Here is a 105,000-nt window from a genome sequence, read left to right on the forward strand (position 1 = left end):
CCGAAGCGAAAGCGAGTCTGAATAGGGCGCTTAAGTTAGTAGTAGTAGACGCGAAACCGAGTGATCTACCCATGGGCAGGTTGAAGCTGTGGTAACACACAGTGGAGGACCGAACCAGTTGACGTTGAAAAGTCTTTGGATGACCTGTGGGTAGGGGTGAAAGGCCAATCAAACTCGGAAATAGCTCGTACTCCCCGAAATGCATTTAGGTGCAGCGTTGATTAAAAGTTTTATAGAGGTAGAGCTACTGATTGGATGCGGGGGCTTCACCGCCTACCAATTCCTGACAAACTCCGAATGCTATAAAATGTTTATCAGCAGTGAGGGCATGGGTGCTAAGGTCCATGTCCGAGAGGGAAAGAACCCAGACCATCAGCTAAGGTCCCCAAATATATGTTAAGTTGAAAAAACGAGGTGAAACTGCTTAGACAGCTAGGATGTTGGCTTGGAAGCAGCCATTCATTTAAAGAGTGCGTAACAGCTCACTAGTCGAGCGGTTTTGCATGGATAATAATCGGGCATAAACATATTACCGAAGCTATGGACTTTAAAAGTGGTAGGGGAGCATTCTATTTGTGTAGAAGGTGGACTGTGAGGTCTGCTGGAACGGATAGAAAAGAAAATGTAGGCATAAGTAACGATAATGCAGGTGAGAAACCTGCACACCGAAAGACTAAGGTTTCCTCAGCGATGCTAATCAGCTGAGGGTTAGTCGGGACCTAAGGCGAATCCGAAGGGAGTAGTCGATGGACAACAGGTTAATATTCCTGTACTTCTTATAAATGCGATGGGGTGACGGAGTAATGAACCCGCCGCGAGCTGACGGAATAGCTCGTTGAAACATGTAGGTATTAGTTCTGTAGGCAAATCCGCAGAACTAGCTAAAGTGTGATAGTACCACAACTCTTCGGAAGCGTGGATAGTGCGGTTAAGAACTTCCAAGAAAAACCTCTAAGCTCTAGTTTATAAGAACCCGTACCGTAAACCGACACAGGTAGTTGGGATGAGAATTCTAAGGTGCTCGAGAGATTCATGGCTAAGGAACTAGGCAAAATCGACCTGTAACTTCGGGAGAAAGGTCGCCTACTTCGGTAGGCCGCAGTGAAAAGATCCAGGCGACTGTTTATCAAAAACACAGGGCTATGCTAAATTGAAAGATGATGTATATGGCCTGACACCTGCCCGGTGCTGGAAGGTTAAGTGGAGGGTTTAGCTTCGGCGAAGATCTCAAATGAAGCCCCAGTAAACGGCGGCCGTAACTATAACGGTCCTAAGGTAGCGAAATTCCTTGTCGGGTAAGTTCCGACCTGCACGAATGGTGCAACGATCTGGATACTGTCTCAGCCATGAGCTCGGTGAAATTGTAGTATCGGTGAAGATGCCGATTACCCGCAGCGGGACGAAAAGACCCCGTGAACCTTTACTATAGCTTCGTATTGACTTTGGATAAGTAATGTGTAGGATAGGTGGGAGACAATGAAGTGGCGTCGCTAGGCGTTGTGGAGTCGTCCTTGAAATACCACCCTTTGCTTATCTAGAGCCTAACTCAGCGATGAGAACAGTGCGTGGTGGGTAGTTTGACTGGGGTGGTCGCCTCCAAAAGAGTAACGGAGGCTTCTAAAGGTTCCCTCAGCACGTTTGGTAACCGTGCGTAGAGTGCAATGGCATAAGGGAGCTTGACTGAGAGACATACAGGTCGATCAGGTACGAAAGTAGAGCATAGTGATCCGGTGGTTCCGTGTGGAAGGGCCATCGCTCAAAGGATAAAAGGTACTCCGGGGATAACAGGCTGATCTCCCCCAAGAGCTCACATCGACGGGGGGTTTGGCACCTCGATGTCGGCTCGTCACATCCTGGGGCTGGAGAAGGTCCCAAGGGTTGGGCTGTTCGCCCATTAAAGTGGCACGCGAGCTGGGTTCAGAACGTCGTGAGACAGTTCGGTCTCTATCTGCTGTGGGCGTTAGAAATTTGAGTGGATCTGACTTTAGTACGAGAGGACCGAGTTGGACTGACCTCTAGTGTATCTGTTGTCTCGCCAGGGGCACTGCAGAGTAGCTACGTCGGGAAGGGATAAGCGCTGAAAGCATATAAGCGCGAAACCCACCACAAGATGAGATTTCTTTAAAGGGTCGTGGGAGATTACCACGTCGATAGGCTATAGGTGTAAGTGCAGTAATGTATGTAGCCGAGTAGTACTAATAACCCATAGGCTTATGTACGATCCTCCCGAGCTAGCAATAGTTCGGGACGGAAACTCTTTAGAAGCAAAATATTGAGAATATTTACGATATAATTTTACCAGTATGTTAACTTATACAGTTGAAAAATACTGAACGATTTAAGGTGATTACAGCAATGGGGCTCACCTCTTACCATTCCGAACAGAGAAGTTAAGCCCATTTGCGCCGATGGTACTGCCACAGGTGGGAGAGTAGGTCGTTGCCTTTCTTTTTAAAACTCATCATTACATTTGTAATGATGAGTTTTTTTTTGCACTAAATTTAAATTAAATTTGTCCCTACAAAGTACCCATCTCTTAAATAATGAATAAAGCAATATATATAGCAGCGACAGAAGCTAATTCTGGTAAATCGATGCTTACCCTTGGATTAATGCAGTTACTGCTTAGAAATAATCCTAAAGTCGGTTATTTCCGACCTATTATTGATAACCCTGTCAATGGAAAAAGAGACAATCATATCAATACTGTTTTAACTTACTTTAATCTTTCAACGAGCTATGAGGACTCATATGCTTTTACGCGTTCAGAATTAGTTAATAAAATAAATAATGATGAAGAAGATGACGTTATTAATAAAATAATAGAAAAGTATAAGAAATTAGAAGAAGAATTCGATTACCTGGTTATTGAGGGAACTGATTTTTCAGATCATGCTGCAATAATTGAAATGGATTTAAATACACTTATTGCTAAAAACCTTGGTGTTCCTGTAATTATTGTATCAGGAGGAATTGGAAAGAGTTTAGAAGACTTTATACAAGGTTTACGTTTAACGTACGATTCTTTTACTAATAAAGATGTTGAAGTCATTGCTGTGGTAGCAAATAAGGTTCAACAAAAGAACATTCCAATAATTCTTAAAGAAGTAGGAGCTAATCTCCCAAAATCAGTTTCTGTAAATGCAATTCCAATCGATGAAAAATTGAATAATCCTTCGATAAAAGAGCTTTTGAAAGGAATTAATGCTAATGTATTATTTGGTGATGAATATTTAAATAATGCTACTGGAGGAATTAAGGTAGGAGCAATGCATCTCTCTAAATTTTTGAATCACTTAACAGAGGATTGTGTAGTAGTGACTCCTGCAGATCGATCTGATATATTATTGGGGACGTTGCAAGCAAATATATCTAGTAATTATCCTTCGGTTGCTGGTATTATCTTAACAGGAGGGATTGACTTAAGTTCGTCAGTAATAAAATTGATAAAAGGACTTGAGAAAATCATTCCTGTATTATGGGTTGAGGAAGGTACATTTAGTGTAGCTTCTAAACTAGGTACGATACGCTCTCATATTTATGCCGACAATAGTAGTAAAATTAAGATGTCAATTAATATGTTTGAAACATATGTAAATGTTGAAACATTAAAGGAAAAATTAGTTAGTTATAAAAAATCGAATGTATTAACTCCTAGGATGTTTCAATACAATCTATTACAAAGAGCAAAACAGGAAAGAAAGCATATAGTATTACCCGAAGGAGCTGATGATCGTATTTTAACGGCTGCTTCGCAACTTCAAAAAATAGACTTGGTTGATATTACAATTTTAGGAAAAAAAGTTAATATAGAGTCTTCTATTAAAAGATTGAATATTCCGTTTGACTTTGAAAAAACTCCTGTAATCAATCCAATTGAGTCTGAGTATTTTCATGATTTTGCATCGACGCTTTATGAACTTAGAAAGCATAAAGGTTTAAATTTGGCAATGGCTGAAGATTTAATGGCGGATGTGTCTTATTTTGGGACAATGATGGTATATAAAGGATATGCTGACGGAATGGTTTCTGGAGCTGCTCATACGACACAGCATACTATAAAACCTGCGTTACAATTTGTAAAAACAAAACCAGGTTTCTCGGTAGTGTCATCAATTTTTTTCATGTGTTTAGAAGATCGTGTTTCTGTTTTCGGAGATTGTGCAATTAATCCAAATCCAACAGCTGAACAGTTAGCTGAAATTGCTATTTCATCTGCTGATTCTAGTATCGCATTTGGAATTAATCCTAAAATAGCTTTATTATCATATTCTTCGGGAGCATCTGGAAAAGGTGAAGATGTTGATGTTGTAAGAAGAGCTACAGAAATAGTAAAAGAAAAGAGACCTGATTTAAAAGTAGAAGGACCTATTCAGTATGACGCTGCGGTTGATCCATCTGTAGGAAAGAAAAAGCTGCCTAATTCAGAAGTTGCTGGTCAAGCGAATGTATTAATTTTTCCAGATTTAAATACTGGAAACAACACTTATAAGGCAGTTCAAAGAGAAACAGGCGCATTAGCTATTGGACCAATGTTACAAGGTTTAAACAAACCAGTAAACGATTTAAGTAGAGGCTGTACGATAGATGATATATTTAATACAGTAATACTAACTGCAATTCAAGCTCAAGGATAAAATTCATTAGAATATGAAAATTTTAGTAATAAACTCGGGAAGTTCTTCGATAAAATATCAATTGTTTGTAATGCCAGTACAACAGGTAATATGTTCTGGAGTTATTGAACGAATAGGATTAGAAAATAGTAAAGTACGTTATAAGACGGAAAAGGAATCTATTGAAGAAATTACTGATATAAAGAATCATAAAGAAGGGCTGGAAAAAGTAGTAAAGTTATTATTGGACACTAAAGTTGGTGTGATTTCTTCAACTGATGAGATAATGGCTGTGGGACACAGAGTTGTGCATGGCGGGAGTTCCTTTACTGAAACCATTGAGGTAACTCAAGAAGTAAAAAATAAAATTAAGGATTTATTCCCTTTGGCTCCATTACATAACCCCGCGAATTTAGAGGGGGTAAATGTTGCTGAAGATATTTTTAATAAGGCTAAGCAAATAGCTGTGTTCGATACTTCATTTCATCAAACAATTCCAACAAAGGCATATAAATATGCTATTCCAAATGAGTTCTTGGAGAATGAAAATATTCGATTATACGGTTTTCATGGCACAAGTCATAAGTATGTTTCAGAACAGGCCATTCAATATTTAAATAAAGAAAATTTAAAAATTATAACAATTCACCTTGGAAATGGTTGTAGTATGACAGCTATTAAAGACGGTAGAAGTGTTGATCACAGTCTTGGGTTCGGACCTGCAACAGGTTTAATTATGGGTACGCGCAGTGGAGATGTTGATCATAGTTTAATTTTCCATTTAATTGATTCATTAGGGTATACTTCGGAAGAAGTAAATAAAATGCTTCATAAGGAAAGTGGTATGTATGGTTTAACAGGATACAGTGACTTAAGAGATATTGAAGATGCTGCAGATAAAGGTGATGATTTATGTAAGTTGGCTTTAGAAATGAATGCTTATAGAATTAAGAAATATATTGGATCTTATCTTGCAGCAATGAATGGATTGGATGCTATTGTGTTTACAGCTGGTATTGGAGAAAATTCTCAAAAAATGAGAGAGTTGATTTGTAAAGATATGGATGGATTAGGGATTTCTTTAGATGAGAAAATAAACGATCAAAGAGTAAGTGAGTTTACAGATATGAGTGCTAAAGATTCAAAAGTAAAAGTATTGGTTATTCCAACGAATGAAGAATTAGAAATTGCACGACAGTCATTTGAATTATTAGAAAATAAATAATTAGATTATTTTAAAACATAGTAAAAGAAACCCCAAGTTGATCAACTTGGGGTTCTTTTTTTTATGATTGACTTTGTTGCCATTTCCATGCGGATTCTAAGGCTTCATCCAACGTTTTTTCAGTTTTCCAATTCAACTCTTTACTCGCTAATGTAGTATCGGCATAAGCAGCAGTAATATCTCCTGCTCTTCTACCAACGATTTTATAGTTCAATTTTTTATTAGCTACTTTTTCAAAAGATTGAACTACTTCTAAAACAGAACTACCTTTTCCAGTACCAACATTAAAAAATTCAAAATTGGCTTTATTATTTTTATCTAATAATCGTTGAAGAGCCGCTATATGTGCTTTTGCTAAATCCACCACGTGAATATAATCTCTAACAGCAGTTCCATCTTCAGTTGGATAGTTATCTCCAAAAATGGACAGTTCCTTTCTTATTCCGGCCGCAGTTTGAGTAACAAATGGGATTAAATTTTGAGGAACCCCAAGAGGTAGCTCTCCAATTTTAATGCTATCATGCGCTCCTATTGGGTTGAAATAACGTAAAGCAATAGCATTTAAATTATGAGCATTACAAGCTTCCTTTATAATTTCTTCACCAACTTGCTTGGTATTTCCGTAAGGAGATTCAGCTGCTTTTACTTGGGCATTTTCAGTAATTGGTAATTCATCTGCTTGACCGTATACAGTGCAAGAAGAACTAAAAATAAAGTTATCCATATTTTTATCTCTCATTTCCTGAAGTAAGTATACCAAAGTACCTATATTGTTTTCGTAATAATCTAATGGTTTGTCTACACTTTCTCCAACAGCTTTGGATGCTGCAAAATGGATAATTCCGTCAATTTTATTCGAATTAAAGAAAGCTTTCACATCAGATTTAACTCTTAAATCTATTTTATGAAAGTCTGGTCTTTTACCAGTAATTTCAATAATGCTTTCCAAAACTTCTATTCTGGAATTCGATAAATTATCAATAATCACAACTTCGAAACCTGCATTCTGAAGTTCTACAACAGTATGCGATCCAATAAAGCCTAACCCTCCTGTTACTAGGATTTTTTTCATGTTCATTTAATTTTTTAGAGGTTAAAGAAATTAATTATGTTAAAGTAGTGTAGTTAGTTTAAAAAATTTAAAATAGTTTGGCTTATAAAACCTTGTTGTTCAGTATCTAATTCAGTGTGCATTGGTAATGAAATAACTTCATTAATCAATTGGTTTGTAACCTCAAAGTCTTTTTCGTTATAACGATCGTCTTTATAGGCTTTTTGAGCATGTAATGGTACTGGATAATAAATGGCGTTAGGAATGTTATTGTCCAATAAATGTTTATGTAATGCATCTCTTTTTCCATTGGTAATTCTTAAGGTATATTGATGGAATACATGCGTCGTGAAATCACTTATAACTGGAGTAACAATGTTTTTATCACTTTTAAAAGCGTTCGAATAAAACGCTGCCGCTTTTCTTCGGGCGTCACAATACGCATCTAAATTAGGGAGTTTAGCTTTTAAAACCGCAGCTTGTATACTATCTAATCGAGAGTTTACACCAACTACGTCATGATAATATCTTTTGTACATTCCGTGATTAACAACACCTCTTAATGTATGTGCTAATTCATCATCATTAGTAAAAATTGCTCCACCATCACCGTAGCAACCTAAGTTTTTCGAAGGGAAAAAAGAAGTTGTTCCAACATGTCCAATAGTACCAGCCTTTTTTACTGTACCATCAGAGAAAGTATAATCAGCACCAATAGCTTGTGCATTATCTTCAATAACAAATAAATTGTGCTCTTTAGCAATTGCAATAATAGTTTCCATATTGGCACATTGTCCAAATAAATGAACAGGAACAATGGCTTTTGTTTTTGGAGTAATTGCTTTTTTTAGAGCTTCAATATTAATATTAAACGTATCTAATTCTACATCAACCAAAACGGGAGTTAATTGCAGTAGGCCAATAACTTCAACTGTTGCAGCAAAAGTAAAATCAACAGTAATAACTTCATCACCAGGTTCTAAACCCAACCCCATCATTGCAATTTGTAAAGCATCCGTTCCATTGGCACAAGGAATAACATGTTTTACATTTAAATAATTTTCTAAATCAGCTTGAAATTCTTTTACATACGGACCGTTGATATATGCTGAAGAGTTTAAAACTTCTTCAATTGAAGTATTAACAACGTCTTTTATTTTTTGATATTGACTCTGTAAGTCAACCATTTGTATTTTTTTCATTGTATGCGTTTTATTGCTTCAAAAATACGACTATAATTTGTTTTTTTAAAGGTCATTAAAGTAACTTATTTAAGGGATGTAGTATGACAACCCAATATTAAATGTATTTGAATAATACAAGTCATGTTGAAATAACTCTCCACTGAAATTAATGGTAAAGTTTTTTCGTAGGTGAAAGTTGAGTTTAGCTCTATATCTTGAAAAATATGATGAGTAACTATCATAAAAATACATCCCGTCCAAAAGAATAAAGGTTTTATCAATATCCGTATTAAGTTGGTATTGTAAGCCACCACCTGCAAAATGTCTATTGGTTGTCATCCAGTATGGAATTCCATTTAAATCAGCAGAACCTATGGAATGAGTACTTTCGGCTACAGTTCTGAAAATATTATTACCATATTTATATACAGGGTAATTTATAGAAAGTGAAAGTGTTATATCAGAATTATCATCTGTATAATAATTGGTTTCAAGGTATGCTGTAGTGTTGATTTTATTTTTGAAGTTTTTTTCGTAATAACATCCTAAGGTGTTTACATATAAAAAGTCTTCGAAACCAACATTATTTCTGACAGGAGAGGTTTTATAATTCAAAGCGAATAAGCTATTTTCTAAATTATAACTTCCTTGAATTCCAAGCTGAAAAAAATAGTTATTTCTATCGGTTTCGAAACCAAAATTACCAGAATAACTAAGAACTTGACTAAATGATTTTGAATTTTCAAATTGATAATTTATACCATAAAGAGAAAAGCTTTTCCCTTTCTTATTAACAATATCATTTACTAAGGAATGTGTAAACGAAAAATTATGAACATGCTTTTTGCTATTAATAAAACTATAGGTGAACTTTTTATCGAATGTACTTATATCGGCTCTGTTTGTATTTAAAATTGATTGTATGCTGTATAGGTTGTTTTCTTCTAACATAATGATTCGTTGAATACTGTCTGTTGTTTTCTTAAATAAGAAAGAATCATTATTTAGTAATAATTTTTGCGTATTTCTTTTTTGGTACAAGAAGAATGTATTCAGTTTTTTCCGAATGGACTGGTATTCTCTATGAGATGTTGAGATTTGAGTAGCAACACTCCATGCTTTTAAAAACTCTTCATTAGCCAAATAAAGATCAATCATTGTTTTATCCGCTAGAAACTTTTCTTCATTAGATTTATATTTAAAGTTAGAATAGAAAGACTCTAATTCTGCATTTTTTTTAGCTTCAAATAACCAATAAAGTTGTGTTTCAATTGTGATCTTATCAGATATAGATGCCCATTCCAAAGCTTTTGATAGTTGTTTTTTTTCGTAAAAATACCAAGCGAGTTCATTAGCAATATATTTATAATCAACACTTACCTGGAGTTCATTGAGAACAGCTAGTTTGTCATTGCTTTTATTCCATAAATATGTAGATATATAAGCAATTTTGTTTTCAATAGTGGGATTCAATTTCGAAATTAATTGTAGCTTTTCTTGAATTGATTTTTGATTCTTTTTACTGTTATGGTTTTTGATATATTCTTTTAACAAGTTGAGCTTAGTATGAATGTCGTTTGCTGTAATTATTTTCCGTTCTAACCAAATTAACTTACTTTTTTCTGATGGATACCAAATAAGCTTGGCCATTTTTTCAGGTAAGCAAGCCGCGTTGAAATTTTGATGTTTATAATAGTAGTTTTCTAAATCATTCCAAAAAAGTTTTTCTTGTTTAGCCCATCCTGAATATTTAGCATATTCTTTCCATGTCTCTATGGATAATATATCGCTTTCGAATATTTTTTCTCTTAAAGTTTTTAGTTTTTCGTTCAGTATATCTTTGATGGTTTCTTTATAGGTTAAATAATTATTGAATTCGGTTAAGATATCTTTAGAGAATAGATGATCGGCTTCTTTTTCTAATTTTGGAATACTAAGTTTTCCATCAGTTGTTTTTATATTTACAATGAACCCGTCAAGTAATTTGGTTTTTGTAAAGACGTAGTTTTTTCCGACTAAATACTGGAATGTTTTTTTTGCTTTTTTGTTAGAAATATAAACAAACCAATCATGCTCTTTTTTTGGGGATGTTAAATTTTGAACAATATAAAATCTGTCATTCTTTTTATGTTGAAAATCATCAACTCTTAATTGAGAAACTAATTTACCTCCAATTTTAATATTTGGAAACTTTGTAAGTGGATAGTTTTTAATATGGTTTTGAATGAGTTTTTCAAAGGTTGGATACATTCCAGGTAGGTTTTGATCATTCGTTTTCCTCCAATTTAAACCTAATTCATTTCTAAAACTAAACTCTCCTTTCGTTTTTAAGTTGCCCATGATTGGAATTTGATAAATGTCATCAGGATGAACAAAGTGCGACCAAACTCCAGTGTATAAAAACATAGATTCTTTTAAATATTTTTTAAAAGTATTTAAATAAAAGCCTGAAGTGTTCCTTGGAAAGTCGAACATTTCATTAGTATATGGCTCGGGATTGAACTCGCGATCTCCACCTTTTTTAAATTTTCCGGTATAAAGACTACACATATACTTTAATGAAGGCAAGCCTTCATGCAAAGCTAAAAGACCTTGCTTATCGATGTAATTTGAAGGTGGGATATATGAAATAGGATGATGACCATAATTACTGATGCTCCACATTTTTTTTACGGAATTCATGGCAATTTTTATATTCTCCGATGTCCAGCTTTTTTTTAGAAGGGATACATGATTATAGCCATGTATACCCAATTCATGATTTTGATTTAATACATCTTGAGTAATTTGATGTGGAATAGGGATAAAATTTTCTCTGGCTGAATTCCATTGTTTGTATGAAAAAGGAGGTTCAACATTTTCATCATAATCGAAAATGATTGTAGTGGTATAATTAATATTGTATCTTTTTGCTAATTTTAACATATCACTCCACCAAATATCTTTAACAAATTTCTGACTGGAAACATTGTACTCACTTAATATGGGTTCTTTCATAAAAGGATATACAGGGCTAGGGAAATCATCTAAAAAAATAGTGTTTATATTGGCAATCGGATAAGGAACTCCTTCGAGGGAAGAGATAATACAAGGGAATAATAGTCCCCTTTCATATTTAGAGATTTCAAAAGTTGTATTAAATAAAATGACTTTACCTGAACCAACATTGTTTTGGAGAATAACAGGATAGTTTTTTTCGTTTACTGAAGTTAATATTGTTTTTATACTTTTATTGAAACTACCTTTATTGAAACCATAGTGAATTAGATCTTTAAAAATTTCAATTTTATTGAGGTTGGGCGTGAAATTATTGTTAAACAAAACTCCTTTAGCAGTAGTGTTGTATGAATGTAAAGAGCTTTTTTTTTGTAGTCCAATTAAATAATTTAGACGTTTATCGGTTGGTAAGTTGGTAAATATAATCGTACCACCATTCACGGTAAAAAGAATTAGTTTTTCTATTGCTTTTTTGGATAATAGTTCTGTTTTATCTAGAAAAATTATTTTCAGGGTATTCGGGATTTCAAATTTTTCGTCTTTTAAATTCTCGTTAGAGATAGTAGAAAAAGGGATTTTGGTATAATCGCAGAGTTGCTGAATATGAGAAAGTGTTTCCTTATGTTTCCCTGAATTTCCTATAAAACTTACTAGAGGACTTTTCTTATTTATAAAATAGTTGCTTTTTGAAAATGTGTTTTTTGAATTCGATATGTTTGACTTTAATAAGCTATTATTATCTGAATAAAAGCCGTAAACGGAACAAGCAAATAGGAACAGGATTATTCCTATTTTAATAAATTGGTTAGTTTTTCTTTTCACATGAATAAATTTAGGTTCAGTATTTTACATGTTGTACATGATTTTGTGGGAGGAATTAAGGTGTGTGGTTATAAGTTTTACAGTCTCTTATCGTAAAACAACATTTTGTTTACGTTGCTACTATTTTTCTTGTTGATAATTTTATAAACTCGGAGACGATTGGTATTTACATACAAAGAAACGTTCCGACCTCTCGATTTTAATACTTTAATAATGCTGTCATTTTTCTTTAGTTGCTTCTCTGGTGTTAAGAAACCTATTCGACTAACATTCTTATCAACCCCTAATATTTCAAATAAGAATACGCTATTAGGTATAATGGCTTCTGGATGAGCTTTCAAATAGCTTTTTTTCTTTCTATTGTTATGGAATATAGAGTCTTTTTCTGCATATGTTCTGTTCAATTCATGATAGTTAATAAAAAAATGATTGGACGTACTAAAGGTAATCGCTCCTTCATGGTTAACGACGGCATAGCTATATGGTAAATGAGACGTAATAATTTTATCATAAACTGAAAGTAATTGTCTATTGGTTTCATTTGACTTTTTAAATCTTTTGAGAAAATTCTTTTGAAAAGTTCCACCAATGAAAAAAGTGAGTACAATGAAGAAAGAAGAAATGTAAGCAGAGTTTTTCGAATCAAACCACTTTATGTTATTGAAAAGTAAGTCTGAAATAATGCATCCAATACTAAGAGGGGTTAGAAAACTAAAAACAGAGAGTAAAAGGTTTTTATCTATAAGAAAGAGTTCAGTATGATAAAAAGCAGCTACAAATAAATAGAGTGTACAAATAGTAACAGAAATGAGGTTTAATTTATGATTTAGAATATTAATAACTATGGTTATTGTAGATAATATTGAAACACATTTGATTATGGTTTCATAATTAAAATAAAGACTTTCAGTTTTAGTGAAATTAGATATTTCTATAAAGCTGTTTTTTAAAAAGAAATCAATATTGAAGTGTCCATACTCGTAAAATGACATAAAAAAAGTCAGAGTGAGTAACCCAATGGTAAAAGGTAACAAGAATAATGTTATTTGTTGACTGATTGTTTTGCTATTATCGAAAAAAACAAGAATTATGAACATAGGGGTTACCAAAATAATCATAGAAGCAAATGAGGTTAATGTAATGGCAACAAAAGCAAGGCATAGGATAAATAAGTTTGTTCTGAATTTATAATAATGCTGCTTTTCGGATGTTTTAACAACAACAGGTAATAAGATAAAGATGATCGTAAATATTTTCTGATGTTTAAATATTGATGTAAGATCTATTGGTAGGATACTCAAGCCAGCAAAAAATAAAAAAGAAGTTAGGATCGGAGTTAATAATTTGTCTTTTCTACTAATTCTTTTTACAATGAAAAATATTAAAATTGATAATATAATTGTTTGTAAAAGACCGAACATTTGCAAACTCATGCCTGGGCTTACTTTAAAAAAGTAACTAAAGATACTAATAAGAGCGTATTCACCCATTTCTTGATACTCAATGTTAAACCACTTTTGATTTTGTACTAGAGTGAGTTTTTCATAATCTGTAAACCAATTTTCAGAAAATAAAAATAAGTCATTAGAATAAAAAAACATCCGAGTTAAAAACACGAGTGTTATAATTATAAGTACAGAAATAAGGTCGTAGAGTTCAGAATTACTTAATTTTTTAGGTGTAATAGAATTAATAATATTCTGCTTTTTTTGAGAGCTTTCAATAAATCCGATATAGTCTGTGGTATATTTATCAAAAGAATGCTTCAGGTAAGAATAAATAATTTTAGGATGATTGAAGTTATTTAAATCAAACATCAAAAAAACAAAAACCAGCCATAAAAAATTAAAAAGGTTAAAGGCATTTAAAAGAGTAAGGAAGAAAACAAGAACAATACTCAATGAAGCATATTTACTAATATTAATAACAACGAATTCCGAAAAAAAATATTCAGTTTTCTTTTTAGAGTTTCTTCTAATTAGATAAAAAAGAATAAAGACAACAACAAACCTTATTAAAGCATAAAGAAAGCTCGTTTCATGTAATTTCATTAGATATTATTTAAAGATAGGGGTGTTTTGTAAATCAATTTGTCCAACGAATACATTCCAGTTAAACTTCTTTAATTTTCTCAAGATTTTATTTTTTCCTTTATCACTGTCCATATATTCTATAATAATGAATGGTATATTGTATTCCTGTTCAATCTTTTTAATATTGATTGCCTTGTGTTGAAATTCCTTTTTCTTTCTGAACTGATATTTTTTCTTTTCAAAACTGTATGAAGTTATAACTGATTCTACTGCCACAGAATCTACCAAATTATGGGACATTTTTATTAAATCTAAACCAGCGTTTTGCATCAAATAAATGCCCGAATACTGTTTTTTAAGATCAATTAAAAAAGACAATAAATACTTTTGTAAAAACTTTTGCTTACCATACATTCCGTAATTATCAATATTATCTAAGAAGAGCCCATCAAATCCTTTTACTTTAATTTTATCTTTAATGTCTTTCATTAATATTTTCTGAAGCGGCTTTTTCTCTAAATCTAAGTAATAGCTATTCCATATTTCGTTTTTACCAGAAAGAACAAACGATTTTGCTTGTTCGTAAAAAGGAGTGTATTTATTTACTTCACCAAGAGAGATATAACATAATACATGGCGATTGTACTGTTTTAAAACAGCTACTTCACCAGCAGTATAATGACTCGCTTCAAGAATAACATAGGTGTAATTTCTAATCTTTTGAATAGGAACCTTTCCATAGCTGAGGAAAACATTGTTTAAATTGGCAAAAGATTTAAATGATAAAACCGAACTAAGTAATACAAGTAAATATTTATAATGTAGCATAATAATCTATGTTTTTATACACCTTTATATTTTCTTTAAGACTTAAAAAAGTAAAGGCAATAGAAGCGATTAACATTCCATAAACACTATCCTCATATGAGAATAAACGGCTAAGAATTAGCCCAGAGGTTATATTAAGAAAACAAGCAAAGGAAAGAATTTGAAGAACTTCTTTTTGTTTTTTCATGGATAATAAATAAGAAGAGTTTAGCATTCCTATGCACAAAAAGAAATAACCAATAATACCTGCATTAGCTACTTTAATATTTATACTTTTTAAGGGCTCAATAAAAAAATGGTTGTAACCCCAATTACCATAAAATATGTATAAAATAATTAAGTAAATAGGTAAAGCAGCTAAGAATACTAGTAAGATGTTCTTAAAATATAGTTTACGAATTTTTCTTTTGTATTCTTTTAAATTGGCTAGTACTATTTTGTTTTTATATTCATTTAATAAATTAAATAGAGAAGTATTTCCATACTCAAGAATTCCAGCAAGAAGAAGAAAGAAAATAATAGAAATGTCCATGCCTATTTCATAGTCTTTTTCATAGTAAATTGGCATAAAGAAGTTACTAACCTTTGTACTAGACCAAGCAACGATCCTGTCAATAAAAAAAAAGAGATTAATTAAGACTCCATATAGAAAAGGATATAAATTATTGTAAAATAGGGCTCCTTTCTGAAAAATTATTTCACTAGAAAGACTTTCTTTTCTTTTAAACTTAAAGTAGAATACTAGGAATATCATTACTGTAGAAATAGCAACGAAAAGTCCAAGAAAATGAAGCTGATAAATATTAAAAAAAGTGTTTCCGGTTAGAGGTAAGCATACAATAGTTGCTAGGAGAGTAGCGAGTAAAATTATTTTACGATTTTTTATAACATGAAGTGGGGCGAAAACTAAAAATAACAAAGCAACCCAAAAGGCATATGCTCCAATTAGTAAAGCTGTTTTTAAAGGATATAATGGTAAAATTAAGTTGATAAAAAATAAGAGAGCAATAGAAGAAATGATGAAAAAGGCTCCTTTCTTTAATAAAAAGAAGGTCATTTGCTCAACTAGTTTATAGTCTTTTAAATAAAAATGCTTTGATACTTGATTACCGATTACCTGAATAAATCCGCCACTTATAATCATTCCAATAACAATTCCTAAAACAACAACTGTTGATTGAACATGATTAAATCCAGTGTATATGTATATCGAAAAGCCATAAGCAATAATTGATGTCAGTTGAATAGCAAAAGCTAAGAGATATGATGTACTAAAAAAATACTGTTTAAAAAATAAATAAGCATTTAGAATTACCTTTTTAGGCTTATTTTCATTTAAACTTTCATATTCTAATTGTTTTTCATTCTTAATAAGTGATTTTGCATTTAAAGTAAGTTCTTGGAATATGTATTTGGCTAGCTCCCAAGAGTCTTTATAGCCAAAATCATCCTGAACATTTTCACTTTTTATTCCTAAAGATTCCAGGGTTGCAACGACAACGTCAATAGACACGGGGGAACCTATTTTGTCTTTAATTTTTTGGAGGAGCACAATAGTACTCTTCTCAATGTTTTTTACCATTGTTTAATAAAAGGGAGTTAGCTTTTTTGTAGATATTCTTTTGGTGGTTAAGTCTTCGTAGGTTTCTTCGTACGATTGAATAATTTTATTGAGTGTAAAGTTTTCTAAAACTCTTTTTCTAGCCTCAATCCCCATATGTTTGCGTATATCTGGATTGCGAAGTAAATAAATTACTCGCTCACCTAAAGTGTCGTGGTCCTTTGGGTTACAAACAAAACCTGTTTTTTCAGTAATAGCTTCAGCTACGCCACCAACATCAGTGCCTACAACCGGAACTCCACAGCTCATTGATTCAATTACTGTATAAGGAAAGCCTTCGGAAATTGAGGTTAAAATAGAAATATCGCCTTCCAAAAAAGCTTTGTTAGGCTGACTGTGATGACCCGCTAAGATGAAATTATTTTTAAGATTTAATTTATGAATTAAATCTTCACATTCTTTTACATATTCCAAATCAGCTTTCTTATCACCGTAAACAATAAACTTAACATTAGGGATTTTACGGGTAACATATTCACAAGTTTTAATCATAGTAATGATATCTTTCAATGCAAATATTCTAGCAATAGCTACAACTGTTGGTGTACTTTTTAAATGATCTGGCTTTTCACCAATATTGAAGCGATTTTCATCAACCCCATTGTAAATTACTTTTGATCTTTCTTCATCCAAGCCATATCTAAATTCCCATTTTGTGTTAAACTTACTTACCGATGTCACTAAATCAGCTCTAGTATATGCAAGCCTACAAATAGATTCAGAACTCTTTATGATTAAGTTTTTAACAAAGAAAGATAATGAAGAACTACTTATATTAATCATATTTTCTCTTATAAAAACACCATGTTCCGTTACCATTATAGAAGACTTGTATTGCTTTTTCGCTATAAGTGCGGGTAAAATTGGAAGCCCAGCTAAAGTAATATGAACAATATCTACTTTGGGTATTGGAACAGATAAAGTTAACAATAGTTTGTTTATATATTGAAGTGAAAAAGCAACATCGCTAATTACTAAATCACTTGGAGTATCGGTACTTTGTTCAATAATGTTTTTAAACTCTCTCCAAACCAATGGATGTTTTGTGGTAGTATTGTAATCGTACTTTTGAAAGTATTCCCATAAATCGTATATACTTTGTTCAAGTTTGTCTAAGTTTCTATTATTACCGACAAGGTTTGAAACAAATATTTTAAAAGGGTCAAGAAAATAATATTGAATACTAATGCTATTAGTAGCTTTTTTCTTAGACACTGTATGTTTATATGAATTACCATAATTCATAATATCACACAAATCATAAGAAGTCCATAGAGGAACTTGAATAATTTCTTTTACATTATCATGAATGCTATACTTAGGTTTTTCTTCATAATGAGCATTTAATGCATAAATTACATAATCAACCTTTTTGGTTAAGTTACACAATGTATGTGACCAACTTGAGACCCCGCCATAATTATAAGGATAGGTACCTTCCGTAATAAGAAGAACTCTTTTATTTACAACAGATTCTCTTATTTTTTTTAAATTCATATCAAATTGTTTAAAATTTAAAAATAAGAGTTGGGGGGAATCGCAAATGTATAGAAAAGGCTTTAGTTGATAAATAAGGGTTTTTGCTGAAACTTAGCTAGGGGTTTTACCAGTTGTTTTTAGGGTTTGTGAGTGGTTTTTATGAAACTAAAAGAGCAATTGTATTAAAGGAAGTTTATAAGATGATATTTCTGTCTATATTTATCAAAGGAAAATTTTTATAAAATGGGTTTATTTAAAAAAGTGTTTAATAGAAAGGTTGTTGTTATAGTATTTTTATTGGCAGTAGTTGGAAGTTTTTTTTTCTATAGAAGCTTGAAGCCAACATACAATGGAGAATTGGATTTGAATGGAATTTCGGATCCTGTAACCGTGTATTTTGATGAAGTAGGTGTGCCTCATATTAATGCGTACAATAATATAGACGCTTATACAGCTTTAGGGTATGTTCATGCTCAAGATAGGTTATGGCAAATGGAACTAATTCGAAGAATTGCGGCAGGAAGGCTTGCTGAAATTTTTGGAAAAGATTTGTTACGAGTTGACAAGTTTTTCTCTGGCCTAGGAATAGAGGAAGCTGGAGCAAAGAGCATAGCACGAGCTAACACAGAGAAAGAGTCATATAAAATGGCTATGGCTTATTTAAATGGTATTAATCAGTTCATTGAAAACGGAGCTACCCCTATTGAGTTTTATATGGTAGGGATCGATAAAGAAAAATATACGTTAAAAGATATTTACAATGTTTTTGGTTATATGGCTTTTAGTTTTGCTGTGGCTCATAAAACAGATCCTATGCTTACTGAGGTTAAAGAAAAGCTGGGTGAAAACTACTTAAACGAACTTGTAGGATCTGAGTATTCAAATTTAACGCTTATCAAAAACCAAAAAAATCCTGAGTTGAAGGCTGATTTTGCAAAAGCAATAAATCATATAATGGATAAACTGCCTGTCTCACCATTTATAGGAAGTAATTCATGGGTAATAGGAGGGGAGAAAACTGAATCAGGAAAAGTACTTTTTGCAAATGATCCTCATATTGCATATTCCCAACCTTCAGTTTGGTATCAATCGCATATAAAAACTCCAAATTATGAAATGTATGGATTTAATTTAGCCTTAACACCTTTTCCTTTACTTGGCCATAATAGAGAATATGCATATGGATTGACGATGTTTGAAAATGATGATGTAGATTTCTATTACGAAGAGAACTCTGAAGAGGATGATATGTACTATAAAACAAAAGAGGGACTTAAGAAGTACGAATTAATTGATAAAACTATTAGAGTTAAAGATGAGCCAGATACAACATATCAGGTAAAAGTAAGTAAACATGGACCTATAATGAATGGGCTGATTGAACATTTAAAAGATCCTCGTCCAATAGCAATGCAATGGATTTATACTAAAGTGGAAAGTGATTTACTAGAAACTTGTTATCATTTGTCACATGCAAGCTCTCTTTCAGATTTTAAGAAAGGGGCAGCAATGTTACATGCTCCAGGGCTAAATATCATGTATGGTGATGCGAAAAATAATATAGCATGGTTTGCCTCTGGAAAACTATACAAGTACAGAGATAGTTTATATACAAAAGTTTTTTTAGATGGAACTTCTGGCGAAGATGAAATTCTTAAGTATTTAGATTTTGAAGAAAATCCACAAGCAGTTAATCCAGACTGGAATTATGTTTATTCTGCAAATAATCAACCAGATTCTATCGCAGAGATGTTGTATCCCGGGTATTATTTACCTGAAGATAGAGCGAGAAGAATTGAAAATTTATTAGACATTAAAAATGATTTCAAAAAAGAAGATGTAGCAAAGATGATTTATGATGTCACTTCAGTTACTGCTCCTGAAATTATTAATTCCTGGTTGAAGTATATTGAAAAGAAGGATTTGACACCAAGCGAAATAAAAGCCATGGATCTATTAAAAAACTGGAATGGTTATTATGGGAAAGATGAGGTAGGTCCCGTAATTTATAATAGAGTGTGGTATGAGTTTGTAAAGAACACTTTTAAAGATGAAATGGGAGAGGCTTTTGACCAATTTATGAATACTCCTTTTGAAGAAAAGGTAGTGGCAGCTCAGGTAAAAAGAGAAGAATCTGTTTGGTGGGACGATATAAAAACTACAAATAAAAAAGAAACTAAAAAAGATATTATTTTAAAATCGTATAAGAATGCAATGACTTTCATTGAGAATCAGTTAGGAGCTAATGTTGATGACTGGAAATGGAGAAGAGTACTTTCAGTTGAGCACGAACACGCCATAGGTAAAGCAGGAGGTGTTTTAAGAAAAATGTTCAATGTTGGTCCTTTTGAAACAGTAGGAGGTGACCAAGTGATCAATAATAATATTTATAAAATTGATAGTACAGGATATTATAAAGTTCACGCAGGGCCATCAACAAGAAGAGTTATTGATTTCTCAGATATTGAAAATAGTATTACTGTTATTCCAACGGGACAATCTGGAAACGTATTGAGTCCACATTACAAGGATCAAGCTGAAAAATATTTAAATGGAGAGTTTGTAAAAATGAAACTTAACCAAGAAGAAATTTTAAAGTCAGAAAATGTTCTCATTTTTGAACCTAGCAAATAAAAAAAGTCAAAATAAATTGAATATAAAGAGAGGTGTAAAACCTCTCTTTTTGTTATATTTTTTTGTAAATTTCTTCAAAAGGAATTCGAAAACGGTTGCCATAAACCCCTTCAGGTTTCCGAATACCACAAGAAACAATCATGTTTATTTCAGCTTTATAAGGTAAATTTAATAAACGTTTTACACGTTTTGTATCAGAACCTTCCATTGGGCAAGTATCATATCCTTCAGCGGCCATGGCAAGCATAAAAGTTTGAGCAGCCAGTCCGCAAGTTTTGTGGGCAACAATACGCATATCACTATTTCTCACCTCTCTGTACATTGGACGAAATAAGCCAGTAATTGAAATCATAAGGTATTTTAACCACCCAAAAATCCCCAAAAAATCGAAATAGGCAAAAGGAATTATTTTACCATAGTAGTTTCTAGCAACTTTTTCACGTTTTCGCCATTCAGACTTAGGTTTGTTTTTTCCAAAAACCTGATCCATAAAATCTAAGTTTGCTTTAGCTCTCTTTCTCCATAAATCTTTTCTTACAACGAAAACGACCAATTGCTGTGCCGTTTTTGCTGCATTTTGATTAAAACATAACGGAGCAATTTTATGAATATAATCTTTTGAAGTTATATGATAAAACTCCCAAAGTTGCATATTACTACTACTAGGAGCCAAACTTGCTAACTCAAGACATTTTGCAACAATGGCTGGATCAATAGGTTTTTCAGGATCATATATTCTAACTGATCTTCTATGTTTTATAGCTTCGAATGTGGTTTTTTCTGACATTAATATGAATGGATTTTATGAGCCCAATTTTAACAACATTTTTAACTGTTTTAATTTTCCTTTATAAGGGGCATACCGTGTAGGGATGTCTAACCAAGTTCCTCTTGAGACAACACCTTTTTGATGTGTAAAAGTATCGAATGATCTTTTTCCATGATAGCTACCGACTCCACTTTCTCCAATACCACCAAATGGAAGTCGATGATTAGCGAAATGGACTGTCGTATCATTTATCGTGCCACCACCAAAAGAATGTTTTGATATCATTTTCTTAGCAAAGCTTTTTTTGTTAGAAAAAACATAAAAAGCCAGAGGCTTTTCGTATTTAGAAATTATTTCGTCAATTTCCTCTTCAGAAGTATAAGAAATAAGAGGTAATATGGGACCGAAAATTTCTTCTTGCATTACTTTACTAGTTAAAGACGGGCTATCAACAAGAGTTGGAGATATATAGTGGTTTTCTTTGTTAGTTTTTCCACCAATGCTAACGGTTTCATTGGTGATCATATCTTGTAGTCTTTCGAAGTTTTTGGTATTGATAATTCGAGCAAAATCCTCTGAAGATTCCGGATTGTTACCATAAGCCTTTTGTAATTCTTCTTTAAATAAAGTTGTAAATTTATCTTTAATAGAGGAGTGAATCAAAACATAGTCTGGAGCAATACAGGTTTGACCACAATTTATAAATTTACCCCATGCAATTCTTTTCGCTGCCAATTTTAAATTCGCAGATTTATGAATGATACAAGGGCTTTTACCTCCAAGTTCTAATGTTGTTGGTGTTAAATGTTCAGCAGCGGCTTTTGCAATTATTTTTCCAACAGAAACACTTCCTGTAAAGAATATATAATCCCAACGCAATTGTAGTAATTCTTGTGAAATATCAACACCGCCTTCGATAACAGATACATGGCTTGATTGGAATACCTTTTCAATAATTTTTTTGGTGATATTACTAGTCTGCGGAGTAAGTTCAGAAGGTTTTAGTAAAACAGTATTACCTGCAGCAATGGCACCAATAAGTGGTGCAAAAGCCAGTTGGAAAGGATAATTCCAAGGTGATATGATTAAAGTATTTCCAAAAGGTTCGTTATAAATTTTAGCAGAAGAAGGAAAGTTAAGTATTGATGGAAATACCCTTTTAGGTTTACTCCATTTATTGATATTTCGAATCATTAACTTTAATTCAGAAACAACAATGGATATTTCTGTCATTACAGTTTCATACTCTGGTTTTCGGAAATCCTCGTGAATTGCGTTGATAATATCTTTTTCTCGAACTATAATTTCTTTAAGAAGTAATTTAAGAGTCTTTTTTCTGAAAGAAATATCTTTAGTCTTTTGAGATTTAAAAAAGTCTTTCTGCTGTTGAACTATATGTTGAATACTCATTATTGTTCTTGTAATACGTTGAGTTTTTTATTCATTAATTTAAACCATACAGGAGGGAATAATGCTATTAGCATCATACCAGGATAACCAGTAGGCATTTGAGGGCTATCAGATAATGATTTAAGAAGTTGATAGTGTTTGCTGCCGTTATAATGATGGTCTGAATGCCTTGAAAGATTAAATAACATGTATTTTCCTACAATATGATTTGAATTCCAAGAATGTGCTCTCTTCACTCGTTCATACCGTCCACGTTCGTTTTTATTTCTTAACAATCCGTAATGTTCTATATAATTAACGGTTTCTAAAAGTAAAATACCTACAATTGCAGCTCCAGTAAATGCACAGAGGGCTTTTAGTCCTAAGAGAAAGAAAATTAAAAGAGCTACTAAAAGAGAAGAAAAGGTGTAGGCAACCATTCTGTTTTGATAGTGATACCAAGGCCTATTACTGTCATTAAGACGTTTGTTTTCTATAATCCAAGCCTGATAATAGCTTTGAAAATGTGAACGAACCCAGAAGGTATATAAACTTTCGTTTTTCCTTGCAGTTGCGGCATCTTTAGGTGTGGCAACGTTAAAATGATGTCCGGCATTGTGATATGGTAAGAAATGAGTGTTTAATGATGTGAGTAATAGTATTTCACCTAAAAACTCATCTCTCCTGTTATTTCTATGACCAAGTTCATGGCCTACATTAATTCCAATAACACCACACATAAGTCCCATAGAAATTGTTTTGCCAAGAAAATCAGTAAACGACATGCCTTGAGGAACAATAAAGAGTAAGAACCAACCTAAAAAGAAAAATTGTATTGGAATGGTGAAATATAAAACATAGGTGTATATTTTATTGTTTTTATGAATTTCCTCTTCTTCCTTATTGAAGTTGTTGCTATCTGGTTTAAATAAAAGTTCAAGTAAAGGAACTAATATAAAAAACGAAAAAACAGGTAAGTATGTTAACCATCCACTTTTAACAAAGGAAATAGAAACCGTAAAAGGCAATATGAGGAAAGCCAGGTACTTAAGAGGACGCATGTAGGATATTTTTTTCTTAAATATACGAAATTACATGCATGCTTTCCAAATAGAATTTTGAGGAGTTGGAGCAATAATTTTAATACTTTCTTTATTTACAGGATGTATAAATTCGATTTTACGCGCATGTAGTGAAATTCCTCCATCGTCGTTACTTCGTCTATCACCGTATTTTAAATCACCTTTTATAGGGTGATTTATATAAGACAGCTGTACTCTAATTTGATGATGTCTTCCTGTTTCTAGGTTTACTTCAAGTAAGGAATAATTTTCGAGTTTTTTTATTAAAGTATAATGTAGTATTGCTTTTTTACTGCCAGGTATTTCTTTTTTGTATACAAAAGACTTATTTAGTTGAGGTTTTTTTTTGAGAAAGTTTGATAAAGAGTCTTTTGTTTTTGTAGGATGTCCTTTTACAATAGCCCAATAGGTTTTAGTTATATTTTTGTCTCTGAACATTTTATTTAAACGTTCAAGAGCTTTCGAAGTTTTCGCATAAATCACAACTCCTGAAGTAGGTCGATCTAATCTATGTACAGTGCCTAAAAAAACATTACCTGGTTTGTTGTATTTTTCTTTTATGTATTCTTTAATAATGTCGCTAAGTGGTGCATCACCTGTTTTATCCCCTTGCGTAATATCCCCGCAACGCTTATTAACAATAATAATATGATTGTCTTCAAATAAAACTTGAAGAGACTCTTTTGTTGTATGCATTTTAATTATTTGAAATCTTTAGCAACGTCTTGATTTACTTGCTCAATAAAATTCAAAAACTCTTCACGACCAAGTTTATTTGACGATGAGGTAATAAATGATACTGGTACTTCTTCCCAATGGTTTAATAATTCTTTCTTATAAGAAGTAATCTGTTTCCCTAATTTAGAGCTACCGATTTTATCAGCTTTCGTAAATACAATACAAAAAGGGACTTGATTCTCTCCCAAAAACTGCATAAATTCTAAATCTATTTTTTGAGGATCATGTCTCGAATCTATGAGGACAAAAGTACAAACTAGTTGTTCTCTTTCTTTAAAATAGTATTCGATAAATCCTTGAAACTTTGCTCTTTGTTTTTTTGATACCTGTGCATAACCGTATCCAGGTAGATCAACTAGAGACCATTCATTGTTTATTTTAAAATGATTAATCAGCTGAGTTTTTCCTGGTCTCCCAGAAGTTTTCGCTAAATCCTTTCGTTCCATGAGCATATTAATCAATGATGATTTCCCAACGTTTGAACGACCGATGAATGCATATTCAGGAATACGTTCTTTCGGGCAATTAATTACGTTGGTATTGCTAACAACGAACTCAGCAGATTTTATTTTCATTTGAATATATTTTATTTAAATATTCGTCATAAAATGATATAACAAAAATATAGCATTTTATAAACCGAATAAAGGTCTTTTGTTAAAGCAAGTTAGTCTTGTTTTTAACCGTTCTAGAAGAATCTTGCGAACAATTAAATGTTACGTTTAGTAAACCATTCCTCTAGAATTTCATTAAATTCTTTAGGGGTTTCCATCATTGCTGCATGACCGCATTTATCAATCCAATACAAATCCGAGTCTGGTAGAAGTTTATGAAAATCTTCAGCAACCTCAGGAGGTGTAACCGTATCTTGCTTTCCCCAAACTAGGCATGTAGGTTGGTTCATGTTAGGTAAATCTTTAGCCATGTTGTGTCTTACTGCGCTTTTAGCAATAGCAAGTGTTCTAACTAAAGAGTTTCTGTCGTTAATGACTCCATACACCTGATCAATTAATTCATCAGTAGCTATTTCTGGATTATAGAAAACAGCACGAGTTTTGTTTCTAACAAACTCCTTATCGCCTCTCCTAGGATAATTATTACCCATAGAGTTCTCATAAAGGCCAGAGCTACCAGTCAAAACAAGAGCCGAAACATCTTGAGGGTATTGTTTTATATAATATAAAGCAATATGTCCTCCAAGTGAATTACCTAATAAAACAACATCTTTTAAGTTTTTGAATTCAATAAATTCATGTAAAAACTTAGCCAAGTTTTTTACGTTGGTTTTTAGCAGTGGTAATGTGTATAAGGGAAGTTCTGGGATGAAAACTTTATATCCTTTTTCTGAGAAATAATTAAAAGTTGCGTCAAAATTACTCAATGCTCCCATGAGTCCATGTAAAACGATAATAGCTTTCCCTTCTCCTGCTTCTGCGAACGTAAATTTGCCTTCTTTCTTTAAAAATTCAGTCATAAAAAGTTTGATTTGACTTACCGACAAATGTAGTTTTTTTTTAGCACATTTTCATTTTTATTATTTTATAGAGTGAATGTGTTTAGTTTTAAAGTGTTTATGCGTTGTTTTTATAACTAAAACGATTGAATACTACGTGAAATGAAAGACTTAAATCAATAGAGTAAGTGCTTGTTTTATTGATTTTTGGTAGGGTCTTTTGTCGTTTTTTGAGGTGATAAAAACATCATTTCTATATTATCAATTATTGTTGCTAAACATTATTAATTCTATATAAATTTTCAAGAATGAGGAAATGATTTTAGTGAAAATAATTTAGGATGAGGTCATTTTTGTTTCAGTTATAGAAGAATAAATTTTAATGGTTTTGAGTTAATTATTATTGATTTTTTTAAAAAAAAAGTAAGAAAATTCAAAGGAATCCGAGTGCTTAGCCGAGAGAGTGACGACACTTTTATGGTTTTATGATAAAAACATTAAAAAAATAAATTCAAATAAGTTCTTAGTTGTTGTTAGTCAAATATTTAGGTGGCTGGTTAAAACTTATTAACAAAGTGGGGTAAAGTGGTAGAATGTGGTATTTTTTTTATATTTTTGACTCAAACTATCAATTTATTAAGTGGTAAGCCTGATCGGAACATATGAGTGTAAGATGGACGCGAAGGGTAGAATGATGATGCCAGTTGCATTTAAAAAGCAGTTGTCATCCATTTTACAGGAAGGGTTTGTTGTGAAAAGATCTGTTTTTCAGTCTTGTTTAGAGGTGTATCCAATGCAAGAATGGAATTTGGTGATGGCGAAAATAAATAAATTGAATCGTTTTGTTAAGAAGAACAATGATTTTATTCGTCGATTTACGGCTGGGGTGAAAGTAGTGGAGGTAGATGCAACAGGAAGGTTTTTGATTCCTAAGGATTTGTGTCAGTTTGCGGGTTTAACAAAAGAGCTCGTTCTGTCTTCGGCGGTAAATGTAATTGAAGTTTGGGATAAAGAAAAGTACGAAAAGATAATAGATGGTTCTGTTGTTGATTTTGCTGATTTAGCAGAAGAGGTAATGGGTAATATAGATTTGGATGAGTTATCATGATTCAGTGTTGTTGAAAGAGAGTGTTGATGCTCTTGATATTAAACCAGGGGGTGTTTATGTTGATGTGACCTTTGGTGGAGGAGGGCATTCTCGAGAGATTTTAAATCGTTTGGGTGAAGGAGGGAGATTGTTTGCTTTTGATCAAGATCCTGATGCGCACGAAAATATAATCGATGATGATCGGTTTGTTTTAATAGGAGAGAATTTCAGGTATATAACACGATTTTTAAGGTTTTATGGAGTTAGGAAGGTTGATGGTGTTTTGGCTGATTTAGGTGTTTCTTCTCACCAATTTGATGCCGCGGAACGAGGGTTTTCTACGCGCTTTGATGCTGATTTAGATATGAGGATGGATCAAAAATCAAATCTTTCTGCAAAAAAGATTATCAATAAATATGATGAGAAAAGGTTGGCAGATGTGTTGTTTTTATATGGTGAATTGCGAAACGCGCGAGCTTTGGCAAGGGCTATTGTAGAAGCTCGGGTAGAAGGCGGTATTAAAACGAGTTTTCAGTTGAAAGAAGTTTTAAAGAGTTTTTTGCCCAATGCAAAAGAGCATAAAATATTAGCTCAAATTTTTCAAGCCATAAGAATAGAAGTGAATCAAGAATTAGAAGTATTGAAGGAGTTTTTAAATCAAATTCCAGATTTACTTAATGAAAATGGACGTTTAAGTGTTATTTCGTATCATTCTCTTGAGGATAGACTAGTGAAAAGGTTTATTAGAACGGGGATGTATAGTGGAGAGCCTGAAAAAGATATGTTCGGTAATACAGATGAGCCTCTTAAGAAAATTGGTAAGTTAATTATTCCTTCGAAAGGAGAGATTAAAGAGAATAATAGGGCAAGGAGTGCGAAATTGAGGATTGCTACATTAAAGTAGGTAATGATAAAGGTTAAAAAAAATATTTACGATGTTTTAAGAGGAGGGTTTCTGACTGATGATAGTTCCTTGAAAAACTGGAAGATGTTGTTTTTTGTTGTTGCATTGCTTTTGGTGATGATTTCAGTAGCTCATAGCGCAGATGCCAAGGTGGTGAAGGTGGCTGAGTTAAATAAGGAGAAGAGACGGTTGAGGGCTGAGTATGTCGATACAAGTACAATATTGATGCGGATGAAGCTCGAAAGTAGTATTAGGGAGAAGGTGAGAGACAAAGGGTTGAAACCGGCTCAAAAACCACCCAAAAAGATTAAAGTAACAATAAAACAAGAATAGGAAAAATGGTGATTAAAAAAGGCATATTAAACAAACTCTATATAGTGGTGGTTTTAATGGCGCTTTTTTTTGTGGTCATTATTTTTAGAATTTTTGAGCTTCAATATATAGATGGTGATAAGTATCGAAAATTATCACTAGCTAAAACTCATAAGAACGATACGATTTTCGCTAATAGAGGGAATGTCTATGCGGCTGATGGAAATCTGCTAGCAACTTCAATGTCTAAGTTTACTATTCGAATGGATGTGATGTCAGTTAAATCTGGCGTATTCGAAAGAAATATTAGGGAATTGTCGAAGTCTTTATCGGAATTATTGGGTAAGAGTGCAGATTACTATCAAAAGAAATTACGAGATGCAAGAAAACGTAAAAATCGTTACTTGTTGATAGCTAGAAATATTGGGTATAATGATTATGCCAAAATGAAACAGTTTCCCATATTTAAACTCGGGGTGTATCGAGGTGGTTTTATTGCTGAACAGCAAACTGTCAGGGTACACCCAATTGGGAAAATCGCAGAAAGAACCATTGGGTATGACGATTATAGAGGAGGTGCTGGAATTGAGGGTGCTTTTGCTAAGTATATGCAAGGGGAAAACGGTTGGAGATTAAAGCAAAAAATTGCAAAGGGACAATGGAAGCCTATTAATGATGTAAATGAAAAAGAGCCTATTGACGGTCACGATGTAATTACTACAATCGATGTAAACGTTCAAGATATTGCGCATCATGCTTTATTAAAACAAATGCAAAACTATGAAGCTGAACATGGTTGTGCGGTTGTTATGGAGGTGAAGACAGGGAAAATAAAAGCTATAGCGAATTTAGGAAGGACTTCTAAAGGAACATATTACGAAAAACGTAATTACGCTGTTTGGGAAAGTCATGAACCTGGTTCTACTTTTAAGTTAGCAAGCTTAATGGCCGCGCTTGAAGATAAGGTAGCTGACACATCTACGGTTGTCGATTGTGAAAAAGGAAAAATCTTCATTAATGATAGAAAAGTTGAAGACAGTAAGATCGGAGGATATGGTAAAATTTCTTTAGGAAGAGTTTTTGAAGTGTCTTCTAATGTTGGAATAGTAAAAACGATTCGAAAGCATTATGATAAGAAACCTAAGAAATTTATTAAGAGAATTAAATCTTTTGGTTTGGATCAGCAAACAGGAGTTAAAATTAAAGGAGAAGGTAAGCCTTTTATTAGAACTCCAGATAAAAATTGGAGCCCAATAGCACTCGAATGGATGGCTTGGGGTTATGGAATTTCATTAACTCCTTTACAAACACTGGCCTTTTACAATGCAGTTGCTAATAATGGAAAGTTAGTAAAACCTTATTTCGTGAAGGAATTAAGAATTGGTAATAAGGTGGATAAAAGATTTGGAACAGAAGTAGTGAAAGAGAAAATTGCGTCTCAAACAACGTTGAATAAGGTTAGGAAGGTGATGGAGAATACCGTGAAAAAAGGGACAGGTAAAGGAATATATTCACCGAATTTTTCAATGGCAGGAAAAACAGGTACAGCTAAGAAGTATATTCCAAGGCATAAAAATTCAAAAGGGAAAATGGTTGGAGGATACTACTCAAATTCAAAATATGTGGCGTCATTCGCTGGTTTTTTTCCAGCAGATGAGCCAAGGTATTCATGTATCGTGGTAATTCACGAGCCTAAAAAAGAAAAGGGATATTATGGAGCTCAGGTGGCTGCGCCCGTTTTTAAAGAGATAGCTCAAAAAATATATACAACAACTCCTATAGATAATCAATCGGTAACTGATACGATTACGTATTCGAAAATTGATAAAGATTATGATGAGTATTATCTAAAGTTAAAGAAATACAAAACTATTATGCCAAGAGTACTTGGAATGAGTGGTATGGATGCTGTATCTCTTTTAGAGAATATGGGACTAAAAGTGAAGTTTACTGGAATGGGAAAAGTTGTAGAGCAATCTGTTCAAAATGGGATTAAAATATCCAAAGGAGCAACTATTTATTTAAGGTTATCGTAAGTGAAAAAATTAAAAGACATATTGTATAAAGTATCTGTAAATTCTGTTTTTGGGAGTACGGATGTTTTGATAAATGAGATTTGTTTTGATAGCCGAAAGGTAAAAAAAGGAAGTCTTTTCTTAGCTCAAAAAGGAGTGCAGGTTGATGGTCATAAATTCATAGATAAAGCAATAAGTCTAGGAGCAACTGTGGTTGTTTGTGAAACACTTCCTAAGAATAAAGAAGAAGGGGTGGCATACGTTGAAGTAAATGATTCGAGTACTGCATTGGCGGTGATGTCAGCAAATTATTATGATGACCCATCGAGAAAACTAAAGCTAGTTGGAGTTACAGGGACAAATGGTAAGACAACGGTTACAACATTATTATATCAATTATTCAAAAAAGCGGGAGCCAAAGTTGGTTTATTGTCTACAGTAAAAGTTTTAGTTGATAATAAAGAATATAAGGCAACTCATACTACACCAGATTCAGTAATGATCAATAAGTATTTAGCTGAAATGGTCTCTGAAGGCGTTGAGTATTGTTTTATGGAAGTGAGTTCACATGGAATCCATCAAAAAAGAACAGAAGGATTGTGTTTTGAGGGAGGTGTTTATACCAATTTGTCGCATGATCATTTAGATTATCATGAAACATTTGCAGAATATAGAGATGTTAAGAAGTCGTTTTTTGATAACCTGCCAAAAACATCTTTCGCGTTAACTAATCTTGATGATAAAAATGGGCAAATAATGCTTCAAAACACCAAAGCTAGAAAGTTGAGTTATGCGCTTAAAACCATTGGAGATTTTAAAGGAAAGGTGTTGGAAAAGAGTTTTTCTGGAAGTTTATTAACTCTAAATGGTATTGAGGTTTGGACCAAGTTAATTGGTGAGTTTAATGCGTATAACCTGCTGGCTATACATGGAGTCGCTACTTTATTAGACTTAGAGAAAATGGAGTCATTACGTTTGCTAAGCGAGTTAGAAAGTGTAAGCGGGCGTTTTCAATATACAATTTCAGGTGATAAAGTTACTGCAGTCGTAGATTATGCTCATACACCAGATGCATTGAAAAATGTATTACAAACAATAAATGATATAAGAACAGGAAACGAAAACGTTATCACTGTTGTAGGTTGTGGAGGAGATCGAGATAGAGATAAAAGACCTAAAATGGCAAAGATAGCTTCTCAATTAAGTACTCAGGTGATTTTCACATCGGATAACCCTAGAACTGAAGAGCCTCAAGGGATTATTGATGATATGGAAAAGGGGGTAGCACCTGAAAATCACAATAAAACCTTGTCAATTTTAGATAGAAGACAAGCCATAAAAACAGCTTGTAAATTGTCTGAATCGGGAGATATTATCCTCATTGCAGGAAAAGGGCATGAGAATTACCAAGAAATAAATGGAGAACGATTCCATTTTGATGACTTAGAAGAAGTTGTTAATTGTTTTAACCTGCTAAAAACATAAAGAATGCTGTATTATATTTTTGAATATTTAGAAAGTGAATTTAATCTGACAGGTGCTAGTGTGTTTCAGTTCATAACCTTCAGGTCGGCGTCAGCATTTATTTTGTCGTTATTAATTACGATGATTTTTGGAAAGAAGATTATTAATTTTCTTAGAAAACAACAAGTAGGTGAAACTGTAAGAGATTTAGGATTAGAAGGTCAAGTTCAAAAGGCAGGAACTCCTACTATGGGAGGGATTATTATTATTCTAGGAACTTTATTACCAGTGTTACTTCTTGCTAGACTTGATAATATTTATATCATCATACTGCTCATTACAACTTTATGGATGGGAGTTATTGGTTTTACCGATGATTATATTAAAGTATTTAAAAAAGATAAAAAAGGATTAAAAGGGAAATTTAAGGTTTTAGGGCAAGTTGGTCTAGGATTAATTGTAGGGTCAATGCTTTATTTTCATCCTGATGTAACAATAAAAGAGCAACTTCCTGCTGATCAACAAATAGTTCAAGAGAATGGTAAGAAGATTGTATTTGGAGAAGCGCATAAATCTACGAAAACAACAGTGCCTTTTTTAAAACATAATGAACTTGATTATGCAAAAGCACTAAGTTTTTTGGGAGAAGGTTATGAAAAATACGGATGGATTATTTTCATTTTTGCTACCGTTTTTTTGGTGACTGCAATTTCTAATGGTGCTAATTTGACAGACGGTATCGATGGCCTTGCGGCAGGGTCTTCAGCAATTATGATCGTAGCCTTGGCAATTTTTGCATGGGTATCAGGAAATATTATTTTCGCGGATTATTTAGATGTAATGTACATACCGAAGTCGGGAGAAATGACCGTGTTTATTTTTGCTTTTGCTGGAGCTTTAATAGGATTTCTTTGGTACAATACCTACCCAGCTCAAGTTTTTATGGGGGATACAGGTAGTTTAACCATCGGAGGAATTATAGCTGTGATTGCTATTGCCATCAGAAAAGAATTATTGTTGCCAATATTGGCTGGAATTTTCGTAGCTGAAAATTTATCGGTGATGTTACAAGTTTCATATTTTAAATACACCAAAAAGAAATTTGGTGAAGGTAGGAGAATATTTAAAATGTCTCCTTTGCATCATCACTACCAAAAGCTTGGTTATCATGAAAGTAAAATAGTGACACGTTTTTGGATTGTTGGGATTTTATTGGCAGTATTAACAGTGGTTACTTTAAAGTTGAGATAAATGAAAAAGAAGCTAGTTGTGCTAGGAGCAGGAGAGAGTGGTGTTGGAACAGCTATTTTGGGGAAACAAAAAGGATTTGATGTTTTTGTTTCTGATAGAGGAGCTGTTACTGAGCATTATAAAAAAGTTCTTGAACAACATGAGATCTCTTTTGAGGAAAATCAACATACAAAGGAAATCGTATTTCAAGCGGATGTTGTAATGAAAAGCCCTGGGATTCCTGATAAGGTTGAATTGGTTCAGGAGTTGGTGGAGAAAGGTATTTCGATAGTTTCAGAAATAGAATTCGCAGGGAAATATACAAATGCAACTGTGGTTGGTATTACTGGGTCAAATGGTAAAACAACCACTACTATGATAACGAATCACCTTTTAACAAAGGCAGGGATTAATGTAGGAGTTGCAGGGAATATAGGTGATAGTTTTGCTAGGCAGGTGGCTGAAAAGAACTATGATGTGTATGTGTTAGAGTTGAGTAGTTTTCAGCTTGACGGGATAAGAGAATTTAATTCTCATATAGCTATTCTAACCAATATTACACCAGATCATTTAGATCGATATGATTATAATTTTGATAATTATATAGAATCAAAGTTTAAAATAACAAAAAATCAAACAGAAAATGATTTTCTAATCTACGATAGTGATGATGAGGTTATTACTGGATGGTTAAAGAGAAATACAACAAAAGCAACATTAGTTCCTTTTTCATTAAAAAAAGAGCTTGAATATGGTGCTTTTGTAAGAGAAAATAAAATTATAATAAAATTTAATTCGGAAGAAATATTAATGAACGTTTCAAACTTAAAGTTACAAGGAAAACACAATACCAAGAATGCAATGGCTTCAGCAATGGCAGCGAGATTATTAAAAGCAAGAAAATCAACTATCGCTGAAAGTTTGTCTGATTTTGAAGGAGTCGAACATCGTTTGGAAAATGTACTTAAAATAAATGGTGTACAATATATAAATGATAGTAAAGCTACAAATGTAAATGCAGTTTTTTATGCGTTGGAATGCATGGATACTCCAACAGTATGGATTGCAGGAGGTGTTGACAAAGGAAATGATTATGCCGATTTACTTCCTTTAGTTAGGGAAAAAGTAAAAGCAATTGTTTGTTTAGGGTTAGATAATACAAAGATTATTGAAACGTTCCAAAATGTAGTGGATATTTTAGTTGAAACTGCAGGGGCAGAAGAGGCTGTAAAAGTAGCATACAAGATTGCTGATAAAGGAGATGCTGTATTGCTGTCACCAGCATGTGCAAGTTTTGATTTATTTAGTAGTTATGAAGATCGAGGAGATAAGTTTAAAGAAGCCGTAAGAGGATTATAAAGTATAAAAAATGAAATACCTATTTCAACATATAAAAGGTGACCGAGCAATATGGGCTATTGTAGCTATATTGGCTGTGTTTTCGTTTATGCCTGTATATAGTGCTAGTACGAACTTGGTATACGTTGTTGGTAATGGGTCTACCTTAGGTCATTTAGTGAAGCATATAGTTTTGCTAATATCTGGCTTCGCTATAATTTATGGTGTTCATAAAATACCTTACAGATATTTTAGTGGAGGTTCAGTGTTGATGTTACCCGTAGTAATACTACTGTTAATATTCACAATGTCTCAAGGTACACTTATCGGTGGAGCGAATGCAAGTCGATGGATTCGAATTCCTTTTGTAGGAATCGGTTTTCAGACATCTACACTAGCTGGACTAGTTCTAATGGTATATGTGTCGAGGTATTTGGCTAGGAATAAGGAGAAAAGAATTCAATTTAAAGAGAGTTTGTTACAAATGTGGTTGCCCGTAGGAGTAGTGTTAATTTTAGTATTACCTGCTAACTTTTCTACGACAGCAATCTTTTTTACGATGATTCTTTTACTGGCTTATATAGGTGGTTATCCATTGAAGTATATTGGTTATATTCTTGGTATAGGATTGTTTTCTTTGCTTTTTTTTATTCTGGTAGCGAAAGCTTTTCCTGATGCAATGCCTAACCGTATTCATACATGGCAAAGTAGGTTGGAGAATTTTTCAAACCCAAATGGTACTGAAAATTATCAAGTAGAGAAAGCTAAAATAGCTATTGCTACTGGAGGTCCAATAGGGAAAGGCCCTGGAAAGAGTGTGCAAAAGAATTTTTTACCACAATCATCTTCTGATTTTATTTACGCAATTATTATTGAAGAATATGGTTTAATAGGTGCCTTATTAGTGGTGTTTATATATTTCTTATTACTCTTTCGGATATTGATTACCGCAAAAAAGGCTAATACGGTCTTCGCGACTTTATTGGTCGTAGCAGTGGGGATACCGATTGTTTTTCAAGCTCTCATTAATATGGCAGTAGCTGTAAATATTTTACCCGTAACAGGTCAAACATTACCACTTATAAGTAGTGGAGGAACCTCTATTTGGATGACGTGCTTTGGGTTAGGAATGATATTAAGTGTAAGTGCATCTAAAAATGAAACGGAAGAAACTATTTTAGATGATAATCCTTTAGATATTTTGCATGAAACAATATAAAGAATAAGAAAGAAACTAACCAGAGTTTAATATGAAAGAATCGATTAATGTAATCATAAGTGGTGGTGGAACAGGAGGACATATTTATCCTGCTATTGCTATAGCAAATGAAATAAAGCTTCGTTATCCTGAGGCTAATATTTTATTTGTTGGGGCTAAAGATAAAATGGAGATGGAAAAGGTGCCTCAAGCAGGTTATGATATTAAAGGATTGTGGATTTCTGGTATTCAAAGAAAATTAACTCTTAAGAATTTAGCATTTCCATTTAAACTGATTAGTAGTTTATGGAATGCCAACAAAATAATTAATAAGTTTAAGCCCGATGTGGCAGTAGGAACAGGTGGTTTTGCTAGTGGACCAACATTAATGATGGCTAATAAAAAAGGGATTCCAACACTTATTCAAGAACAAAATTCTTATCCAGGTATTACGAATAAACTTTTAGGGAAAAAAGCGAAAAAAGTATGTGTAGCATATGATAATTTAGAGCGATTTTTTCCTAGTGGAAATATAATTAAAACTGGAAACCCAGTAAGACAAGATTTACTTTTTATTCATACGAAAACTCAGGAAGGAAAAGAGTTTTTTCGGTTAGATAAAAAGAAGAAGACATTGTTAGTTTTAGGAGGAAGTTTAGGGGCTAGGAAAATGAATCAACTGATAGAGTCTCAACTAGATTTTATTCAAAATCAAAATATTCAGCTTATATGGCAGTGCGGTAAGTTATATTATGATGAATATAAAGTTCATGGCAAGCGCGATAATGTTCAGGTTTATCAGTTTTTGGATAGAATGGATTTAGCGTATGCCGCTACTGATTTTATAGTGTCAAGGGCGGGAGCCAGTTCTGTTTCGGAATTGTGTATTGTAGGGAAGCCTACTATTTTTATTCCTTCACCGAATGTTGCGGAAGATCATCAAACAAAAAATGCGAAGGCAGTTGCGGATAAACATGGCGCGATTTTAGTAAAAGAAAATGAATTGGAAACATTTCCTATTGTTTTTGAAACCTTATTGAAAGATTTAGGTAAACAGGAAAGTTTAAGCGATAACATAACAATATTGGCATTGCCAAATGCTACGAATGATATTGTGAATGAAATTGAAAAAATTATCAAAAGATAGACAGGAAGAAGTAAATGGATTTAAATAAAATAAAAAATATATATTTTATTGGAATTGGAGGAATTGGGATGAGCGCTATAGCTCGTTATTTTTCTGCTAATGGAAAAAAAGTTGCTGGATATGATAAAGTAAGAACACCGATAACCAATGCTATGGAAGAATTGGGGATTCATGTGCATTTTGAAGATGAAATAAAAAGAATAGGCTTAGCCTTTTTAGAAAAAAAGGAAACAATTGTAATATATACACCAGCTGTGCCTTCAAGTCATAAAGAGTTGTCTTATTTTAAGGATAACGGTTTTACGGTTTTAAAAAGGTCAGAAATTCTCGGAGAAATTACCAAGAACACCTTTTGCTTAGGAGTTGCTGGAACACATGGCAAAACAACTACTTCAGCAATTTTAGGACACCTAATGGAACCTTTGAAAGCAACATCTTTTCTAGGTGGTATTTCGGAAAATTATAATTCAAATTTAATTTTGGGAGATGATAAAATTTCTGTTGTTGAAGCAGATGAATTTGATCGTTCTTTCTTAAAGCTTTCTCCGAACATTGCTTGTGTTACTTCAATGGATTTGGATCATCTTGATATCTATGATAAACCTGATGCATTACAAGAGTCTTTTATAGAGTTTTCGGAAATGGTGTCAAACACTTTAATTGTTGCTGAAGGAGTATTGCTTGAAGGATTAACATATGGTTTTGGTGATTCTACAGATTATCAAGCGATAGATGTTCAAATTAAAAATGGAGGATATTCTTTTGGTATTAAAACTCCAACTGAAATAGTAAAGAATGTTGAGTTTTATTTGCCTGGAAGACATAATTTAATGAATGCCTTAGCTGCCTTTGCTATGGCTGATGTTTATGGTGTGACCTCTGATATAATAAAAAAACAATTAGCGAGTTTTAAAGGAGTTAAGAGAAGGTTTTCCTATAGAATTAAATCTGATGCAATAGTATTGATAGATGATTACGCACATCATCCAACTGAAATAAGTGCGGTAGAAGCTTCTGTCAGAGAAATGTACCCTGATAAAGAAGTGTTAGCAGTATTTCAGCCGCACTTATTTAGTAGAACGAGAGATTTTGTGGATGATTTTGCTAACGCACTTTCGAAATTTGATGAAGTTTTGTTGTTAGATATCTATCCAGCTCGTGAATTACCAATAAATGGGGTTACATCTAGTTGGTTGATGCAAAAGATGGAATTATCTGAGAAAAAAATGACAACAAAAGAAAGTTTGTCCAAAGATGTTTTAAAATCTAATGCAGATATTGTTGTAATGATTGGGGCAGGAGATATTGGCTTAATGGTTGATACTATAAAAGTGAAATTAGAAGAAAAGTTTAGTTTGTTGAAGTGAAAAAAATAACAGCTTACATAGCATTCGTGGCGTTAATTGCTTTTTTGTTCTTTTTGTATGGATTTTCTTCTAATAGAAACGGTACAAAAAAGGTAAAAAATACAGTGGTTGAGTTTGAAGAAGGTGATAATAACTTCTTGACGCACAATATGGTTGATAAAATGTTAATACAAAATAAAGAATTTGTTAAAAACCAACCGAAAAGTGTAGTAGATTTACACTTTCTAGAAACTAATGTTTCGGCGAACCCTTATGTAGAAAAAGCAACCGTTTTTTTAACAATAAATGGGGTGTTGAAAACGCTAATAAAACAACGCAAGCCAGTGGCTCGCCTTGTGGATAATGACTCAATATTTTATGTTGATAAATATGGAGTTAAAATTCCATTATCAGCTAATTTTTCAGCCAGAGTGCCATTAGTTTCGGGGGTAGGAAACGCTGAAGAAATCAAAGAACTTATACAGTTACTACAAACGATCTCTAGCGATGATTTTTTTAAGAAAGAAATCATTGCAATAAAGAGAAATGCTCAGAATGAATATGTTTTTACTGTTCGTACTGGGGATTATAAGATAGTATTTGGAAAGTTTGAATTGGCATACCTCAAATTTAAAAAATTAAAAGCATTCTATAACAAAGCACTTATAGATGGATCTATAAAGCAGTATAAAACAATTAATGTAAAGTATCACAACCAAGTTGTATGCACAAAACATAATCAGGATGGAAAACAATAAAATAGCAGTTGGGTTAGATATTGGTACAACCAAGATTGTTGCCATGATTGGACGTAAAAACGAATACGGAAAACTTGAAGTTCTTGGTATTGGTAAAGCGAAAAGTTTGGGTGTTAAGCGTGGAGTGGTAAATAATATTACACAAACAATTCAGTCGATACAACAAGCAGTTGATGAAGCTCAGAGTGTTTCAGGATATCAAATTGAAAATGTAGTAGTTGGTATTGCTGGTCAGCATATAAGAAGTTTACATCACAGTGATTATATAACAAGAGAGAAATCTGATGAAGTTATAGATAATACAGATATAGACAACCTTGTTGAACAGGTGCATAAATTGGTAATGCTTCCTGGAGAAGAAATAATTCATGTATTGCCGCAAGAGTTTAAAGTAGATAGTCAGCCTGAAATTAAAGAGCCTATAGGGATGTATGGAGGAAGGCTTGAAGCAAATTTTCATGTAGTTGTAGGTCAGGTATCTTCTATACGAAATATTGGGCGCTGTGTTAAAAGTGCTGGACTTAATCTTTCGGATATAACGTTAGAGCCTTTGGCTTCTGCTTCTGCAGTATTAAGTCAAGAAGAAAAAGAAGCTGGTGTTGCATTGATTGATATAGGAGGAGGTACAACGGATTTGGCAATTTTTAAAGATGGAATTATTCGACACACTGCTGTAATTCCTTTTGGAGGAAATGTAATTACCGAAGATATTAAAGAAGGATGCTCTATTATTGAGAAACAAGCGGAGTTATTAAAAATAAAATTTGGTTCGGCTTGGCCAGGTGAAAATAAAGAAACGGAAATAGTTTCTATTCCAGGATTAAGAGGGAGAGAGCCTAAGGAAATTACATTAAAAAATTTATCCAAGATAATTCATGCGCGTGTTCAAGAAATTATTGAACATGTGTATTTAGAAATAAAAAATTACGGACATGAAACGCAAAAAGGGAAACTGATTGCCGGAATTGTTTTAACAGGAGGAGGTTCTCAATTAAAACACCTTCGCCAATTAGTAGAATATATTACAGGAATGGATGTTCGTATAGGTTATCCTAACGAACATTTAGCAGGAGACTCTGATGATGTATTATCGAGTCCGGCTTATGCAACAGCTGTAGGGTTAATAATGGAAGGACTTGAGAGAGAGCAGGAAGCTATGGAAGAGATTACCCCTGAAGTAGAGGAACCTGTTTTTGAAAGAAAGGAAGAAGATAAGTTAGTTGAAGAAGAGTCTACTAAGAAGGAAGAAGTAAAAAAAGGAAAATCTAAATCATTCTTTGAAAAATTTACCGAAAGGTTTAAAGAGTTTTTAGATAACGCAGAATAAAAAAAATAAAGTGAAGACTCTGAATTGTCCCCAATAGGAGTTAAATTAAATCATAACCATTAAAAGGAAAGTTATTATGAGCGCAGAATTTGATAACATTTCATTCGACATGCCTAAAACACAATCTAACGCCATTAAAGTTATCGGTGTTGGTGGGGGAGGGAGCAATGCTGTAAATCACATGTACAACAAGCAAATTCACGGAGTAGACTTCGTAATTTGTAATACCGATGCTCAAGCCCTAGAAAATAGCCCAATACCAAATAAAATTCAATTAGGGGCACATCTCACCTCAGGATTAGGAGCAGGTGCAAATCCCGAAGTTGGAGCACAGGCAGCGGCTGAAAGTATTCAAGAGATTCAACAGATGTTAAATACCCATACGAAAATGGTGTTTATAACTGCTGGAATGGGTGGTGGTACAGGTACTGGAGCGGCTCCGATTATTGCAAAAATTGCAAAGGATATGGATATCCTAACAGTAGGAATCGTTACAATGCCATTTCAGTTTGAAGGACGAATGCGCTCAAAGCAAGCTCAACTGGGGATTGATGAGCTAAGAAGTCATGTAGATTCACTTATCGTAATCAATAATAATAAATTACGTGAAGTTTATGGTAACCTTGGTTTTAAAGCGGGATTCTCAAAAGCAGATGAAGTTTTAGCAACTGCGGCTAAAGGTATTGCAGAAGTAATTACGCATCACTATAAACAAAACATCGATTTACATGATGCCAGAACAGTGTTGTCTAATAGTGGAACGGCAATAATGGGGTCTGCGAAGGAAGCAGGAGCTAATAGAGCGAAAAATGCTATTATTAAAGCACTAGATTCACCATTATTAAACGATAATAAAATTACTGGAGCCAAAAACGTATTATTACTAATAGTTTCTGGAGCGAATGAAGTAACATTAGATGAGATCGGAGAAATTAATGATTATATTCAAGAAGAGGCTGGTTTTGATGCCAACATCATCATGGGTATTGGTGAAGACGAATCTTTAGAAGATGGAATTTCATTGACGATAGTGGCTACTGGTTTTACAGCTGATCAGCAAGGTGATATTTCTAATACAGAGATTAAGAAAATTGTTCACACTTTAGAAGATGAGCAAAAAGCAACGTATAGTTTTGAGGAAAGAAAGGTAGAGAAAGCACCAACGATTGATGAGCCTTTAACTCAAAAGACCGATCAAAAGGTAGTGCATGTCTTGGGGGAAGAAAAGGTAGAAAGAAAACCAGAGATCAATCTTATTCCTACAACCGACGCTATTAAGAATATTAATGTTATTTATGATGAAATTTCTATAGGATCAATTTCTGAAGATGATTTTATCATTACGAATGCATCAGAAACAAAAAAGGAAGTAAAAGAACCAAAGCAAGAATACATTCAGCAAGATCTATTGTTTGATTTACCTTTAAATTCTTATGAAGAAATTAAACCAACAAGTAGTATTGTTGAAACCACTGAGAAGATAAAAAATATAGAAGTGGAAGCGGAGGTTTTAAATCCGAATAAAGAAGTTCATAAACGTTATGTATTAGATGATTTTAGTGCAGAACCTACTATTGGAAAAAGTTCTACCCCAATAATCAATAAAGAAGAGGACGAGTCTTTAAATTTTGAAGTAAAAACTAAGAGTAATGAAGATGCATCATCTGAAAGTTTGAATGATGAGGCTTCTCCTTTAAGTTTGACGATATCTGAATTGCAGAAAAGAGCGGAGGAGAGACGTGAAAAAATGAAGGGATTCAATTATAAATTTGCTGATCAAGTAAGCAAAAATATTGATGAAATTGAACGCCAACCTGCTTACAAGAGATTAGGAGTTGATATCGATGCGAATAAGGATATTAGTAAGAGTGATAAGGCTTTAAATAATGATAAAGACGATTTATTGCGTTCGAATAATTCTTTTTTACACGATAACGTAGATTAATAAATTACCCTAAAAGGTTGTATAAAACTTTCAATATGAGTATTCAAAAGGAAATAACCCAAAAAATGAAAGAAGCTATGAAGTCGAAAGATACTGTAGCTTTAACAGCATTAAGAGCCCTAAAGTCAGCTTTTATGCTTGCGAATACTGAAGCTCGTGATGGTGAATTAACAGATCAGGAAGAGTTGAAAATCGTTCAAAAGCAAGTAAAGCAACGAAAGGATAGTGCAGTTGTTTTTAGTGAACAAGGAAGAACTGATTTAGCCGAGCCTGAATTGGCAGAAGCAGAGATTTTGGAACAATTTTTACCAGAAGCTTTAAGTGAAGAGGAAATAGAAAAAGTAGTTATAGATATAATTGCAAATATTGGAGCGGAAGGAATGAAAGATATGGGTAAAGTGATGGGAATGGCTTCAAAGCAATTGGCGGGTAGTGCGGATGGTAAAACAATTTCTGCAATTGTTAAAAATAAACTTTCAAATTAGTTTTCTAAAGCTTTTTAGGAAATGATGACCTTGTAGTTCAATTGGATAGAACATCAGATTTCGGCTCTGACGATGAGGGTTCGAGTCCTTCCTGGGTCGCAAGTTGAATTTATAAACCCTTGATGTTTTCAAGGGTTTTTTATGGAGAAAAATAAAAACATCTAATGTAATACTACATTAGATGTTTTTTTACTTAGAGGAAAGTTAACGGGTTCAAGAGAAAAACCTCTTTACTATAAACTGTAATGCTGAGATACAATTTACTCTTATTTTTTAGAAAGAATTAAGGGGAAACTCTTCTTTAAAACTTACGTTATAATACCTAATATAAAATACAATTAAATCGATTTTTTTCTTGATATTTTAAGTAGTTAAGTAAATGTAGCGGTATTAAAAAATAGCTTATGTAACAAAAGTTACACGTCTAAATTATTTAAGAAAACTTTAGCTATTTATACTATATTTCGAGTACTTGTATTAAATTACGTTGTAGTTTAATTTTTCCCTGTTTTTCCAGAGATTTAAGAAGTCTTGAGACAACGACACGAGAAGTATGCATGTCGTTCGCGATTTCTTGATGAGTTACGTTAATAGATTGGTTGTGGTTTACTAGAGCTTTATCTCGTAGGTATTTAAACAAGCGTTGATCCATGTTTAAAAAAGCAATGGTGTCTACAGCTTCAATAAATTCCTGTAATCTATTGTGGTAGCTTTGTAAGATAAACTCTTGCCAGGTTTTGTATTTACTCAACCAATCGCTCATTTTTTCTTTAGGAATCATAAGTAATTTTACATCAGTTTCAGTAACTGCTCTAATCTTACTTTTAGTTTGTCCAACACAACAAGAAAGCGTAATGGCACAGGTATCACCTTTTTCAAGATAGTATAAAACTAACTCATCTCCGTTTTCATCTTCTCTTAAAATTTTAATAGCACCTTCTAAAAGTAGCGGAATTGAAACGATATAGCTATTCGTATCAATGATGGTTGTATTTAATTCAAACTCTTTATAGATACCGATTGAATATATTTCGTTTAGTAAATCTTCTTCAAATAAATAGCCGTAATTAAATTTTAATTCTTCTATCAAGGGTAAACGATTTTAATAAGTAAAATAAATTGTTGTATTACAAGTAAAGATACCTAATATAATAAGAAAATAAAACAATTCTTTTAATGATAAATATCAGTATTTCACGGCTAACATTTTTAGAAATTTGAGATAGAGATTAAAATTAAAATCAATTATTATCATGAAGAAAAGAACATCAATATCAGTTATAATGAGTAAGAATGTAATTACTCTGAATAAAACGGATGATTTAACTACTGCTGAAAAATTATTTAAAGAACATAATATAAGACATATTCCAGTAGTTAGTGGACGTACAATTGTGGGGATGTTGAGTTATACTGATTTGTTAAGAATTAGCTTTGCCGATGCTATTGATGAAGACGAAAGTGATGTAGATACGGTAGTTTATAACATGTTCACGATAGAACAAGTAATGGCTAAAAACTTAGTAACTGTAAGTCCTACAAATACTATAAAAGAAGTAGCAGAAATACTGTCTAAAAAAGAATTTCACGCATTACCGGTAATTGAAGGAGGTGATTTAGTAGGAATAGTAACAACAACAGATTTGATATATTTTCTTTTAGAACAGTTCAACTAGTTGAACAAAAAAAGCAGTAAGATTTTCTTACTGCTTTTCTTTTATGTGTGTCATGTGATTAATTCACTATCGCTTTCAAACTTTCAATAGTTCCAATAGGGTTTTCGCTTTTAAATACAAAACTTCCAGCAACTAATACATCGGCTCCAGCTTCAATTAATTGATTTGCATTTTTATCAGTAACACCTCCATCAATTTCAATTAGGGTTGAAGCATTATTGAACTCAATTAAGTGTTTTAATTGACTTACTTTCTTATAAGTATTTTCGATAAATGACTGGCCTCCAAAACCTGGATTTACACTCATAATACAAACTAAATCTAAGTCAGCTATAATGTCTTCTAAAACAGCAATAGGCGTGTGTGGGTTTAAAGCTACACCAGCTTTCATTCCTGCTGTTTTTATTGCTTGTACTGTTCTATGTAGGTGAGTACAAGCTTCGTAGTGCACAGTTAATATATCGGCACCTAAATCTGCGAAAGTATCGATGTATCTGTCAGGATCAACGATCATTAAGTGTACATCAATAGTCTTTTTTGCATGTGCAGAAATAGATTTTAAAACAGGCATTCCAAACGAAATATTTGGTACGAAAACGCCATCCATAATATCTATATGAAACCAATCAGCTTTACTTTCGTTCACCATCTCTACATCTCTTTGTAGATTTCCAAAATCAGCTGCTAAAACTGAAGGAGCAATAAGTTTTTCCATTTAAATAAAAATTGTTGTGTTGTTTATGCCGCAAAAGTACATGAATTTTTTCATTTGAAAATTCTTAAAAATATAATAGAGAATATTGAAGGATTTTGAAACACTATTATATTGTTCTAAAACGAAGAAAACTCTCAAAATTGAGAGTTTTCCTTCATTAATCAAAAAACGAATAGTTATGATAACTATTTGTTGCTGTAAATATATTATTAATAGAAAAATTAACCTAAATAAGTCATTAAAATCTTACTACGAGATGTGTGTTTAAGCCTTCTAATAGCTTTTTCCTTAATTTGACGAACACGCTCACGTGTTAAATCAAAAGTTTCACCGATTTCTTCCAAAGTCATTGGTTGGTGCTCTCCTAAACCAAAGTATAATTTTACAACGTCAGCTTCACGTGGAGTTAAGGTTTCTAATGCACGGTTAATTTCAATACGTAATGATTCATGTAATAATGTTTTGTCTGGGTTTGGTGACTCACCAGAATTTAAAACGTCATATAGGTTTGAATCTTCTCCTTCAATTAGTGGAGCATCCATAGATACGTGACGACCAGAATTTTTCATTGATTCTTTAACATCGTTTACTGTCATGTCAAGCTTCTTCGCAATTTCCTCGGCACTAGGAGGACGCTCATTTTCTTGCTCTAAGAAAGCATACATTTTATTGATCTTGTTAATAGAACCAATTTTATTTAATGGTAAACGTACAATACGCGATTGTTCAGCTAGAGCTTGTAAAATCGATTGACGAATCCACCAAACGGCATAAGAGATAAATTTAAATCCACGAGTTTCATCAAAACGCTTCGCAGCTTTAATTAATCCTAAATTACCTTCATTAATTAAGTCAGGTAGTGTTAAACCTTGATTTTGATATTGTTTAGCAACTGATACCACAAAACGAAGGTTAGCTTTAGTTAATTTTTCTAACGCTCTTTGGTCACCTGCCTTTATTCGCTGTGCTAATTCTACTTCTTCATCTGCGGTAATTAAATCTACCTTTCCAATCTCCTGTAAATACTTGTCTAGTGAGGCGGTTTCCCTATTGGTAACCTGTTTTGTAATCTTAAGTTGTCTCATGTAATAAGGCCTGTGTTTTTATTAATTATCTATTGCTCTTTACTTACTTATACGTAGCATTTGAAGTAAATGTTACAAAAGTTTTTATTTTTTTTAAAAAAAGTTTCTCCCTTGTTAAAGATTTGTTAAATTTGATTTAGTCAAAAATAAGAAAGTGACCATTAAGAAAAATATGTGTCTTAAAAAACAAAGTCTAAATAAACATTAACTGAACTTAGCCGTTGAAGAGTATTGATGTTACAAAAATGAGCGACGAAGAGCTGATTGAGAAGATAGTAGAGAAAAATGATACTCATTTATTTGCTATTTTATACGATCGTTACGCTGGTCTTGTGTATAATAAGTGTTATGGTTTTTCTAAAAATAAAGAAGAAGCACAAGATTTAACGCATGATCTTTTTATACGCTTATTTGTAAAATTGCGTACCTTTAAAGGGAGATCGAAATTTTCGACCTGGTTATATTCTTTTACCTATAATTTTTGTGTAAATTATGTACAGCGTAATAGTGCAAAAAAGAAAGAAAGAGTTACCGTTGTAACCGATCAAATAAAGGAAGAGGATAGTGGTTTAGATGAAATTGATGATGCAACTTTATTTGAGTTAAAATCAGATAAGCTTGCGAAGGCACTTGAACTAATCTCTCCTGCTGAAAAAATGATTTTATTAATGAAATATCAAGATGATATGAGTATAAAAGAAATAGCAGGGTCATTAGAATTGGGAGAAAGCGCAGTAAAAATGCGATTAAAACGAGCAAAGGCGAAAGTCATAGAAACGTATAACGAATTGTAATTATCATGGATAATCCATTTAAGAAAATATTACATAACGAAGAATTGCCAGATGTACTTAGAGAAAAAGTATTGAATGATGTGGCAATGATAAAACTTTCTATTGACGTGGCTGATTTATTTGTTGTAAAGTACCCTAATGCAATTGCCGACTTACTTAATGGTGGAGGTTCACGATCTTCTAATAATATTGATAAAGAAGACAAAAAAGAAAATGATTAATTTCATAAACTAAACTAATACTATCATGATTCCATTGCAAGAAAACATTTTAAAACCATTCAGGGATACATTTGACGGCGTTGTTAAATCATTACCAAAGGTAGCAGGCTTTATAGCTTTTGTCGTTGGTTCTTGGTTGGTGATTAAGCTGTTCTTATATATTGTAAGAAAAGCTTTAGCGAAAACTAAAATTGATGAATGGTCGAAAAAGTTAAGTAGCACTCAAATTTTTGGAGATACTACGATTAATATCGTTCTAACCAATGTAATATTGGCCGTTTTAAAATGGTTCTTGATATTTATATTTGTAATGGTTGGAGCGGAAATCTTTGGGCTAGACGGAGTGTCTAGCGGGATTAAAAGTTTCTTCGCTTATTTGCCTAAGCTCTTAACAGCTCTTGGAATTTTTGTGGCAGGAGCTTATTTAGGAACTATGGTGAAAAAAGCAATTCAATCTATGTTTAAGTCCTTGGAACTTTCAGGAGGGAACTTAGTTGGAAATATTGCTTTTTACTTAATTGTAGTATTTTTATCGATAACAGCTTTAGATCAAGCAGGCGTAGATACATCAATTATAAAAAGTAATTTAACATTACTTATTGGTTCTATACTAGCCGCCTTTACAATAGCCTTTGGTTTAGGGGCAAGGGATGCTGTTGGAAGATTGCTTTTTGGGTATTATTCGAGAAAAAATATAGGGATTGGAGAGCATGTTGTAATTGGCGAAATTGAAGGTGTAGTTTCCGCAATCGATAACATATGTATTACGCTAAATACTAAGGACGGAAAAGTGATTTTACCTATTAAGGATGTGGTAGACAATAAAATAGTATTTAAGAAGTAAAAAAAAATATATATATTTGCGTATCTATCAGAATGATATTAATGAAATTGAAACAAAGAGTTAACGATAGATTTCGGGGGACTTCTATCTAATAAGTGAAGGTTAAACTTTACATATTCGAAAGGCTATCTTAATTGATAGCCTTTTTCATTTTCTGTAAAAAAAATATCACTTTACAATTATAACTTCAATTTTTTAATTCATGTGACCTGTTAGAAAATAATGTGTCATAACAATACACGAGATAGATTTCGGGGGACTTCTATCTAATAAGTGAAGGTTAACTTTACATATTCGAAAGGCTATCTTAATTGATAGCCTTTTTCATTTTCTATATAAAAATACTGTTGTACAATTATTATTTCAATTTTTTAATTTGCTATAACCTGTTTGAAAAGGATTTATCACAATACATAATACATGGGATGAACTCTGGGGTTTCTGTTCAATAAAAATATTAATCTTCGATAAAAATAATGGCTTTCATTTTTTGTGAAAGCCATTATTTTTATATGAATATGTGTGATTTTAGAAGCTAATTGAAGATTAACCTGCTTTTATTTCTAAGTCTTTACTCAAAGGCAAGATGTAAGAAAACACCTCTTGTTCCAAGGAAGTCTATTGGATCCGTCCATGGACTGTTTGTGCTGTTGTCATATATTAATTCGTTGTTAATAGCAAAAACACCGCGAATAGAAGGAGAAAGCTTAAAATAGTTTAAATATAAGTCAATACCTATTCCTATTTCGTACATAAAATTACTTGTCTTCGTTCGGAAATTCCCAGCAAAGTTATCGTCACTATTATTTTCATTACTGGAAAAATTATAATCATAAGATATCCCTCCTAAGACGTAAGGCCTTACGTTGTTAATTCGATTAGTACTTGCTTTTAGTATAAGAGGAAGGTGAAGAAAGGTGGCTCCAACTTCTCTTGTTCTTCGATTTTCATTTGCTTCAGGCATATGATTAAAAACAAGTGTTTTGGTATTTGACATTAGTCCTGGTTCAAAACGTAAGTTTAAATTATTATGCAGTCTTAAATCTCCTATTAGCCCAACATTAAAACCAACCGAGGTTTGCACTTCAACCTGAGGGTTGTTTACAAAGCTAGGTTTGTATGAAGCTTTATATTCATTATTATTTAAACCTAAATAAAAACCATAATGAAACAAAGGTTTGTCAAAACTTGGAAGATTCAGAACTTTCTCTCTCTGACCAAATGACGTAAAAATTGTACTAAACAGTATTGCGAGTACTAAAAATCTTCTTATCATATTATTTAAAAGCGGTATATATTGATGCAACACCAAAGGTTACGGGTAAATTCTTTGCATCTTTAAACCCATTTTTTTGTAAAATATTGTTGAAGGCTTCTCCAAAAGGAAAAGAATTTGCACTTTCTGATAAATAAGAGTAAGCAACTTTATCTTTTGAGAACAATTTACCTATCACAGGTAAAATGAAATTAGTGTAAAGTTTATACCCTTGTTTGAATGGGAACTTGGTTGGATTTGATGTCTCTAAAACGACGAACCTTCCTCCAGGTTTTAATACTCTTAATATTTCTTTTAATCCTTTATCTAGGTTTTCAAAATTTCTTACACCGAAGGAAACGGTGATGGCATCAAATGTATTATCCTCAAAAGGGATATTCTCACTGTCTCCAACAACCATTTTGATTTTGTTAGATAAATTGGCTTTATCAATTTTTGTTCTACCAACTTCTAACATTCCTTCAGAAATATCTAATCCAACAATTCTATCAGGATTTAATTTGGTCATCATTAAAGCTAAATCACCTGTTCCAGTGGCGATATCTAAAATTTGCTTAGGAGAGTTCTCTCCTATAAGTTTCACCACTTTTTTTCTCCAGCTTACATCAATTCCCAAAGATATTACACGATTTAAACCATCGTAGTCTTTAGAGATGTTATCAAACATTTGAGCAACTTGCTCTTTCTTTCCTAACTCGGAGTCTTTATAGGGTTTTATTTGTTCAGACATAAAATGGCTTTAGATTATCCGTTTATAGCAACTACTTCGTTAACCTGGTTCGGTAGCATTTCTTTTAGCATAGTTTCTATGCCGTTTTTTAAAGTAATGGTAGATGAAGGACATCCGCTACAAGCTCCTTGTAAAATAACATTAACTTGTTTTGTAGACGTGTCATAAGATTTAAAGGCGATATTTCCTCCGTCGGAAGCAACAGCAGGTTTGATATATTCGTTAAGAATATCTACAATTTTGGCTTCGGTTTCTGAAAGATTTACTTTTTCTTCAATTTGAACCTTAGCGTCTTCTTGAGTTTCAGGTAGTTTTGATATTATGGTTTTACCTTCTAAAAGGTAATTTCTTATAAAAGCACGTACATCGTGGTAAACTTCATTCCATTCAACCATATCATATTTCATAATTGAAATGTAGTTTTCAGAAATAAATATTTCTTTTACAAAAGGAAAGCTAAAGAGTTCTTGCGCAAGGGGAGAGGATTTACTCGCATCATCGATGTTTTTTAATTCTACGTCCGTTTGAGTAAGTGCTTTGTTTGTTCCAAACTTCATAACACTTGGATTTGGTGTTACTTCAGCATAAACTTCAATAGGGTCTTTCTTTACAGTATTTTCTGTAACTACAGATTCACCCTTTTGAAGATAGGTTTCAATTTGTTCCTTAACTCCATCAGCAACATCATCCCATTCAACAATATCATAGCGCTGAATTGCAATAAAATTCGCAGTTACAAATACCTTCTTTACAAAAGGTAAATAGAATAATTGCTGAGCTAACGGTGAGTTTTTAGCTTCATCAATATTATTGTATTCATAACTTCCACCATTAATTAAAATTGTACTACTTACAAATTTAATTATAGTTTCATTATTAGTTTCTTGTATGTTTATTGTAATTGAATCCATATCTAATTAAATGAAATGCAAAATTACGGTAAAAAACTGAGAAATAAGAACACAAACAGGCTCGTAATTACGAGCCTGTTTGTGTTCTTATTTTTAACTTAAGTTCTCTTAAGTTTTACAGGTTAATGGTAAGAGTTCCTGAAACTCTTGAAGTATCGTTATCGAGCATAATATCTCCTAAATTATATAGAGTTTCAAATTCTCTGTTTTCGAATTTACTATAAGACAAATCAATTTTCATATTCCCGAAATTGTAGCCTAAACCGGCCGAAAACCCTCTTACATTATCGTCATTTACACTTCCTCCAAGAGCAGCCAAAAGGTTAGGGTTTTTAGAATAATGATACCCACCTCTTAAACTTAACCTATCAAAGCGCCATTCTGTACCTATGTTTAAAGAGTGAGTTGCTCTGTAATCAGTAGCAAAGTTTTGGTTTGCATCAATAAAAGATGAGTCATTTTCTCTATATTTTAAATTTTGATAATCTTTATAGGTGTAGTCAAAACTAATTAAACCTTGTTTTCCAAAGATATATGCACCACTCGCGGTAATTCTGCTATTAGTTCTAAATCGGTAAATAGCTCCTTCTTCAATAGGGATAGCAGTAACTTTATCAAAACCTAAATTATCAACAGCTCCATGAGTTAAATCATCGAAGAAATCTTCAGTTATTTCATTATACCAAGTTGGAGTTTCATATGCTAGTCCAAGTCTTACGTTTTGATTGAATTTATAGATAAACCCTAAACTTAAAGAAAATCCATTTCCTTGAACATAAGTGTCAATTAGGTTGTCGGCAACGAGTACATTACCATTAACATCATCATTTAATTCTCTTAAGCGAGAAATTCGGTTAAAATCAATATCATGGAAGTTAAGAGATCCCCCAATGAATAATTTACTTTGATGAACCGCAGAAAAACCAAAGTTCATTACACTTGATTGACCTCTTTTTTCTGCTGAAAAATCTTGTTCAATTGAACCATTAAATTGAACTTTTGGATTTCCTGTATCATCTAAGTGTTCCTGATTGTATGGTAAAATCTGACTATTTCCTCTCACCCGGTAAAAAGAACTATAGTCACTCTTTATTCTGTAATTTGCAGTAAAGGCAACTCTATCCCAATCGTTAGAATTGGTTTCAAAAGTTAAAATGGCTCCAGCTTGTGATAGATTAAAAGAATCATTTACTGAATTCGAAGAACTGCCATAGTATAATGAAGCATAATCGGTGTTTTTATTGCTTAGCGTAACAGAGGCACTGCTCGATGTTGCGACAGCACTACCTGCTGGATTAATTCCAAAAGCAGAAACGTCTCCTCCAAGAGCACCAAAAGCTCCGCTCATAGCCTCAAATCTAGCTGTTCCATAGTTATCATCTTGAGAAAATAAGAGTCCTAAATCATTATAGTTTAACGATTGCGAAAATGAATTTAACGAAGCGCCTAACAGCACTCCTAATGCTAATAATCTTTTCATTATTTTAATTTTTTAAGTTTGAATCAGGCTTAAAATAAGTCTGTTCAATTCTAAGCATAAGTAATAAACCCCTCTAAAGATAAAGACTGTATGCTAAGGTTAATAATTGTTTTTATAAGTTGTGGTTTCTGTATTTTTTATCGTCTTCTACTACTAGATCTAGAGCCGCTACTTCTTGAAGATGAGCTTCTTCCTGAAGAAGAGCTTCTCGAAGAACTACTACTTCTTGAAGGAGAGTAGCTCGAAGAGCCTCGTGATGAAGATCTTGATGAAGAGTAGTTAGATGAACTTCTTGAAGAGTTGCTACTTCTAGATCTTGAAGAATTACTTCCTGATGATCTACTAGAGCTTCGCCCTGGAGAGTAGCTACTACCTCTGGTTCTTCTAGAACTATTGTTGTAACTTCTTGAACTTCTAGAAGGGGTGCGATTGCCATTTGAATAGTTTCTAGTTCTAGTTCTAGTTCCAGTTCTTGATCTTACCCTTGAAGAATTACGATTTCCGTTTCGGTATCTTCCTTCTGAACCTGCACTACGAACACGTCTACTAGAGTTTCTATTACTTCTATAAGCATTTGATGATCGTCTAGAGGTTGTAGTTCTTCTAGAGCTATAATTTCTGGCGGAGTTGTAACCTCTTCTTGATATTCCTGTTCGGAAAGAATTTGATCCTCTTCTGTAATAAGGTCTGTTATACGCATATCCATAAGGAGGGCAATAGTGGTTCCACCCCCATCTGTTACCATACCAGTTACGACCTCTCCACCAGCGATTATTCCATCCCCAATTGTTCCAACCATATCCCCAATCGTTCCAGCCATATCGCCAATTGTTATAGCCCCAGTTATTCCAGCCCCAGCCCCAATCGTTCCATCCCCAGGTATTCCATCCCCAGTTAGGATTTGTGTTAATATTTATTACAACATCGCTGTCATTTGAGTTATATCCCCAAGGAGCATTAGAGTTGTAGGCAATTCTTGTTTCTGGTTCTTCCGAAACAAAGTCGTCTTCAGATTCAAATTCGTTTGAAGTAGCTGATTCATAATTTTCGATATCTGTAAAAATATCGGTACCATTAAGTAAACCTAATCTTTCTACCTCTTTAGTGAAATGATTATCTTCATAATCTTGATAAGCTTCTTCATCCGCTATAACGACTCTTCTTTGAGGAGATTCTACAGGAGCGGCTGGCTCATCATTATAAATCCCATCATTGTTTGCTATAGTTTGAGTTGTACCACAAGAAGCAAATGATATGGATAAGATCAATAAAGTAAGGTTTAGGTAGAATAATCGGGTTTTGGTATATTTTAGTATCATGTCAGGACTTATTTAAATTTGAACGATTTGTTTTTTCTCTTACCTTTTTGTGCAAAAAACTGTTTTTTGTTGGGCTAATGGCCTTTTTAATGTAGTTTTGCAGGTACAATTTACGCATAAAAAATAACAAATTTTGTGCCAAACTTTTGAATATGAGTAAACATTTAACAAAAAGAGGAGAAGATTATTCCAAATGGTATAATGAATTGATTGTTAAAGCTGATTTAGCTGAGACATCGGCCGTTAGGGGGTGTATGGTAATTAAACCGTATGGTTTTGCAATTTGGGAAAATATGCAAGCTGAATTAGATAGAATGTTTAAAGAAACAGGACATCAGAATGCTTATTTCCCTCTTTTCGTACCCAAAAGTTTATTCGAGGCAGAGGAAAAAAATGCTGAAGGCTTTGCAAAAGAGTGTGCTGTAGTTACTCATTATCGTTTGCAAAGTGATCCGGATAATGAAGGTAAATTGAGAGTTGATCCAGATGCTAAATTAGAAGAAGAGTTAGTGGTACGTCCAACTTCTGAAGCAATTATATGGAATACCTATAAAGGATGGATACAGTCTCATAGAGATTTACCTTTGTTAATAAATCAATGGGCGAATGTTGTTCGTTGGGAAATGCGTACGCGTTTATTTCTCCGTACAGCAGAATTTTTATGGCAAGAAGGTCATACAGCTCATGCAACTAAAGGTGAAGCTTTATTTGAGGCAAAGCAAATGCAAGAGGTTTACGCGACGTTTGCAGAAGAATTTATGGCAATGCCAGTTGTAAGAGGAGCAAAGTCCGAAAGTGAGCGCTTTGCTGGGGCTGACGAAACTTATACTATAGAAGCCTTGATGCAAGATGGAAAGGCTTTGCAGGCGGGAACTTCTCATTTCTTAGGGCAGAATTTTGCGAAAGCTTTTGATGTAAAATATACATCACGAGAAGGGAAGCAGGAATATGTATGGGCTACATCATGGGGAGTATCAACGCGTTTAATAGGAGGTTTAATAATGACACACTCTGACGATGCAGGTTTAGTATTACCTCCAAAATTAGCGCCAATTCAAGTGGTGATTGTTCCTATATATAAAGGAGAGGATCAATTGAATGCTATTTATGATAAAATAAGCGGTTTGATTGCTGAATTTAAGGCAAAAGGTATTTCGGTAAAATTCGATGATAGAGATACAATGAGACCAGGAGCAAAGTTTGCAGAATACGAGTTGAAAGGAGTGCCTGTAAGAGTAGCAATAGGAAACCGTGATTTACAGAACGGAACTGCAGAGGTGGCAAGAAGAGATACATTTGAAAAGCAAACGGTGCAACAAGATCAATTATTAGATCATATATCAAGTTTATTAGAAGAAATCCAAGAGAACCTTTATAAAAAGGCTTTAGATTATAGAGAGGAGCATATTACTGAAGTAAACTCTTTTGAAGAGTTTAAAGAGGTAATAAAAAACAAAGGAGGCTTTGTTTCTGCTCACTGGGATGGAACTATCGAAACTGAAGATAAAATAAAAGATTTGACAAAAGCTACCATTAGGTGTATTCCTAATGATGTTAAGGATGAGGATGGTAAGTGTGTTCTAACTGGGAATGCTTCTCAGAGGAGAGTGCTGTTCGCAAAAGCTTATTAAAAAAATAATTAAAAAAGGTTTGGTGCGAATTAAAAATGTTTATATATTTGCACCCGCAATCACGAAATAAGTATTGTGATGGTCCGTTCGTCTAGGGGTTAGGACGCCAGGTTTTCATCCTGGTAACACGGGTTCGATTCCCGTACGGACTACAAAAGTTCTTAATAGCTCGGATACATTATCGGAGCTTTTTTTATCAAAGAGATAAAATTAAAATTAGTGTTGTAGGTATTAAAAAAAGTTATATATTTGCAGCCTCAATCAAATAAGATTGAAAAAAATGGTCCGTTCGTCTAGGGGTTAGGACGCCAGGTTTTCATCCTGGTAACACGGGTTCGATTCCCGTACGGACTACAAGTTTTTTATAAACAATTAACGTCTAAGTAAAATGGCAAATCATAAGTCAGCATTAAAGAGAATAAGAAGTAACGAAACGAAGCGCTTAAGAAATAAATATCAGCATAAAACAACTCGTAATGCTGTTAGAAACTTAAGAGCTCTTACAGACAAGAAGGAAGCAGAAGGAATGTTTTCGTCAGTTGTTTCTATGCTAGATAAATTAGCGAAGAACAACATTATTCATAAAAATAAAGCGGCTAACTTGAAGTCTAAATTGGCTAAACATGTAGCAGCTTTATAAAGTTTTAAGGTTAGTTAATAGTTAAAAAGGCATCTCTACGAGGTGCCTTTTTCTTTTGTTTATGTTTTTTAGGTTCTTATTCCTGTCTCCGTTTCGATATATAGGGTATCTTCTTATAATAGTTATTTATCTGTAATTATTTGCATCTCATGGAAGGCAACAAGCTCTTTTTGTATTAAATCACTAAATTTTAGATTTAAATGCAAACTTCTATCTTAATGAGTGTGAACTTTTTTATGAGAATCGGGAGATTAAATACGTTTGAAATAAGGAATAATAGTTTTTTGTTGCGTGTAATTTCTCCGACTTTATACATATATATAATACTGGTTCAGTATTTGAATCCGAACATAGTAGTATTGCCTTTTGCAAAAGAAGGGTTTGCTTTGTTGTTTTTGGGTGTAGGGATGCTTCCTTTACTGAGAAAAAGAAAATTACTGAGTTACTATGGAACCTTTGTCTTTATTACCTTTTTCGCATTCGAATATTTTCTAATTTATACTCTTTCAGAAAACGATTTCTCATTAGATTGTCTATTAGGTGCCTATATTTTAATGTTCGGCGGAATTTTGGCTATTAATAATAGGTTGTTGCTTATCTATTTTAGCGTTTTTCAGTTCTTACATATATTTTATAGACTTAGAATAGGTGAGCCCGATGTTATTACGGGAAATGCTATCTTAATTTCTGTAATAACTTTGTTAATATATTCATTTGTAATTATTAATGGATTTATTAATCATAGAAGAAGTTTAGAAAATACGAAGAACCTTTTGGAAGAGAAGGTAAGTGAACGAACACGTGATTTGGAAATAAGAGCAAAAAAATTGTACGAGCGTAACAAGGATTTGGAAGATTTTGCTTTTATGGTGTCAAACGATTTGAAGCGACCTCTTCGGAATATACTCAATTTATCAGAGTGGTTGATACCGTCAGGAGATGCAATGGAGAATATGAAGGGGGAAAAAGGAGAGATTTATCAAGATCTTCTCATTATTAAAGAGCAGGTGGTTCAAATGGATCTGTTAATCAATGGAATTTTAAACTATTCATTACATTTAGAGAAAGAGAAAGAAAGAAAAAGAATCAATTTATCCTCCCTTATTGAAAGAATCATTTTGGTAAATAGCTCAAAAAATTGCCATATTAAAACGAAGGGAGTGTTTCCCGATGTTTATTTTAATGAATCACAGTTATTACAAGTTTTTCAGAATTTGATTCAAAATGCTATTAAGCATAATGATAAAGATAGAGTGTCAATAAATCTAAATGTTGTAAATAAAGGCGACTTCTTTGTTTTTTCTGTCTCTGACAATGGTCCAGGAATTGATAAAAAATACCATGATAAGATATTTCAACTTTTTCAAAGATTAGAGCTAAAAACGGATATCAACTCTATAGGTATCGGTTTGGCCCTTGTAAAGAAAATTATTGAAAGAAACGGGGGTAACGTTTGGGTAGAAAGTGACTTGGGTAAGGGAACGACATTCTTTTTTACAATAAAGGCTTTGATAGCGGGTGAATGATGTTTCTTTTTTGAGTCGATCAAATGTTGCTCTTTATGTATTAAATCACTAACTTTTAGGTTTTAAACATAAAATCCAGCTTTAATGGATAAGAGTTTCTTTTGGAAGTTAGGGAAGTTGAAGTCTTTCGAGATAAGAAATAATAGTTTAATACTTCGTTTAATTTCTCCAACGTTGTATTTATATATCATGTTGATTTTATACTTGAATCCGAGCATAGTAATTTTACCTTATGCTAAGGGTGTCTTTGCTATACTGTTTTTAGTAATAGGGGCACTCCCGCTTCTAAAAAAAGAGAAGATAATTGAGCATTATGGAGTGTTTGTGTTTTTTGCCTTTTTTTCATTTCAATATTTCTTAACCTATACACTTGCGGAAAATAATTTTGCAATAGATTGTATACTAGGGACGTATATCGTAATGTTTGGAGGTATACTTACGATCAATAATAACTTTTTATTACTGTTTTTTAGCGCGTTTCAGTTGTTACATATGATTTATAGGGTAAGTACGCATGAATTGGATGCAACAACAGAACTTGCAATTTTAGGTTCAACAACAAGCATATTTACGTATTCGTTTATTATTTTGAATGGTACTTTTCGTCATAGAAAGAAGTTGGAAGATATGAACTCTAAGTTAGGAGAGAAAATTAAGAAACGTACTCAAGAATTAGAGAATAGGGCAAAAGAACTATATGAAAGTAACATCGATTTAGAAGATTTTGCTTTTATGGTTTCAAATGATCTAAAGCGACCTCTTCGTAGTATTCTTAATTCGGCAAAATGGTTAACTTCTCCTGAGAATGTAAAGACCAATTTTAATGGAGAAATGAATGGCGTTTATAAAGATCTTTTTATAATTAAGGAGCAAGTGGTTCAAATGGATATGTTAATCAGTGGTATTTTAAATTATTCATTGCATCTTGAAAAAGAAAAGAAAGTTGAAAAAGTGAATTTAGCCTCTCTTTTAGAAAGAATTATTATGGTAAATAGTTCTGAAAATTGTAAAATAGTTATGAAGGGAAACTTCCCAAGCGTATATTTTAATGAGTCTCAGTTATTACAGGTTTTTCAAAACTTAATTCAGAATGCCATAAAACATAACGATAAAGATAAAGTGTACATTGAGCTTAATATTGTTGAGGAAATTGATTGTTATGTGTTTTCTGTTTCAGATAATGGCCCAGGAATAGAAAAAAAATATCACAGAAAAATATTCGAACTTTTTCAGAAATTGGAATTGAAAAAACATATAGATTCAATTGGAATTGGACTAGCTCTGGTAAGAAAAATTGTTGAAAGAAACGGTGGTGAAGTTTGGTTAGAAAGTAAGTTCGGTAAAGGAACTGTTTTTTTCTTTACCATAAGAAAGCACTAAGAAACGAATCGTTTTAATCAACGCCAATTTTTCAAATTGCTAAATTTTATTTATGTCCTATTCAGGATTACCAGTCATAGGATTTATGAGCATCAAGTCTTATAAAAATAAACAACAGTAAGGTAAATCCCCATAAAGAAGAACCCCCATAGCTAAAGAAAGGAAGTGGGATGCCAATAGTTGGTAAAATACCGATAACCATTCCAATGTTTACAATAACATGAAAAAATAGTATCGAAGCTGTACCATAGCCATAAATTCTTCCAAATTTATTGGTATGTGTTTCGGCTAGATAAATAATTCTGAAAAGCAATAATGTAAATAGAATGATAACGGCTGAACTACCTAAGAATCCCCATTCTTCGCTGACTGTACTATATATATAATCAGTATCCTGTTCTGGTACAAAATTACCTTGTGTTCTATCTCCTTTCAGGAAGCCTTTTCCACTAAACCCTCCAGAGCTAATCGTTAGTTGAGCTTGATAAGTGTTATAGCCAATGCCTCTATTGTCTTTAATTTTACCCAATAAAATATCGAAACGATCTTTTTGATGTTGTTCAAGAATGTTATTGTAGGTATATCCTATGCCAACAATAAAAACACTTGTGATAATATATGCGCTAATTATTTTCAAAAGATTAAAACGAAGAAATCTTTTATTCCTGTAAGCGGCATATATTATATATAGAGATATAACGGTTATAGAAGTTACTAAAACCCAGGTAATACCAAAAGATATGGTGAGTAAAAACAATAATATAGATAAAGCTCCTAGAATAAAATATGCCAGTGTTAGACCTTCGCGGTTAAGAACAAAGAAAAAGGAAAAGTAAATAAGTACAGATCCCATATCGGGTTGCAAGGCAATGAGAAAAGCTGGTGAAAAAATGACCACGAATGCTTTTATTTGATTTTTAAGAAGACTTAAGTTGTATTGTCTATCACTCATTAATTTAGCAAGAGCTAAGGCAGTAAAAGCTTTGGCAAATTCTGAAGGTTGCAAACCTACTCCACCAAAGCTATACCATGACGTAGCTCCGTTAATTTTTTTACCTAAAACAAGTACTCCTGCCAATAGCACCAAGGAAAGAATATATAATATACTGGAAAATTTTTCATAGAATTTAGAATTGAAAAACAAAACAAAAATGATAATAGGGATACTTAGTCCTATCCAGATTAACTGTTTTCCATACCTCGTTGAAAAGTCGAAAACTTCACGATTACTTTCGTTAGAAGAGGCAGCATAAATATTTATCCATCCAAAAATTACCAATATAAGGTACAGAAATATGGTAATCCAGTCTATTCCAGCAAATATGTTATTTCTCTCCTGACGCAATGGTAGCTATTTTAGGAATTAATTTATCGTATTCTTGTTGTAGGTTCAAGTCTAGCATTCTGTTTTCGAGGTATTTTCTTTCTATTTTACCTTTTAAATATTTTTCAATAAGAAGACTAGTAATTGGAGCTGCAATAGTAGATCCATAACCACCATTTTCAATATAAACCGCTAAGGCTATTTGGGGATTGTCTTTTGGTGCAAAAGCGACTAAAATAGAATGGTCCTCTAATTGCCTACGTTTACCGTCAATTCTTACAAAGTTCTCCACCGTCCCTGTTTTTCCACAAATCTCAATTCCTTTCACTTTACTACTTCTCGCAGTTCCTTTAGTGAACACATCGTGCATGGCTTCAATGGCGATATTGAAATGTTGAGGGTCAATAGTTGTTTTTACTTTTTGTACGTAAGTTTTATTAATAATAGTACGATTGTCTATTTTTTTTACAACATGAGGTCGATAAAAATGGCCTCTATTAGCAATAGCAGCTGTCATGTTTGCCAATTGCATAGGGGTTGTTTCTACTTCTCCTTGACCGATGGCGTTTGAAATGGTGGTTGTTGCTCCCCATCTAAAAGTATATTGCCTGTTATAGTACGTGGAGTCAGGAATTCTTCCTTTTTGGCCAGTAGGTAAATCGTAGCCAAGATAGTTTCCAAGCCCAAAACTTTTGGTATGTCTGCTCCAGTTTTCTAGTCCGATTTTTGTATTTTCAGCTTTGTCAATAATTCTGCGATATGTAGTAGCGAAATAACTATTACATGACTTAGCAATAGCTGTTTTTAAACGGATAGGGTATCCAGTTATTCCACAGTGACATCCCATGAACTCATTTGTCCTTTTACCATATCGGTATCCATGATAGCAGCGGACTGAAAAATTTTCATCAATAACGCCTTCTTGTAAACCAATTAAGCCATTTATTATTTTAAATGGCGACCCTGGGGCGTACATAGCCTGTAAACCTCTGTCAAAAGTAGGTTGGTTTATTGAGTCGTAAAAAAGGAGGGTGGAGTTTTTTGAGCGTTTCCTTCCGACTAACAAATTGGGGTCATAAGAAGGAGCGGTAATTAGAGCTAAAATCTCACCTGTTTTAGGTTCAATAGCTACGATTCCTCCTCTTTTTCCTTTCATAAGTTGCTCACCATATTGTTGCAATTCACTATCAATGGTGAGTGTTAAGTCTTGTCCAGATACTGCTAGCGTATCCAGTTCGCCATTATTGTAAGAACCTGTTATTTCATTTAGATTGTTTCTTTTGAAATATCGTTTCCCTTTTATGCCTCTTAAAACTTCTTCGTATTGCTTTTCTATACCGAGCTTACCAATTAATTCTCCTTGTTCATAATAACTACTAGATCTTGCTTTTTGTTCGTTAACCTCACCAATAAAGCCCAATACATTTGCAGCCGATTTAATAGGGTAATTTCTAATAATACGTTTTTGAACATAAAACCCTTCAAATTTGGATAGTTTTTCTTGTAGAAAGGCAAAATCTTCTTTTGAGAGTTGTTTTAAGAATACGGAAGGAAGCCATCTTGCATATCGTTCGGCTTTTTTAAATCGTTTTATAAAGTTTTCTTTTGTTATTTTGAGAAGTGAGCAAAATTCTAATGTGTCTATTGATTGTACCTCTTTAGGAATAACCATAACATCATAAGAAAGTTGATTTGCAACTAATAACTTTCCGTTTCTATCATAAACATATCCTCGTTCGGGGTAGTCGTATTCAACCTTAACTGTTGAGCTAAGGGTTGGGTTTTGCTTTTTGCTATGAATAATTTGTAGCTGAAATAACCTTACTATATAAATAATAGCAACTAAAGCAATTAGAAAGACCAATAAAAAACTTCGTTTCATGATAGCTTTTTTCTAAAAATAAAACTTCCTAAAAAATATAATATTAAAGTGAATAACGTTGAAAGTAGTGTATTAATTATAACACTTGAAAAATTATTGAAACTAAAGTTAATAAAGCTAAATAATATAAAGTGGTGCAAAACTGTTAAAATTGCTACATAATTAAATACCTTATCAAATGTTTCAAGACGTAAATTGAATAATAAATAATCAGATTCGGTTTTCTTAAAAATAGCTCTAACTAAGAATAACCTTATGTAAGCTATAAATAAAGTGGCAAAGGCATGAATTCCTCCAGAGTTTGAAAACATATCAATACATAAGCCAAGAAAGAAAGAAACTGTTAAAAAAGGAATTCGTTTTTGGCTCAATGGAAAAATAAAAATAAAAGAAATGTATAAATACGGATTTATATATCCGAACAATAAGATATTATTAAGAACCAAAACTTGTAAAAGAATAAAGAACAAGAATAATAATATAAGTTGTATCGTTTTATTCATTTTGTTTGTTTAGTTCATTAATTTCTGTTTTATGAAAATTAGTGATGATGTTCACACTTCCAATATTCGTCATGTCATTAAAAAGTTTAATTTCAATAGTATTAATAGCGGAAATTTTTTCAGGAATGCTCTCTACAGTTCCAATTGGAAGTCCTTCAGGGAAAATGGAAGATTTTCCTCCTGTTATAATAGTATCCCCAATGGTTAAAACAGTTTGTCTAGGGATGTCTGAAAGTTGAACAATATGGATATTTTCACCATTCCATTCTAATGTGCCAAAATGGCGACTGTTTTTTAACCGAGCATTAATTTTACTGTTTTTATTTAAAATAGATTGAACGCGAGCATAATTTCCAGAAACATTCTCTGTAATACCAATAATGCCTTTGCTATTAACTACAGCCATTTCATGAGAAACATTCTCGTTTTTACCTCTATTAATTGTAATAAAATTATAAGGGGTATGGTAATTATTGTCAATTATCTTACCGCTTATATATTGATACTTTTGCTTATATTGAATACTATCGATAACGGTTTTTAATTGAGATGTATCGATGGCGGTATAAAGTTGTTCAAGTTTGTTTTTTAAAATAGTGTTTTCTTGAAGTAATATGTCATTTTCAGTTTTTAACTGAAGATATTGACTTATGTTATTCGCTCTATCTAGAAGATCTCCTGAAATTACATTTGCGGAGTTGATAAACTTACTTTTATGGAAAGAGTGGTTATTGATGATTAATGCAACAGCTGCGATTTCTAAAAAAAGGAAATACAAGAAATATTTATACTTCTGTAAGAAATAAATAAGCTGTTGCATAAATAATCATCACATTTATTTGATTAATACTGATTTGTATTTTTCTAAATTCTTTAAAGCAATTCCAGTTCCACGAACAACTGCTCTTAAAGGATCTTCTGCTACATAAACAGGTAAATCTGTTTTACGAGACAAACGCTTATCTAAACCTCTTAACATTGATCCTCCACCGGCTAAATAAATACCAGTATTGTATATGTCTGCCGCTAATTCTGGTGGAGTTTTTGATAAGGTTTCCATTACAGCATCTTCAATTCTCAAAATAGATTTATCAAGAGCTTTTGCAATTTCTCTATATGAAACCTGAACCTGTTTTGGTTTTCCACTTAATAAATCTCGACCTTGAACCATCATGTCTTCAGGAGGAGTGTCAAGATCTTCTGTGGCAGAACCAATCTGAATTTTTATTTTTTCAGCGGTAGTTTCTCCTACATATAAATTGTGCTGTGTTCGCATGTAGTACATGATGTCACTTGTAAATAAATCTCCTGCAACTTTTACCGATTGATCACAAACGATTCCAGCAAGAGCAATTACAGCAATTTCGGTAGTACCACCACCTATATCAATAATCATATTACCTTTTGGTTCCATGATATCAATACCAACACCAATTGCCGCTGCCATTGGCTCATATATTAAATAAATTTCCTTAGCATTCATGTGGCGTGCAGAATCAATAACCGCTCGCTTTTCAACTTCGGTAATGCCCGAAGGAATACAAATAACCATTCTTAATGAAGGAGGAAATAACTTCTTTTTAATTGCAGGAATTTTTTTGACAAACTCTTTTATCATTTCTTCCGAAGCTTGGAAGTCAGCAATAACTCCATCTTTTAACGGTCGAATAGTTTTTATGTTTTCATGAGTTTTTCCCTGCATTCTATTGGCTTCATGACCTGTGGCAATAATTTTACCAGACAGTCTGTTCCTCGCAACTATGGAAGGGCTGTCAATAACTACTTTGCCATTATGGATTATTAGTGTGTTTGCAGTACCTAAATCAACTGCAATATCTTCGGTCATAAAGTCGAAAAACCCCATAAATTGTTTGTCTTTTATCTAAATTATTGATGCGTTTTCACAAATCTATAAAAAATATGCATTGTTTTTACATCAAAAATAATTAATGTTTGAAATGTCTTGTTCCGGTGAATACCATTGCAACGTTATTTTCATTACAGTAATCAATACTTAATTGATCCTTAATTGATCCTCCCGGTTGAATAACACTTTTTATTCCTGCATTATCAGCTATTTCAACACAGTCTGGAAAAGGGAAAAAAGCATCACTAGCCATTACTGAACCAGATAAATCGAAATTAAAATTTTTCGCTTTTTCAATTGCTTGTCTTAATGCATCAACTCTACTAGTTTGCCCTGTACCACTTGCACATAATTGCTTGTTTTTAGCTAAAACAATTGTGTTTGATTTTGTGTGCTTACAAATTTTCGAAGCAAACAATAAATCTTCTAACTCTTTTTCAGAGGGTTTATTGTTGGTAGCATATGTTAAATCCTCTAAAACATCAGTTTTATTGTCTTTGTCTTGAACCAATACTCCGTTTAAGGCAGTTCTTACCGTTTGTTCAGGAAGAGCTACGTCTTTTTGAATTAAGATAACTCTATTTTTCTTTCCTTTTAAAATTTCTAAGGCGTCATCATTGTATGACGGAGCAATAACCACTTCACAGAATAATTTATGAATTTCTTCTGCAGTAGCTTTGTCAATTGTGTTATTAGCGATTAAAACACCTCCAAAAGCAGACACAGGATCTCCAGCTAAAGCATCTATATATGCTTGATGCATGGTATTACGTTGAGCAAAACCACAGGCATTGTTGTGTTTTAAAATAGCGAAAGTAGGAGCTTCTCCTTTAAATTCATTCATTAAATTTACGGCAGCATCAACATCTAACAAATTGTTATAACTTAATTCTTTACCGTGAAGTTTGTCAAATATGGCATCTAGATCACCAAAGAAATATCCTTTTTGATGAGGGTTTTCTCCATAACGTAATGTTTTTGAAGAATTTTCACTTGCTTTGTATACAACTTCATCTTCATTGAAATAGTTGAAAATAGAAGTATCATAATGAGAAGAAATATTGAAAGCCTTAGCTGCGTATTTTTTTCTTTCTGAAATACTAGTTTCACCATTATTTTTATCAATGATTGATAAGAAATCATCGTACTGTTCCATTGAAGAAACGATAACAGTATCTTTAAAATTCTTAGCAGCAGCTCTAATTAAAGAAATTCCTCCGATATCAATTTTCTCAATAATATCTTGCTCAGAAGCTCCAGAAGCAACAGTTTTTTCAAAAGGGTATAGGTCTACAATTACCAAATCAAGTTGAGGGATATTATACTCTTGCATTTCTGCAACATCACCTTCATGCTCTTGTCTGTTTAAAATACCTCCAAAAACTTTCGGATGCAAAGTTTTTACTCTCCCTCCTAAAATTGATGGATAAGAAGTAACATCTTCAACGGGCACTACATTAATGCCTAAATCTTTAATAAACTTCTCAGTACCACCAGTTGAATAAATAGTAACATTTAATTCATTTAGTTTTTTTACTATAGGCTCTAATCCGTCCTTGTGAAATACAGAAATTAGTGCTGATTTGATAGTTTTTGTGTTGCTCATTTTTGTTGTGTTGTTAAACGAGCAAAAGTACTAAAAGCGTGAGGGTTTCACAATAGAAGATTTTAACTTTTTTAATTAAAAAACGCTGTCAAAATAAAATATTTTCAAACAGCGTTTTTAACAATCATAAAGTGAGAATTAGTTTTCACTCGGCATTTTCTAGAAAATTTCTAAACCATGTAGTAAATTTCTCTATTAACGATTGTTGAGCTTTGCGTTGAGCATTATTTTCACTCAAAGCAGTGTAAGTGGGGAATTCTTTACTACTCATAATCTAAGGGAATTAAATGTTAATAAAGTTGTTAATAAATATTTTATCAAATAAAGTAAAAAAAACTTTAATAATCAAGTGTTTAAGCGTATTTTATGCAAAATTGCTTACTTTGTCGCAAACAAACTCCAATAATTCTTCGTCTGACCTTGAAAAAGTGTTTTTTGTATGTGAATCAATGTCGATTTGACCAATATTCTCTCCATTGACGAAAATAGGAATTACAATTTCTGACTTAACCTTCCAACCACATGAAATATAATTGTCTTGTTCACTCACATCTTGTACTATAAAGTTCTTGTTACTAACAGCAACCTGCCCGCAAATTCCTTTACCAAAAGGAATAATTGTGTGCTCAGTAGGTTCGCCATTATATTGAGCTAATTTTAACTCTTCTTTGTCTCCATTTCTAAAGTAAAAACCAACCCAGTCATAATAAGAGATTTGAGAAGCAAGGTAATCGCAAATTTGTTGAAGTTTATCTTCTTTGGGAATTGGAGAAATACAAATTTTTTCAATTTGTGTTTTCATTTCTGCTAATTTATTCATAATTTAAGGTTCAAAGTAATAGTTGATAACAACACTGCAAAAATACTTTGAAGAAATGTATTAAGAAAATATTTATTGTTATTTTAGTTTCCTATAATGAGAATTTTATTTCAAAAAATATCATCCATTTTTTTAGCAATTTTGCTAATACTTTCTACGGTTTCATTTACCGTAGAGAAACATTTTTGTGGAGATTCTTTAGTTAATATTTCTTTTCTTGGCGATGTGGGAGCTTGTGAAGATGATCCTGATGACGATTGTGCCGACTCTTCCATGACAATAGAAGAAGACTCTTGCTGTAAGAATGAGATTACTTATTTAGAAGGCCAACATGAGGTGAATAAAGAAACGGCAGATAAAAGTTTATTTAGTAAAGAAAAGAATGTTGCTGTTTTAAATAAAAATAAACTTCTTTATGTTTGTACTACTTTTCATTACAACAAGGTATTAAGGAGGAGGTATATACCGCCACGAATTACACGAAATATTCAATTACTTTACGAAGTATTTATCATATGATGTAGATTTTGAACATTAGGTTTAGAATACATAAATTGATAAAATAGAAACATATGAAAAATATAATCAGCACTATTGTGCTGTTTATAAGTGTAGTGTCTTTTTCTCAAAACCCCCTTAAAGGAAGAATTTTACATATCAATGATTCTGGAATTGAAGAGTCAGTTCAAGGAGCTTCGGTGTATTGGTTAGGAACAACAATAGGTGTTTTTACCGATGAAAAAGGAAGGTTTGCAGTACCTTATAAAAAAGAATATAAGAAATTAGTGATTAGTTTTGTTGGATTCAGAACTGATACATTATTAATAAATAAAAACGATTATTTAAAACATGTTTTAAGAGAAGAAAGTGTTTTAAAAGAAGTAGAGCTTAGTATAGAAAAAGAATCAACTCGTCGATCTTTTTTTGAAGCGCAGAATGTTATGAATGTTGGAAGCGCTGAGCTATTAAAAGCAGCATGTTGCAATTTATCTGAAAGTTTTGAAACAAACCCTTCAATTGATGTGAATTTTTCAGATGCGCTGACAGGAGCAAAGCAAATTCAAATGTTGGGTTTGAAAAGCCCTTATCTTTTGATTACTCAAGAGAATATTCCATCTATACGAGGAGCGTCTCAAGCCTTTGGTTTAACATTTACCCCAGGGACTTGGGTTGAAAGTATTCAAATTACCAAAGGAGCAGGAAGTGTTGTTAATGGGTTTGAGAGTATTTCTGGCCAAATTAACGCAGAATTGGTAAAACCATATAGTGATGATAAACTTTTTGTTAACTTTTATGGAGCACTAGGAGGTAGGCTAGAGTTGAATACTCATGTCAATCAAAAAGTTTCGGATAAGTGGCAAACAGGGATCTATATTCATGGAAATCATAGAGGACAGGTTTTTGATAGAAACAACGATGGCTTTTTAGATAATCCTCTGGCAGATCAAATAAATATCATGAATAGATGGCAATATACAGATCCAAGAAAAGGTTGGGTAAGTTTTGTGAACTTAAGATATTTGAATGATCGAAAACAAATGGGAGAGCTTGATTTTAATTTCAAGAAAGATAGAGGAAGTTCTGAAGTTTGGGGGAGTGAAATTAAAACGTCAAGGTTCGATTTATCAACTAAATTGGGGTATGTTTTTCCTGAATTACCCTTTCAAAAGGTAAGCTTTCAGTTAGCTTACTCCGATCATAATCAAAAGTCTTTTTTTGGATTAAGAGATTATACTATTAATCATAAAAGCTTTTATGGAAATGGATTGTTTAGTTCTGTAATAGGAGATACAAGGCATAAGTTTAAAACTGGAGTAAGCTTTTTGTATGATAATTATTCAGAGTTCGTAATTAATGAAGAGTTTAATAGAAGAGAAGAAGGGTTTGGAGTTTTCTTTGAATATGCTTATGATGATAATGATAGTTTTAGTTTTACCGCTGGGCTTCGATTAGATACACATAATTTACTAGGAACTTTTTTAACACCAAGAGTTCATATTCGATATACTCCCTGGGCTAAAGGTGTGTTTAGAACGTCTTTTGGTAGAGGAATTAGGAGTGCGAATATTTTTGCTGAAAATCAACAGTTATTTGCTTCGTCAAGAACAATTAACGTTCAAAGTGAAGGAGGAAAGGTGTATGGTTTAAATCCTGAGGTTGCATGGAATTATGGTATTTCATTTTTACAAGGATATAAATTGTTCAATCGAAAAGGGAGTGTCAGTGTTGATTATTATCAAACTACTTTTCAAAATAAAGTTGTTGTTGATTGGGAGGATTCTAATGCTATTTCATTTTACAATTTAAAAGGAGAAAGTCAAGCTCAAAGCCTACAAATTGAAGTAAATCAAAATTTGATTTCCTATTTCAATATTCGATTAGCATATCGATTAAACGATGTAACTACAGATTATAACTCCGGAAGATTGTCAAAGCCTCTGTTGGCTCGTGATCGTTTTTTTACGAGTTTATCTTACGAAACACCATTAAAAAAGAGTGGAGCAAAATGGAAATTCGATACGACTTACAATTGGTTGGGGGGGCAACGATTGCCAGGGAATCAAGAATCTCTTCTTGATAGAGGTTTAGATCAGTACTCTCAATCATACAGTACACTTAATGCTCAAATTACTAAGGTGTTTTCAGGGAGTTTTGAGGTTTATGTTGGTGCTGAAAATATTACAGATGTTCGTCAAAAGAATCCAATATTAGGTAGTGATAATCCTTTTATGGATAATTTTGATACAACAATAGTTTATGCTCCAATTTTTGGAAGCAATTATTACGCAGGTTTAAGATTTAAATTAAATTAATTATGAAGAAAATAGTTTTAATAGTTTTATTAATGATAGCAGGAACATCTGTTTCTGCTCAAAAGAAAAAAAAGAATGCAAAGGCAGTTGTTAAAGTTGATGGTGTTTGTATGATGTGTAAAAAAAGAATTGAAAAGGCGGCTCTATCAACGAAAGGAGTGAAGTATGCGGTTTGGAATGTAAATACCCATGACCTTAGTTTGATTTTTGATGAAAGAAAAACGGATTTAAAATCGATTAAAGCGGTTGTTGCTGATGTTGGACATGATACGAAGGATGTAAAAGCAAGCAAGGAGGCTTATGACAATTTACATCCATGTTGTAAATATCGTGATGAGGAAGTAAGGGATGATCATAAGAAGAAAGGATAGTCTAATGATAAAAAAAACCGAGCTAAGCTCGGTTTTTTTGGCAGTATTTCATAAACTGTGTAAGTTTTAAAATCTCGGGGTTGAATTCAACCCCGAGATTTTTTTATTCATTAACTTTAATTTTTACACATTTATGAAACCAGAAGATTTATTAAACGGCGAATTTCTAAAACAATTTAAAGATGGCTCAGAGTTAACTAGCTTTATAGAACAACTTCACAAACGAGGAGTTGAAAAGATTTTAGAAGGAGAGTTATCAGCTCATTTAGATTACGAGAAACATCAAAAGAGCACTAACTCTAATTCTCGAAATGGCTATTCAAAGAAGAAGTTAAAAACAACTTTAGGAGAAACAGAAATAGAAGTCCCAAGAGACCGTGAAGGATCTTTTAATCCTATGTTGGTAAAGAAAAGAGAAAGTACTACAGATGGTGTTGAAAATCTTATCATCTCTTTGTATGCTAAGGGAATGAGTGCTTCTGATATAGAGGAGCAAATCCGAGAGCTATATGACTTTAACATCTCTACTTCAACGATTTCAAGAATCACAGATAGCATTACTAATGACATTGTAGCATGGAAAAATAGACCTTTAGAAGCTACTTATTTAATCGTTTGGATGGATGGAATTGTTTTCAAGGTTAGAGAGAACTCTAAGGTTATTAACAAAACTATATACATAGCTGTAGGCCTTAGATCCGACGGTAAAAAGGAAGTACTAGGTTTGTGGTTAGGTAAAAATGAATCAGCTGCTTTTTGGATGAGTGTTTTGACTGATATTAAGGCCAGAGGAACGCAAGATATACTGATTACTGCAACCGATAATTTAAACGGATTTACAGATACTATAAAGACAGTGTTTCCTAATTCTACCACACAAATATGTGTAGTACATCAGATTAGAAACTCTTGTAGATACGTGGTTTGGAAAGATAAAAAAGAGTTTACTAAAGATATGAAGCAAATCTATACAGCTCCAACTAAAGAAGCCGCAAAGGCTGCTTTAAAAGATTTTAAAAATAAATGGGAAGCTAAATATTCGTATGCTATTAAAAGTTGGGAAAACAACTGGGATGAACTCACTGTTTTCTTCGATTTTCCAATTGAAATAAGAACTATTATTTACACCACAAATCTTATTGAAAATCTTAATGGGAAAATACGCAAATACACTAAAAACAAACTCTCTTTCCCGACAGATGACGCTGTTATCAAATCGGTATATTTAGCTTTAAGAGAAAGTACTAAAAAGTGGACAATGCCCATTAGAAATTGGGGCATAATTCTAAATCAATTTTTAGCTATATTTGAAAAAAGGATTAGGCTATAAATAACCTAACCCTGATATTTTGAACTTACACACTTTTTAGGATAGTGTCGTTTTTTTATATCATATGTAAATTATTCAACTCTAAATTGGTGAGTTCTCTCCATCTACCACGAGGCAGGTTTTTTTTCGTAAGTCCGGCAAATATTACACGGTCAAGTTTGGTAACATTATATCCGAAATGTTCAAATATTTTACGAACAATTCTATTTCGTCCTGAGTGAATTTCGATTCCTACTTCATTTTTCTTCCCACCTTCTACATAAGAAACGGCATCAATAAATACTTTTCTTCCTTCTATGACAACATCACCTCTTAATTTTTCTAAATCAGCTAAAGTCAGCTTTCTATCTAGAGTTGCTTGGTATAGCTTTCTCACATTGTGTTTCGGGTGAGTTAATTTTTTAGCTAACTCTCCGTCATTGGTGAATAAAAGTAGTCCTGTTGTGTTTCTGTCAAGTCTTCCAACTGGATATATGCGTTCAGAAGTAGCGTTCGCAATTAATTCCATAACTGTTTTTCTACCACGGTCATCTTCCATAGTAGTAATGTAGTTCTTAGGTTTGTTCAATAGAATGTATCGTTTCTTTTCCATTGATAGAAGTGTTCCATCAAATCGTACTTCATCACCAGGTTGAACTCTATAGCCCATTTCTGTAACCAAATTACTATTAATAGTTACACTACCATGCTCTATGAAAGTATCAGCCTCTCTCCTTGAACAAACACCAGCATTGGCTATATATTTGTTTAGTCTAATACCTGATTTTTCCTCTTGTTGAGGTTTGGTATTATTTGGCTTACTTTTTTTGAAATTCTTCTTGAATTGAGGTTTGTTATGAGGATTGCTGTTTCCTCCAGCCTGTCGTCCTCTCGACGAGTTTTTTGAATTCATATCTATGTTTTAAAAACGGGTGCAAAAATACACTAAATATTTGAAAATTAATCTAAAACGTGAATTACTTTATCTAAAATCAGCGTTTTATCTATAAACAATAAGCTAAAAACACCTATTAACAATAATAACTTCAATATGTTATGTAGTAGTCTATATTGATTTTTCTCTGTAGCCTTATATGCGTAAAAACCGACAAAGACCAGAATGAAGGCAGCGAAATAGAAGTAATACTTCATATAGGTGATAGCGGGGTAATTGAATAAGACTGATATGGGTAAAAGGGTTAATACTAACAGAAATATAATTACTTGTTTTGCTTTTTTTTCTCCATATTTTACTGGAAATGTATTGTAATTATTAGCTATAGCTCCTTTAATGTTTTCTACATCTTTAATTATTTCTCTAACCATGATAACTAAGAACAAGAAGCAAGCGTGTACAAAAATTACCTTAGAAAAGTTTTTGAAGTGGACTAGAATAGCAAAGAACGGTAGAATGGTTAAAGTAGTAACTGAAATAAGCCCCATAATAGCATGTTTCTTTAGTTTGTGAGAGTAAAACCAAATTCCAAAAATATAGCAAGAAAAAAAAAGAGCAGCTCTCCAAGAAACTAACCATCCGAAGCAAAACCCCACAAAATTAAAAACAAAATAGAGAGATAATTTGGTCTCTTGTTTTACAAAAGAATCAAGTCCTGCTTTTATAGGACGATTAATTCTATCTGCCTTTACATCATAGAAGTTATTGATAATATAACCTGCTGCGATTACGCAAGTAGTGGCAAGTACTAAGTATAGTAAATGAAAATCTAACAGAACATGCTTTAAAGATTTTTTTCCTGAGAAAATAAAAATAGCAGCTAAGTATTGGGCTGCTATTAATATTAATATATTATATCCTCTAACTACCGATAGAAGACTGAAAGTTTTATAGAGAAGTGTATTTGCTTTGGATGTACTACTCATAGCAAAAAAAGTATTTTAAAAACGATACACTAATTCTAATTTATAATTCTTTAAACTGTTTTTGGCTTTTTCGAAATCTTTGGTGAAACCTAAAATATATCCACCACCACCTGATCCACAAAGTTTCAAATAGTAGTCATTGGTTTGAATCCCATTTTCCCATACTTTATGAAAAGCAGAAGGAATCATAGGTTTGAAATTGTGAAGAACTACCTTCGATAACTTCTTTACATTTCCGAACAAAGATTTTATGTTTCCCTGCAAAAAATCTTCAATACAAGCATCAGTATGAATAGAAAACTCTTCGCTTAACATTTTTCTAAAGCCTTCATTTTTCATTTTATTCATGAAAATAGTAACCATAGGCTCCGTTTCTCCAATTTGCTCTGAGTCTAACAAGAAAACAGCACCTTTACCTTCTTTTTGAGAAGGGATTCCAGTAGCTTCAATATTCTCTTTAGAGTTAATTAAAATTGGTAAGCTTAAATATGAATTTAAAGGATCTAAACCTGAGCTTTTTCCATGGAAATACGATTCCATGATAGAGAAAATTTCCTTTAACTTTAATAATTTATCACGTGTTAAGTTTTCAAGAACTGTTATTTTGTTTACAACATACTTGTCATAAATTGATGCAACTAAAGCTCCTGAACTTCCTACTCCATATCCTTGTGGGATCGAAGAATCGAAATACATTCCGTTATCAATATCACTCTTAAAGCTTTCTAAGTCGAAATCTACCAACTCAGAATTAAGTTCAGCTAAGTACTGATATAGTCCAGTAAGACTTGAATTAGATTTTTTTGCTTCACCTGTTAAGGTTTTTACAGACTTAAGAGCTCCTTTATATGAGTTAAAGGGGATTGCTAGACCTTTGGAGTCTTTGATAATACCATATTCTCCAAAAAGTAAAATTTTAGCATAAAATAAAGGTCCTTTCATAGATTCTTTGTAATTACAATATTGCAAAAATACAAGTAATAGTTCTAGTTTCCAATTTATTACTTTGTGTTTTTGTGAAAAGTTTTCCAAATACCTGATTTCTCGTTATCTCGATATTTACCCTTTTCTTTTATTTTTCCATTTTTATAAAACGTTTTCCATATACCAGAACGTTTTCCTTGAGCATATCTCCCTTGCTCTTTTAGTTCGCCTGAATCATAATAAACCTTTCGTAAACCATGTAGTTTACCGCCTTTATAATTCGCTTTATGAGATGCGTTTCCATTTTGGTAGTAATATATAACTAAGCCGTCAAATTCTTCTTTTCCAGGAGTGTTCATGTTGCTGAATCCTTCCATTTGAACCTGTCCATTCTTATAATAATCAACAATCCAAAACCCATTTTTAATTTTTTTTGGGTTAGGACGGTAGTATTCTCCTTCAGATTTATTTGTTTGTTGCCAATTAGCATCGAACCATATAGTTTCTTGAGCTGTAATGGATGATGTAGAAAACCCAACAAACATTATAAAAAGTACAATAGTAGAAATTTTCATAATTAAAGAGGTTAAGTGTTAAAAAGTTTGTGCCCCAAAGCCTGTATTATCACAAATATACTGATTTTTTTGGCAAAACTTTAACAATTCGGTGTTAATGAAATGTTCAACTTGTTGTTTTTCAGTGTGTGGGTAAAGAATATGAACGTTTGCCCCAGCATCTAAAGTAAAACATATATTTGAATCAGATTCTGCTCGGTACCCCCATATTTTGTTAATGATCTCCAGAGTATTAGGTTTCATAAGGATAAAATAAGGGTTGCTGGTTAGCATCATGGCATGAAGAGTTAAGGCTTCACTTTCTACAAGTTCAATGAAATCTGCTAAATTTCCTTCTTGAAGGATTGTCGTGATTTTACTTAAATTGTCATTTGCCTGTTGAAACCTTTGTTCGGCAAAGGGATGATTATGCATTAAATTATGCCCTACTGTACTAGATACTTGTTTTTCACCTTTGTCTACAAGTAGTATACAGTCTTGGTAATTTTCAAAAATAGGATGAACTTTATACGGAAATTTAACTCCGTAATTGTCTGAGCTCCCTTTAATGTCAGAGTGTTTTCCCCAAACTACTAAAGGACCTTCGATACTCCTGCTCGCACTCCCAGAACCTAATCTAGCTAAAAAAGATGCTTTTTGAGTTAAATAATCATCACTTAGATTTGGGTTTAATTCTTTTTCTAAACTAATTAAACACATGGCAATAGCTGCCATTCCGCTAGCAGATGAGGCAATACCACTACTATGAGGAAATGAATTTTCAGAATGAATGACCATAGAGTAATCGAGGATATACGGACAGTATTCTTTGATTCTATCAAAAAACTTGGCTATTTTCGGTTTGAATTCATCTTTTCTTTTTCCTTCAAAATAAAGATCGAAATTTACTTCAGTATCCTTTTCAATTTTTTCAAATTCTATTTTCGTTTTGGTATGGCAATTATTTAGAGTAAAGCTTATTGATGCATTTTTGGGCAGTTGAGGTTCCGTTTTTCCCCAATACTTAACAAGTGCAATATTGCTTGGAGTTTGCCATTGATGAGTTGTTTTTTCAACTGTTTTAACGGCTTCTTGAAAAATAAAATTAACCATATTAAACGTGTAGTTTTTTTAGCAAAAATACGTGAATTTTTTCATTACTGGTATGTAGTAAAAAGTAAAAACTATCAAAGAAAACAATTTCGAGTTAAAGGAAAAATAAGACATGAGTAAATATCGTTTATGATGCTTATATGGAACCGAGTTTTTGTAAAACTTCTTCTTTGTAAGTTCTACTAATGGGAACTGCCTTTTTGTTAATTTCTATGTATTCATTGGTATAGGATACGATTTGTTTTATAGAAACAATAAAAGATCGATGTACTCGGATGAAATAATGATTTGGGAGTTTGTTTTCGATATTACTTATCGTTTCTCTCGTTACTATGGTTTTTGATGCTGTGTGAACTTTTACATAATCACTCAAACTTTCAACGTATAAAATATCAGAGAAATCCATTTTAATCATTTTTCTGTCTGATCGTAAAAAGATAAAATCGTTAGTTTGATTAAGATTACTATAAAGTTTTGGTTTAACCTCTTTTACTAGGTTTGAGGTTTCTAAAAGTTTGTTTACTGCTCTCAAAAACCTGTCAAAAGCTATGGGTTTTAACAAATAATCTATGGCTTGTAAGTCGAATCCTTCAACTGCATACTCTCTATAAGCAGTTGTAAAAACAATCTTAATATTTTTTTGAATGGATTTAGCAAATGTTAATCCTGATATTTCTGGCATGTTAATATCTAGAAACACTAAATCGATGGCATGGTCGTTAATTGCATGAATACCGTCCATTGCGCTTGAACAACTTTTTAATAAATTTAAGTTAGGAATTTTATCTATGTAAGTGGTAAGAATTTCTCTTGCCATAGGTTCATCGTCTATAATAATGCAATTAACTTGTTTATTCATTTTTTAATGGAATGGCTAATGTTGCTAAAAATTGTTCTTTATCAAATATCGTTTGGAGCGAATAATTGTGCTTGTATAGCATGAATAGTCTCTTTTTTATGTTTTCTAACCCAATTCCCTTAGAAGATTTAGTTGATGGTTTTGTGGTGTTTTTAACTTCAAAATTTAGAGAGGAACTACCAACTTCTAGTTTTATTTCTATTGTTAGCACTCCTTTAATGGGGACACCATGTTTAAAAGCATTTTCAATAAAGGGAAGCAATAGCATTGGAGCTATTTGAATATGTGATATATCGCCTTCTTTTATAAATTTAACAATAAGATTTTTTTGAAATCTCATTTTTTCTAAGGTGATATAATCTTCAATATGTTCAACTTCATCGTTCAATGATACTAGAGGTTTTTCTACTTGGTAAAGGATATAGTCCAAGAGGTTTGATAATTTTAGAATCATGTCAGGGGCTTCATCCGCTTTTTTTAAAGCGAAGCCATATAAAGTATTTAAAGTATTAAATAAGAAGTGTGGATGAATTTGCATTTTTAAAAACTTAAGCTCTTGCTTTTTGAATTCTAATTGGGCTTCGAGAAATTTGTTTTTAAGATTTTGTTTTTCATCGATTGCTCTATAATTGCTCATTAAAATTTTAAACCCACTGACTAAAGTAATAATGAGGAGTACGCATATAGAAATTACTGAAGGACTTTTAATCAATAAAGGCATTTGTTGATATTCAAGGTTAAAGAAGAATGTAAAACCTAAAATTATTGTTAATAACACACCAAACAATGTGAAAATTAAGGTGTATATCACATACAATGTAAATAGCCAATATTTTTGAGATAGTAAATAATCTGGTATGAGCTTGCTGATAAAAACGTAGGAAGCGACTATGGTAATTGAAGCCATAATTGTTGAGAAAAAAAGTAGAAAAGAATTGTTTTGACTCCCCGAGCTAAAAAAAAGATAAAAAAATCCCCAAACCATTACCCAAAATAATAAGTGTAAAGGTGTTTTTTTCAAATAAGAGATTATTAACTTTTGCATTTTACAAAAAAGAAAAAAATATTTTGATTTGCATCTTAAATATAGATGAAATACTAAATTAAACGTGGTTTTAACATAATACTTTATTTATCTATGAAATTTCAAGGTCATTGCAGAATCGAGGATAAAAGTTGTTGTTGGTCTCTAAGTGTTCCATGGAGTTTAAAGAGTGTTATACTTTCGTAGCAGAAACAATTTAAAAAAATATTATGATTCAATTAAAATTAGAAGAAGCAGTAGCAGCAGGTTACGAAGTTGTAGAAATGGAAGGAGAGCCGTGTACGGATATATTTTGTCAAGGAGGTTATTTGTTTATGGTGCCCTTGTTAATCATGCTACTGTTGGTGGTTTTTCTGTTTATTCGAGGAATTAAAGCGAATACTGAGAAAAACTCGAGATTACTGAAATCCGTAGGATTGTTTTCTTTAGTTTTTGGAGTGTTAGGATTTATAATAGGAATGCTAGGAGCTTTAGAAGCTATTTCAATAGCGGATAGTATTAGTCAACAAGTTTTGACAGGAGGGCTGAGGATTGCGTTAATAGCTCCTACATTCGGATTGATAATTCTTGTAATAGCAAGATTGTTTGATATTGTATTGTTATGGATGCGAGGGGAGAAATAGAATAAAAAGAATGTACTCAAGAAAAGCAATAAGTAACAATCTTTTTGCTTTTCTTTTATTTCAGGGTTTTCTGCATTGTAATTAGATTATAGATAGGTTTTTACCTGTTTTTGAATGAAAAGAACTAGGGATAACCCTTATGTTAAGTTCAGGGTTTTTGAGGGGTGACAAACTTTTAAATTTTAACATATCAAACAGTGAAACTGTTGTAAATTTGCACCTGTTCTAAGAGACGTCTTAGAATTTTCTTTTTCATAGCAATTTTCCCGCTCTATTTTAGAGCGGGTTTTTTTATCCTTTTATTTGATACATACGCCGATAGAAATAGACTTTTTACCGAAGTGTTTGGTTTTTGGTTTTATATCTGTTTTATCTTTAAGGTGTAGATAAAGAAAACAGTATTTTCCCCTTATATATTTTTCCCTTTAATATTAGCAGGAAGACTTCGGTAAGAAGTCTTCTTACTGTTTTATAGCGTGTTAAATGTTGTCTGGTCGAATTTGTGAGTTTGGTTATTCGGATCTAAACTTCTTGGAAAATTGAAATAAATTATAAGAAGTACTTAGAAAATGCACAGAGAAAATACTTAACTCATATTTTAATCGTTTGAAATGTGTAGATACATAATTTCATTTAAATAGTTAAAATGTTAAGTATCCAAAATAGAGCCCCTCAAGTAAAATCTTAAACAACTAAGTGTTGTTCTCATTTTAAATTTATTAATTAGAAAATACCTATTTCTGCTTTTGAAATAGGTATTTTTGTCGAAATTAATAATTCGTGAGTAGAAAAATTAAATTGATATGGGACTTTAAAGGCCCTGAAGGTCTTGAAACAGCGAAGCATCATTGTGTTCATTTAAAAGAGTTCGCGGAAATAGATAACCTTACATATTACGAGGTAAACCATGAGCAGGTTCATGAATTTCATGCGATTGCTTTTATTACAGTAGATGAGACTGATATGAAAATATTTAGAGATGCACTCAAGCCGCACCGTGGAGTTGTGGCAAGCTAATAGATAGTGTTTTCTTGTGCGAACTCCATTTCTAATAGAAAAAAATCCTTTCATTTTTAATACTGAAACATCGGTAAGCAAGAGATAATTCAGTTGTTGATAGTTATTTCTAGTGTTTTTAGCTAAAAAAGGAGGTAAATAGTTATTTACTGGTTCATTTTAGGCAATACTAAATTAAACAAGCATTGTTCGAATGAATTATAGAAAACAACTTTACTTACTTCTTTTTACTGTAATAATAACTTCATGTAGCCAAAAACAAACGAGCTACGATTTAATACAAGAAAATATATTTACAGGTGGCATAGAAGGCCCCGCTACAGATTATTTAGGGAATATTTATGCGGTTAATTTTGAAAAGGAAGGAACTGTAGGAAAAGTAACTGCTGAAGGGAAAAGTAGTATGTTTATTGAACTTCCTAATGGAAGTATTGGTAATGGCATTCGATTCGGAAATAAAAATCAAATGTTTATCGCCGATTATACCAATCATAATGTGCTTGAGGTAAACCTTGAAACAAAAGAAATTCAAATTTTTGCGAATCAACCTTTAGCAAATCAGCCAAATGATATTGCAGTACTTTCAAGCACAACTTTGTATGCAAGTGATCCGAATTGGAAAGAAAGTACAGGGAACTTATGGAAGGTAACAAAAGAAAAGGGGTTTGAACTTTTGGAGAAAAACATGGGAACAACCAATGGAGTAGAGGTGAGTCCTGATGGAAAAAAACTGTATGTAAACGAATCTGTTCAGCGAAAAGTATGGGTATATGATATTAAAGAAAATGGAGATGTGTCAAATAAGAAAGAGTTTATTTCTTTTGAAAATTTTGGACTTGATGGTATGCGTTGCGACAAACAAGGTAATCTATATATTTGTAGATATGACAAAGGAACCGTAGTTGTCTTATCTCCAAAAGGAGAAATATTAAATGAAATAAATCTTACTGGGAAAAAACCAACGAATATTACCTTTAGTATTGATTACTCTAAATGTTATATAACGGTTGCCGACAGAGGTTGTATTGAAGTAATAGACTTAATATAACCACAATCGTATTTAACTGTTGGCAATACTTTGAGCACAGATATACCCTCCTGTCCAAGCGTTTTGAAAATTGAATCCTCCGGTAACGGCATCTATGTTTAAAACTTCACCAACAATAAAGAGGTTTTTATGGATTTTGCTTTCGAAGCGCTTGAAGTTAATTTCTTTCAAATCAATTCCTCCAGCAGTGACAAATTCATCTTTAAATGTGGTGCGACCATTAGCATTAAAAAGTCCTTGGGTAAGTTGTGTAGATAGGTTGCTTAATTGTTTATTACTTAAATCCGCCCAATTTGCTTTGGTCGAAATTTTAGATGCATTTAGCAAGCGTTCCCACAATCTTCTTGGAAGATCTGTAAAAGGAGACCTAAGGTGAATTTGTTTTTTAGAGAACTCTTGCTTAAAATTAGTCAATGCTTCGGCAACTGCATCTGTATCCATACCCAACCAATTAACGATAACATTATATTGATAGTTTTTTTCTGCTAATACTCTAGCTCCGTGGGCAGAAAGCTTTAGAATAGCAGGACCGCTTAATCCCCAGTGTGTAATTAATAAAGGTCCAGAGTTTTCTAATTTCGTTTTTGCAATTTTAACAGAAGCATTTGGAACCGATATTCCTCCTAAATCAATAATACGAGGATCTTTAATATTGAATGTAAATAAAGAAGGGACAGGCGGAATAACTTTGTGGTTTAGTTTTTCTACAAGTTCCCAAATTTTTTTACTACTTCCTGCAGCAATAACTAAAAAATCACACTGATATGACTCATTTTTAGTGATGACTTCCCATGAGTCATTTTCATTTGTAATATCAATTACGTTTTGACTTGTAGCTACTTTAATCTTTAGTTTTTCCGTTAAGTGAGTAAAGCAATCAATAATAGCTTGAGAGGTGTTCGCTTCTGGGAATACGCGATTATCCTCTTCAATTTTTAAAGGAACTTGATGGTTGTCGAACCACTCAAAAGTATCACCTGTCATAAACTGGTGAAATGGGCCTAGTAATTCCTTTTCTCCTCTAGGATAGTGCTTAACTAGTTCTTTTGGTTCAAAGCAAGCGTGTGTAACATTACAACGTCCACCACCCGATATTTTCACTTTTTGTAAAGTGTCTTTTCCTTTTTCTAGAATAGTAATATCTAAATCAGGATTTAATTCTTTAGCATTTATTGCCGTAAAGAAACCTGCTGCTCCACCTCCTATAATAATTACTTTCTTTTTAGTGCTCACTATTTTTATTTGTATTTAAAGACATTAAATAAAGATCAAAACCTTTTGCCCAAAAATTATCGGTTACGCTGTCTACTTGAAAGCCCATTTTTTGATAAAATTTATAAGTCAATTGTGAAGTTCTAACAATTATAGTGTCAATATTTATATTAGTTTTAATAAGGTTAATTCGATGTAAAGTAAGTTTTTTACCGATACCTTTTCCATGATGATTAGGATGAATAATGTCCCAAGCAATTCTAGCGGTCCTATTTACGATGTCATAATTAATACCTCCGCACCCAATAATTTTCTTATTTACTTCGTATATAAAGTAATCTTCAATTTCATTTGTTAGATAATCGATATAATCAGTTTTCTCAGTAGCGTCGAAAAATACTGGGGTATTTTGATCAAGCAATTCAATTAACTTGTCAATGTCTTCTATAGTATATCGTCTAATCATAACATAAAACTAAAGAATCATTTCTGAGTATTTTAAAATAGTATGATATCCTTTGTTTTTGAAATACATTGGAGTGTCATCATTCCCCGTCGCTAAAATAAAGTCGCCACCCCAAGCTCCTAAACTTTTTATTTCTCCAAAATAATCGTTGAATAATCTTTTTTTAACGGGCTCTTGTTCTATAATTTGACTAATAATATGTTCGTGTTCATTAATAAGAAGATTAAAATCGTTAACAGATTTAGAGTTCAATATGTTGTAAGAAATTTCACTTATGGTTGAGATGTGTTTCTTGGCCTCATCTTTTACTTTTCTATATTGAGCAATCCCCTCTCTACTATTTTGCTTTTGATTTAAATGAATAAAAAACAATTGATTCTTGAAATCAGGATTGAAATTGACTTCCTTTATTGAAGGGTTCTTTCCTTCAACTTGGTATATAATTGGAGCATTATGTTTTGCACAAGCAATGTCATAACCACTTCCGGAAAAGGAATTCCATAAAAGAGTAAAGGGATTAACGTTAGCCCAAGAAGCAATATTATTTATTAAAGTAGAAGAACTCCCAAGCCCCCAGTTTCTAGGAAATGACAAGTTAGTTTTAACAATATAACCTTTGGTTGTATTTAAAAACTCAGGATTTAATTTCTTCGCTTCTTGAAGAATTGTTTGCAGTGTTTCGGCAACAAATTCAGAACTCCCTTCTTTATCAGAATTAAAAGTAGCTGAGGTTAGTCTTAATTTCGGTAGATCAAAACTTGCTTCAAACCAGCACTCTCCAGTATCTGAAAAACTACCCCAAATTAGCTCTGGTTCATTAATGGGGTCGATAGTTAAATCTTGTCCAAATTTAGTAGGAACGGCAAGACCTTCAGCTCCATCAAGAATTAAATATTCACCAGTTAGTAACAGTTTACCATTACTATAATGTTTTATTGAATCCATTTAGACCTTCTTTCTTAAGTTTTCGAGAGCTTCAACAACACCACTATGAGACACTGTTTTATTTTCAAACTCTTTTGAAATTAGTTCTTTTTCTTCAGTAGAGGCACTCATTTGATTTAATATATTCATTAGGTGCATTTTCATATGACCATGTTGAATGCCTTTTGTAGTTAATGCTCGTAAGGCGGCAAAATTTTGAGCTAAACCAGCAGTAGCTATAATCTCCATTAATTCTGGAGCTGACGGTCTTCCCATCATGTCCAATGACAACTTAGCCATTGGATGTATTGCGGTTAATCCTCCTACAGTACCTAAAGCTAATGGAAGTTCAATCCAAAATTTAAACACTCCATCTTTTACTTCACAATGAGAGAGGCTGCTGTAAGTACCATTTTTTGCTGCGTATGCATGGGCTCCAGCTTCAATAGCTCTAAAATCATTTCCTGTTGCTAATACAACCGCATCTATGCCATTCATAATCCCTTTATTGTGAGTAACTGCTCTATAAGGTTCTATTTCAGCTATTTTTACAGCTTGCTCAAACTTTTTAGCAAACTTTTCAGGATTGTTCCCACCCAATTCGGCTACATCACATGACACTTCAGCTTTTACCAAACATTCAGGAACATAGTTAGATAAAATACTCATAACGATTTCAATATCATTTCTCCTAAACTGGTTCGCCATGGTTTCAAGGCATGAATTTATAAAATTCGCTCCCATAGAGTCTTTCGTTTCGAAGGTGACATGTAGCTGGTAATAGTTATCGAGTTCTTCAGTTTTATCAACAAGAATAATGTCTAAAATACCACCTCCACGTTTTTCCATGTTTTTAGTAATGGAATATGTCGCTTCATATAGTTTAGACTTCTGTTCTTGAAAGTAAGAATAGAGTTCTTTTTTATCGCCCTCAAACATGAAGTGAACATGACCTATTTTTGTCGTAGAAATAACTTGGGTTTTAAATCCACCGCGTGTGCTCCAAAACTTAGCGACTAAAGAGGCTGCAGCAACAACGGAACTTTCTTCAACGACCATAGGTATTACATGCTCTTTACCATTAATAATAAAGTTGGGAGCAATACCATATGGCATATAAAAATTAGTAATGGTATTTTCTATAAAGTCGTCATGTAATTGTTGTAATGCTTCATCAGCATTCCAGTATTGCTGAATTGTTTGGATGATTTCATTTTGGTTATTAAAAAAATTCTTAGCTAACCAATCAATCTTTTCTTGTTTAGAAAGTTTGGAAAATCCTGAAATAACTTTCGCCATTCTATGTTTAAATTTTAAGGATTCAAAGATAAATGAATCCTGTTAAATTAGCCGAGTTTAAAGATATTTCTAGGCATTTTAACCTAAAAATTAATGAATTTTCCGTAAACTTGGCAAACTTTTTACTTAAACAACAACTAAATATGAAAAAACTGTTAATATTTTTTCTTGGGTTTGCTTCTCTAATGCAGGCGCAAAAAAAAGATATTTCCTTAGAAGATATTTGGAAAAATGGCACATTTAGAGCCGATTATATGAATTCTTTGAACTCCATGAACGGAGATTTCTATTCACTTCTTAATTACCACAGCTCCGGTTCATCAGTAGACAAGTATAGTTATGAAACCTTAGAAAAGGTTGAAACTATTGTCGATAGTAAAGATTTAAAAGAAATGAGATATTTCAGTTCTTATGAGTTTAATAATGATGAAACAAAATTGATTTTAGGAACAAATTTTAAACCTATATTTCGTCATTCTTTTTTGGGAACATTTTATGTTTATGATATCAATACTAAAACGTTATCGTTAATTGGTGAAGATATTCAAGAACCAACATTTTCTCCAGATAGTGAAAAAATTGCGTTCTCAAAAGGAAATAATCTTTATATCAAAGATTTTTCAAGAGATGAGACAATTTTTCAAATTACCTCCAATGGAGAAAAAAATAAAATAATTAATGGTATTACTGACTGGGTTTATGAAGAAGAATTTGGTTTTGTAAGAGCTTTTGAATGGAGTGGAGATAGTAAAAATCTTGCCTTTTTGCGTTTTGATGAAAGCAAAGTAAAAACGTTTTCAATGGATGTGATAGGGAAAGATAAATATCCTTCTCAACATGTATTTAAATATCCAAAAGCTGGAGAAGATAATGCCAAGGTATCATTACATATATTTTCTTTAGAAACGACTAAAACAGCAGAAATTACTGTTGGTGAATATGAATATATTCCAAGAATTAAGTGGTCGAAAAATGATAAGGTTTTATCAGTGAGAACATTAAATCGCCATCAAAATGATTTAAAGTTATACTTTGTAAATGCAGATTCGTTTAGTGCTCAGTTGGTTTTAAATGAAACTGACAAGGCGTATGTTGATATTAAAGATGATTTGACATTCCTTGATGATAACAGCTTTATCTGGACCAGTGAAAAAGATGGATACAATCATATTTATCATTATGATAAAAAAGGAAAGTTAATTAACCAAATTACTCAAGGAAACTGGGAAGTAACTTCTTATTACGGATTCAATCCAAAGAAAAAAACGATTTATTATCAGTCTGTTGAAAATGGATCAATTAACCGAGGAGTATACAGTATCTCGATTAAAGGAAAGAATAAAAAGTTATTGAGTAATCCTTCAGGAACAAATTCAGCAGCTTTCAGTAAGAACTTAAATTACTTTATCGGTACATTTTCGGATGCAAATACACCACAAGTTTATACGTTGAGAAATGCTAAAGGAGATGTATTAAAGACCATTAAGGATAATGCAGCTTTAAAAGCAAAGGTAGCGGAGTACAATATGGGAACTAAAGAATACTCTACTATTTCAGTAAATGGAGAGGAGTTAAATATGTGTATGATTAAGCCTGCAAATTTTGATGCTTCAAAAAAGTATCCTCTTTTTATGTATCAATATTCTGGTCCTGGATCTCAACAGGTAGCCAATAAATGGGGAGGATCAAATGATTTTTGGTATCAAATGCTTGCTCAGCAGGGATATATTATAGTGTGTGTTGATGGTAGAGGAACTGGCTTCAAAGGACGCGATTTTAAAAAGGTAACTTATTTGAACCTTGGTAAGCATGAAGTAGAAGATCAGATTGGAGCTGCCAAAGAGTTAGGGAAATTATCTTATATCGACGCAAACAGAATTGGTATTTGGGGATGGTCTTACGGTGGTTATATGAGTACGAATTGTATCCTAAAAGGGAATGATGTTTTTGCTGCTGCCATTGCAGTTGCACCTGTTACAACTTGGCGTTTTTATGACAGTATTTATACGGAACGATACATGAGAACTCCAGAAGAAAATGCTTCTGGGTATGATGATAATTCACCATTAAGCTATCCAGAGTTATTAAAAGGAAAGTACTTATTAGTGCATGGTACAGGAGATGACAATGTACATGTTCAGAATGCTTATAGAATGGTAGAAGCTTTAGTTCAGGCTAATAAAGATTTTGAATGGGCAATGTATCCAGATAGAAACCATGGAATATATGGAGGAAACACGCGTTTACATCTATATATTAAAATGACTAACTTTATTAAAAATAACTTATAATTCAATCATTATGGCTGACTCAGCAACCAATGCATATCGGGAAAAAGAAATTTTAGGGCATCCCGCAGGTCTTTACGTTCTATTTTTTGTAGAAATGTGGGAGCGTTTTTCTTATTATGGAATGCGCGCTATTTTAACGCTTTTCTTAGCGGCTCCGGTAATATTTGGAGATCCGCAATCAGGATATGGGTGGACCAATGCCGAAACTTTATCTTTTTATGGAACATATACAATGTTTGTTTATTTAACGTCTATACCTGGAGGTTGGATTGCTGATAAATTTATAGGTCAGAAAAAAGCAGTAATGCTTGGTGGATTGTTGTTGTGTGCTGGTCATGGAATATTGGCTATTGATGCGCAATGGGCATTTTTCACAGGATTGATTTTAATTGTGATAGGTGTAGGTTTTTTAAAGCCAAATATTTCAACTATGGTTGGAGGTTTGTATAAACAAGGTGATGATAGAAGAGATAAAGGATTTTATATATTTTATATTGGAATTAATTTAGGAGCATTTTTAGGGGCTCTTATTGTTGGTGCTGTTGCTGCTAAATATGGTTGGCACTATGGTTTCGGTTTAGCTGGAATTGGTATGGCTTTCGGACAATTAGTATATATGTTCGGATTGAAATATCTTGAAGGAGTTGGTGAATTTCTAGGAAAGAAAGATTCTCCAGACAAAGAATTAATGAAGAAACCATTAACTCAGGTAGAGAAAGATAGAATGCTTGTGATGTTCTTGTCATTCTTAATTATTATTGTTTTTTGGGGAGCGTTTGAGCAAGCTGGAGGCTTAATGAGTCTGTATACTGAACAAAAAACGAACAGAGTTCTTTCGTTTTCATTGCCATTAATTGGAAATGAAATACCCGCTGCTGTTTTTCAGTCCGTTAATGCGTTTTTTATTATTATTTTAGGTACGGCAGTAGGAGGGTTTTGGTATAAATGGGGTAAAAAAGGGAAGGAGTCTTCGTCATTATTTAAAATGGCAATAGGAGTTATTATTATGGCTTTTGGATTCTTTTTTATGAGTAAAGCGAGTACTGAAGTAGTAATGAATGGTGAAGAAGTAGTTGAAAAATCTGCAATGATATGGCTGGTTTTGGCATATTTATTTCATACTATTGGTGAGTTATGTGCTTCTCCAGTAGCCTTGTCTTTTATAACAAAATTGGCTCCAGTAAAATATGCCTCTTTTATGATGGGAGCTTATTTTGCGGCGACAGGTCTTGGAAATAAGGTGGCTGGATTTGTGGGTGAATTATCGGAAGGAGCTGGAGAGTTTCAAGTGTTTACAGGAATCGCTGTGTTTTGTACGATATTTGGAATTCTAATTATTGCAATTTTAAAACCTTTGAAGCGATTAACTCATGGCGCAGAAAATATTAAAGGAACTTCACAGGAAGAAGCCGAAGGATTTGAAATAGCAGATAATAATTAAAAAAATATAAAACAAACCTCACAATTAACAAATTGTGAGGTTTGTTGCGTTTATAAACTAAATACTAGAAATACATGAATACAGATATTGAAAATCTATTTAAAGATAAAGTCTTAGGGCATCCAGCTGGGCTGTTTGTGTTATTTTTTACGGAAATGTGGGAGCGTTTCTCTTATTATGGAATGCGAGCCTTATTAGTAATGTTTTTTACGGCATCTATTATGGATGAAGGTTGGGGCTGGCCTAGAGAATGGGCTTATGCTATCTTTGGAACCTATACTTCGTTAGTTTACCTTTCAACAATGTTGGGTGGGTATTTTGCGGATAACGTAATTGGTATTAGAAAAGCGGTGGTTGTTGGAGCTTTGTTGATGACTTTAGGTCATGGAGCGATGGCTATTGAAACACCATTCTTTATTTATACAGGATTGACATTATTAGTATTTGGAAGTGGTTTTTTTAAGCCAAATATGACTTCTATTATTTCGGAAATGTATGCCGGTAAATCGGAGAAAAAAGATGGAGCCTATACGATTTTTTATATGGGAGTAAATGCAGGTGCATTTCTAGGAATTTTACTTTGTGGTTATTTAGGAGAAAAAATTGGATGGTCTTGGGGATTCGGTGTTGCAGGAATATTCATGTTGTTTGGCTTGTTGCAGTTTTGGTTAATTCAAGGAATATTTGGAGATATAGGTAAAGGAGCTAAGAATAAAAACGTGGATGTTTTAGATGAGGTTCTTGATACCACGAAGCCATCAGATAAAACTGATGAGGTTAAAAGAAATCCTTTTACTGGAGTACAAAAAATATTGATAGCAGTTTCATCAGTCCTTGGACTACTTTGGATATTTAATGATCCAATATCTAAAATATCGGAAGGGAAATATAATGTGTTTCCATTTGAGTTTGCTGGAATCTCTGGGTCAACAGTAGCTATTATTGCGGCGTTCTTAATATTTATTGCACTTTTAGTAATGCGTATTCCTAAATACGATAAGGTTACTCGTGATAGAATGCTAGCAGTGATGTTTTTTGCATTTGTAACGATATTCTTTTGGGCAATATTTGAGCAATCACCAAGTTCATTAACCATTTTTGCCAAAGATTATACCGATAGGGTTTTGGAAGGAAGTGCAGGGATGATATTTAAAATAGCTAACACTTTGATGACTATTGTTCCGTTAGGAATAATTACGTGGGTGTTGTTTTTATTGTTTAAAAAGACTTTTGCCAAGTATAAATGGTCTAATTTATTTTTAGCCTTAAGTTTTGCTATTATTTGGTATATCGCATTGTGGATGTTAAATGAAGAATTTCAAAAGGATACTGCTGAGATACCTGCTTCTTGGTTTTCAGTGTTGAATTCTTTATACATTATTACATTGGCACCATTATTTTCGAAATGGTGGGAAAGTAAATACAATCCCAATGCAAACATGAAGTGGGCTATTGGAATGGGGTTATTAGGTTTAGGAATGGCCGTTATTGCAATTGGAGCTGATGGAATTGAACCCGGTGCTAAAACAGCTTCGGTAAGTATTATTTGGCTAATATTAGTATATCTATTCCATACTATGGGTGAATTATGTGTTTCGCCAGTAGCACTTTCATATGTGTCTAAACTGGTTCCAGGAAGAATGATTGCATTTATGTTTGGTATTTGGTATTTGGCAGTGGCAATTGGAATGAAATTAGCAGGTGTTTTTGCCGAATCTTCAGAAAGTATCGCTCAAGAGGAAGGGCTAAGTAGCTTCTTCTGGTTGTTGACCTTTGTTTCATTTGGATTGGCAGTATTATCGGCTGTCTTGTATCCTGTCATAAAGAAACTAATGCATGGTGTTAAATAGCACTTTTTTAAAAAGTTAAAGAATATTAAACCTGTTAATTTGTTAAAAATTGACAGGTTTTTTTGTAAATTTGGAATAGTTATTGAGACCAAGAAGATATGAGAAATTTTATTTTTATAATAGTAGCTTTAGTTTCTTTGAGTGTACATGCTCAAAATCAAAATAAGATAGTGTGGTTATCTTTTGAGGAAGCTATGGAAAAAAGTGAGAAGGAGCCAAAACCAATTTTAATTGATATTTATACAGATTGGTGCGGATGGTGTAAAAAGATGGACAATACAACTTATAAAAATGATGTTATTGTCGACTATGTAAATGAGAATTATTATCCTGTTAAATTAAATGGCGAAGATCGCAATGATATTAGTTTTCAAGGAAAAACATTTACTTACAAAGCGCAAGGTAGACGAGGATACCACGAATTAGCAGCAGCGTTAATGAAAGGTAAGTTAAGTTATCCTTCAACGGCATTTATGAATAAGGATAAGCAGTTACTGCAAAATGTTCCAGGTTATATGGCAGAAAGAAAATTTGAGAAAGTATTGGCTTTTTTCAATGATGAAAATTATAAAAAAACAAATTGGAAAGATTTTGAAAAAAAATTCAAGAGTTCAATTTAATAAGTTTTTAGTTTAAAATATAAGCACCATTTTTTTCAGTAGAATAAAATGGTGTTTTTTGTTTCTTACAAGTTTTTTGCCATTTATTTATATAACTTCTATAGTTACTTCCGTCCGCTATAATCATTTTAGGAGTGTTGCTCTGTAAAAATCTATCTAGGTTTAGTTTTGGTGAGTTCGTAAGTATTACAATGACATTTTTATTCAGTCCTTCAATAGCAAAAAAATCACTATTATTTATAAGTAGCACTATGTTTTCTTTGTGTCTTAATATATCAGGAAGTTTATTTTTATAGTTAATTTTTATATCCTCGTTTTTTTTGATAGGAGAAATTAGATAAGTAAGATTGGACTCTTTTTGATTGTTATAAATAGTAAACTCTTTTCCCTTTTGTTTGCCAATAATAGTTTGTTTGGTTTTATGAAAAATGACTAAACTGTCTTTTTTATCCGTTGTATACTTTTCATAGATCAATGATAACTGAAGAAATGCAGAATAAATAAGAATAAAGAGAAAATTCCTTCCCTTAAATCTATAAAGACTTCTAACGCATCCTATAATAATCAAATACCAAATGATAGTTTGGAGTTTATTTAATGAAATTTCCTTTAAAACAAACTGATCAAAAGAAGAGATCCATTGAACAAAGCTGTTCATTTTATTGATTATAAAATCGTATGATAAAGCAATAAATTCAGGTAATGCATCTACCGAGGAAAGTAGAATCACTAGTATTCCAGAAATCAGAATAAATCCTAAAAGAGAAACAATAACTAAATTTGAAATTAGAAATAACATAGGGAACTGATGGAAATAGTAAATACTCAAAGGAAGTACAGCTATTTGAGCAGAAATAGAAACGACAGTTAATTGCCATAGCTTCATTAAGATAAAATACTTAGGAGTCCATAGATTAAATAATAGTGGATAAATCCAGATAATTCCGAATACGGCCAAATAACTTAACTGGAATCCGATATTAAATAAATCCATAGGATTTATTAAGAGAAGGACAAAAATAGAGCTGATAATAGAATATTCACTAAATGTTTTTTTCTGAAATAACTTCGCAATAGTAATAAACGAAAACATCGTGGCTGATCTCGCTACAGAGGCCGATAAACCAGAGATAAAGGCAAAACTCCAAAGAATAACGACGACAATAATCACTTTCACGAATTTACCGTTTTTAACATGTAAAAGAGGATTTGATATAAAATTGATAAACATTAGTAAAATGCCTAAATGTAATCCTGAAATAGCAAGAACATGAATAACTCCGGCGTTGGTGTAATTTGCTAAGGTGTTTTTTGTGATTTCTTTACGTTGCCCCAATAGAAGCGCTTTCATAACGGATAGAACTTCAGGTGAAAATGATTGCTTTTCTAGAGATTTTTCTATTTTGAATCGGATAGTTTCAGCGATTCCCATAATAGAATATTCGTGGCGCTTCAGAATTTTGAATTCACCTTTTCTTAAAAATGTTTGTTCATAAACATATTTCTTGGCTAAATAACTTCGATAATCAAATTGATAAGGATTTAGAGGGGAGAAATAGATTTAAAAATAGGTTTGGTTAAGAGTACCTGATCAATCTTTAGATACTCAGAACTTGTTTTATCAATATTTATTAGAACGTTTCCTTTGGTTGAGTAGTTGTCAACGTTTACAATCTTGCCAATATATTTGTGAGAAAATCTGCTTGATTTAAGTTTCTCTTTTATTTGGATCGTTGTTATTGCATTTTCTAGATGTTGGTTTTTATAAAAACTATTGAAGTTTTTAGGGTTGTTAATGTGTGCAGCGATATAACCAATGGTAACAAAAGAGAGTATTAAAATAATGAAGAAAAAGCCCCTTTTGTTTACTCTCTTGGTTAAAAACAAAAGGAAGACAATTAAAGAAGCATAAATGAAAACTCCAGAAGATTTTAACTCCTCAGAAGCAATATTATAATTTAGGTAAATTCCGATAGCAACAGAAACAACCAAATAAAAGGGTAGGTATTCTAATATTTTTTTCATAGCATTTTAAAGTTAAGAAAAAAATAACAGATATATATAATTGTATTAGTATTTATAAATGATTAGCATTATTGGCATGAAAGGATCGTAGAGTATAGAAAGAATATTTTCTATTTTTAAGTTTTGACACTTTTTTGACATTTGATCAACAACGTTTTACATTTGTTAAAGAAGAAAATGAAAGGGTAGAGCTAAATTTGTAAATACAGGTAATATAATTGATGCTTACAGAGATTTTGTCAAGCTGCCTGTTTGTAAATATTAAAGAATAGAGAGATGAAAACAAAAGTTATTAGTATAGTGGGTATTGCATTTATACTTTCGGCAGTATTATACGGATTCAATAGTAAGCAAGAAAAGAAAAAGAAAATGACGCGTAAATCGGTATCAAAGATTTCTTATGGCTTCGATTTACCAGATAAGCCCAATAACGAATTAAGTTATGTTATAAAGAGAAGGGATAATAAGGTTGTAGTATTGGAAAAGTTGAAGACAGCTAGAAAGTTATCTGATTTCATAGAATACTTTCCACATAATTGGATTTATGAATACGAGTCTGTTGTTATTCAAGTTGTATCAAATGGAGTTGAAAAGAAAGCCTTGTCAAAAAATAACTTTTTAACACCGGAGCAGCAGAAACTTCTTAAGAGTGCAAAAATGTTGGATTTGATTACGATGAAAGTAAAATATGAAACAAAGAATCCAGTTACCAATAAAAAAGAAAGAAATGTGATGAATTTTGCTTTTAGGGTTTCACCAAAACATGAAGCGGAATATATTGGAGGCTATTATAAAATGATTCAATATCTCAAGAAAAATACAAGAATTGAAGTATTAAATTGGTCAACGGATATCAAAAGGCGAGCGATAATTAATTTTTGGATAGATAAAAAAGGAGAAGTAATTAATTTAACAATAAAAGAATCTTCTGGGAACGATCGCGTTGATGAAGAATTAATAAAGCTATTAAAAAGCATGCCTAATTGGAACCCTGCAAAAACTAACGATGGTATTCCAGCAATTCAAGAGTTCGAATTCGCAATTGGAGGAGATATGTGTTAAAATAATATCTTTTAGTCTACGCTAATAAGAGTATTGTTTTTTATCTGTTTGATAACAAAGGAACTTTGAACATTTGAAATAATTTCGAGTTGAGACATTTCTTTTAGAACAAAGTTTTGATATTCATCCATGTCTTTTAAAATAATTTTTAAAAGTATATCGAAACTCCCTGCTATATAAGATACTTCGGCGATTTTGGGTACAGAATTCACATAATCTTCAAACTTTTTGAAAGCATTATCTTCATGCTGAACTAAGGTAACCTGGCAGTATACGATTAACTTTTTACCTAACATTTCTGGTTTTACAATGGCAACATATTTATCAATTATTCCAGAAGCTTCAATTTTTTTTATCCTCTCATGTGTCGGCGTGATAGAAAGATTAATTTTTTGAGAAATCTGCTTAATTGATTGCTTACTGTCTTTTTGCAATTCTTCAATAATTTTTAAATCAATAGCATCTAAAGAGAACATAGAAAATATTTTTAAAATTCGTTTGTTTTTGGTGTTACAAAAGTAGCTTATTTTTGATTTATGAGTTTTTTTTAGTATAATTTTCTTAAATAGAATTGTTTGTTAGGTGCTTTATTCTTTGTTTGTAACTTTGAATAAAAAAATAGTCAGGATGCAATCATTTAATAATATCTACAATAGAATAAAGGAAAGTTCAAATAGTTTTTTAGGATATCCATTGGCAAAGGATTTTAGTTTTAGTGAATTCGCCCCATTTTTGGATTTATGTATAAATAATGTAGGTGATCCTGAGTCAGACTCTACATTGACAATTGATACTAAGGAAATAGAACGTAAATGCGTTTCTTTTTTTGCAGATATGTTAAGCGCTTCAACGGAAGATGTTTGGGGGTATGTAACGAACGGAGGTACAGAAGGTAATCTTTATGGGCTCTATTTGGCTAGAGAATGTTATTCTAATGCAATTGTGTATTACAGCGAGTCCACCCATTATAGTGTTAAAAAGAATTTGCACTTATTGAATATGCGAAATGTTGTCGTTAGAAGTCAAGAGAATGGTGAAATTGATTATGAAGATTTAGAGCAGATATTGACGATTCATAGAGACAAACCCGCAGTTTTCTTTTTGAATATAGGTACAACAATGACCGAAGCTGTTGATGATTTAGAGAAAATCAAAGGAATAATAAGAAAATATGCTATAAAAAATTATTATATACATTGTGATGCTGCTTTTCTTGGTACGATAGCTCCATTTGTTGAACCAAGACCTAAATTCGATTTTGCGGAAGGGGTAGATAGCATTTCAATTTCGGGGCATAAGTTCATTGGAGGGCCGATACCATGCGGTGTTGTTATGTGTAAAAGAGCACACAGAAATAGAGTAGCAAATTCAATATCTTATGTAGGAACATTAGATACAACAATTACTGGTTCAAGAAATGGATTAACACCATTGTTTTTATGGTCAGTTTTGGAAAAAATAGGTAAAGCGGGGCTTAAGTCAAGAGTAGAAGAGGCGCAGAGATTGGCAGCATATACGGAAAAAGAGTTATGTAATTTAGGGATGAAGGCTTGGAGAAATAAAGAAGCCTTAACAGTTGTTTTTAATAAACCTTCAGATGAGCTATGCAAAAGATACCAAATAGCATCAGAAGGTGATATTGCACATATTATATGTGTTCCTGGATTATTAAAGGATAGAATAGATGAATTTTTAAAGGCATTAGCCTTTGAGGTTGAACTTGTTGTTGATTAAAAAAAATATCAGAAGATAACGACTTTAACAATTGCTATATAGGTTTTTATGTTGAAAAAACGTACCTTTAATTAGTAATTTCATTTTCGGGGGTGACTAGTTTATTAAGTTAAATAATGTGCTAATATGCTATTGATCCAGAATGAAGTAATTAATGTTTCTAATGCTAGTAATTTAGAAACAAAAAAGCTCTTAGAGTTATCTGAGCGGAAAAGTTTAAAGTATTATAATTCCTTGTATACAGGTTTTTTTAGTCAACTCTATATAAGGTCCAATTCTAAAATCAATCATTTTTTTGATATCGAGTTTGGAGATTCGATTAATGAGGTGAAACGGAAGCTTCAAGTCGTTTATTCCAGTATTCCCATTGGAGGTTTTCTAGATGTTTTATGTTACAAGATAAAAATTGGAGAACATAAAATAGAAGTGGAGTTACATTTCTATCAAAATGATTTAGTGTTTTTCAAATATGCATTCCCTTTTATTAAAAATAGAGGTGAAATTATCCACTATTTAAATCAGAAATATTTTAAGAATGTATCTCATTTCGGTTTTATAAGTGAGGGAATAATGGATCCTTATGATAATTGTTTAAGAGTTTGTGATAAGGAAGTATTTACGGTAATGTATTTATGTAGAAAATCAAGTTTTTTGGCGTATTTAAATGAGTAGGGAGAATCTGATTATGATGTTAGGAGTATTGTAAGAGAGTAGTTTGTAATACAGAAAGACTGATGCTAAAAAAATTAGAGTTTAAAGTTTTCTTTTTGATGTGCTGGTTAATAAAGCGCTTATAAAGAGGTTTTTAAGTTTTAAAGTTGTATATTTAGAAATACGTAGAAATTTCAAGGGGGGTGATGAGTTTATTGTAAAACATAATAATATGCTGCTGATCCAAAGGAAATTGTCTGAATTACTGGGTAACAAAAAATACTACAGTAATTATTATAATCAATCAATCTCTAAGTATAGAGATATAACTTGTTATATCTCCGTGTATGAAAAATTGCCAGAGAAACAAAGCTCAATTCTTACTGAAGAGAAAATTAATCATTCTGACGACGTAAACTTCGGAGATTCGATGTACAGCGTTAAAAAAAAGTTGAATGTGCCTTATTCGTTGGTAAAAGTACAACGTTATTGTCATGTCTTATTCTATAAAATGAGAATAGGAGTATATAAAATTATTGTTGAACTTCATTTTTTTAAGAATAAGTTGGTATTCTTCAAATATACATTCCCTTCATTAAATAAACATTTAGAAATAGAGAAGTTTGTAAAGAAAAAATATCTGGATAGTAATAGGTTAATGGATTTTAGTAAGCAGTGTATTATCGATAACTGGAATAGCTGTCTAAGAATTGAAAATGAGGTAGCTTTTAGTTTATATTATGTATCTATGAAGTTTGGGTTTGCCGAGTATTTAAAAAAGAAGAAAAAGTCTATAAAGGAAAGAAAAGTATATCGTGAAAGTTATATTTTAAATGAGTTACTAGAACGACTTTAAAAGTTAAAAAAAGCCTTTGAAGATAAGTACAAAGGCTTTATATAATTGACACTATCCTAAAAAGTGTGTAAGTTCAAAATATCAGGGTTAGGTTATTTATAGCCTAATCCTTTTTTCAAATATAGCTAAAAATTGATTTAGAATTATGCCCCAATTTCTAATGGGCATTGTCCACTTTTTAGTACTTTCTCTTAAAGCTAAATATACCGATTTGATAACAGCGTCATCTGTCGGGAAAGAGAGTTTGTTTTTAGTGTATTTGCGTATTTTCCCATTAAGATTTTCAATAAGATTAGTGGTGTAAATAATAGTTCTTATTTCAATTGGAAAATCGAAGAAAACAGTGAGTTCATCCCAGTTGTTTTCCCAACTTTTAATAGCATACGAATATTTAGCTTCCCATTTATTTTTAAAATCTTTTAAAGCAGCCTTTGCGGCTTCTTTAGTTGGAGCTGTATAGATTTGCTTCATATCTTTAGTAAACTCTTTTTTATCTTTCCAAACCACGTATCTACAAGAGTTTCTAATCTGATGTACTACACATATTTGTGTGGTAGAATTAGGAAACACTGTCTTTATAGTATCTGTAAATCCGTTTAAATTATCGGTTGCAGTAATCAGTATATCTTGCGTTCCTCTGGCCTTAATATCAGTCAAAACACTCATCCAAAAAGCAGCTGATTCATTTTTACCTAACCACAAACCTAGTACTTCCTTTTTACCGTCGGATCTAAGGCCTACAGCTATGTATATAGTTTTGTTAATAACCTTAGAGTTCTCTCTAACCTTGAAAACAATTCCATCCATCCAAACGATTAAATAAGTAGCTTCTAAAGGTCTATTTTTCCATGCTACAATGTCATTAGTAATGCTATCTGTGATTCTTGAAATCGTTGAAGTAGAGATGTTAAAGTCATATAGCTCTCGGATTTGCTCCTCTATATCAGAAGCACTCATTCCCTTAGCATACAAAGAGATGATAAGATTTTCAACACCATCTGTAGTACTTTCTCTTTTCTTTACCAACATAGGATTAAAAGATCCTTCACGGTCTCTTGGGACTTCTATTTCTGTTTCTCCTAAAGTTGTTTTTAACTTCTTCTTTGAATAGCCATTTCGAGAATTAGAGTTAGTGCTCTTTTGATGTTTCTCGTAATCTAAATGAGCTGATAACTCTCCTTCTAAAATCTTTTCAACTCCTCGTTTGTGAAGTTGTTCTATAAAGCTAGTTAACTCTGAGCCATCTTTAAATTGTTTTAGAAATTCGCCGTTTAATAAATCTTCTGGTTTCATAAATGTGTAAAAATTAAAGTTAATGAATAAAAAAATCTCGGGGTTGAATTCAACCCCGAGATTTTAAAACTTACACAGTTTATGAAATACTGCCATATAATTTAAACTCCTCGCTGTTTGTTTATTTCATCTTGAAGCTTTCTTCTTAATTGTTGCTCGTTTTCGATAGATTTTCTCTTGTAAACGTCAAATTCTTCTTCAATTTCATCTAATGAAACCTTAGTTTTTTTCGTGACGTTATTACTGTTTTTAAATCGATAAATAAAGAAGACCAATAGTATAATCAAAATAGAAATAATACTCCAAACAAGTACATTGTAACTTGTTTTAGCTAAGTCAATCCCTAAAAAAGATATTTCGTTTTCTTGAGCTAATGAAACTTCTAGCTTTTGGTTCAATTCAGAAATCTGACTCTTTAATAAATTAGATTCACCTTCTAGAGTAGTAATAGTATCTTGTTTTGAATTTATAGTGCTTTCAAGACCTTTTAAGGAATTCATCACGTTCCTTTTAATATCCGAATAAGCTTTCTTATCGATTACTTTATATTTTTGATAAGAACTGGATTTTTTATACAATTCTTCAAATTGCTCCTTAATTAAATTACTTTCTTTGTTAGTTTGTTTTTCTTGAGCAATAGAAGTTACTGTAGCAGTAGTAATGAAAATTAATGATAAGACTTTTAATAATTTCATAAAATATTTTTTAGATATAATAGGTATTAGTAAAAAACCCAAACGATAAAGTTTGGGTTTTTATTATAAGCAAGTTTATGAAACTTATTTTACTCTTTCTACAATGGCCTTAAAAGCTTCTGGGTTGTTTACTGCTAAATCGGCTAAAACCTTACGGTTTAATTCGATATCGTTAGCTTTAACTTTTCCCATAAACTGAGAATAAGACAATCCGTACTGACGGGCAGCAGCGTTAATACGCTGAATCCATAATGAACGGAAGTTTCTCTTATTGTTTTTACGGTCTCTATAAGCATATAATAATCCTTTTTCAACCGCATTTTTTGCTACTGTGTAAACGTTTTTTCTACGTCCGAAGTAACCTTTTGCTTGCTTCAAGATTTTTTTTCTTCTATTTCTTGAAGCTACTGAATTTACTGATCTTGGCATAATTCAAATTGTTTTTGTAGCAGGCGTTTACAATACTTTATTTGTAATTCTTTTTGAGCCTGACTCCATGGTTAATAATTAATTTACTACCTAGCTAACAATTATTTTAATACTAATTGTTGCTTAATACTTGCTTCATCAGACTTATGTACTAATGTAGCATGTGTTAATGCAAGCTTACGTTTTTTAGACTTCTTTGTTAAGATGTGACTTTTAAACGCGTGCTTTCTTTTGATTTTTCCAGAGCCAGTTAGTTTGAAACGTTTCTTGGCACTAGATTTTGTTTTAATTTTAGGCATTTTCGCTTTTCGTTTTTATCTTGCTTATATTCTTACTTCGTCTTCTTGGGTGCGATGAACATAGTCATACGCTTACCTTCTAATTTCGGCATCTGCTCAACCTTTCCATAGTCCTCAAGTTCTTGAGCCAATTTTAATAATAAAATTTGACCTTGTTCTTTGAAAACGATAGAACGACCTTTGAAAAACACAAAAGCCTTTAGTTTTGCTCCGTCCTTTAAAAATTTAATAGCATGCTTCTTTTTAAATTCATAATCATGCTCATCAGTCTGAGGTCCGAAACGAATTTCCTTTACAATTACTTTAGTCGCTTTAGATTTAAGAGCTTTCTCCCTCTTTTTTTGTTCGTATAAGAACTTTTTATAATCAATAATCTTGCAAACAGGAGGAACCGCTTTAGGTGATATTTCAACTAAATCTAGTTCTAATTCCCGTGCAAATTCTTTTGCTTTGGATAAAGGGTATACACCAGTTTCAACATTGTCTCCAACAAGACGTACTTCGTCAACGTATTTGATTTTTTCGTTGATCCTATGTTGATCTTCTTTAATTACTCTGGTGTTTCTAACACCTCTTCTTCTCTTGATTGCTATGACCTATAAATTTAAGATTACTATTTAATTTTCTAAAAAGGAGTTAATGTTTTGTTTACTTCCTCTTTTATCAAAGATACAAAATCTTTAATAGAAAGTGTACCAATATCTCCTTCACCGTGTTTCCTGATGGAAACAGTGTTTTCATCTTCTTCCTTTTCTCCAACAATTACCATAAAAGGTATTTTGCTTACTTCGGCGTCTCTAATCTTTCGACCTGTTTTTTCATTTCGATCGTCGATCAGGGCGCGAATTTCGGAATTTTCTAACAAATGTAAAACTTTTTCTGCATAATTTTGATATTTCTCACTGATAGGCAGTATAATAACTTGTTCAGGAGTTAGCCATAATGGGAATTTTCCTCCAGTATGCTCTAATAAAATAGCAATAAATCGTTCCATAGAACCAAATGGAGCTCTATGAATCATAACGGGCCTATGGAGTTTATTGTCGGGTCCTTTATAGGTTAATTCGAAACGTTTTGGTAAATTATAATCTACTTGAATTGTACCTAATTGCCAATTTCTTCCTAAAGCATCCTTTACCATAAAGTCTAGTTTAGGTCCATAAAATGCTGCTTCACCTTCTTCAATAACAAAATCTAGCCCTTTATCTTGCGCAGCATTGATAATTGCATTTTCTGCTAATTCCCAAGTTTCTTTTTCTCCTATATATTTATCAAGGTTCTCTTTGTCTCTTATCGATACTTGTGCTGTAAAGTTTTCAAATCCTAATGAAGTGAAAACATATAGTACTAAATCAATTACATTTTTAAACTCTGTATCTAGTTGTTCTGGCGTACAGAATATGTGCGCGTCATCTTGAGTAAAACCACGAACTCTTGTTAAGCCATGAAGTTCTCCACTTTGTTCATATCTATATACAGTTCCAAATTCAGCGAAACGAACTGGTAAATCTTTATAAGAATACGGTTTGTGAGCAAAAATCTCACAGTGATGAGGACAGTTCATAGGTTTTAATAAAAACTCTTCATCGTCCTTAGGAGTGGTTATTGGTTGAAAACTATCTTCGCCGTACTTAGCATAATGTCCTGAAGTTACATACAAGTCTTTTTGACCAATATGCGGAGTCATCACCATTTCATAACCAGCTTTTTTTTGCGCTTTCTTTAGGAAATCCTCTAGTCTGCTTCTCAAAGCCGCACCTTTCGGTAACCATAAAGGAAGTCCTTGACCAACTTTCTGAGAAAAAGTGAATAGCTCTAATTCTTTTCCTAGTTTTCTATGATCACGTTTTTTAGCCTCTTCTAGTAATTCTAAATATTCTTTAAGTTGTTTCTGTTTAGGGAAAGAAATGGCATAAACACGAGTCAATTGATTGTTTTTCTCATTTCCTCTCCAATAAGCACCAGCAACATTCATTATTTTAACTGCCTTAATGAATCCTGTATTGGGAATATGTCCCCCTCTACATAAGTCGGTGAAGTTACTGTGATCACAGAAAGTAATATCTCCATCTTCAAGCCCTTCAATAAGCTCAACTTTATATTCATTATTTCTGCTTCTATAATAATCTAAGGCATCTGCTTTAGAAACTTCACGAAGTTTAAATTCCGCTTTTTCTCTCGCTAATTCTAAAAATTTTTTCTCTATTGAAGGGAAATCCTTTTCAGAAATAACATCTTCCCCTAAATCTAAATCATAATAAAATCCATTATCAATGGCTGGACCAATAGTTAATTTAGTATTTGGGTAAAACTCTAAAATAGCTTGAGCTAATACGTGTGCAGAAGAATGCCAAAAGGCTTTTTTACCATCTTTATCGTTAAATGTATATAAAACTAAAGCCCCATCGGTTGTTAAAGGTGTGGTTGTTTCAATAGTTGTTTCGTTAAAACTAGCTGAAATAACATTTCGAGCAAGTCCTTCACTAATACTTTTAGCTACGTCAATTGGAGTACTATTTACTTCAAATTCTTTAACGCTTCCGTCTGGTAATGTAATTTTAATCATTATATCTTATGTGTCTATTATACCTAATTTCCCTACAAGTGGAAATTTTCGAAGGGCAAAGATATTGTAAATGCATTTTGTGTACAATATTATAGGGGTATAATTAATACAGATATAATATAGGTTCACGTAATGATGGGTATATTCGTTCTTATATTGAGTAGAAATGTAATTAATATGGAATGAAGATTATGTAAAGGAGAAGGAACAACGTTCTATTTTATGGTAATTAAACCATAAAAGAATAAAATAGTGTATATGGCGCCCTGTTAATTGAAAAATTATCAGGGCTTTTTTATGGGGTTATATAAAGGTATATAGAGTGTAATAATGGGGGTAACTGTTTGTGTGAAAAACCAAAACTAAAAAGGGTAAAAAAACTTAGTTTTACAATCCCTTGATATCTAGGTTTTTTTGAGGATATATTACGGGAGTTTTAAAATAACTTTAAAAAAAGTGTTGTAGGGTTAAAAAATGGTTGTATGTTTGCAGCCGCTAACACGGAAACACAGACACAGAGTTAGCAAGTTCATTGATTTATTGCGGAGATTTCTTTAGAGTTTTGAAGAATTTTTCTTAAAAAAAGTTTGTCAGTTTTAAAAGAGTTTATATCTTTGCATCCGCTTTAAGAAAGCAACACGATCACGGAAATTTTGGAATGATTTGGAGTAAAAAAATCAGTTAGTTCGATTCTAACATTTCAACAAGAAGTTTATGGGGATTTTGGTTTAGAAGACTAAAAAGAACGGTAAACAAAGTTCATTGAAAATATTGAAATTGACAGCGTAATTTAAGAGATTAAATAAACAAAGAGTAGAATTACCACAGAGGCATCTTATTAAGATGTTTCACTTGAAATTCTTTTGAAGACTTGACATTACATAATATTAAAGATTATACAATGAAGAGTTTGATCCTGGCTCAGGATGAACGCTAGCGGCAGGCTTAACACATGCAAGTCGAGGGGTAACAGGAGTAGCTTGCTACTTGCTGACGACCGGCGCACGGGTGCGTAACGCGTATAGAATTTGCCTTGTACAGGAGGATAGCCTTTAGAAATGAAGATTAATACTCCATAATGTTGAATTCCGGCATCGGGATTTAATTAAAGATTTATCGGTACAAGATGACTATGCGTCCTATTAGCTAGATGGTAAGGTAACGGCTTACCATGGCAACGATAGGTAGGGGGTCTGAGAGGATTATCCCCCACACTGGTACTGAGACACGGACCAGACTCCTACGGGAGGCAGCAGTGAGGAATATTGGTCAATGGAGGCAACTCTGAACCAGCCATGCCGCGTGCAGGATGACTGCCCTATGGGTTGTAAACTGCTTTTATACAGGAAGAAACCACTCTACGTGTAGGGTGCTGACGGTACTGTAAGAATAAGCACCGGCTAACTCCGTGCCAGCAGCCGCGGTAATACGGAGGGTGCAAGCGTTATCCGGAATCATTGGGTTTAAAGGGTCCGCAGGCGGTCAATTAAGTCAGAGGTGAAATCCTATAGCTTAACTATAGAACTGCCTTTGATACTGGTTGACTTGAGTTATACGGAAGTAGATAGAATGTGTAGTGTAGCGGTGAAATGCATAGATATTACACAGAATACCGATTGCGAAGGCAGTCTACTACGTATATACTGACGCTCATGGACGAAAGCGTGGGGAGCGAACAGGATTAGATACCCTGGTAGTCCACGCCGTAAACGATGGACACTAGTTGTTGGGTTTTGGCTCAGTGACTAAGCGAAAGTGATAAGTGTCCCACCTGGGGAGTACGATCGCAAGATTGAAACTCAAAGGAATTGACGGGGGCCCGCACAAGCGGTGGAGCATGTGGTTTAATTCGATGATACGCGAGGAACCTTACCAGGGCTTAAATGTGGTCTGACAGCTTTAGAGATAGAGTTTTCTTCGGACAGATCACAAGGTGCTGCATGGTTGTCGTCAGCTCGTGCCGTGAGGTGTCAGGTTAAGTCCTATAACGAGCGCAACCCCTATCGTTAGTTGCTAGCAGGTAATGCTGAGGACTCTAGCGAGACTGCCGGTGCAAACCGTGAGGAAGGTGGGGATGACGTCAAATCATCACGGCCCTTACGTCCTGGGCCACACACGTGCTACAATGGTATGGACAATGAGCAGCCACTATGCGAATAGGAGCGAATCTATAAACCATATCACAGTTCGGATCGGAGTCTGCAACTCGACTCCGTGAAGCTGGAATCGCTAGTAATCGGATATCAGCCATGATCCGGTGAATACGTTCCCGGGCCTTGTACACACCGCCCGTCAAGCCATGGAAGCTGGGGGTGCCTGAAGTCGGTTACCGCAAGGAGCTGCCTAGGGTAAAACTAGTAACTAGGGCTAAGTCGTAACAAGGTAGCCGTACCGGAAGGTGCGGCTGGAACACCTCCTTTCTAGAGAAGATGGTGTTAAGTTACTAAAGAAGTGTAATTTTACTCTGCTGTTAATTTTAAAAAAAAGAAGACTAAGCACAGATCTTAAAATAGTCTTGTAGCTCAGCTGGTTAGAGCGCTACACTGATAATGTAGAGGTCGGCAGTTCGAGTCTGCCCAGGACTACTTTTTTTAAAGAGATGTTTCATAGTTTTCAGGAAAAACTAGAAGTTGAGTAGTAGTTGAATAACTACTAACTACTATGTACTACTACTAGTATATGGGGGATTAGCTCAGCTGGCTAGAGCGCTTGCCTTGCACGCAAGAGGTCATCGGTTCGACTCCGATATTCTCCACAAGATAAATGTAGCAATTAATCAAATTAAAAATGTACCAATTAAATAATTGTTACATTGATATATTAAAGTATTGTTACATTAAATAAAAGTTCATTGACATATTGGTAAAATGATATCGTAAAGAATCAAGATAGAGAGTTAGATTTAATATCTAACGACATATTTTTATAAAAAAATAATTAAGAATTATAAAGAGCTCGTTTCCGATTAACATCGGAAGCAAAAAGTACAATAAGCTAAATAAGGGCGTATGGAGGATGCCTAG

Annotated in this window: 88 protein-coding genes, 5 tRNA genes and 4 rRNA genes (2 of these 97 cut by a window edge); 49 read left to right on the forward strand and 48 right to left on the reverse strand. The window is 32.7% G+C overall.

The annotated features are described in order from the left end of the window. The 4 genes from BLW23_RS06565 to BLW23_RS06580 all read left to right on the forward strand — a co-directional run. Positions 1–2,219, forward strand: a 23S ribosomal RNA gene (locus BLW23_RS06565) (it extends 648 nt beyond the left edge of the window). A 120-nt stretch (positions 2,220–2,339) separates the two neighbouring features. Continuing rightward, positions 2,340–2,448 (forward strand): 5S ribosomal RNA (gene rrf / locus BLW23_RS06570). 95 nt (positions 2,449–2,543) lie between these two features. Further along, positions 2,544–4,637, forward strand: coding sequence for a phosphate acetyltransferase (gene pta, locus BLW23_RS06575; protein WP_093668476.1), 2,094 nt, complete (start codon positions 2,544–2,546; stop codon positions 4,635–4,637). 13 nt (positions 4,638–4,650) lie between these two features. After that, positions 4,651–5,841 carry an acetate/propionate family kinase gene (locus BLW23_RS06580; RefSeq protein WP_093668477.1) on the forward strand — a complete coding sequence of 397 codons (1,191 nt, stop codon included), beginning with the start codon at positions 4,651–4,653 and terminating at the stop codon, positions 5,839–5,841. 61 nt (positions 5,842–5,902) lie between these two features. On the opposite strand, the gene galE is transcribed toward BLW23_RS06580, so the two are convergent. From galE to pelF, 7 genes are all read right to left on the reverse strand, one after another. Continuing rightward, positions 5,903–6,913 carry a UDP-glucose 4-epimerase GalE gene (galE, locus tag BLW23_RS06585; protein WP_093669340.1) on the reverse strand — a complete coding sequence of 337 codons (1,011 nt, stop codon included), beginning with the start codon at positions 6,911–6,913 and terminating at the stop codon, positions 5,903–5,905. 53 nt (positions 6,914–6,966) lie between these two features. Further along, complete coding sequence (locus tag BLW23_RS06590) at positions 6,967–8,094, reverse strand: DegT/DnrJ/EryC1/StrS family aminotransferase (protein WP_093668478.1); 1,128 nt, start codon at positions 8,092–8,094, stop codon at positions 6,967–6,969. A 69-nt stretch (positions 8,095–8,163) separates the two neighbouring features. Then, positions 8,164–11,895, reverse strand: a complete 3,732-nt coding sequence (locus BLW23_RS06595; protein ID WP_176829771.1) for a DUF2194 domain-containing protein — start codon at positions 11,893–11,895, stop codon at positions 8,164–8,166. A gap of 77 nt (positions 11,896–11,972) precedes the next feature. Next, positions 11,973–13,946, reverse strand: coding sequence for a hypothetical protein (locus BLW23_RS06600; protein ID WP_093668480.1), 1,974 nt, complete (start codon positions 13,944–13,946; stop codon positions 11,973–11,975). 6 nt (positions 13,947–13,952) lie between these two features. Then, positions 13,953–14,756: an endo alpha-1,4 polygalactosaminidase gene (locus BLW23_RS06605; protein WP_093668481.1), complete on the reverse strand. Its 804-nt coding sequence runs from the start codon at positions 14,754–14,756 to the stop codon at positions 13,953–13,955. Next, entirely contained in the window at positions 14,743–16,338 is a 1,596-nt protein-coding gene (locus BLW23_RS06610; protein WP_093668482.1) for an MATE family efflux transporter, read from the reverse strand. The genes BLW23_RS06605 and BLW23_RS06610 overlap by 14 nt, the downstream gene beginning before the upstream one ends. Positions 16,339–16,341: 3 nt before the next feature. After that, a complete protein-coding gene (gene pelF, locus BLW23_RS06615; RefSeq protein ID WP_093668483.1) occupies positions 16,342–17,874 on the reverse strand; it encodes a GT4 family glycosyltransferase PelF in 1,533 nt (510 codons plus the stop codon). Positions 17,875–18,099: 225 nt separating this feature from the next. Between pelF and BLW23_RS06620 the strand changes: the two genes are divergently transcribed. Beyond that, a complete protein-coding gene (locus BLW23_RS06620) occupies positions 18,100–20,490 on the forward strand; it encodes a penicillin acylase family protein (protein ID WP_093668484.1) in 2,391 nt (796 codons plus the stop codon). Between the two features lie 52 nt (positions 20,491–20,542). Here the strand turns inward: BLW23_RS06620 and BLW23_RS06625 are convergent, their stop codons facing one another. From BLW23_RS06625 to BLW23_RS06650, 6 genes are all read right to left on the reverse strand, one after another. Then, positions 20,543–21,277: a nitroreductase family protein gene (locus BLW23_RS06625; RefSeq protein WP_093668485.1), complete on the reverse strand. Its 735-nt coding sequence runs from the start codon at positions 21,275–21,277 to the stop codon at positions 20,543–20,545. Positions 21,278–21,292: 15 nt separating this feature from the next. After that, positions 21,293–22,669, reverse strand: coding sequence for an aldehyde dehydrogenase (locus BLW23_RS06630; protein ID WP_093668486.1), 1,377 nt, complete (start codon positions 22,667–22,669; stop codon positions 21,293–21,295). Beyond that, positions 22,669–23,709, reverse strand: a complete 1,041-nt coding sequence (locus BLW23_RS06635) for an alkane 1-monooxygenase (RefSeq protein ID WP_093668487.1) — start codon at positions 23,707–23,709, stop codon at positions 22,669–22,671. The genes BLW23_RS06630 and BLW23_RS06635 overlap by 1 nt, the downstream gene beginning before the upstream one ends. Positions 23,710–23,739: 30 nt before the next feature. Next, the gene (locus BLW23_RS06640; protein WP_093668488.1) at positions 23,740–24,426 is read right to left on the reverse strand and encodes an RluA family pseudouridine synthase; all 687 of its coding nucleotides are present in this window, start codon (positions 24,424–24,426) and stop codon (positions 23,740–23,742) included. 5 nt (positions 24,427–24,431) lie between these two features. Further along, the gene (yihA, locus tag BLW23_RS06645; RefSeq protein WP_093668489.1) at positions 24,432–25,043 is read right to left on the reverse strand and encodes a ribosome biogenesis GTP-binding protein YihA/YsxC; all 612 of its coding nucleotides are present in this window, start codon (positions 25,041–25,043) and stop codon (positions 24,432–24,434) included. A 134-nt stretch (positions 25,044–25,177) separates the two neighbouring features. Beyond that, positions 25,178–25,942, reverse strand: coding sequence for an alpha/beta fold hydrolase (locus BLW23_RS06650; RefSeq protein ID WP_093668490.1), 765 nt, complete (start codon positions 25,940–25,942; stop codon positions 25,178–25,180). A 619-nt stretch (positions 25,943–26,561) separates the two neighbouring features. On the opposite strand from BLW23_RS06650, the gene mraZ reads away from it, so the two are divergent. From mraZ to BLW23_RS06725, 15 genes are all read left to right on the forward strand, one after another. Beyond that, positions 26,562–27,029, forward strand: coding sequence for a division/cell wall cluster transcriptional repressor MraZ (gene mraZ, locus BLW23_RS06655; RefSeq protein WP_093668491.1), 468 nt, complete (start codon positions 26,562–26,564; stop codon positions 27,027–27,029). Then, complete coding sequence (gene rsmH, locus BLW23_RS06660; protein ID WP_093668492.1) at positions 27,016–27,912, forward strand: 16S rRNA (cytosine(1402)-N(4))-methyltransferase RsmH; 897 nt, start codon at positions 27,016–27,018, stop codon at positions 27,910–27,912. The genes mraZ and rsmH overlap by 14 nt, the downstream gene beginning before the upstream one ends. Before the next feature lie 3 nt (positions 27,913–27,915). Continuing rightward, positions 27,916–28,245: an FtsL-like putative cell division protein gene (locus BLW23_RS06665; protein WP_093668493.1), complete on the forward strand. Its 330-nt coding sequence runs from the start codon at positions 27,916–27,918 to the stop codon at positions 28,243–28,245. Between the two features lie 5 nt (positions 28,246–28,250). Continuing rightward, positions 28,251–30,260, forward strand: coding sequence for a penicillin-binding protein (locus BLW23_RS06670; RefSeq protein ID WP_255362757.1), 2,010 nt, complete (start codon positions 28,251–28,253; stop codon positions 30,258–30,260). Beyond that, the gene (locus BLW23_RS06675) at positions 30,261–31,724 is read left to right on the forward strand and encodes a UDP-N-acetylmuramoyl-L-alanyl-D-glutamate--2,6-diaminopimelate ligase (RefSeq protein WP_093668494.1); all 1,464 of its coding nucleotides are present in this window, start codon (positions 30,261–30,263) and stop codon (positions 31,722–31,724) included. It abuts the gene before it with no gap. A 3-nt stretch (positions 31,725–31,727) separates the two neighbouring features. After that, positions 31,728–32,954 (forward strand): phospho-N-acetylmuramoyl-pentapeptide-transferase, encoded by a 1,227-nt coding sequence (gene mraY / locus BLW23_RS06680; RefSeq protein ID WP_093668495.1) that lies wholly within the window; start codon positions 31,728–31,730, stop codon positions 32,952–32,954. Beyond that, on the forward strand, positions 32,955–34,292 hold the full coding sequence (gene murD / locus BLW23_RS06685; protein WP_093668496.1) for a UDP-N-acetylmuramoyl-L-alanine--D-glutamate ligase: 1,338 nt from the start codon (positions 32,955–32,957) through the stop codon (positions 34,290–34,292). A 10-nt stretch (positions 34,293–34,302) separates the two neighbouring features. Continuing rightward, positions 34,303–35,490, forward strand: a complete 1,188-nt coding sequence (locus BLW23_RS06690) for an FtsW/RodA/SpoVE family cell cycle protein (RefSeq protein WP_093668497.1) — start codon at positions 34,303–34,305, stop codon at positions 35,488–35,490. Positions 35,491–35,521: 31 nt separating this feature from the next. Then, positions 35,522–36,616 carry an undecaprenyldiphospho-muramoylpentapeptide beta-N-acetylglucosaminyltransferase gene (gene murG / locus BLW23_RS06695; RefSeq protein ID WP_093668498.1) on the forward strand — a complete coding sequence of 365 codons (1,095 nt, stop codon included), beginning with the start codon at positions 35,522–35,524 and terminating at the stop codon, positions 36,614–36,616. 14 nt (positions 36,617–36,630) lie between these two features. Next, positions 36,631–37,983, forward strand: coding sequence for a UDP-N-acetylmuramate--L-alanine ligase (gene murC, locus BLW23_RS06700; protein WP_093668499.1), 1,353 nt, complete (start codon positions 36,631–36,633; stop codon positions 37,981–37,983). After that, entirely contained in the window at positions 37,980–38,720 is a 741-nt protein-coding gene (locus tag BLW23_RS06705; RefSeq protein ID WP_093668500.1) for a cell division protein FtsQ/DivIB, read from the forward strand. The genes murC and BLW23_RS06705 overlap by 4 nt, the downstream gene beginning before the upstream one ends. Then, positions 38,707–40,047: a cell division protein FtsA gene (gene ftsA / locus BLW23_RS06710; RefSeq protein WP_093668501.1), complete on the forward strand. Its 1,341-nt coding sequence runs from the start codon at positions 38,707–38,709 to the stop codon at positions 40,045–40,047. Before BLW23_RS06705 ends, ftsA begins: the two co-directional genes overlap by 14 nt. Positions 40,048–40,123: 76 nt before the next feature. After that, positions 40,124–41,992 (forward strand): cell division protein FtsZ, encoded by a 1,869-nt coding sequence (gene ftsZ, locus BLW23_RS06715; protein ID WP_093668502.1) that lies wholly within the window; start codon positions 40,124–40,126, stop codon positions 41,990–41,992. A gap of 35 nt (positions 41,993–42,027) precedes the next feature. Further along, the gene (locus BLW23_RS06720) at positions 42,028–42,477 is read left to right on the forward strand and encodes a GatB/YqeY domain-containing protein (RefSeq protein ID WP_093668503.1); all 450 of its coding nucleotides are present in this window, start codon (positions 42,028–42,030) and stop codon (positions 42,475–42,477) included. A gap of 26 nt (positions 42,478–42,503) precedes the next feature. Continuing rightward, positions 42,504–42,576, forward strand: a tRNA-Arg gene (locus BLW23_RS06725). A 358-nt stretch (positions 42,577–42,934) separates the two neighbouring features. On the opposite strand, the gene BLW23_RS06730 is transcribed toward BLW23_RS06725, so the two are convergent. Next, a complete protein-coding gene (locus BLW23_RS06730) occupies positions 42,935–43,567 on the reverse strand; it encodes a Crp/Fnr family transcriptional regulator (RefSeq protein WP_093668504.1) in 633 nt (210 codons plus the stop codon). Positions 43,568–43,730: 163 nt separating this feature from the next. On the opposite strand from BLW23_RS06730, the gene BLW23_RS06735 reads away from it, so the two are divergent. Continuing rightward, positions 43,731–44,153: a CBS domain-containing protein gene (locus BLW23_RS06735; RefSeq protein WP_093668505.1), complete on the forward strand. Its 423-nt coding sequence runs from the start codon at positions 43,731–43,733 to the stop codon at positions 44,151–44,153. Between the two features lie 58 nt (positions 44,154–44,211). Here BLW23_RS06735 and rpe read toward each other — a convergent pair whose 3' ends face one another. Together rpe and BLW23_RS06745 are read right to left on the reverse strand one after the other, a co-directional pair. Beyond that, positions 44,212–44,868 carry a ribulose-phosphate 3-epimerase gene (gene rpe, locus BLW23_RS06740; RefSeq protein WP_093668506.1) on the reverse strand — a complete coding sequence of 219 codons (657 nt, stop codon included), beginning with the start codon at positions 44,866–44,868 and terminating at the stop codon, positions 44,212–44,214. A gap of 221 nt (positions 44,869–45,089) precedes the next feature. Next, positions 45,090–45,953: a sigma-70 family RNA polymerase sigma factor gene (locus BLW23_RS06745; RefSeq protein WP_028891227.1), complete on the reverse strand. Its 864-nt coding sequence runs from the start codon at positions 45,951–45,953 to the stop codon at positions 45,090–45,092. A 245-nt stretch (positions 45,954–46,198) separates the two neighbouring features. Here BLW23_RS06745 and BLW23_RS06750 point away from each other — a divergent pair, with 245 nt between their 5' ends. Genes BLW23_RS06750 through BLW23_RS06760 form a run of 3 tightly spaced genes read left to right on the forward strand, consistent with a single transcriptional unit; the run spans position 46,199 to position 47,812 of the window. Continuing rightward, the gene (locus BLW23_RS06750) at positions 46,199–46,747 is read left to right on the forward strand and encodes an RNA polymerase sigma factor (protein ID WP_093668507.1); all 549 of its coding nucleotides are present in this window, start codon (positions 46,199–46,201) and stop codon (positions 46,745–46,747) included. Positions 46,748–46,752: 5 nt separating this feature from the next. Then, positions 46,753–46,968 (forward strand): hypothetical protein, encoded by a 216-nt coding sequence (locus BLW23_RS06755; protein WP_093668508.1) that lies wholly within the window; start codon positions 46,753–46,755, stop codon positions 46,966–46,968. A 25-nt stretch (positions 46,969–46,993) separates the two neighbouring features. Then, positions 46,994–47,812: a mechanosensitive ion channel family protein gene (locus BLW23_RS06760; RefSeq protein WP_093668509.1), complete on the forward strand. Its 819-nt coding sequence runs from the start codon at positions 46,994–46,996 to the stop codon at positions 47,810–47,812. 571 nt (positions 47,813–48,383) lie between these two features. Here the strand turns inward: BLW23_RS06760 and BLW23_RS06765 are convergent. The 5 genes from BLW23_RS06765 to BLW23_RS06785 all read right to left on the reverse strand — a co-directional run bounded on the left by BLW23_RS06765 (position 48,384) and on the right by BLW23_RS06785 (position 53,528). Continuing rightward, a complete protein-coding gene (locus BLW23_RS06765; protein ID WP_093668510.1) occupies positions 48,384–49,088 on the reverse strand; it encodes a type IX secretion/gliding motility protein PorT/SprT in 705 nt (234 codons plus the stop codon). A gap of 1 nt (position 49,089) precedes the next feature. After that, the gene (ubiE, locus tag BLW23_RS06770) at positions 49,090–49,818 is read right to left on the reverse strand and encodes a bifunctional demethylmenaquinone methyltransferase/2-methoxy-6-polyprenyl-1,4-benzoquinol methylase UbiE (protein ID WP_093668511.1); all 729 of its coding nucleotides are present in this window, start codon (positions 49,816–49,818) and stop codon (positions 49,090–49,092) included. Between the two features lie 14 nt (positions 49,819–49,832). Next, positions 49,833–50,729 carry a NifU family protein gene (locus tag BLW23_RS06775; RefSeq protein ID WP_093668512.1) on the reverse strand — a complete coding sequence of 299 codons (897 nt, stop codon included), beginning with the start codon at positions 50,727–50,729 and terminating at the stop codon, positions 49,833–49,835. A gap of 115 nt (positions 50,730–50,844) precedes the next feature. Then, positions 50,845–52,209: an OmpP1/FadL family transporter gene (locus BLW23_RS06780; RefSeq protein ID WP_093668513.1), complete on the reverse strand. Its 1,365-nt coding sequence runs from the start codon at positions 52,207–52,209 to the stop codon at positions 50,845–50,847. A gap of 137 nt (positions 52,210–52,346) precedes the next feature. After that, positions 52,347–53,528 (reverse strand): hypothetical protein, encoded by a 1,182-nt coding sequence (locus tag BLW23_RS06785; protein WP_093668514.1) that lies wholly within the window; start codon positions 53,526–53,528, stop codon positions 52,347–52,349. A gap of 152 nt (positions 53,529–53,680) precedes the next feature. Between BLW23_RS06785 and proS the strand changes: the two genes are divergently transcribed. From proS to BLW23_RS06815, 6 genes are all read left to right on the forward strand, one after another. Continuing rightward, entirely contained in the window at positions 53,681–55,159 is a 1,479-nt protein-coding gene (proS, locus tag BLW23_RS06790; protein WP_093668515.1) for a proline--tRNA ligase, read from the forward strand. A gap of 80 nt (positions 55,160–55,239) precedes the next feature. After that, positions 55,240–55,311 (forward strand) — tRNA-Glu (locus BLW23_RS06795). Between the two features lie 130 nt (positions 55,312–55,441). After that, positions 55,442–55,513, forward strand: a tRNA-Glu gene (locus BLW23_RS06800). Between the two features lie 34 nt (positions 55,514–55,547). Next, entirely contained in the window at positions 55,548–55,799 is a 252-nt protein-coding gene (gene rpsT / locus BLW23_RS06805; protein WP_093668516.1) for a 30S ribosomal protein S20, read from the forward strand. A gap of 338 nt (positions 55,800–56,137) precedes the next feature. Next, a complete protein-coding gene (locus tag BLW23_RS06810) occupies positions 56,138–57,325 on the forward strand; it encodes a sensor histidine kinase (protein WP_255362758.1) in 1,188 nt (395 codons plus the stop codon). Positions 57,326–57,409: 84 nt separating this feature from the next. Further along, positions 57,410–58,705, forward strand: coding sequence for a sensor histidine kinase (locus BLW23_RS06815; protein ID WP_093668517.1), 1,296 nt, complete (start codon positions 57,410–57,412; stop codon positions 58,703–58,705). Positions 58,706–58,772: 67 nt separating this feature from the next. Here the strand turns inward: BLW23_RS06815 and rodA are convergent, their stop codons facing one another. From rodA to BLW23_RS06850, 7 genes are all read right to left on the reverse strand, one after another. Beyond that, entirely contained in the window at positions 58,773–60,050 is a 1,278-nt protein-coding gene (gene rodA / locus BLW23_RS06820; RefSeq protein WP_093668518.1) for a rod shape-determining protein RodA, read from the reverse strand. Beyond that, positions 60,031–61,911, reverse strand: a complete 1,881-nt coding sequence (mrdA, locus tag BLW23_RS06825; protein WP_093668519.1) for a penicillin-binding protein 2 — start codon at positions 61,909–61,911, stop codon at positions 60,031–60,033. Before mrdA ends, rodA begins: the two co-directional genes overlap by 20 nt. Next, entirely contained in the window at positions 61,908–62,414 is a 507-nt protein-coding gene (gene mreD, locus BLW23_RS06830; protein ID WP_093668520.1) for a rod shape-determining protein MreD, read from the reverse strand. The genes mrdA and mreD overlap by 4 nt, the downstream gene beginning before the upstream one ends. Beyond that, positions 62,407–63,234 (reverse strand): rod shape-determining protein MreC, encoded by an 828-nt coding sequence (mreC, locus tag BLW23_RS06835; RefSeq protein WP_093668521.1) that lies wholly within the window; start codon positions 63,232–63,234, stop codon positions 62,407–62,409. Before mreC ends, mreD begins: the two co-directional genes overlap by 8 nt. 15 nt (positions 63,235–63,249) lie before the next feature. Further along, positions 63,250–64,278, reverse strand: a complete 1,029-nt coding sequence (locus BLW23_RS06840; RefSeq protein WP_093668522.1) for a rod shape-determining protein — start codon at positions 64,276–64,278, stop codon at positions 63,250–63,252. 82 nt (positions 64,279–64,360) lie between these two features. Continuing rightward, the gene (gene purH / locus BLW23_RS06845) at positions 64,361–65,887 is read right to left on the reverse strand and encodes a bifunctional phosphoribosylaminoimidazolecarboxamide formyltransferase/IMP cyclohydrolase (protein WP_093668523.1); all 1,527 of its coding nucleotides are present in this window, start codon (positions 65,885–65,887) and stop codon (positions 64,361–64,363) included. A gap of 364 nt (positions 65,888–66,251) precedes the next feature. Beyond that, on the reverse strand, positions 66,252–66,707 hold the full coding sequence (locus BLW23_RS06850) for a GAF domain-containing protein (protein WP_093668524.1): 456 nt from the start codon (positions 66,705–66,707) through the stop codon (positions 66,252–66,254). A gap of 96 nt (positions 66,708–66,803) precedes the next feature. On the opposite strand from BLW23_RS06850, the gene BLW23_RS06855 reads away from it, so the two are divergent. From BLW23_RS06855 to BLW23_RS06870, 4 genes are all read left to right on the forward strand, one after another. After that, positions 66,804–67,226, forward strand: a complete 423-nt coding sequence (locus BLW23_RS06855; RefSeq protein WP_093668525.1) for an HYC_CC_PP family protein — start codon at positions 66,804–66,806, stop codon at positions 67,224–67,226. A gap of 53 nt (positions 67,227–67,279) precedes the next feature. Next, positions 67,280–69,520 (forward strand): TonB-dependent receptor, encoded by a 2,241-nt coding sequence (locus tag BLW23_RS06860; protein WP_093668526.1) that lies wholly within the window; start codon positions 67,280–67,282, stop codon positions 69,518–69,520. A gap of 2 nt (positions 69,521–69,522) precedes the next feature. Further along, a complete protein-coding gene (locus tag BLW23_RS06865) occupies positions 69,523–69,891 on the forward strand; it encodes a heavy-metal-associated domain-containing protein (RefSeq protein ID WP_093668527.1) in 369 nt (122 codons plus the stop codon). Between the two features lie 133 nt (positions 69,892–70,024). Next, the gene (locus BLW23_RS06870; protein ID WP_093667472.1) at positions 70,025–71,221 is read left to right on the forward strand and encodes an IS256 family transposase; all 1,197 of its coding nucleotides are present in this window, start codon (positions 70,025–70,027) and stop codon (positions 71,219–71,221) included. Between the two features lie 55 nt (positions 71,222–71,276). Here the strand turns inward: BLW23_RS06870 and BLW23_RS06875 are convergent, their stop codons facing one another. The 7 genes from BLW23_RS06875 to BLW23_RS23645 form a co-directional block, all read right to left on the reverse strand. Next, a complete protein-coding gene (locus BLW23_RS06875) occupies positions 71,277–72,113 on the reverse strand; it encodes a pseudouridine synthase (protein ID WP_093668528.1) in 837 nt (278 codons plus the stop codon). A gap of 47 nt (positions 72,114–72,160) precedes the next feature. Next, on the reverse strand, positions 72,161–73,081 hold the full coding sequence (locus BLW23_RS06880) for a geranylgeranylglycerol-phosphate geranylgeranyltransferase (RefSeq protein ID WP_093668529.1): 921 nt from the start codon (positions 73,079–73,081) through the stop codon (positions 72,161–72,163). Positions 73,082–73,096: 15 nt separating this feature from the next. Further along, positions 73,097–74,023 carry a mevalonate kinase family protein gene (locus BLW23_RS06885; RefSeq protein WP_093668530.1) on the reverse strand — a complete coding sequence of 309 codons (927 nt, stop codon included), beginning with the start codon at positions 74,021–74,023 and terminating at the stop codon, positions 73,097–73,099. Positions 74,024–74,082: 59 nt separating this feature from the next. Then, positions 74,083–74,580, reverse strand: coding sequence for a toxin-antitoxin system YwqK family antitoxin (locus BLW23_RS06890; RefSeq protein WP_093669346.1), 498 nt, complete (start codon positions 74,578–74,580; stop codon positions 74,083–74,085). Between the two features lie 18 nt (positions 74,581–74,598). Continuing rightward, positions 74,599–75,672 carry a diphosphomevalonate decarboxylase gene (locus BLW23_RS06895; RefSeq protein ID WP_093668531.1) on the reverse strand — a complete coding sequence of 358 codons (1,074 nt, stop codon included), beginning with the start codon at positions 75,670–75,672 and terminating at the stop codon, positions 74,599–74,601. A 136-nt stretch (positions 75,673–75,808) separates the two neighbouring features. Further along, on the reverse strand, positions 75,809–76,531 hold the full coding sequence (locus BLW23_RS06900) for a LytR/AlgR family response regulator transcription factor (RefSeq protein ID WP_093668532.1): 723 nt from the start codon (positions 76,529–76,531) through the stop codon (positions 75,809–75,811). Next, complete coding sequence (locus BLW23_RS23645) at positions 76,524–77,168, reverse strand: sensor histidine kinase (protein WP_255362759.1); 645 nt, start codon at positions 77,166–77,168, stop codon at positions 76,524–76,526. Before BLW23_RS23645 ends, BLW23_RS06900 begins: the two co-directional genes overlap by 8 nt. Before the next feature lie 617 nt (positions 77,169–77,785). On the opposite strand from BLW23_RS23645, the gene BLW23_RS06910 reads away from it, so the two are divergent. The 3 genes from BLW23_RS06910 to BLW23_RS06920 all read left to right on the forward strand — a co-directional run bounded on the left by BLW23_RS06910 (position 77,786) and on the right by BLW23_RS06920 (position 80,264). Then, on the forward strand, positions 77,786–78,199 hold the full coding sequence (locus BLW23_RS06910) for a MotA/TolQ/ExbB proton channel family protein (RefSeq protein ID WP_255362760.1): 414 nt from the start codon (positions 77,786–77,788) through the stop codon (positions 78,197–78,199). 780 nt (positions 78,200–78,979) lie between these two features. Continuing rightward, positions 78,980–79,216, forward strand: coding sequence for a hypothetical protein (locus BLW23_RS06915; protein ID WP_093668534.1), 237 nt, complete (start codon positions 78,980–78,982; stop codon positions 79,214–79,216). A 193-nt stretch (positions 79,217–79,409) separates the two neighbouring features. Then, complete coding sequence (locus BLW23_RS06920; protein WP_093668535.1) at positions 79,410–80,264, forward strand: SMP-30/gluconolactonase/LRE family protein; 855 nt, start codon at positions 79,410–79,412, stop codon at positions 80,262–80,264. Positions 80,265–80,276: 12 nt separating this feature from the next. On the opposite strand, the gene BLW23_RS06925 is transcribed toward BLW23_RS06920, so the two are convergent. From BLW23_RS06925 to BLW23_RS06940, 4 genes are read right to left on the reverse strand one after another with little or no spacing between them, the layout of a single operon-like run. Further along, positions 80,277–81,497 carry a BaiN/RdsA family NAD(P)/FAD-dependent oxidoreductase gene (locus BLW23_RS06925; RefSeq protein WP_093668536.1) on the reverse strand — a complete coding sequence of 407 codons (1,221 nt, stop codon included), beginning with the start codon at positions 81,495–81,497 and terminating at the stop codon, positions 80,277–80,279. Continuing rightward, positions 81,487–81,942 (reverse strand): GNAT family N-acetyltransferase, encoded by a 456-nt coding sequence (locus tag BLW23_RS06930; RefSeq protein WP_093668537.1) that lies wholly within the window; start codon positions 81,940–81,942, stop codon positions 81,487–81,489. Before BLW23_RS06930 ends, BLW23_RS06925 begins: the two co-directional genes overlap by 11 nt. 9 nt (positions 81,943–81,951) lie before the next feature. Then, complete coding sequence (locus BLW23_RS06935) at positions 81,952–82,887, reverse strand: GYDIA family GHMP kinase (protein WP_176829772.1); 936 nt, start codon at positions 82,885–82,887, stop codon at positions 81,952–81,954. Beyond that, a complete protein-coding gene (locus BLW23_RS06940) occupies positions 82,888–84,195 on the reverse strand; it encodes a hydroxymethylglutaryl-CoA reductase, degradative (protein WP_255362775.1) in 1,308 nt (435 codons plus the stop codon). A gap of 113 nt (positions 84,196–84,308) precedes the next feature. On the opposite strand from BLW23_RS06940, the gene BLW23_RS06945 reads away from it, so the two are divergent. From BLW23_RS06945 to BLW23_RS06960, 4 genes are all read left to right on the forward strand, one after another. Continuing rightward, positions 84,309–86,456: a S9 family peptidase gene (locus tag BLW23_RS06945; RefSeq protein ID WP_093669352.1), complete on the forward strand. Its 2,148-nt coding sequence runs from the start codon at positions 84,309–84,311 to the stop codon at positions 86,454–86,456. Positions 86,457–86,466: 10 nt separating this feature from the next. Then, the gene (locus BLW23_RS06950; RefSeq protein WP_093668539.1) at positions 86,467–87,897 is read left to right on the forward strand and encodes a peptide MFS transporter; all 1,431 of its coding nucleotides are present in this window, start codon (positions 86,467–86,469) and stop codon (positions 87,895–87,897) included. Between the two features lie 74 nt (positions 87,898–87,971). Further along, positions 87,972–89,747, forward strand: a complete 1,776-nt coding sequence (locus BLW23_RS06955; RefSeq protein WP_093668540.1) for a peptide MFS transporter — start codon at positions 87,972–87,974, stop codon at positions 89,745–89,747. A 98-nt stretch (positions 89,748–89,845) separates the two neighbouring features. After that, positions 89,846–90,367 (forward strand): thioredoxin family protein, encoded by a 522-nt coding sequence (locus BLW23_RS06960; RefSeq protein WP_093668541.1) that lies wholly within the window; start codon positions 89,846–89,848, stop codon positions 90,365–90,367. 7 nt (positions 90,368–90,374) lie between these two features. On the opposite strand, the gene BLW23_RS06965 is transcribed toward BLW23_RS06960, so the two are convergent. After that, complete coding sequence (locus BLW23_RS06965; protein WP_093668542.1) at positions 90,375–91,799, reverse strand: ComEC/Rec2 family competence protein; 1,425 nt, start codon at positions 91,797–91,799, stop codon at positions 90,375–90,377. Between the two features lie 110 nt (positions 91,800–91,909). Continuing rightward, complete coding sequence (locus BLW23_RS06970; protein WP_093668543.1) at positions 91,910–92,392, reverse strand: hypothetical protein; 483 nt, start codon at positions 92,390–92,392, stop codon at positions 91,910–91,912. A gap of 276 nt (positions 92,393–92,668) precedes the next feature. Here BLW23_RS06970 and BLW23_RS06975 point away from each other — a divergent pair, with 276 nt between their 5' ends. Continuing rightward, complete coding sequence (locus BLW23_RS06975; RefSeq protein ID WP_093668544.1) at positions 92,669–93,454, forward strand: energy transducer TonB; 786 nt, start codon at positions 92,669–92,671, stop codon at positions 93,452–93,454. Between the two features lie 11 nt (positions 93,455–93,465). Here BLW23_RS06975 and BLW23_RS06980 read toward each other — a convergent pair whose 3' ends face one another. After that, positions 93,466–93,930 (reverse strand): Lrp/AsnC family transcriptional regulator, encoded by a 465-nt coding sequence (locus BLW23_RS06980; protein ID WP_093668545.1) that lies wholly within the window; start codon positions 93,928–93,930, stop codon positions 93,466–93,468. 151 nt (positions 93,931–94,081) lie between these two features. On the opposite strand from BLW23_RS06980, the gene BLW23_RS06985 reads away from it, so the two are divergent. From BLW23_RS06985 to BLW23_RS06995, 3 genes are all read left to right on the forward strand, one after another. Next, a complete protein-coding gene (locus BLW23_RS06985) occupies positions 94,082–95,188 on the forward strand; it encodes a histidine decarboxylase (RefSeq protein WP_093668546.1) in 1,107 nt (368 codons plus the stop codon). A gap of 126 nt (positions 95,189–95,314) precedes the next feature. Then, complete coding sequence (locus BLW23_RS06990) at positions 95,315–95,860, forward strand: hypothetical protein (protein WP_093668547.1); 546 nt, start codon at positions 95,315–95,317, stop codon at positions 95,858–95,860. Positions 95,861–96,071: 211 nt separating this feature from the next. After that, positions 96,072–96,695: a hypothetical protein gene (locus BLW23_RS06995; RefSeq protein WP_143032123.1), complete on the forward strand. Its 624-nt coding sequence runs from the start codon at positions 96,072–96,074 to the stop codon at positions 96,693–96,695. Positions 96,696–96,791: 96 nt separating this feature from the next. Here the strand turns inward: BLW23_RS06995 and BLW23_RS07000 are convergent, their stop codons facing one another. From BLW23_RS07000 to thrS, 6 genes are all read right to left on the reverse strand, one after another. Further along, positions 96,792–97,988, reverse strand: coding sequence for an IS256 family transposase (locus tag BLW23_RS07000; protein ID WP_093667472.1), 1,197 nt, complete (start codon positions 97,986–97,988; stop codon positions 96,792–96,794). A 101-nt stretch (positions 97,989–98,089) separates the two neighbouring features. Continuing rightward, positions 98,090–98,683: a hypothetical protein gene (locus tag BLW23_RS07005; RefSeq protein ID WP_093668549.1), complete on the reverse strand. Its 594-nt coding sequence runs from the start codon at positions 98,681–98,683 to the stop codon at positions 98,090–98,092. An 84-nt stretch (positions 98,684–98,767) separates the two neighbouring features. Then, positions 98,768–99,112 (reverse strand): 50S ribosomal protein L20, encoded by a 345-nt coding sequence (gene rplT, locus BLW23_RS07010; protein WP_093668550.1) that lies wholly within the window; start codon positions 99,110–99,112, stop codon positions 98,768–98,770. Positions 99,113–99,213: 101 nt separating this feature from the next. Then, positions 99,214–99,411, reverse strand: coding sequence for a 50S ribosomal protein L35 (rpmI, locus tag BLW23_RS07015; protein ID WP_093668551.1), 198 nt, complete (start codon positions 99,409–99,411; stop codon positions 99,214–99,216). A 32-nt stretch (positions 99,412–99,443) separates the two neighbouring features. Continuing rightward, positions 99,444–99,962, reverse strand: coding sequence for a translation initiation factor IF-3 (gene infC / locus BLW23_RS07020; protein ID WP_093668552.1), 519 nt, complete (start codon positions 99,960–99,962; stop codon positions 99,444–99,446). A 74-nt stretch (positions 99,963–100,036) separates the two neighbouring features. After that, entirely contained in the window at positions 100,037–101,977 is a 1,941-nt protein-coding gene (thrS, locus tag BLW23_RS07025; protein WP_093668553.1) for a threonine--tRNA ligase, read from the reverse strand. An 898-nt stretch (positions 101,978–102,875) separates the two neighbouring features. Here thrS and BLW23_RS07030 point away from each other — a divergent pair. The 4 genes from BLW23_RS07030 to BLW23_RS07045 form a co-directional block, all read left to right on the forward strand. Continuing rightward, positions 102,876–104,397 (forward strand): 16S ribosomal RNA (locus BLW23_RS07030). A gap of 91 nt (positions 104,398–104,488) precedes the next feature. Continuing rightward, positions 104,489–104,562: transfer RNA gene (locus BLW23_RS07035), tRNA-Ile, on the forward strand. A 96-nt stretch (positions 104,563–104,658) separates the two neighbouring features. Next, positions 104,659–104,732 (forward strand) — tRNA-Ala (locus tag BLW23_RS07040). Positions 104,733–104,964: 232 nt separating this feature from the next. Continuing rightward, positions 104,965–105,000 (forward strand): 23S ribosomal RNA (locus BLW23_RS07045) (it continues 2,832 nt past the right edge of the window). Together the 16S and 23S rRNA genes with 2 tRNA genes alongside form the textbook arrangement of a ribosomal RNA operon.

This window comes from Tenacibaculum sp. MAR_2009_124 (assembly GCF_900105455.1).
In the GTDB taxonomy this organism is placed as follows: domain Bacteria; phylum Bacteroidota; class Bacteroidia; order Flavobacteriales; family Flavobacteriaceae; genus Polaribacter.

Coding starts and splice junctions, on each gene's coding strand:
- BLW23_RS06885 (WP_093668530.1), bottom strand. CDS start 74,023: ATGAAAGGACCTTTATTTTATGCTAAAATTTTACTTTTTGGAGAATAT.
- BLW23_RS06620 (WP_093668484.1), top strand. CDS start 18,100: ATGGGTTTATTTAAAAAAGTGTTTAATAGAAAGGTTGTTGTTATAGTA.
- BLW23_RS06990 (WP_093668547.1), top strand. CDS start 95,315: ATGCTATTGATCCAGAATGAAGTAATTAATGTTTCTAATGCTAGTAAT.
- yihA (WP_093668489.1), bottom strand. CDS start 25,043: ATGAAAATAAAATCTGCTGAGTTCGTTGTTAGCAATACCAACGTAATT.
- rplT (WP_093668550.1), bottom strand. CDS start 99,112: ATGCCAAGATCAGTAAATTCAGTAGCTTCAAGAAATAGAAGAAAAAAA.
- BLW23_RS06965 (WP_093668542.1), bottom strand. CDS start 91,799: ATGGGAATCGCTGAAACTATCCGATTCAAAATAGAAAAATCTCTAGAA.
- BLW23_RS06775 (WP_093668512.1), bottom strand. CDS start 50,729: ATGGATTCAATTACAATAAACATACAAGAAACTAATAATGAAACTATA.
- murD (WP_093668496.1), top strand. CDS start 32,955: ATGAAAAAGAAGCTAGTTGTGCTAGGAGCAGGAGAGAGTGGTGTTGGA.
- BLW23_RS06870 (WP_093667472.1), top strand. CDS start 70,025: ATGAAACCAGAAGATTTATTAAACGGCGAATTTCTAAAACAATTTAAA.
- mreD (WP_093668520.1), bottom strand. CDS start 62,414: ATGAATAAAACGATACAACTTATATTATTATTCTTGTTCTTTATTCTT.
- BLW23_RS06640 (WP_093668488.1), bottom strand. CDS start 24,426: ATGCATACAACAAAAGAGTCTCTTCAAGTTTTATTTGAAGACAATCAT.
- BLW23_RS06970 (WP_093668543.1), bottom strand. CDS start 92,392: ATGAAAAAAATATTAGAATACCTACCCTTTTATTTGGTTGTTTCTGTT.
- BLW23_RS07000 (WP_093667472.1), bottom strand. CDS start 97,988: ATGAAACCAGAAGATTTATTAAACGGCGAATTTCTAAAACAATTTAAA.
- BLW23_RS06745 (WP_028891227.1), bottom strand. CDS start 45,953: ATGAGACAACTTAAGATTACAAAACAGGTTACCAATAGGGAAACCGCC.
- BLW23_RS06650 (WP_093668490.1), bottom strand. CDS start 25,942: ATGACTGAATTTTTAAAGAAAGAAGGCAAATTTACGTTCGCAGAAGCA.
- ubiE (WP_093668511.1), bottom strand. CDS start 49,818: ATGTCTGAACAAATAAAACCCTATAAAGACTCCGAGTTAGGAAAGAAA.
- BLW23_RS06765 (WP_093668510.1), bottom strand. CDS start 49,088: ATGATAAGAAGATTTTTAGTACTCGCAATACTGTTTAGTACAATTTTT.
- murG (WP_093668498.1), top strand. CDS start 35,522: ATGAAAGAATCGATTAATGTAATCATAAGTGGTGGTGGAACAGGAGGA.
- BLW23_RS06815 (WP_093668517.1), top strand. CDS start 57,410: ATGGATAAGAGTTTCTTTTGGAAGTTAGGGAAGTTGAAGTCTTTCGAG.
- BLW23_RS06690 (WP_093668497.1), top strand. CDS start 34,303: ATGAAATACCTATTTCAACATATAAAAGGTGACCGAGCAATATGGGCT.
- BLW23_RS06850 (WP_093668524.1), bottom strand. CDS start 66,707: ATGAATAAATTAGCAGAAATGAAAACACAAATTGAAAAAATTTGTATT.
- BLW23_RS06665 (WP_093668493.1), top strand. CDS start 27,916: ATGATAAAGGTTAAAAAAAATATTTACGATGTTTTAAGAGGAGGGTTT.
- BLW23_RS06760 (WP_093668509.1), top strand. CDS start 46,994: ATGATTCCATTGCAAGAAAACATTTTAAAACCATTCAGGGATACATTT.
- BLW23_RS06600 (WP_093668480.1), bottom strand. CDS start 13,946: ATGAAATTACATGAAACGAGCTTTCTTTATGCTTTAATAAGGTTTGTT.
- BLW23_RS06900 (WP_093668532.1), bottom strand. CDS start 76,531: ATGAATAAACAAGTTAATTGCATTATTATAGACGATGAACCTATGGCA.
- BLW23_RS06950 (WP_093668539.1), top strand. CDS start 86,467: ATGGCTGACTCAGCAACCAATGCATATCGGGAAAAAGAAATTTTAGGG.
- BLW23_RS06880 (WP_093668529.1), bottom strand. CDS start 73,081: ATGAGTAGTACATCCAAAGCAAATACACTTCTCTATAAAACTTTCAGT.
- BLW23_RS06960 (WP_093668541.1), top strand. CDS start 89,846: ATGAGAAATTTTATTTTTATAATAGTAGCTTTAGTTTCTTTGAGTGTA.
- BLW23_RS06930 (WP_093668537.1), bottom strand. CDS start 81,942: ATGATTAGACGATATACTATAGAAGACATTGACAAGTTAATTGAATTG.
- BLW23_RS06910 (WP_255362760.1), top strand. CDS start 77,786: ATGATTCAATTAAAATTAGAAGAAGCAGTAGCAGCAGGTTACGAAGTT.
- pta (WP_093668476.1), top strand. CDS start 2,544: ATGAATAAAGCAATATATATAGCAGCGACAGAAGCTAATTCTGGTAAA.
- BLW23_RS06945 (WP_093669352.1), top strand. CDS start 84,309: ATGAAAAAACTGTTAATATTTTTTCTTGGGTTTGCTTCTCTAATGCAG.
- BLW23_RS06610 (WP_093668482.1), bottom strand. CDS start 16,338: ATGGTAAAAAACATTGAGAAGAGTACTATTGTGCTCCTCCAAAAAATT.
- BLW23_RS06750 (WP_093668507.1), top strand. CDS start 46,199: ATGAGCGACGAAGAGCTGATTGAGAAGATAGTAGAGAAAAATGATACT.
- BLW23_RS06935 (WP_176829772.1), bottom strand. CDS start 82,887: ATGGATTCAATAAAACATTATAGTAATGGTAAACTGTTACTAACTGGT.
- BLW23_RS06735 (WP_093668505.1), top strand. CDS start 43,731: ATGAAGAAAAGAACATCAATATCAGTTATAATGAGTAAGAATGTAATT.
- BLW23_RS07005 (WP_093668549.1), bottom strand. CDS start 98,683: ATGAAATTATTAAAAGTCTTATCATTAATTTTCATTACTACTGCTACA.
- thrS (WP_093668553.1), bottom strand. CDS start 101,977: ATGATTAAAATTACATTACCAGACGGAAGCGTTAAAGAATTTGAAGTA.
- ftsZ (WP_093668502.1), top strand. CDS start 40,124: ATGAGCGCAGAATTTGATAACATTTCATTCGACATGCCTAAAACACAA.
- rpe (WP_093668506.1), bottom strand. CDS start 44,868: ATGGAAAAACTTATTGCTCCTTCAGTTTTAGCAGCTGATTTTGGAAAT.
- BLW23_RS06755 (WP_093668508.1), top strand. CDS start 46,753: ATGGATAATCCATTTAAGAAAATATTACATAACGAAGAATTGCCAGAT.
- BLW23_RS06875 (WP_093668528.1), bottom strand. CDS start 72,113: ATGAATTCAAAAAACTCGTCGAGAGGACGACAGGCTGGAGGAAACAGC.
- galE (WP_093669340.1), bottom strand. CDS start 6,913: ATGAAAAAAATCCTAGTAACAGGAGGGTTAGGCTTTATTGGATCGCAT.
- BLW23_RS06785 (WP_093668514.1), bottom strand. CDS start 53,528: ATGATACTAAAATATACCAAAACCCGATTATTCTACCTAAACCTTACT.
- BLW23_RS06980 (WP_093668545.1), bottom strand. CDS start 93,930: ATGTTCTCTTTAGATGCTATTGATTTAAAAATTATTGAAGAATTGCAA.
- BLW23_RS06780 (WP_093668513.1), bottom strand. CDS start 52,209: ATGAAAAGATTATTAGCATTAGGAGTGCTGTTAGGCGCTTCGTTAAAT.
- BLW23_RS06720 (WP_093668503.1), top strand. CDS start 42,028: ATGAGTATTCAAAAGGAAATAACCCAAAAAATGAAAGAAGCTATGAAG.
- BLW23_RS06855 (WP_093668525.1), top strand. CDS start 66,804: ATGAGAATTTTATTTCAAAAAATATCATCCATTTTTTTAGCAATTTTG.
- BLW23_RS06635 (WP_093668487.1), bottom strand. CDS start 23,709: ATGCGTCCTCTTAAGTACCTGGCTTTCCTCATATTGCCTTTTACGGTT.
- pelF (WP_093668483.1), bottom strand. CDS start 17,874: ATGAATTTAAAAAAAATAAGAGAATCTGTTGTAAATAAAAGAGTTCTT.
- rpsT (WP_093668516.1), top strand. CDS start 55,548: ATGGCAAATCATAAGTCAGCATTAAAGAGAATAAGAAGTAACGAAACG.
- BLW23_RS06860 (WP_093668526.1), top strand. CDS start 67,280: ATGAAAAATATAATCAGCACTATTGTGCTGTTTATAAGTGTAGTGTCT.
- BLW23_RS06605 (WP_093668481.1), bottom strand. CDS start 14,756: ATGCTACATTATAAATATTTACTTGTATTACTTAGTTCGGTTTTATCA.
- BLW23_RS06580 (WP_093668477.1), top strand. CDS start 4,651: ATGAAAATTTTAGTAATAAACTCGGGAAGTTCTTCGATAAAATATCAA.
- BLW23_RS06890 (WP_093669346.1), bottom strand. CDS start 74,580: ATGAAAATTTCTACTATTGTACTTTTTATAATGTTTGTTGGGTTTTCT.
- BLW23_RS06955 (WP_093668540.1), top strand. CDS start 87,972: ATGAATACAGATATTGAAAATCTATTTAAAGATAAAGTCTTAGGGCAT.
- BLW23_RS06985 (WP_093668546.1), top strand. CDS start 94,082: ATGCAATCATTTAATAATATCTACAATAGAATAAAGGAAAGTTCAAAT.
- ftsA (WP_093668501.1), top strand. CDS start 38,707: ATGGAAAACAATAAAATAGCAGTTGGGTTAGATATTGGTACAACCAAG.
- BLW23_RS06625 (WP_093668485.1), bottom strand. CDS start 21,277: ATGTCAGAAAAAACCACATTCGAAGCTATAAAACATAGAAGATCAGTT.
- proS (WP_093668515.1), top strand. CDS start 53,681: ATGAGTAAACATTTAACAAAAAGAGGAGAAGATTATTCCAAATGGTAT.
- BLW23_RS06920 (WP_093668535.1), top strand. CDS start 79,410: ATGAATTATAGAAAACAACTTTACTTACTTCTTTTTACTGTAATAATA.
- BLW23_RS06865 (WP_093668527.1), top strand. CDS start 69,523: ATGAAGAAAATAGTTTTAATAGTTTTATTAATGATAGCAGGAACATCT.
- rsmH (WP_093668492.1), top strand. CDS start 27,016: ATGAGTTATCATGATTCAGTGTTGTTGAAAGAGAGTGTTGATGCTCTT.
- BLW23_RS06590 (WP_093668478.1), bottom strand. CDS start 8,094: ATGAAAAAAATACAAATGGTTGACTTACAGAGTCAATATCAAAAAATA.
- BLW23_RS06670 (WP_255362757.1), top strand. CDS start 28,251: ATGGTGATTAAAAAAGGCATATTAAACAAACTCTATATAGTGGTGGTT.
- BLW23_RS06975 (WP_093668544.1), top strand. CDS start 92,669: ATGAAAACAAAAGTTATTAGTATAGTGGGTATTGCATTTATACTTTCG.
- mreC (WP_093668521.1), bottom strand. CDS start 63,234: ATGCAACAGCTTATTTATTTCTTACAGAAGTATAAATATTTCTTGTAT.
- purH (WP_093668523.1), bottom strand. CDS start 65,887: ATGAGCAACACAAAAACTATCAAATCAGCACTAATTTCTGTATTTCAC.
- BLW23_RS23645 (WP_255362759.1), bottom strand. CDS start 77,168: ATGAGCAATTATAGAGCAATCGATGAAAAACAAAATCTTAAAAACAAA.
- BLW23_RS06995 (WP_143032123.1), top strand. CDS start 96,072: ATGCTGCTGATCCAAAGGAAATTGTCTGAATTACTGGGTAACAAAAAA.
- mrdA (WP_093668519.1), bottom strand. CDS start 61,911: ATGAAACGAAGTTTTTTATTGGTCTTTCTAATTGCTTTAGTTGCTATT.
- BLW23_RS06840 (WP_093668522.1), bottom strand. CDS start 64,278: ATGGGGTTTTTCGACTTTATGACCGAAGATATTGCAGTTGATTTAGGT.
- mraY (WP_093668495.1), top strand. CDS start 31,728: ATGCTGTATTATATTTTTGAATATTTAGAAAGTGAATTTAATCTGACA.
- rpmI (WP_093668551.1), bottom strand. CDS start 99,411: ATGCCTAAAATTAAAACAAAATCTAGTGCCAAGAAACGTTTCAAACTA.
- murC (WP_093668499.1), top strand. CDS start 36,631: ATGGATTTAAATAAAATAAAAAATATATATTTTATTGGAATTGGAGGA.
- BLW23_RS06895 (WP_093668531.1), bottom strand. CDS start 75,672: ATGGTTAATTTTATTTTTCAAGAAGCCGTTAAAACAGTTGAAAAAACA.
- BLW23_RS06630 (WP_093668486.1), bottom strand. CDS start 22,669: ATGAGTATTCAACATATAGTTCAACAGCAGAAAGACTTTTTTAAATCT.